Annotated in this window: 103 protein-coding genes and 1 tRNA gene (2 of these 104 cut by a window edge); 39 read left to right on the top strand and 65 right to left on the bottom strand. The window is 52.1% G+C overall.

Annotation, left to right across the window (positions count from 1 at the left end):
• The 4 genes from BN6471_RS03915 to tkt all read left to right on the top strand — a co-directional run.
• Window positions 1-862, top strand: partial view of a replication-associated recombination protein A gene (locus tag BN6471_RS03915; RefSeq protein ID WP_242861836.1) — the 3' portion only. 470 nt of this gene lie to the left of the window's left edge; only the last 862 of its 1,332 coding nucleotides appear in the window; its start codon lies off the left edge, out of view; it ends in the stop codon at window positions 860-862.
• A gap of 153 nt (window positions 863-1,015) precedes the next feature.
• Window positions 1,016-4,858 (top strand): EAL domain-containing protein, encoded by a 3,843-nt coding sequence (locus tag BN6471_RS03910; RefSeq protein ID WP_242861868.1) that lies wholly within the window; start codon window positions 1,016-1,018, stop codon window positions 4,856-4,858.
• Window positions 4,859-5,189: 331 nt separating this feature from the next.
• Window positions 5,190-8,300, top strand: a complete 3,111-nt coding sequence (gene ileS / locus BN6471_RS03905; protein ID WP_066645728.1) for an isoleucine--tRNA ligase — start codon at window positions 5,190-5,192, stop codon at window positions 8,298-8,300.
• Between the two features lie 128 nt (window positions 8,301-8,428).
• Window positions 8,429-10,408: a transketolase gene (tkt, locus tag BN6471_RS03900; protein WP_066645726.1), complete on the top strand. Its 1,980-nt coding sequence runs from the start codon at window positions 8,429-8,431 to the stop codon at window positions 10,406-10,408.
• Between the two features lie 58 nt (window positions 10,409-10,466).
• Here tkt and BN6471_RS03895 read toward each other — a convergent pair whose 3' ends face one another.
• Window positions 10,467-11,390, bottom strand: coding sequence for an MBL fold metallo-hydrolase (locus BN6471_RS03895; protein ID WP_162270176.1), 924 nt, complete (start codon window positions 11,388-11,390; stop codon window positions 10,467-10,469).
• Between the two features lie 108 nt (window positions 11,391-11,498).
• On the opposite strand from BN6471_RS03895, the gene BN6471_RS03890 reads away from it, so the two are divergent.
• Both BN6471_RS03890 and BN6471_RS03885 read left to right on the top strand, forming a co-directional pair.
• Complete coding sequence (locus BN6471_RS03890) at window positions 11,499-12,392, top strand: amino acid kinase family protein (RefSeq protein WP_242861835.1); 894 nt, start codon at window positions 11,499-11,501, stop codon at window positions 12,390-12,392.
• A gap of 17 nt (window positions 12,393-12,409) precedes the next feature.
• Entirely contained in the window at window positions 12,410-13,132 is a 723-nt protein-coding gene (locus tag BN6471_RS03885) for a nitroreductase family protein (protein ID WP_066645722.1), read from the top strand.
• 75 nt (window positions 13,133-13,207) lie between these two features.
• Here BN6471_RS03885 and BN6471_RS03880 read toward each other — a convergent pair whose 3' ends face one another.
• The 10 genes from BN6471_RS03880 to BN6471_RS03835 form a co-directional block, all read right to left on the bottom strand.
• On the bottom strand, window positions 13,208-14,176 hold the full coding sequence (locus tag BN6471_RS03880; protein WP_066645720.1) for an ABC transporter permease: 969 nt from the start codon (window positions 14,174-14,176) through the stop codon (window positions 13,208-13,210).
• Entirely contained in the window at window positions 14,160-15,653 is a 1,494-nt protein-coding gene (locus BN6471_RS03875) for a sugar ABC transporter ATP-binding protein (RefSeq protein WP_066645717.1), read from the bottom strand. The genes BN6471_RS03880 and BN6471_RS03875 overlap by 17 nt, the downstream gene beginning before the upstream one ends.
• 62 nt (window positions 15,654-15,715) lie before the next feature.
• A complete protein-coding gene (locus tag BN6471_RS03870; RefSeq protein WP_066645716.1) occupies window positions 15,716-16,891 on the bottom strand; it encodes a levoglucosan dehydrogenase in 1,176 nt (391 codons plus the stop codon).
• Between the two features lie 114 nt (window positions 16,892-17,005).
• Window positions 17,006-18,184, bottom strand: coding sequence for a substrate-binding domain-containing protein (locus BN6471_RS03865; RefSeq protein WP_066645714.1), 1,179 nt, complete (start codon window positions 18,182-18,184; stop codon window positions 17,006-17,008).
• A gap of 64 nt (window positions 18,185-18,248) precedes the next feature.
• Window positions 18,249-19,061, bottom strand: a complete 813-nt coding sequence (locus BN6471_RS03860; RefSeq protein WP_066645713.1) for a sugar phosphate isomerase/epimerase family protein — start codon at window positions 19,059-19,061, stop codon at window positions 18,249-18,251.
• Window positions 19,062-19,321: 260 nt separating this feature from the next.
• Window positions 19,322-21,307 (bottom strand): LacI family DNA-binding transcriptional regulator, encoded by a 1,986-nt coding sequence (locus BN6471_RS03855; RefSeq protein ID WP_082903329.1) that lies wholly within the window; start codon window positions 21,305-21,307, stop codon window positions 19,322-19,324.
• 208 nt (window positions 21,308-21,515) lie between these two features.
• Window positions 21,516-22,637, bottom strand: coding sequence for a DEAD/DEAH box helicase (locus BN6471_RS03850; protein ID WP_066645711.1), 1,122 nt, complete (start codon window positions 22,635-22,637; stop codon window positions 21,516-21,518).
• A 174-nt stretch (window positions 22,638-22,811) separates the two neighbouring features.
• Entirely contained in the window at window positions 22,812-26,312 is a 3,501-nt protein-coding gene (gene nifJ / locus BN6471_RS03845) for a pyruvate:ferredoxin (flavodoxin) oxidoreductase (protein WP_066645706.1), read from the bottom strand.
• A gap of 80 nt (window positions 26,313-26,392) precedes the next feature.
• Window positions 26,393-27,328 carry a zinc dependent phospholipase C family protein gene (locus BN6471_RS03840; RefSeq protein ID WP_066645703.1) on the bottom strand — a complete coding sequence of 312 codons (936 nt, stop codon included), beginning with the start codon at window positions 27,326-27,328 and terminating at the stop codon, window positions 26,393-26,395.
• A 28-nt stretch (window positions 27,329-27,356) separates the two neighbouring features.
• Window positions 27,357-27,881 (bottom strand): DNA-3-methyladenine glycosylase I, encoded by a 525-nt coding sequence (locus tag BN6471_RS03835; protein ID WP_242861834.1) that lies wholly within the window; start codon window positions 27,879-27,881, stop codon window positions 27,357-27,359.
• A gap of 100 nt (window positions 27,882-27,981) precedes the next feature.
• On the opposite strand from BN6471_RS03835, the gene hisC reads away from it, so the two are divergent.
• Genes hisC through BN6471_RS03820 form a run of 3 tightly spaced genes read left to right on the top strand, consistent with a single transcriptional unit; the run spans window position 27,982 to window position 31,204 of the window.
• The gene (gene hisC, locus BN6471_RS03830) at window positions 27,982-29,067 is read left to right on the top strand and encodes a histidinol-phosphate transaminase (RefSeq protein WP_066645701.1); all 1,086 of its coding nucleotides are present in this window, start codon (window positions 27,982-27,984) and stop codon (window positions 29,065-29,067) included.
• The gene (locus BN6471_RS03825) at window positions 29,064-29,891 is read left to right on the top strand and encodes a prephenate dehydrogenase (protein WP_066645696.1); all 828 of its coding nucleotides are present in this window, start codon (window positions 29,064-29,066) and stop codon (window positions 29,889-29,891) included. Before hisC ends, BN6471_RS03825 begins: the two co-directional genes overlap by 4 nt.
• Window positions 29,888-31,204, top strand: coding sequence for an alpha/beta hydrolase (locus tag BN6471_RS03820; RefSeq protein WP_066645694.1), 1,317 nt, complete (start codon window positions 29,888-29,890; stop codon window positions 31,202-31,204). Before BN6471_RS03825 ends, BN6471_RS03820 begins: the two co-directional genes overlap by 4 nt.
• A gap of 7 nt (window positions 31,205-31,211) precedes the next feature.
• On the opposite strand, the gene BN6471_RS03815 is transcribed toward BN6471_RS03820, so the two are convergent.
• The 9 genes from BN6471_RS03815 to ilvB all read right to left on the bottom strand — a co-directional run bounded on the left by BN6471_RS03815 (window position 31,212) and on the right by ilvB (window position 43,065).
• Window positions 31,212-32,783, bottom strand: a complete 1,572-nt coding sequence (locus BN6471_RS03815) for a ClC family H(+)/Cl(-) exchange transporter (RefSeq protein ID WP_066645692.1) — start codon at window positions 32,781-32,783, stop codon at window positions 31,212-31,214.
• Window positions 32,784-32,888: 105 nt separating this feature from the next.
• A complete protein-coding gene (gene leuD, locus BN6471_RS03810; protein ID WP_066645691.1) occupies window positions 32,889-33,380 on the bottom strand; it encodes a 3-isopropylmalate dehydratase small subunit in 492 nt (163 codons plus the stop codon).
• Between the two features lie 15 nt (window positions 33,381-33,395).
• Complete coding sequence (gene leuC / locus BN6471_RS03805; protein ID WP_066645690.1) at window positions 33,396-34,652, bottom strand: 3-isopropylmalate dehydratase large subunit; 1,257 nt, start codon at window positions 34,650-34,652, stop codon at window positions 33,396-33,398.
• 113 nt (window positions 34,653-34,765) lie between these two features.
• Window positions 34,766-36,355 (bottom strand): citramalate synthase, encoded by a 1,590-nt coding sequence (cimA, locus tag BN6471_RS03800; protein ID WP_066645689.1) that lies wholly within the window; start codon window positions 36,353-36,355, stop codon window positions 34,766-34,768.
• A 125-nt stretch (window positions 36,356-36,480) separates the two neighbouring features.
• Window positions 36,481-37,992 carry a 2-isopropylmalate synthase gene (locus BN6471_RS03795; RefSeq protein ID WP_147553979.1) on the bottom strand — a complete coding sequence of 504 codons (1,512 nt, stop codon included), beginning with the start codon at window positions 37,990-37,992 and terminating at the stop codon, window positions 36,481-36,483.
• A 27-nt stretch (window positions 37,993-38,019) separates the two neighbouring features.
• Window positions 38,020-39,669 (bottom strand): dihydroxy-acid dehydratase, encoded by a 1,650-nt coding sequence (gene ilvD, locus BN6471_RS03790; protein WP_066645683.1) that lies wholly within the window; start codon window positions 39,667-39,669, stop codon window positions 38,020-38,022.
• Window positions 39,670-39,782: 113 nt separating this feature from the next.
• The gene (gene ilvC / locus BN6471_RS03785) at window positions 39,783-40,772 is read right to left on the bottom strand and encodes a ketol-acid reductoisomerase (protein WP_066649748.1); all 990 of its coding nucleotides are present in this window, start codon (window positions 40,770-40,772) and stop codon (window positions 39,783-39,785) included.
• Between the two features lie 66 nt (window positions 40,773-40,838).
• Window positions 40,839-41,336, bottom strand: a complete 498-nt coding sequence (ilvN, locus tag BN6471_RS03780; protein ID WP_066649746.1) for an acetolactate synthase small subunit — start codon at window positions 41,334-41,336, stop codon at window positions 40,839-40,841.
• A 64-nt stretch (window positions 41,337-41,400) separates the two neighbouring features.
• A complete protein-coding gene (gene ilvB / locus BN6471_RS03775) occupies window positions 41,401-43,065 on the bottom strand; it encodes a biosynthetic-type acetolactate synthase large subunit (protein WP_066645681.1) in 1,665 nt (554 codons plus the stop codon).
• A gap of 410 nt (window positions 43,066-43,475) precedes the next feature.
• Here ilvB and BN6471_RS03770 point away from each other — a divergent pair.
• Window positions 43,476-43,552, top strand: a tRNA-Arg gene (locus BN6471_RS03770).
• A gap of 508 nt (window positions 43,553-44,060) precedes the next feature.
• Here the strand turns inward: BN6471_RS03770 and BN6471_RS03760 are convergent.
• Window positions 44,061-44,570, bottom strand: coding sequence for a TspO/MBR family protein (locus BN6471_RS03760; RefSeq protein ID WP_242861833.1), 510 nt, complete (start codon window positions 44,568-44,570; stop codon window positions 44,061-44,063).
• A gap of 164 nt (window positions 44,571-44,734) precedes the next feature.
• Between BN6471_RS03760 and BN6471_RS03755 the strand changes: the two genes are divergently transcribed.
• Window positions 44,735-45,994, top strand: a complete 1,260-nt coding sequence (locus BN6471_RS03755; protein ID WP_066645678.1) for a glycosyltransferase family 2 protein — start codon at window positions 44,735-44,737, stop codon at window positions 45,992-45,994.
• A 176-nt stretch (window positions 45,995-46,170) separates the two neighbouring features.
• Here the strand turns inward: BN6471_RS03755 and cls are convergent, their stop codons facing one another.
• Together cls and BN6471_RS03745 are read right to left on the bottom strand one after the other, a co-directional pair.
• Entirely contained in the window at window positions 46,171-47,694 is a 1,524-nt protein-coding gene (gene cls / locus BN6471_RS03750) for a cardiolipin synthase (protein WP_066645677.1), read from the bottom strand.
• 82 nt (window positions 47,695-47,776) lie between these two features.
• On the bottom strand, window positions 47,777-48,349 hold the full coding sequence (locus BN6471_RS03745) for a DUF308 domain-containing protein (protein WP_066645673.1): 573 nt from the start codon (window positions 48,347-48,349) through the stop codon (window positions 47,777-47,779).
• A gap of 227 nt (window positions 48,350-48,576) precedes the next feature.
• On the opposite strand from BN6471_RS03745, the gene BN6471_RS03740 reads away from it, so the two are divergent.
• Window positions 48,577-48,858 carry a hypothetical protein gene (locus BN6471_RS03740; RefSeq protein ID WP_066645671.1) on the top strand — a complete coding sequence of 94 codons (282 nt, stop codon included), beginning with the start codon at window positions 48,577-48,579 and terminating at the stop codon, window positions 48,856-48,858.
• A gap of 70 nt (window positions 48,859-48,928) precedes the next feature.
• A complete protein-coding gene (locus BN6471_RS03735) occupies window positions 48,929-49,534 on the top strand; it encodes a hypothetical protein (RefSeq protein ID WP_066645669.1) in 606 nt (201 codons plus the stop codon).
• A 146-nt stretch (window positions 49,535-49,680) separates the two neighbouring features.
• Here BN6471_RS03735 and BN6471_RS12500 read toward each other — a convergent pair.
• Window positions 49,681-50,816 (bottom strand): IS3 family transposase gene (locus BN6471_RS12500; protein WP_147553978.1). Its coding sequence is split into 2 segments (ribosomal slippage): window positions 49,681-50,564 and window positions 50,564-50,816, totalling 1,137 coding nucleotides; the frame shifts between segments, so codons are not numbered across the junction.
• Between the two features lie 26 nt (window positions 50,817-50,842).
• Window positions 50,843-52,309 carry an ATP-dependent helicase gene (locus BN6471_RS03715; RefSeq protein ID WP_066645659.1) on the bottom strand — a complete coding sequence of 489 codons (1,467 nt, stop codon included), beginning with the start codon at window positions 52,307-52,309 and terminating at the stop codon, window positions 50,843-50,845.
• Window positions 52,310-52,611: 302 nt separating this feature from the next.
• Here BN6471_RS03715 and BN6471_RS03710 point away from each other — a divergent pair, with 302 nt between their 5' ends.
• Window positions 52,612-52,890, top strand: a complete 279-nt coding sequence (locus tag BN6471_RS03710) for a hypothetical protein (RefSeq protein WP_066645657.1) — start codon at window positions 52,612-52,614, stop codon at window positions 52,888-52,890.
• 56 nt (window positions 52,891-52,946) lie between these two features.
• On the opposite strand, the gene BN6471_RS13235 is transcribed toward BN6471_RS03710, so the two are convergent.
• The 3 genes from BN6471_RS13235 to BN6471_RS03700 all read right to left on the bottom strand — a co-directional run bounded on the left by BN6471_RS13235 (window position 52,947) and on the right by BN6471_RS03700 (window position 55,182).
• The gene (locus tag BN6471_RS13235) at window positions 52,947-53,075 is read right to left on the bottom strand and encodes a hypothetical protein (RefSeq protein ID WP_278287564.1); all 129 of its coding nucleotides are present in this window, start codon (window positions 53,073-53,075) and stop codon (window positions 52,947-52,949) included.
• A gap of 96 nt (window positions 53,076-53,171) precedes the next feature.
• Entirely contained in the window at window positions 53,172-54,233 is a 1,062-nt protein-coding gene (locus tag BN6471_RS03705) for a hypothetical protein (protein ID WP_066645655.1), read from the bottom strand.
• Window positions 54,234-54,249: 16 nt separating this feature from the next.
• On the bottom strand, window positions 54,250-55,182 hold the full coding sequence (locus tag BN6471_RS03700) for a glycosyltransferase family 2 protein (RefSeq protein ID WP_066645653.1): 933 nt from the start codon (window positions 55,180-55,182) through the stop codon (window positions 54,250-54,252).
• A gap of 150 nt (window positions 55,183-55,332) precedes the next feature.
• Here BN6471_RS03700 and BN6471_RS03695 point away from each other — a divergent pair, with 150 nt between their 5' ends.
• The gene (locus BN6471_RS03695) at window positions 55,333-55,977 is read left to right on the top strand and encodes a pentapeptide repeat-containing protein (RefSeq protein WP_066645651.1); all 645 of its coding nucleotides are present in this window, start codon (window positions 55,333-55,335) and stop codon (window positions 55,975-55,977) included.
• Between the two features lie 5 nt (window positions 55,978-55,982).
• On the opposite strand, the gene BN6471_RS03690 is transcribed toward BN6471_RS03695, so the two are convergent.
• Together BN6471_RS03690 and BN6471_RS03685 are read right to left on the bottom strand one after the other, a co-directional pair.
• Complete coding sequence (locus tag BN6471_RS03690) at window positions 55,983-57,158, bottom strand: MalY/PatB family protein (protein WP_066645649.1); 1,176 nt, start codon at window positions 57,156-57,158, stop codon at window positions 55,983-55,985.
• A 1-nt stretch (window position 57,159) separates the two neighbouring features.
• Complete coding sequence (locus BN6471_RS03685; protein ID WP_066645648.1) at window positions 57,160-57,903, bottom strand: alpha/beta hydrolase; 744 nt, start codon at window positions 57,901-57,903, stop codon at window positions 57,160-57,162.
• A gap of 184 nt (window positions 57,904-58,087) precedes the next feature.
• Between BN6471_RS03685 and BN6471_RS03680 the strand changes: the two genes are divergently transcribed.
• From BN6471_RS03680 to BN6471_RS03645, 8 genes are all read left to right on the top strand, one after another.
• Window positions 58,088-59,503, top strand: a complete 1,416-nt coding sequence (locus BN6471_RS03680) for a potassium/proton antiporter (protein ID WP_066645647.1) — start codon at window positions 58,088-58,090, stop codon at window positions 59,501-59,503.
• A 63-nt stretch (window positions 59,504-59,566) separates the two neighbouring features.
• Window positions 59,567-60,799, top strand: a complete 1,233-nt coding sequence (locus BN6471_RS03675) for an LL-diaminopimelate aminotransferase (RefSeq protein WP_066645646.1) — start codon at window positions 59,567-59,569, stop codon at window positions 60,797-60,799.
• A gap of 21 nt (window positions 60,800-60,820) precedes the next feature.
• Window positions 60,821-61,891: a glycosyltransferase family 4 protein gene (locus BN6471_RS03670; protein ID WP_066645645.1), complete on the top strand. Its 1,071-nt coding sequence runs from the start codon at window positions 60,821-60,823 to the stop codon at window positions 61,889-61,891.
• Window positions 61,892-61,994: 103 nt separating this feature from the next.
• Window positions 61,995-63,650, top strand: a complete 1,656-nt coding sequence (locus BN6471_RS03665) for an AMP-dependent synthetase/ligase (protein ID WP_066645643.1) — start codon at window positions 61,995-61,997, stop codon at window positions 63,648-63,650.
• 16 nt (window positions 63,651-63,666) lie between these two features.
• A complete protein-coding gene (locus BN6471_RS03660; RefSeq protein ID WP_066645642.1) occupies window positions 63,667-63,936 on the top strand; it encodes an acyl carrier protein in 270 nt (89 codons plus the stop codon).
• A gap of 113 nt (window positions 63,937-64,049) precedes the next feature.
• Window positions 64,050-65,207, top strand: a complete 1,158-nt coding sequence (locus BN6471_RS03655) for an MFS transporter (RefSeq protein ID WP_066645641.1) — start codon at window positions 64,050-64,052, stop codon at window positions 65,205-65,207.
• Between the two features lie 93 nt (window positions 65,208-65,300).
• Entirely contained in the window at window positions 65,301-65,840 is a 540-nt protein-coding gene (locus tag BN6471_RS03650; RefSeq protein WP_066645640.1) for an HdeD family acid-resistance protein, read from the top strand.
• 161 nt (window positions 65,841-66,001) lie between these two features.
• Window positions 66,002-66,829, top strand: a complete 828-nt coding sequence (locus BN6471_RS03645; protein WP_066645638.1) for a helix-turn-helix domain-containing protein — start codon at window positions 66,002-66,004, stop codon at window positions 66,827-66,829.
• A 58-nt stretch (window positions 66,830-66,887) separates the two neighbouring features.
• Here BN6471_RS03645 and BN6471_RS03640 read toward each other — a convergent pair whose 3' ends face one another.
• The 5 genes from BN6471_RS03640 to BN6471_RS03620 form a co-directional block, all read right to left on the bottom strand.
• Complete coding sequence (locus BN6471_RS03640) at window positions 66,888-70,598, bottom strand: phosphoribosylformylglycinamidine synthase (RefSeq protein WP_066645636.1); 3,711 nt, start codon at window positions 70,596-70,598, stop codon at window positions 66,888-66,890.
• A 75-nt stretch (window positions 70,599-70,673) separates the two neighbouring features.
• Entirely contained in the window at window positions 70,674-71,651 is a 978-nt protein-coding gene (locus tag BN6471_RS03635; protein ID WP_066645634.1) for an AEC family transporter, read from the bottom strand.
• 137 nt (window positions 71,652-71,788) lie between these two features.
• Complete coding sequence (locus BN6471_RS03630) at window positions 71,789-73,105, bottom strand: aspartate kinase (protein WP_066645631.1); 1,317 nt, start codon at window positions 73,103-73,105, stop codon at window positions 71,789-71,791.
• Window positions 73,106-73,122: 17 nt separating this feature from the next.
• On the bottom strand, window positions 73,123-74,445 hold the full coding sequence (locus BN6471_RS03625; RefSeq protein WP_066645629.1) for a DUF1015 family protein: 1,323 nt from the start codon (window positions 74,443-74,445) through the stop codon (window positions 73,123-73,125).
• 113 nt (window positions 74,446-74,558) lie between these two features.
• Window positions 74,559-75,968, bottom strand: a complete 1,410-nt coding sequence (locus BN6471_RS03620) for an aminotransferase-like domain-containing protein (RefSeq protein ID WP_066645627.1) — start codon at window positions 75,966-75,968, stop codon at window positions 74,559-74,561.
• A gap of 185 nt (window positions 75,969-76,153) precedes the next feature.
• On the opposite strand from BN6471_RS03620, the gene BN6471_RS03615 reads away from it, so the two are divergent.
• A complete protein-coding gene (locus BN6471_RS03615; protein WP_066645625.1) occupies window positions 76,154-76,678 on the top strand; it encodes an ECF transporter S component in 525 nt (174 codons plus the stop codon).
• 65 nt (window positions 76,679-76,743) lie between these two features.
• Here BN6471_RS03615 and BN6471_RS03610 read toward each other — a convergent pair whose 3' ends face one another.
• The 3 genes from BN6471_RS03610 to BN6471_RS03600 form a co-directional block, all read right to left on the bottom strand.
• On the bottom strand, window positions 76,744-77,232 hold the full coding sequence (locus tag BN6471_RS03610) for a TM2 domain-containing protein (protein WP_066645623.1): 489 nt from the start codon (window positions 77,230-77,232) through the stop codon (window positions 76,744-76,746).
• Window positions 77,233-77,437: 205 nt separating this feature from the next.
• Entirely contained in the window at window positions 77,438-78,025 is a 588-nt protein-coding gene (locus BN6471_RS03605) for a DUF1361 domain-containing protein (protein WP_162270175.1), read from the bottom strand.
• A 181-nt stretch (window positions 78,026-78,206) separates the two neighbouring features.
• Complete coding sequence (locus BN6471_RS03600; RefSeq protein WP_066645620.1) at window positions 78,207-78,449, bottom strand: helix-turn-helix domain-containing protein; 243 nt, start codon at window positions 78,447-78,449, stop codon at window positions 78,207-78,209.
• A gap of 132 nt (window positions 78,450-78,581) precedes the next feature.
• Between BN6471_RS03600 and BN6471_RS03595 the strand changes: the two genes are divergently transcribed.
• The 3 genes from BN6471_RS03595 (at window position 78,582) to BN6471_RS03585 (ending at window position 82,372) form a co-directional block, all read left to right on the top strand.
• Window positions 78,582-79,115: an SLOG family protein gene (locus tag BN6471_RS03595; protein ID WP_066645619.1), complete on the top strand. Its 534-nt coding sequence runs from the start codon at window positions 78,582-78,584 to the stop codon at window positions 79,113-79,115.
• Window positions 79,116-79,221: 106 nt separating this feature from the next.
• Window positions 79,222-81,636, top strand: a complete 2,415-nt coding sequence (leuS, locus tag BN6471_RS03590) for a leucine--tRNA ligase (RefSeq protein WP_066645618.1) — start codon at window positions 79,222-79,224, stop codon at window positions 81,634-81,636.
• A gap of 28 nt (window positions 81,637-81,664) precedes the next feature.
• Entirely contained in the window at window positions 81,665-82,372 is a 708-nt protein-coding gene (locus tag BN6471_RS03585; RefSeq protein ID WP_066645616.1) for a hypothetical protein, read from the top strand.
• Between the two features lie 51 nt (window positions 82,373-82,423).
• Here the strand turns inward: BN6471_RS03585 and serS are convergent, their stop codons facing one another.
• Window positions 82,424-83,698, bottom strand: coding sequence for a serine--tRNA ligase (serS, locus tag BN6471_RS03580; RefSeq protein ID WP_066645614.1), 1,275 nt, complete (start codon window positions 83,696-83,698; stop codon window positions 82,424-82,426).
• Window positions 83,699-83,742: 44 nt separating this feature from the next.
• A complete protein-coding gene (gene argS, locus BN6471_RS03575; protein ID WP_066645612.1) occupies window positions 83,743-85,434 on the bottom strand; it encodes an arginine--tRNA ligase in 1,692 nt (563 codons plus the stop codon).
• A 197-nt stretch (window positions 85,435-85,631) separates the two neighbouring features.
• Here argS and BN6471_RS03570 point away from each other — a divergent pair, with 197 nt between their 5' ends.
• The 4 genes from BN6471_RS03570 (at window position 85,632) to BN6471_RS03555 (ending at window position 88,706) form a co-directional block, all read left to right on the top strand.
• Window positions 85,632-86,642 carry an FAD:protein FMN transferase gene (locus tag BN6471_RS03570; RefSeq protein WP_066645610.1) on the top strand — a complete coding sequence of 337 codons (1,011 nt, stop codon included), beginning with the start codon at window positions 85,632-85,634 and terminating at the stop codon, window positions 86,640-86,642.
• Complete coding sequence (locus BN6471_RS03565; protein ID WP_066645609.1) at window positions 86,635-87,000, top strand: NusG domain II-containing protein; 366 nt, start codon at window positions 86,635-86,637, stop codon at window positions 86,998-87,000. The genes BN6471_RS03570 and BN6471_RS03565 overlap by 8 nt, the downstream gene beginning before the upstream one ends.
• Entirely contained in the window at window positions 86,984-87,496 is a 513-nt protein-coding gene (locus BN6471_RS03560) for a Gx transporter family protein (protein WP_066645606.1), read from the top strand. The genes BN6471_RS03565 and BN6471_RS03560 overlap by 17 nt, the downstream gene beginning before the upstream one ends.
• Window positions 87,497-87,581: 85 nt before the next feature.
• On the top strand, window positions 87,582-88,706 hold the full coding sequence (locus tag BN6471_RS03555) for a M23 family metallopeptidase (RefSeq protein WP_066645605.1): 1,125 nt from the start codon (window positions 87,582-87,584) through the stop codon (window positions 88,704-88,706).
• Between the two features lie 50 nt (window positions 88,707-88,756).
• Here BN6471_RS03555 and BN6471_RS03550 read toward each other — a convergent pair whose 3' ends face one another.
• Together BN6471_RS03550 and ychF are read right to left on the bottom strand one after the other, a co-directional pair.
• The gene (locus BN6471_RS03550) at window positions 88,757-88,981 is read right to left on the bottom strand and encodes a putative signal transducing protein (RefSeq protein ID WP_066645599.1); all 225 of its coding nucleotides are present in this window, start codon (window positions 88,979-88,981) and stop codon (window positions 88,757-88,759) included.
• A gap of 10 nt (window positions 88,982-88,991) precedes the next feature.
• Window positions 88,992-90,089: a redox-regulated ATPase YchF gene (ychF, locus tag BN6471_RS03545; RefSeq protein ID WP_066645594.1), complete on the bottom strand. Its 1,098-nt coding sequence runs from the start codon at window positions 90,087-90,089 to the stop codon at window positions 88,992-88,994.
• A 220-nt stretch (window positions 90,090-90,309) separates the two neighbouring features.
• Here ychF and BN6471_RS03540 point away from each other — a divergent pair, with 220 nt between their 5' ends.
• Entirely contained in the window at window positions 90,310-91,110 is an 801-nt protein-coding gene (locus tag BN6471_RS03540; protein WP_066645592.1) for an undecaprenyl-diphosphate phosphatase, read from the top strand.
• Window positions 91,111-91,254: 144 nt separating this feature from the next.
• On the opposite strand, the gene BN6471_RS13140 is transcribed toward BN6471_RS03540, so the two are convergent.
• The 3 genes from BN6471_RS13140 to BN6471_RS03525 all read right to left on the bottom strand — a co-directional run bounded on the left by BN6471_RS13140 (window position 91,255) and on the right by BN6471_RS03525 (window position 93,315).
• Window positions 91,255-91,857: a polymer-forming cytoskeletal protein gene (locus BN6471_RS13140; RefSeq protein ID WP_066645590.1), complete on the bottom strand. Its 603-nt coding sequence runs from the start codon at window positions 91,855-91,857 to the stop codon at window positions 91,255-91,257.
• Window positions 91,854-92,483, bottom strand: coding sequence for a DUF4004 family protein (locus BN6471_RS03530; RefSeq protein ID WP_066645588.1), 630 nt, complete (start codon window positions 92,481-92,483; stop codon window positions 91,854-91,856). The genes BN6471_RS13140 and BN6471_RS03530 overlap by 4 nt, the downstream gene beginning before the upstream one ends.
• 112 nt (window positions 92,484-92,595) lie before the next feature.
• The gene (locus tag BN6471_RS03525) at window positions 92,596-93,315 is read right to left on the bottom strand and encodes an MBL fold metallo-hydrolase (RefSeq protein WP_066645586.1); all 720 of its coding nucleotides are present in this window, start codon (window positions 93,313-93,315) and stop codon (window positions 92,596-92,598) included.
• 107 nt (window positions 93,316-93,422) lie between these two features.
• On the opposite strand from BN6471_RS03525, the gene BN6471_RS13010 reads away from it, so the two are divergent.
• Window positions 93,423-93,626: a hypothetical protein gene (locus tag BN6471_RS13010; RefSeq protein ID WP_066645584.1), complete on the top strand. Its 204-nt coding sequence runs from the start codon at window positions 93,423-93,425 to the stop codon at window positions 93,624-93,626.
• A gap of 5 nt (window positions 93,627-93,631) precedes the next feature.
• Here the strand turns inward: BN6471_RS13010 and BN6471_RS03515 are convergent, their stop codons facing one another.
• Window positions 93,632-94,624, bottom strand: a complete 993-nt coding sequence (locus BN6471_RS03515; RefSeq protein WP_066645582.1) for a sugar-binding transcriptional regulator — start codon at window positions 94,622-94,624, stop codon at window positions 93,632-93,634.
• Window positions 94,625-94,945: 321 nt separating this feature from the next.
• On the opposite strand from BN6471_RS03515, the gene BN6471_RS03510 reads away from it, so the two are divergent.
• The 4 genes from BN6471_RS03510 to BN6471_RS03495 all read left to right on the top strand — a co-directional run bounded on the left by BN6471_RS03510 (window position 94,946) and on the right by BN6471_RS03495 (window position 97,519).
• Window positions 94,946-96,247: a phenylacetate--CoA ligase family protein gene (locus BN6471_RS03510; RefSeq protein WP_066645581.1), complete on the top strand. Its 1,302-nt coding sequence runs from the start codon at window positions 94,946-94,948 to the stop codon at window positions 96,245-96,247.
• Between the two features lie 18 nt (window positions 96,248-96,265).
• On the top strand, window positions 96,266-96,697 hold the full coding sequence (locus BN6471_RS03505) for an ACT domain-containing protein (protein WP_066645580.1): 432 nt from the start codon (window positions 96,266-96,268) through the stop codon (window positions 96,695-96,697).
• Between the two features lie 98 nt (window positions 96,698-96,795).
• Entirely contained in the window at window positions 96,796-97,173 is a 378-nt protein-coding gene (locus BN6471_RS03500) for a MerR family transcriptional regulator (RefSeq protein ID WP_066645579.1), read from the top strand.
• Window positions 97,166-97,519 (top strand): carboxymuconolactone decarboxylase family protein, encoded by a 354-nt coding sequence (locus BN6471_RS03495; protein ID WP_066645578.1) that lies wholly within the window; start codon window positions 97,166-97,168, stop codon window positions 97,517-97,519. The genes BN6471_RS03500 and BN6471_RS03495 overlap by 8 nt, the downstream gene beginning before the upstream one ends.
• 93 nt (window positions 97,520-97,612) lie before the next feature.
• Here the strand turns inward: BN6471_RS03495 and BN6471_RS03490 are convergent, their stop codons facing one another.
• The 6 genes from BN6471_RS03490 to dapF form a co-directional block, all read right to left on the bottom strand.
• A complete protein-coding gene (locus tag BN6471_RS03490; RefSeq protein WP_066645573.1) occupies window positions 97,613-98,257 on the bottom strand; it encodes a CDGSH iron-sulfur domain-containing protein in 645 nt (214 codons plus the stop codon).
• A 71-nt stretch (window positions 98,258-98,328) separates the two neighbouring features.
• Window positions 98,329-99,243, bottom strand: coding sequence for an ATP-binding protein (locus tag BN6471_RS03485; RefSeq protein ID WP_066645571.1), 915 nt, complete (start codon window positions 99,241-99,243; stop codon window positions 98,329-98,331).
• Window positions 99,233-100,678 carry a DnaD domain-containing protein gene (locus BN6471_RS03480; protein WP_066645569.1) on the bottom strand — a complete coding sequence of 482 codons (1,446 nt, stop codon included), beginning with the start codon at window positions 100,676-100,678 and terminating at the stop codon, window positions 99,233-99,235. Before BN6471_RS03480 ends, BN6471_RS03485 begins: the two co-directional genes overlap by 11 nt.
• Before the next feature lie 18 nt (window positions 100,679-100,696).
• Entirely contained in the window at window positions 100,697-101,614 is a 918-nt protein-coding gene (locus BN6471_RS03475; protein ID WP_066645566.1) for an alpha/beta fold hydrolase, read from the bottom strand.
• Window positions 101,615-101,642: 28 nt separating this feature from the next.
• Window positions 101,643-103,049, bottom strand: a complete 1,407-nt coding sequence (locus BN6471_RS03470) for a CCA tRNA nucleotidyltransferase (RefSeq protein WP_066645557.1) — start codon at window positions 103,047-103,049, stop codon at window positions 101,643-101,645.
• A complete protein-coding gene (gene dapF / locus BN6471_RS03465; RefSeq protein ID WP_066645555.1) occupies window positions 103,046-103,867 on the bottom strand; it encodes a diaminopimelate epimerase in 822 nt (273 codons plus the stop codon). The genes BN6471_RS03470 and dapF overlap by 4 nt, the downstream gene beginning before the upstream one ends.
• Before the next feature lie 289 nt (window positions 103,868-104,156).
• On the opposite strand from dapF, the gene BN6471_RS03460 reads away from it, so the two are divergent.
• Window positions 104,157-105,218, top strand: a complete 1,062-nt coding sequence (locus tag BN6471_RS03460; RefSeq protein WP_066645553.1) for a DUF5711 family protein — start codon at window positions 104,157-104,159, stop codon at window positions 105,216-105,218.
• A gap of 8 nt (window positions 105,219-105,226) precedes the next feature.
• On the top strand, window positions 105,227-105,925 hold the full coding sequence (locus tag BN6471_RS03455) for a CvpA family protein (RefSeq protein ID WP_066645550.1): 699 nt from the start codon (window positions 105,227-105,229) through the stop codon (window positions 105,923-105,925).
• Window positions 105,926-105,981: 56 nt separating this feature from the next.
• Here BN6471_RS03455 and BN6471_RS03450 read toward each other — a convergent pair whose 3' ends face one another.
• The 13 genes from BN6471_RS03450 to BN6471_RS03395 form a co-directional block, all read right to left on the bottom strand.
• Window positions 105,982-106,656, bottom strand: coding sequence for an ABC-2 transporter permease (locus tag BN6471_RS03450; protein ID WP_082903316.1), 675 nt, complete (start codon window positions 106,654-106,656; stop codon window positions 105,982-105,984).
• A 4-nt stretch (window positions 106,657-106,660) separates the two neighbouring features.
• Complete coding sequence (locus tag BN6471_RS03445) at window positions 106,661-107,296, bottom strand: ABC-2 transporter permease (protein ID WP_066645546.1); 636 nt, start codon at window positions 107,294-107,296, stop codon at window positions 106,661-106,663.
• Window positions 107,293-108,153 (bottom strand): ABC transporter ATP-binding protein, encoded by an 861-nt coding sequence (locus BN6471_RS03440; protein ID WP_066645544.1) that lies wholly within the window; start codon window positions 108,151-108,153, stop codon window positions 107,293-107,295. Before BN6471_RS03440 ends, BN6471_RS03445 begins: the two co-directional genes overlap by 4 nt.
• A 5-nt stretch (window positions 108,154-108,158) precedes the next feature.
• A complete protein-coding gene (locus tag BN6471_RS03435; RefSeq protein WP_066645542.1) occupies window positions 108,159-108,533 on the bottom strand; it encodes a GntR family transcriptional regulator in 375 nt (124 codons plus the stop codon).
• 171 nt (window positions 108,534-108,704) lie between these two features.
• On the bottom strand, window positions 108,705-110,363 hold the full coding sequence (locus BN6471_RS03430) for a M56 family metallopeptidase (RefSeq protein WP_066645541.1): 1,659 nt from the start codon (window positions 110,361-110,363) through the stop codon (window positions 108,705-108,707).
• A gap of 1 nt (window position 110,364) precedes the next feature.
• Window positions 110,365-110,742 (bottom strand): BlaI/MecI/CopY family transcriptional regulator, encoded by a 378-nt coding sequence (locus BN6471_RS03425; protein ID WP_066645539.1) that lies wholly within the window; start codon window positions 110,740-110,742, stop codon window positions 110,365-110,367.
• Between the two features lie 132 nt (window positions 110,743-110,874).
• Window positions 110,875-111,816, bottom strand: coding sequence for a DUF2971 domain-containing protein (locus tag BN6471_RS03420; protein WP_066645537.1), 942 nt, complete (start codon window positions 111,814-111,816; stop codon window positions 110,875-110,877).
• A gap of 22 nt (window positions 111,817-111,838) precedes the next feature.
• Window positions 111,839-111,967, bottom strand: coding sequence for a hypothetical protein (locus BN6471_RS13230; protein WP_278287563.1), 129 nt, complete (start codon window positions 111,965-111,967; stop codon window positions 111,839-111,841).
• 1 nt (window position 111,968) lies between these two features.
• Window positions 111,969-112,820, bottom strand: a complete 852-nt coding sequence (locus tag BN6471_RS03415; RefSeq protein WP_066645534.1) for a ParB/RepB/Spo0J family partition protein — start codon at window positions 112,818-112,820, stop codon at window positions 111,969-111,971.
• A 25-nt stretch (window positions 112,821-112,845) separates the two neighbouring features.
• Window positions 112,846-113,613 carry a ParA family protein gene (locus BN6471_RS03410; RefSeq protein WP_066645532.1) on the bottom strand — a complete coding sequence of 256 codons (768 nt, stop codon included), beginning with the start codon at window positions 113,611-113,613 and terminating at the stop codon, window positions 112,846-112,848.
• Window positions 113,614-113,794: 181 nt separating this feature from the next.
• Entirely contained in the window at window positions 113,795-114,187 is a 393-nt protein-coding gene (locus BN6471_RS03405; RefSeq protein WP_066645529.1) for a hypothetical protein, read from the bottom strand.
• A 65-nt stretch (window positions 114,188-114,252) separates the two neighbouring features.
• Window positions 114,253-114,951 carry a 16S rRNA (guanine(527)-N(7))-methyltransferase RsmG gene (gene rsmG, locus BN6471_RS03400; RefSeq protein ID WP_066645527.1) on the bottom strand — a complete coding sequence of 233 codons (699 nt, stop codon included), beginning with the start codon at window positions 114,949-114,951 and terminating at the stop codon, window positions 114,253-114,255.
• A gap of 11 nt (window positions 114,952-114,962) precedes the next feature.
• Window positions 114,963-115,343: the 3' portion of a DUF1349 domain-containing protein gene (locus BN6471_RS03395; RefSeq protein ID WP_066645525.1), read on the bottom strand. The gene runs 213 nt beyond the window's last position; only the last 381 of its 594 coding nucleotides appear in the window; its start codon lies beyond the right edge, outside the window; its stop codon occupies window positions 114,963-114,965.

Genomic DNA, 115,343 nt, shown 5'->3' with positions numbered 1-115,343 from the left:
CATCGTTTCGCGCTGCCGCCTGTTTGAATTTTATGCGCTTACCGTAGCGGATGTGGAAAGGGCGATCCGCCGGGCTGCGGGCGATACGGAGCGCGGCTTCGGCCATATGGAGCTTACCATCGACGATGACGCCGTCTCCCATTGGGCGTCCGTTTCAAACGGCGATATCCGCACCGCGCTCAATGCATTGGAACTCGCCGTGCTCACGACAAAGCCGGATAGAAAAGGAAAGATACACATCACACTGGAGATTGCCGAACAGTCCATTCAACAGCGTGCCGTCCGCATGGACGACAATGAATATTACGATATGCTGTCCGCTTTCTGCAAATCCCTGCGGGGCAGCGACAGCGACGCGGCGCTTTTCTGGTTTGCGCGTATGATCTATGCCGGGGTAGACCCTCGCGTACCCGTACGCCGCATGATTGCGCATGCTTCAGAGGATGTGGGCCTTGCAAACCCCAGTGTATTGAACCAATGCGTCGCGGCTATGCAGGCGCTTGATTTCAATGGTATGCCCGAAGCGCGTTTAAACATCGCGCAGGCGATTATCTACCTGTGCGAATCCCCCAAAAGCAACAGCGTCCTCCTCGCCGTGGACGCGGCTGCCCGGGCCGCGCGCGAAGTAAAGAGGCAGGATGTGCCCGCCTACCTGCAGGATACCAATTTCGAAAAAGCCAAACACGAAAAAAAAGGCAAGGATTACAAATATGTACACGACTACCCGCGGCATTACGTGGAGCAGCAGTACCTTCCCGATGAACTGAAGGGCAGGGTATTTTATCGTCCATCCATGCAGGGGTACGAAAAAAAGGTGCATGAATACCGCAGGTTTACCGGGAAAGAAAAGAAAAGCGACTAGAGGGGCGGTTGCTTTTTTTATATAAAACCCCTATGATGATAATATATACCGTTTTATCATGGTATGATTTCTGATTTTCAATGCGTTGTGTAACGTCTTATCCACTTGGCCTTATGCATATATGCATACGTTTGGAGGTTGGCTTTGGAATCCATGGAAGGCATGTCCGAAAAAGATCTGCTCAAAAGGATCGAATCGCTGCAAAAAGAATTAAAGGAATACAGGGAATTTGACCCGCTGACCGGACTGTATAACAAGGAAACCTTTTACGGGAAAGTGGAAGGACTCCTTGCACAAAACAAGGATACGGAATATGCCCTTGTATGCCTCGATATCGAACGTTTCAAGCTGGTCAACGACCTGTACGGTACCAGCGAAGGCGACGGCCTGTTGCGTTACCTGGGAGAAAAGATCAGCAGCAAGGCTGTTTCCCATGCGGGAATTGCCGCACGCGTGACAGCAGATATATTCGTCGCATGTGTCAAAATGGAAAAGGGACTGCTGCAAATGATCGAAAACAACGTGTTGCAATGGCTGAAGCAGTATCCGCTCAACATGGAAATCATTCCTGCCATCGGTATTTACTATGTTCGGGATAAAACACTGCCCGTCAGCCTGATGTGTGACCGTGCGGTGCTTGCCGCCCAGTCGGTCAAGGGGCATTACCTGCACCATACGGCGGAGTACCATTCCGGCCTCATGGATTCGATCATGCAGGAGCAGGATATTTTCAATTCTGCCGAACGTGCGCTCAAAGATAAAGAATTTCAAATTTATATCCAGCCGAAATGTGAGATCCATAATGGAAAAATCATAGGCGCAGAGGCGCTCGTACGCTGGAACCATCCAGAAAAAGGGCTGCTGACGCCGGGCGCATTTATCCCAGCCTTTGAAAAAAGCGGGTTTATCGCCAAGCTGGATGCCTATGTATGGGAAGAGGTCTGCCGGCTGCTCCGGAATTGGATAGACGGCGGACATACGCCTATCCCCATTTCCGTTAATATTTCCAGAAAAAGCCTTTACAACTCCAATGTTTTTGATTTCCTGATGGAATTGATCCAAAAATACCAGATCGATCCGCACTTCCTGGAGCTCGAGGTCACGGAAAGCGCATATGCGGAGAGCATGGAACGCATCCTTGATGTGTTAAGCAGGCTGCGCGCTGCCGGCTTCACCATCCTGATGGACGATTTCGGCAGCGGCTATTCTTCGCTTAATATGCTCAAGGATATCAATGTGGACGTCCTGAAAATAGACCTGCGTTTTTTGGAAAAAATGGACAGCCAGGGCGACCAGCGAAGCGAAAATATTATAGAGTCTGTGGTGCGTATGGCAAAATGGCTCAAAATATCCGTCATCGCCGAAGGCGTTGAGACAAGCGAACAGATGGATTGCCTGATGCGCGCAGGTTGCCGTTACGCACAAGGCTTTTATTTCTATAAGCCCATGCCCAGCGGCGACTTTGAGACACTGCTTCTCAACGACAGCAATGTAGACTTTGGAGGAATGGTACCGCCTGACCAGCGCGAGATCACCTTTGAAGACTTATTCCAGTCCGGGATGATGTCCAAAAAGCTTTTAAACAATATTATCGGCGGCGTGGCCCTCTATGAATACTACCAGGACAACCTGTCCATCATCCGTGTGAACGATGGATACTACCGGATCACCGGCTGTAATCCGGACGCGTTGCGCATCAGGGGATTGCATATCCTTGACCGTGTGCCCGAAGAGGATAAGCCCATCGTGAAAGCAGCCCTCAAAAGGGCAAAGGAGGATCCTTCGCAGGGCGTGGAAATCCAATTCCGCCGCCTGAGGCTGTGCGGCACCCTGATGTGGATGCATATGCGGCTGTTTTTCCTTTCCGAGAGCAATGGCCGGGAGATTTATTACGCCTCGATCAACGATATCACACAACAAAAGGAAGCCGAGGCCCAGCTCCGGCAATCGGAGGAGCTCTACCGTACGGCCATGCTCTCGACCAACCGCTTTCCTTTTATGTTTGACGTGGAAAAGCGAAGCGTGACCTTCGACGACAATGGCCAGACCTTTTATAGCGCGGATAAATATGCGTCCGGCGTACCGGAATGCATGGTGGGGATCGGCCTCGTCCTTCCGGAACACGAACAGCGCCTGCACGATTTCTTTTATGATGTGATCGAAGGAAAACCTTCCTCCACGCAGGAAGCGCTCATGCGCACGAAAGATGGCTCTTACTGCTGGAAGCGCGCTTCCATGACAACGATCTTCGACCAGTTCGGCTATCCGGTAAAAGCGTTTGGGGTGCTGGAAGATATCACCCGCGAACACGAATTGGAACAGCGGCTGCACCAGGGGGAAAAATTGCTTTCAGACCTGAAATCGGAAAACCAGATGACTGCGATCTCCCTTCTAAACGACATGGCGATCTGTGGATTGGTCGGGGGGTATTGCGAAGATAATTTTCCCCTTTATTTTATCAATGAAAAGATGCTTGGGCTTATGGGTTACGACTCCCACGAGGATTTTATTGAACATACGGGCGGTTTTGTGGGCAATACGATCCACCCGGACGACTTGCCGCGCGTAGCGCAGGAGCTGGGCGGCGACTACTATGCAGGGCAGGAATATACGGTAAAGTACCGTACGCTCAGAAAGGACGGCAGTTCCTTCTGGACGCTTGATAAGGGGCGTGTGGTAGAGGCCGAGGACGGCCGCCTCGCTATCATCAGTGTATGTATCGACCTTTCCACGCAGCAGCAAACAGAGGAAATGCTGCGGCTAGCGGACAGCCGTTTCCGGATCGCCATGCGGCTTACACGGGCAGATATCTGGGAATACGATATCCCTTCCAAAACCATTATCCGCTTTGACCCTGACGATACATGGGTCAAAGGGCCGGAAGAGATACAGGGCGCTCCGGAATGTTTGATCGCATGCGGCTGGATCCATCCGGATAGTGCACAAGCCATCCTCCGTGCCATTCGGAAAATCGAAGAAGGGGCCCGGCAAAGTATATGCGAGATACAATCCCTGTGTAAAGACGGCCAGTATCGCTGGTTCCGCCTGACCTGTAAAACGATCCAGCAAAAGGACGGCAAACCCGTACGCGTGCTAGGCGTTTCTGAGAACATTGACAAGGAAAAAGAAAAAGAGCTCCAGTATGATCGGTTGCTCAAAAATTCCCAACGGGATTCCCTGACCGGCCTTTATACCCGGAAGGCTTTCGAGGCCAGAGTGCAGGATATTTTGGACGGACTCGACCCTCAAAGCCCTGCCGCGGCCCTATTGCTGCTCGATGTGGACAATTTCAAACAGGTGAACGACACGCTTGGGCATATCCGCGGCGACCAGATATTGCGGGAGATCGCACAAGTGACATATGAAATATTTGGCGACGATGCGGTCGCGGGGCGTTTCGGCGGGGATGAATTTGCCCTCATTGTCACGGATGCAGCGTACGAAAGCGATGTCTGCAACAGCGTAGAGCGTTTTTTGGTACGGCTGCATGAACTGCATATGGACGAAAAAATGCCCATTACCACGTCGATAGGTATCGCTTTTACCGACGGGAGCGACCTTGTACGGCTTTACCAGATGGCCGACACGGCGCTTTACCAGGCAAAAGGCGCCGGAAAAAACACCTATGCCGTTTACAGCAGCGACAAGGTGGATCAGCACCTGTACTTTAATATCGACCCGACCATTCTCGACGAACTGGAAGGCCTGATCTATATCATCAACCAAAAGGACTACAGCCTGCTTTACTGTAACCAGGCATTGTGCGAAGAGTATGGCTGGAAAGCAAATGAATATAAAAACCAGAAATGCTATCGCGCACTGCGCGGACAGGAATCTCCATGCCCCGGATGCACGGAGCGCAAGCTAAACCACGACCAATTTGTGATCCACAATGGCTGTGATATCCGTGGCATTACTTACGAGATCAGGGAAAAGCTGCTTTCCTGGGGCGACCACGAGCTGCGGCTGGAAATTGCCCGCAAATTGGAAGAATAGGCTGCCGGGCGCTTTTTCTCCAGCGGTTCCCCCTTTACAAAGTATGCCCAATGCCATATAATAAGGAAGACTTTAGTATATCGTTTCGAGGCCGAACCGACAAACGTCTTGAAAAGTGGCCCACTGAGCGAGCGGGGGATGGTGGAAGACCCGCGGCAACGCTTTTTTTGATTATCACGCGTTCATAAAGGCCCCGCGCGTTCCGCGCGTTACAGCGGAAAAGAGTGTCCCAAAGCGCTGTGCGCGGGGGGAATTCAGGTGGTACCGCGAGCTTTCGTCCTGATGCAGGACGGAAGCTTTTTTATTTGAATATTATTTGTGAGGTTAGATTATGTATAAAAAAGTTCCTACCGATCTAAAGTTCAACGAGCGAGAGCTGGAGGTTCTTGATTTCTGGCACGAGAACAAGATCTTTGAAAAGAGCATGGAAGAAAACAAGGGCAATCCAGAATTCACCTTCTATGACGGCCCGCCGACGGCGAACGGCAAGCCGCACATCGGCCATATCTTAACGCGCTGCATCAAAGACCTGATCCCGCGTTATAAGACCATGCAGGGCTACAACGTGCTGCGCAAGGCGGGCTGGGATACGCACGGGCTCCCGGTGGAGCTTGAGGTGGAGAAAATGCTCGGCCTCGATGGAAAAGAGCAGATTGAAGAATACGGCGTGGAGCCATTCATCCAGAAATGCAAGGAATCCGTGTGGAAATACAAGGGCGAGTGGGAAAAAATGTCCGACCGTGTGGGATATTGGGCGGATATGGAAGATCCGTACATTACCTATGATAATGATTATATCGAATCCGTGTGGTGGTCGCTCAAGGAGATCCATAAAAAGGGGCTTTTATACAAAGGCCACAAGATCGTGCCCTATTGCCCGCGCTGCGGGACGGCGCTGTCCTCGCACGAGGTGGCGCAGGGCTATAAGGATGTAAAGGAAACGTCCATCTTTGTACGTTTTAAAGTCAAGGGCGAGGATGCTTACTTCCTCGCGTGGACGACGACCCCGTGGACGCTCCCCTCGAACGTGGCGCTGTGCGTGAACCCGGACGAGGAATACGTGCTCGCGCAGGACAAAAACGGCGACCAATATTATCTCGCGAAGGCGCTCGCAGAGCAGATTCTGGGCGAGGACGTGCATATCGTCAGCAAGTTTACCGGCAAAGAGCTTGAGTACAAGGAATATGAGCCGCTTTTCGATTTTGTGGAAACAGACAAAAAAGCGTGGTATATTGCCTGCGATACATACGTTACTTTAACGGACGGCAGCGGCATCGTACATATCGCGCCCGCGTTCGGTGAGGACGACGCAAACGTCGGCCGGAAATACGACCTTCCGTTCGTGCAGCTGGTAAAGCCGGACGGCACGCTCAGCGAAGAAACCAAATGGCCGGGTGTGTTCGTGAAAAAAGCGGACAAGCTGATCATTGAGGATTTACGGGACAGGGGCCTGCTGTTTGCGGAGATGCCGTACGAGCATAGCTATCCGTTCTGCTGGCGCTGCGATACGCCCCTGATCTACTACGCACGCAGCACATGGTTTATCAAGATGACCGAGCTGCGGGACAGCCTGTTGAAAAACAACGCCAGCGTCAACTGGCTGCCTGAAAACATTCGTGACGGACGTATGGGCAATTTCCTTGAAAACGTCATCGACTGGGGAATTTCCCGCGAGCGTTATTGGGGAACGCCGCTGCCTGTCTGGGTGTGCGACTGTGGCGAAATCCATGTGGTCGGCTCGAGGCAGGAGCTTAGGGACATGGCGGAGCAGGAAGTATCTGAGGATATCGAGCTGCACAAGCCGTTCCTCGACCCGATCACGCTTAAGTGCCCGGTATGCGGCGGCAGTATGCACCGCGTGAGCGAGGTCATCGACTGCTGGTACGACAGCGGCTCCATGCCCTTTGCACAGTGGCATTACCCCTTTGAGAACAAAGCGGAATTTGAAAGCCATTTCCCGGCGAATTTCATCAGCGAAGCGGTCGACCAGACGCGCGGGTGGTTTTATACCCTGCTCGCGATCGGTACGCTGATTTTCGACAAGGCTCCGTTTGAAAACTGTATTGTGCTTGGACACGTGCAGGACAAGGACGGGCAGAAGATGAGCAAACACAAAGGCAATGTCGTCGACCCGTGGAGCGTGCTGGACAGGCAGGGCGCGGACGCGGTACGGTGGTATTTCTATTCGGCGAGCGCGCCGTGGCTGCCCTCGCGCTTTTACGACGAAGCCGTGAGCGAGATGCAGCGTAAATTCATGGGTACGCTGTGGAACACCTATGCGTTCTATATTTTGTATGCGGATATCGACAGCTTTGATCCGACGAAATATGAACTGAAGCCCACAAACATCATGGATCAGTGGGTGCTGTCGCGCCTGAATTCGCTTGTCCAGACAGTGACGGACGACCTCGACAATTACCGCATCGTGGAGCCGTCGCGCGATTTAAGCAAATTCGTGGACGAGCTTTCCAACTGGTATGTGCGACGCTGCCGCGACCGTTTCTGGGGCAGCGGCATGGAGCAGGACAAAATCGACGCTTTCATGACGCTTTACACAGTGCTGGAGACGCTCACCAGGCTTTTAGCGCCGTTCACGCCGTTCATGACGGAGAGCATCTACCAGAACCTCGTGCGCACGAGCGATAAAAACGCGCCCCTCTCCGTGCACCTGGCAAGCTGGCCGAAGGCTGATGCAGGTCTTATGGACGCGCAGCTTGAGCGCGATATGGACGCCGTTCAAAGCGTCGTCAACCTGGGACGAGCGTGCCGCAACACGGCCAACATCAAAAACCGCCAGCCGATCGGCAAGATCTATGTCAGCGGCATCGACCACCTGGACGAAACATTTTTGGAGGTCATCCGCGGGGAGCTCAATGTAAAGGAAGTGGAACTGGGTGCGGCCGCGGCGGAATATATCACCTATCACCTAAAACCGCAGATGCGTACCTTAGGGCCGAAATACGGCAAGCTGCTCGGCGGGATCCGCAGCCATCTTGCGCAGGCGGACGGCGCGGCTGTGGTAAGCACGGTGAAGAGCGGGGCCGCATATGAATTCAAGGTGGACGGTATGCCTGTCGCCCTCATGGAGGAGGATATCCTCATCGAGCCTGCACAACGCGAAGGGTTCGTTGCCGAAACGAGCGGGGACTTTGCCGTGATCATCGATACGGCGCTGACGCCCGAGCTCATCGAGGAAGGCAATGTGCGCGAGCTCATCTCCAAAATCCAGACCATGCGCAAGGAAGCCGGCTTCGAGGTGACGGACAAGATCGAGCTTTACGCGATGGATAACGACGCGATCACGGATATTATGCAGGACAACGAAGACCAGATCTTAAAGGAAGTGCTGGCGCTGGGCGTGCACTATGGCAGGGTCGACGGCTATGAAAAGGAATGGAACATCAACGGGAAAAAAGTGACGTTGGGCGTGAAAAAGGCGTAACGGCAAACCGGTGGAAACAAAACCTTTAAAGGGACGCCCAGGCGTCTCTTTTTCGTTGCAAGAAAATCAATAATGTACTATACTGTAAATTGTACAGGTTTTTAAAAATGTCAGGAGGATACGATTCTATGAGTAAAATTGATAAGCTCGCCGTCAATACGATCCGCGTTCTTTCCGCGGAGGCGATTCAAAAAGCAAACAGCGGCCATCCCGGCCTGCCGATCGGCAGTGCGCCGCTTGCGTACACACTGTGGGCCAAACACTTAAAGCACAATCCCAGGGATTCCAAATGGGATAACCGCGACCGCTTCATCCTAAGCGCGGGCCATGCTTCCATGCTGCTTTATTCCCTGCTCCATATGTTCGGTTATAAAGTCGGTATGGAGGATATCAGGAACTTCCGCCAGTGGGGTTCGATCACGCCCGGCCATCCGGAGCATGGTTTAACGGACGGCGTGGAGGCAACATCCGGCCCGCTCGGCCAAGGCATCGCCATGGCTGTCGGTTTCGCAATGGCTGAAGCGCACCTCGCCGCAGAATTCAACAAACCGGATTTCAATGTGGTAGACCATTATACCTACGCGCTTTCAGGCGACGGCTGCCTGCAGGAAGGCGTATCCGGCGAAGCCAGCTCGCTTGCGGGAACGCTCAAGCTCGGTAAACTGATCGTTCTTTACGATAAAAACGACATCACCATCGAAGGCAGTATCGACACCGCCTTTGACGAGGATGTGAAAAAGCGTTACAAAGCCTACGGCTGGCAGGTTCTTGAGGTGGAAGACGGAAACGAAGACATGAAGGGTATTTCCGCCGCTATCGAGGAAGCCAAAGCAGAAAAAGAAAAACCGTCGCTGATCATCGTAAAAACGGCGATCGCTTACGGCAGTCCCAAACAGGGCAGCGAATCGAGCCACGGTTCCCCGCTCGGCCAGGAAAACATCGATGCCATGAAGAAAAACCTGGGCTGGGAGCACAAAGACCCGTTCTTCGTGCCGGAAGAAGTGAAAAAGCATATCGACGAGCTCTGTGAAGTATTCGAGGCAGAAGAAAACCAGTGGAAAGAGCTGTTCGATAAATACAGCAAGGCTTATCCGGAGTTGGCGGAAAAATACAAGGCTTACATGAGCCCTGTTTCCGAGTCGGTTTTTGACGAGGATTACTGGACGGTAGAAGATAAAGCAGTTGCTACACGGCAGTCCTCCGGGGATATCATAAACAAGCTTGCAAAGCGCATCCCCAACCTGATGGGCGGCAGCGCAGACCTCGCGCCTGCGAACAACTCCCTGATGAAGGAACGCAGCTTTTTCTCCGCGCAGGACCGTCTCGGCACGAATATTCACTTCGGTATCCGCGAATTCGCTATGGCCGCTGTTTGCAACGGTATGGCGCTGCACGGCGGTATCGTGCCTTACTGCGCTACCTTCCTTGTATTCAGCGATTATATGAAGGGCGCGATCCGTATGTCCGCCCTGATGGAGCTCCCCGTCACCTATGTCCTGACGCACGATTCCATCGGCGTAGGCGAAGACGGTGCGACACACGAGCCGATCGAACAGCTTGCTACGCTGCGCGCAACGCCCGGCGTACACATGTGGCGTCCGGCGGACGGCCACGAAACGGCTGCGGCATACAAATCCGCCCTGACGGCAAAGGCGCCGAGCGCGATCGCGCTTTCGCGCCAGCCCCTGCCCCAGTTCAAGGAAACAGGAAAGGATGCCCTCAAGGGCGGCTATGTCTTAAAGGACGGCGGCAGCTCGCCTGACGTGATCCTCATCGGCACGGGCAGCGAAGTTGAGCTGTGCATGGCGGCGGCGGAAGACCTCTTCCGGGAAAACATCTCCGCGCGCGTCGTATCCATGCCGTGTATGGAACTGTTTGAGGAACAGGATGCCGCTTATAAGGAAAGCGTCCTGCCAAACAGCGTACGCGCAAGGGTCGCCGTAGAAGCGGCCACCTCCTACGGCTGGGCAAAATATGTCGGCCTCGACGGCGGCTATGTGACGATCGACCACTTCGGCGCATCCGCACCTGCAAAGGTACTGTTTGAAAAATTCGGCTTTACCAAGGAAGCGGTCGTAGCAAAGGCAAAAGAAGTGCTCGGCAAATAAAACGAATCAAAAAAAACCGCGGGGAATGATACCCGCGGTTTTTTTGATTGCACAAATCTCATTTCTCCATCCTGGCTTTGATCTCGCGTACCAGCATGGGCACCGTATAGCTTGCGTTCAGCAGGAAAGCCTTTTCCGGCTGGAACTTCGCTATTTCTTTCGTATAAAAACGTTCCCTGAACAGCTTCTTCAAGTCTTCCTCCGATTTCCCCGCTGCATATTCCCGCCAGATCCAGCGCATGGCTTCAGCGTTCCAGAAAATCGCGTTGCCGATAAATTCACGGCATTTTTCCCCCTTCCATACCCCAAAATGCGGAACGAGTATCGCCTCCGGCTCGCAGGCCGCCATTTTCATCACAGAAGCCATCGCCACCGTGTAATCCGTCATATAACACGGCATCACAAGGCCGTCCCCCACCGGCACGCCCAGCGTTTCGCAGGCGATGAGCAGCTTTTCCTTTTCACTGAAAAACGCGATACAGCAGCGCGTATGCCCCGGCGCATCAATCACGCGCAGCGCAAGCGGCCCCAGGTCGATCCTATCGCCTTCACGGACGACTTTGTCCACAGCAAGCCCGTCTGTAAGGTCTTCATATACGGCCGCGCCTGCCAGCTTCGCCGCATTTTGGTTCATCTCCAAAATCAGCCTGCGTGCGGAGTCTTTTTTGAATACCTCCGCGGCATATGCGCTCCCCAAAACCTGCGCCTGCGGCCACTCCCGCTTACAATAAACGCTCCCCGAAGCATGGTCGTAATGGGAATGGGTGAGCAGCACATAATCAAGGCTCCTTCTTCCCAATGCCTTTTTGATATTGTCTATCATGCGGCCCGCACTATGTGCAAAGCCCGTATCGATGAGCGCCGCCTTCTCCTCTGTCACCAACAAAAACGCTTCGCCGCCCGGCTGCGCGCCAACATTCATAATCCGGTACATATCTTCCCGTCCTTTCCTCGCCGTTCCCTCTATTCTAACCGTTTTCATGCGTTTTGTCAGCAAACAAATGCTTTCCGGCCGCCCTCCCCGCTTGTGCTTTACCCTAAAATGCTGTATATTTATAATTGATTCAAAACTTGTAAAGAGGGTAATAATATGGCAGAAGAAAAAGTAAAATTGCATGGCAGTTTCTCCAATTTTCCGGTCAACCCGGACGACGAGGAACTCATCAATTTCGACGTAGTGGTAAAGATCGGTTCGATGGCGCTCATCCGCAAGGAAGACAACGACATCGACTATAATATTTTCTCGCGGCTGGCTTCCGGCCTCAAGCCGGGGTATATCCTTGTTTCTTCGGGCGCGACCGAGATCGGCCGTATCGACTATATGAAGCGCAACGGCGGCCGCGAGCTAAAGGGCAACCTCGCGGCGATCAAGACAGCGTATTCTGCACAGGGACAGCCGATCCTGATGGAAATGTACCGCCAGTTTATCAATCCGAAATATTCCGTGCGGCAGGTGCTCGTGGAGCATAGCCACTTTAACGACGAACGCAAGGTGAACCACATCCGCAACCTGTTGTTTTCGGCGGCCAACCAGAACGCGATCCCGATCGTTAACTACAACGATGCGGTATCGGATACGGAAAACATGCATTTGGAGCTTTTGGACTTGAAAAGCAAAACGGCAAATGTGGTGGAATGTGTCGACAACGACGAGACGGCAGCCGTCATCGCCCAGCTCGTCAATGCCAAAATTTTGATTTTACTGACGAGCGTGGACGGGATCTATGCAGATGCTGGCGACCCGTCCACCCTGATCGAAGAGGTGACTGCTTCCACCTATGAGGAAATAGAGAGCAAGATCAATGAAATGATGGAATACTGCAACGGCGCTTCCCGCCAGGGGGCAAACGGCGCCAAAGCTAAGCTGCAATATGCAAAGGAACCATTAAAACGCGGTACGACCGTTATCATCGCACACGCGCGGCATAAATTGTCCGATATCATCAAGGGCAACGTCCGCCGGACGCTCTTGAGCGTAAAATAATTTTGGAGGATCATAGGATGGATTACGAAGCTTTATACCAGGCTATTTCCCACAGGAGATCCGTACGGAAATACGACGATACGCCCCTCACGCAAGATGCGCTCGATGCGCTGAAAAAGTTTATCTCGGAATTAAAACCGCTCATCCCGGATATCAGGACCGAGATCAAGCTGCTGCCGCAAAGCATCGTCAAAACAAACGCGCCGCAAAGCCTGTGCATCTATTCGGAAAAGAAGGACGGTTACCGTATGAATGCCGGGTTTTTGATGGAGCAGGTAGACTTGTACCTTTCCGCCAACAATATCGGCGCCTGTTGGCGGGGCGGCAGCAGGCCATCCAAGGGCAGCGTAGAAGCTCCCGCAGGCATGGTATTCGTCATCACGTTGTCCTTCGGTACGCCTGCGCAGGAAATGCACCGTAAAAATGTTTCGGAGTTCAAGCGGAATTCCTTGAATGATATTTCTCCCGTTTCTGATCTCTACCATATATTGGAGCCGGTACGCCTTGCCCCGTCTGCGCTCAACAAGCAGCCATGGTATTTTGGCGGCAGCGCCGACCGTATCGTCGTGAGCCGGAAAAAGCATCCGCTGATCGATAAGATGAACCAGGTCGACATTGGGATCGCCCTTTGCTGCCTGTGGCTTTCCTTAAAACACCAGGGCAAGGAAGCGGCATTTGACTTCACTCCATCCCCCGTACCCGGAAAACATATTTTTATGGCCAATGTAAACGTGGCCTGACTTGTCCCAAATACAAACGGCGGGAAATCCCGCCGTTTTTTGTTACATGGTTATCCGCACGCAATACATATATCGTCAGTCTTTTTTCTTTCTCGAGATGTTCGAGAGCGCAACCGCCAGAATGATGATGATACCCCTGATGATCGTTTGCTGGCTAACGCTCAGCCCTGCAAGAATCAATCCGTTGTTGATCATGCCCATCAGCATAGAGCCTACGAACGCGCCGATAACGGAGCCTGTTCCGCCTGCCATGCTCGTACCGCCCAAAATAACCGCCGCGATAACGGACATTTCATCCCCGTCGCCGAACGTATAACGCCCCGCCTGCATCCTGCCGGAATACAGGATCCCCGCAAAGGCCGCAAACGCCCCGCTCATCACGAATGTCAGCAGCTTTGTCTGGTTGACCTTTATTCCCGTAAACCGCGCCGCCACTTCATTGCCGCCTGTAGCAAGCACCCTCTTACCAAACGATGTTTTATTGAGCAGCAATGCACCAAAAACAACGAATACGATCGTCCACAAAAGCAGCACCGGGAATCCGCCGATGTCGCCCATGCCAAACGCAAAGCAGAATCCTTCGTTTGTAATCGGCACAGCCGCCGTATCTGTCAGCCACATCGCACTGCCGCGTACAATATTCATCATGCCCAGCGTTACCAAAAACGCCGGAATTTTGAATTTGGTCACCAACCAGCCGCTGGCCGCTCCAATCCCGATACCCAGCGCGATCGGTACCAGGAGCGCCAAAAATACGTTGTTTGTGTTTTGCAGCATCAGCGCGCATGTTAGGGACGAGATCGCCGTGATCGCACCTACCGAAAGGTCGATCTGCGCCGCCGCGATGACAAACGTCATTGCGACCGCCATAATAGAAATCATTGCTGTCTGGCGTGTGATGTTTAAAATATTATTGACGGACACAAAGCCCTTATCGTTCAGCCAGATCGAAAAAAAGATAAACATGGCAGCAAACGCAAAATATACGATGTATTTGCTCCAGTCAATTTTATGCTTGCTCAGCGTGTTATCCTTGGATTGCATGTTGGATTACCTCCTCATCCTTTATATCTCCCCTGTTCAGCTCGCCTACGACTTTGCCGTCAAACAGCACGATGATCCTGTCGCACATCGCCATCAGTTCGGCAATTTCGGAGGATACCACGATGACGCTGTTTCCTTTGTCCGCATAATCGACGACAATCTTGATGATCTCCCCTTTTGCGCCGATATCGATGCCCGCCGTCGGTTCGTCCAGCAGCAACACCTTAGGGTTTATATTGAGCCATTTCGCAATGACGATCTTTTGTTGATTGCCGCCCGATAACAGGCTCGCAATCTTGTTAATACCGTCCGTTTTGATATCTAAGTCTTGAATGTTTCGCTCCGTATAAGCATTGATTTTGGAATTGTCAATGAACGGCCCCTTTTTGGTTTGCTTAAAGATGGGGAGCTGGATGTTGTCCTTAATGCTGTGTTCCAAAATCAATCCCTGCCTGCGACGATCTTCGGGCACAAGCGCAAATCCCGCATCGATCGCGTCCTGCACGCATTTGATTTTCGCTTTCTTTCCGTCCACCGTAATGCTGCCGTTTTGTATTTTACGAATTCCAAAGAGCGCTTCCAGGATTTCCGTACGCCCGCTCCCCATCAGTCCCGCAAGCCCGATGACTTCACCCGCCTTTACGTCAAAAGAAACATGATCGACCAGATGGTCTACACACAGTTCTTCCACCTTGAGCATACATTTTTGTTCGCCTGTCAGCGCGCGTTCATGGTATTCAAATGCGCGTCCGCGCTTTTCGCCCAGCATATATCCAATGATGGCCTCCACCGTCAAATCCTTGGCGTCTTGTGTCGTCACATATTTCCCGTCGCGCAGCACCGTCACTTCGTCCGCGATCTCTAAGATTTCGTTCATTCTGTGAGAGATATAGATAATGGATACGCCTCTTTCTTTTAAGATATGTACAATATTAAAGAGTAGCTTTACCTCGCTATCTGAAAGCGAGGCGGTAGGCTCGTCCATAACCAGGATTTTTGCCTCCTTGGAAAGCGCCTTTGCGATCTCCACCAACTGGCAAAATCCCACGCTCAAATCCGCTACCTTTGCCCTTGGGGAAATATCGATGCCAAACTGGTCTAAGAGTGCCTTTGCGTCTTTTCGCATGCGTTTGTCGTCCAGCAGCATGCCTTTCTTTTCTTCTTCGTTCAGATAAATGTTTTCCGTGACCGTAAGCGTGGGGATAATGCTCAGTTCCTGAAAAATCATGCGGATGCCAACCTTGTTCGCATCTGCATAACTCAGAAAATGAACGTCTTTTTCGTCCACGGTTACCGTTCCGGCGTCCTTGGTATAAATGCCGGTCAGGATTTTCATCAGCGTGGATTTCCCTGCTCCGTTACCGCCCACCAGCGCGTGTACATGCCCTCTTTTGAGGTCAAACTGCACATCATCCAAAACCTTTACGCCATTGAACGATTTATCCACATGTTTCATTTGTAATATATATTCGTTCATTTTTCACCCCGCCAAAGCAAACCCGTCCTTTCCGCATAAGGCAGAAAGGACGGTAGCTTTTATTATTCTTCGATCGCGCCCACCTTTTCCCATTGCTGAGATTGCGCGGAACGAAGTACCGCGTCGGAAATCAATTCAATCTTGTAGCCATCCTGAAAACTCGGGTCTGCCTGCTTGTTCTCCGCGATCGCCTTGATGAAATCATACATCTCAACGATCTTAGTCTCCGTATAGCCGATGCCCAGGGCGGGAATGGGCCACAAGCCTTCCCCGTACGGGTGCGCCGGCCCCGTATATACGGTACGGAACCCGCGACGGTCGCCTTCGTCGCTCGCGAAGCAAACCTGCAGTTCGTCTCTTCTTTCATAATTAAAGGCTACCGAACCTTTTGTACCGTGGATTTCAAACGTAATAAAATTGTTCCGTCCCCATGCGTTGCGCGTTGCTTCAATCGTTCCGAATACGCCTTTTGCCGCTTTGACCATAAAGAAGCACTGATCATCCACGTCTACCTTATCTTTCGGGACATCATCGCCGCCCTTTACATTGCCCAGGCTGTCAACAGATCCTGTTTGTACGGGGCGCTCGTCAATATACGTCGCCGTGCGCGCGTTGACCTCTTCAAATTCGCCCACCAAAAAGCGCATCATGTCTACGACATGCGTTGCGATGTCCCCCAGCGCGCCGCTGCCGCATATGTTTTTCTGGAATCTCCAGGAAAGCGGCGAATTGGGGTCTGCCGACCAATCCTGCAAATAAGTTGCGCGGAAATCGAGGATATCGCCCAACGCGCCTTCCGCAATATACTTTTTTGCAAGCTGTACCGCCGGCGTCCTTCTGTAGTTGAAAGCAAGCATATTGATCACGCCTGCTTTTTTTACCGCGTGGTACATTGCCTTTGCTTCTTCCACCGTTCTGGAAATAGGCTTTTCGCACAGGATGTGCTTACCCGCTTCTGCCGCCGCGATCGCGATTTCAGCATGTACGTCATTGGGCGTACAAATATCGACGATATCGATTTGTGGATCGTTAATAATGTCTTGCCAGTTTGCTGTTCCTTTTTCAAATCCAAACGATGCCGCCGCCGCGTCCGCGCGTTCCTGCGTTAAGTCTGCGATTGTCTTTCTTTCCGTCATGCCGGGTGCGGGCCAGAAAAACATAGGCATTCCCGCATAAGCGATGGAGTGCGCCTTTGCCATAAACCCTGCGCCGATCAAACCAACTTTGTATGTTTTCATGTTATCGTATCTCCTTTATGTGTACTAAAAACCGAGGATGGGAATATCGCCGGAAACCTGTTTTCGGCGGGGAAAGGAGAGCTTCTCCCCTTCCCGCCGATCAGATGGTTTACCTTATTTTTTATATGCGTCCTGGATCTCTTGCGGCGCATCCGTGTGATATACCGTCTTATATGCTTCCAGCACGTTGTCATGCGTAACCCCCAGCGCCGGAACCGCGATGTATGGCGGAGCTTCTTTATCAAGAAGCGCATACCCAACCAGGATCGCTTCCGCAACGCCCTGGTCATAAGGCAGCTGTGCCCCCAAACCGGCTACAACATCATTTGCCGCAATCATTTTCGCAATGTTGTTTCCAAGGTCAATCGTTGTGACCACCAAATCGTTTCTGCCTGCCGCTTTTGCCGCAGATACAACACCCTCAGCCGGAATATCCCAGCATGCGTAGATACCGTCTAAGTCGGGATGCTTTGTAAGCAGCGCGTCCGCAATTTCCGCGCCCTTGTTTTCGTCGTCAAATCCGGCTTTTTCCACGATTTCAATATCCGGGTATTTTTCTTTGATCGTCTTTTCAAACGCTTCGTCTCTCTGGTTTGTCACAAAGAAATTCGCGTCATGGTAAACCATTGCGATCTTACCTTTGCCGCCCAGCGCTTCCCCCATGATCTCCGCGGATTTTACGCCGTTTCCATAGTTGTCCGCCGAAACAACGGAAGTGTAATCCACACCCGCTTCAAGGCCGTCCGGGCAGTTATCCATGAATACCAGTTCCACACCTGCATCCGCGGCTTTTTTAAAGGCGGATGCAGAAGATACGACGTCAACCGGGATTGCTACGATTGCATCCGGATTTAAGGACAACGCATTTTCAATGTCGGAAATTTGCTGTTCCGGCTTGAAATTCGCGTCTGTTATGGAGAGTACCTCGATTCCCATTTTTTCAAACTGATCACGGAGCCCGGCCTGCTGTGCTGTAGACCAGTCGTTGCCTGCATAATGGAAAGAAATCGCTACTTTATAGTTGCCTTCTTTGATTTTTGCAAGCTCTTCGTCTGTCAAACTAAGATCGGTTGCCGAAGCTGCCGTCTCGCCATGCGGCCCTTTACTCATAACCTCGCCGTCCGACGAGGCGGCGTTCTCCGACGGCGCCGCACTCTCGGATGCGGCAGGCGCTGTACTTTCAGGTGCTGCGGGGGCTTCACTCTGTGAAGCTGCAGGCGCCTGCTGTGCGCAGCCGGAAAACGCTGCTACACAAAGTACCAGACATAGAACCATTGCCATTACTTTTTTCATTTCTTTTTCCTCCTGGGTATATACTTGTTTTTTATCAAAAACATTTCCAATAGACCGTTCTTCCCTACAGAAGATTTTTCAAATACTCTGCCGTGATCTTTGCGCCCTCGTTCGCATCGCCGCTCCACCCGTCACATTCCACTACCCAAAGTATTTCTCCGCCGCGTTCTTTCAGCGTCTTGATGATAGGCGCAAAATCAATCGTCCCTACGCCGAGCGGACAAAACATACCGTCCTCTGTTACGTCTTTTAAATGGAAATAAAGGATTCTGTCCGCATATTTTTTGGTTACGGTCAGTGGGTCTCCGCCGCCCAGCTTCACATGTCCGCAATCCGGGCACAACTTAATGCGCGTTTTTTCCATCACCTTATCGAGTTGCTCGGGCGATTCGACCAACGACCCCATATGCGGATGAAAACTTGCCGTCATCTTCAAGCTTTCCGCGACCTCACATGCCGTGTCAAGCCCTGCCGCGAGCTTTGCGTAATCGCTTTCTTTGATGCCGTCATATCTTGTCGCTCCGCCGCCCAGCGCAATTTGCGTCGCGCCAAACCGGCTTGCGAATTCCGCCGCTTTTCTGAGGCGGTACATCTCTTCGGGCAGTATCTCCTCATAAATAAAGCAGCATGCGGAATAAATTGCACGAAGCTCCACATTGTACTTTTTGAGAAGCGCCCTTAATTCTTCTTCCCTGCCTTCGTAAGCAAGCAGGTTTCCGTCAAACATTTCGATGGAATCATAACCCGCCGCCGCGATCCCTGCGATCGCTTCTTCATCGCTGCCCGGACACATATAATATGCCCCGTTCACATTGTTTGGCGCGGCGCAGTGCGCCATGACCGGCGACCATGCGTTTGTCGAGTACGTAACCTTCATTTTTGACCCTCCTAAGTGTTTTTTGATAAATGTGTGTACACAAATTCTTGATAAAAAGTTGTTAGGTAAATTTTTGTGGATAAACCAAAATACAGGATATTACTTCATCGATTATCAGGGCAATTGAAACAAAACACGCTGCAATCCCTTAATTTACGCAAACCTTAACACCGATTCCAAAGAGGGTCAAGCAAAACGAAGTTTAATATTTTTTTTTCTTTTTTTGCTAATTTTTCGTATGATTTTACGTAAATTTTCTCTTACCGCTTTAGGAAATCCGGAGCGGGCATGTGCAAAATATCATGCCACGAGCGCGCCAGTTCATTGGGAAGTACTACCACCGGCTGCACGCCGACAAACTTGTACCGTTTCTTTCCGAGCAGGGCGTGAATAACGGCCAGCGCCGCCGCCTCTCCCTGTTCGTACGGCCTTTGCGCGGAAACGCCGCGCACAATCTCTCCCTTTTGCATATATTCGGCAATTTGCTGGTCAAGGTCAACCGTAACAACCGAAACATCCGTCCTGCCGATATCCTTGAGCGCGCGAATCGCTTCTAAAGCGGGACGCTCCCAAGATACGTAAAGTCCGCGTATTTCAGGATGCGCCTCCATCATTTCCCTGCATGCGCTATACGCATTTGGGATCTTATAAAAGCTCAATTGATCGACAATATCGATATCTGGATAGTTTTCCACCAGTACCTGCTCCGCCGCCGCGTCGCGCTGCTTGGTCATGTGAAAGGGAAGTCCGTGATTGAGCATTCCCACCTTAACGTTCCCTTTTCCCTTTAGGTATTCGCCCAATATTTTTCCGGCGTTTTGTCCGTTTTCGCGCTCGTTTACGGAAACACAGCTATAGTAATCGTCCGCGTTGAGCCCCTGCGGCACATTTCCGATCAGTACGAGCTTGGTTGTTTTTGAAAGATCCTTAAATTTTCCAGCGGTAATATTTTCATCCGCAGGTACGCCGATAATGGCGTCCGGCCTTTGCATACGGATCGCTTCTAACTGCGTGACCTGCAGCGTCGGGTCGAAGTTTGCGTCCATCACGGAAATCACCTGTACGCCGTATTTGCCGAGCGTATCGCGAATGGCAAGCTCATGCAGCCGTGTCCATTCCGTGCCGGTATAGTGAAACGAAATCGCAACTTTATAATTTCCCACCTCGATCTGCTCCGCTTCCCACCGGCTAAGCATGATATCTTCCGGCGGCACCGCGATCTCTCCGAACGGGCCACGGTTGATCACGCGCGTTGATTTACGCACGGTAATATCGACATGTACGCGCTTCACAGGTTCTTCCACCGGTTTTTTGTCAATTTTGTCCATCATTGTTTTTACGGCGCACCTCGCCATCTCGCGTACATCCTGTGTAAGCGTCGTAAGCGCGGGATTGGTGACGCTGCTCCATTCATCGTCGCCAAATCCCACCACCGAAATATCCTTTGGGCATTCCAGCCCAATTTCATCAATATCCTGCAGCAGCTTTAACGTCAGCATATTTCCACCCGCGATAAACGCAGAGGGGATATCTTTCCACTTCTGGCCTTGAAAGATATTTTTCCTGTTCGCGCTGTAAAGATCAATATTTTGAGTGAGCGTCTTATCGTAAGGAATATCATATTCGCACAGCGCCCTTTTGTAACCGGCAAGTCTTTCTCTGCTCGTAGAAAGCCCGTGTTCTTCAAGCAGAATACCAATGCGCTCATGGCCGCTGCGAATCAGGTGCCGCGTTCCTCGATAGGTCGCTTCCGCATTTTCCGCAAGAATACTGTCCATCGCCACACCAAGCGCCATTCGTTCCAAACATAAAACAGGAATTTCCGAACGTAAAAGTTTTTCGTAAATTTTCGCCTTATCGCTGGCAGGCGTCAAAAAGACCCCCGCCGTCCCTTTACTGGACATCAGGCACGTAAGAATGTGTTTTTCCCATGCGGGGTCGTCCTTTGTAATATAAGTCGCCAGCATATACCCTTCCTCGCGCAAATACTCGGTAAGCGCCATGCTGAGCTGTGAATAAACAATGCTGCTGATGTTGGGTACGACAAAAGCCACCTCAGACTTTTTGCCAATCCTGAAATTGCTGTTTTTTCCCTTTGTTTTTATTTTTTCCACATAACCGGTCTCAAGGATAACTTGCTCAACCCTGCGCGCCAAATCAGGACTTACATAGCGTGTCTTGTTAATTACATGTGAAACCGTCGCAATAGAAACGCCCGCCAGCTCCGCAATTTGTTTGATTGTCACCTTTATGTTCCCCCGGCATCTTTAAGTTGCGTAAATTGTATCAATATCATTTTTGGCAGTCAATGAAAAAGAGCGCTTTTTTCGTAAAAAACCGTATATATCGTATTTTTACGTAAATTATCTTGCTTTTGTTGTCGGGGATTGGTTCAATGATCAACGGGCATATAAAAAGACGGCAATGCTTGCCGCCTTTTTTCTCCTGCTTTATTTATGACACCACCTGTGCGTCCGGTTCCCTACTCTCCTGCCTGAGCTTAATGTGCAGCTTACGCTCTAAATCCCTGATCTTCCCATGTTCGCGCGGTGTAATGAGCGTATATGCCCGTCCGTCTTTGCCTGCGCGGCCCGTCCTGCCGATACGGTGCACATAATAATCCGGCTTGTCCGGCACGTCGTAGTTGATCACAAGGTCTATGTTGTTGATATCGATGCCCCGCGCAGCGACGTCCGTAGCGATCAACACCTTCGTTTTTCCCTTGCGGAACGTATTCATGATCGTATCGCGCTCTTTTTGCCGCATATCGCCGTGCAGGCACGCAGAAGCCAGCCCGCGGCCATGCAGCTCTTTTTGCAGTTCCTTCACCTTGCGTTTGGTATTGCAAAACACAAGAGACAGCCTGGGTTCGCATTGCCGGATCAGGCCGCAGACCGCGTTCGATTTGCGCTTGGTCTGCATGTATGCCTGCGCCACTGTTTCGACCGGGCGGTTCTGCATCCCGATCTCCACACGTACGGGGTCGCTTTGGAATTGCCTTGCGATCGCCGTAACCTCTTTGTTCATCGTTGCGGAAAAAAGCATTGTTTGGCGATTGTCCGGTACGCAGGACAAAATCTCCTTCATATCCTCGCGGAAGCCAAAGTCCAGCATTTCGTCCGCTTCATCGAGGACTACCGTCCGTACATTCTTTAACTTCAGTACTCTTTTGCCGATCAGGTCCTTGATCCTGCCGGGCGTGCCCACCACGATCTGCGCGCCCGTGCGCAGGGCACGGATCTGGATATTGGCCGGCTGGCCCCCATAGACGCTTACCGTGCGCAATCCATGGATGTGGCGGGATAGCTCCCCCGCGACCTTTGCCGTCTGCATGGCAAGCTCGCGCGTAGGGCATAGGATCAGCGCCTGCACCTTTTTGTTCGGCGGAAAGATATTTTCCAGAATAGGGATCATAAAGGCCGCCGTTTTTCCCGTTCCGGTCTGTGCCAGGCCGATCAGGTCTTTCTTTTCCAGGAGCGCGGGCAGCGTTTCTTCCTGTATGGGCGTGGGCTTTAGGTATCCTGCCTTTTGCAGGGTTCTGTTCATTTCCTTTGATAATTGCTGTGAAAAACTCAAATAGTTACCTCTTTCTCTTTTGCAAAAAAAGAAGACTTTGCTATCTCAAAGCAAAGTCTTTTCCTTAATCTACTTTGTAATACGTTGCAAGTATATCATACTTCTTTCCATGTGTACAATAAAAATCCACCATTGCCTTCGGCATGGTGGATTTTTTCATTGCGTGTAAAAGCCTTATTTCTCGTCTGCCAGGCTCTTGTAGTATTCGTATCTTTCCTTCGCTTCTTCTTCGGATTTCTTAAAGAGCTCATCCGCCTGATCCGGGAAGATTTTCTTCAGGGATTTGTAACGGGTCTCGCTTAAGATGAAGTCCTGGAAGCTCGCGGTCGGCTCTTTGGAATCGAGCGTGAACGGATTCTTGCCCTCTTCCTTAAGAAGCGGGTTGTATCTGTAAAGCTGCCAGTAACCAGCTTCCACAGCGCGTTTTTCCTCGTGCTGCGATTTGCCCATGTTGATACCGTGGTTGATACACGGCGCATAAGCAATGATGAGCGACGGGCCCGGATACGCTTCCGCTTCCTGCATCGCCTTCAAGAGCTGGCTCTGGTTCGCGCCCATTGCAACGCTTGCAACGTATACATAACCGTATGTCATCGCGATGGCGCCAAGGTCTTTCTTCTTGACCTTCTTACCGGAAGCCGCAAATTTCGCGACGGAACCGGTAGGCGTAGCTTTGGAAGCCTGGCCGCCTGTATTGGAATAAACTTCCGTATCCATAACGAGGATATTCACGTCTTCGCCGGACGCGATCACATGGTCAAGGCCGCCGTAACCGATATCGTATGCCCAACCGTCACCGCCGAATACCCATACGGATTTCTTGATGAACAGGTCTTTCTGGTCTAAGATCGCTTTGCAGGTATCGCACCGATCCGCAACCTTTTCAAGGGCGGCAACGAGGTTTGCAGAAGCAGCTTTGGACTCTTCTCCCTTGTCGGCAACTTCCAGCCATGCTTTCATGGCTTCCTGGACCGCCGGGTCTTTCTCGCCTTCGGCGTCGATCGCTTCCTGCACCTGTGCTTTCAGGGCGTTCCTGCGCGCGGTGAACGCGAGGTTCATGCCGTAGCCGAATTCCGCGTTGTCTTCAAACAGCGAATTTGCCCAAGCCGGGCCCTTGCCTTCGTCGTTTACCGTATATGGGCACGTCGGCGCGCTGCCGCCGTAGATGGACGAACAACCCGTCGCGTTGCCAATGACCATCCTGTCGCCGAACAGCTGTGTCACGAGCTTGACATACGGCGTTTCGCCGCAGCCTGCGCAAGCGCCGGAGAACTCGAACAGCGGTTTTAAATACTGGCTTTCCGGAACGAGGTTCTTCTTGACTTCGATCTTCGGTTCCGGCAGGCTAGCCGCAAACTCCCAATTCGCTGCCTGCGATTTTTCCATTTCCGCAAAAGGCTTCATAATGAGCGCCTTTTCCTTTGCCGGACAGATATCCGCACAGTTCCCGCAGCCCGTACAATCGAGCGGGGAAACCTGGATACGGTAGCTGTAACCGTCTTTGCCGCGGGCAGGCTTTGTTTCATAACCGGCCGGGGCATTTTTCATTGCCTCTGCGTCTGCCAGGAACGGACGGATCGACGCATGCGGGCAAACGTACGAGCACTGGTTGCACATAATACAATTATTGATTTGCCACTGCGGTACGTTGACCGCGATCCCGCGTTTTTCAAACTTGGTCGTACCCACCGGCACGAATCCGCGCGGGTCAAAAGCGGACACCGGAAGGTCATCGCCCTTCTGGATGAGGATCGGGTGTACCACGTCGCGGAAGTATGCATCGTCCGCAACCGCTACCGGGGCCGCGCCCTGCGTGGTCGTCGCCCAGCTTTCAGGATATTTGACTTCCTGCACAGCCATACCGGCGTCAACCGCTTTATAGTTCATGTTGACGATCTCGTCGCCCTTCTTGCCATAGGTCTTCTTGATCGCCTGTTTCATATATTCGACGGCGTCCGCTTCCGGGATGATGTTCGCGATCTTGAAGAACGCGGACTGCATGACCATGTTCGTCCTGCCGCCGAGGCCGATCTCGCCCGCAATCTTGATTGCGTCGATATTGTAGAATTTCAATTTCTTTCTGGCAATGACGTTCTTCATTGCCGCCGGAAGTTCTGTTTCCATTTCCGCATCGCTCCACGGCGAGTTTAAGAGGAACGTGCCGCCTTCCTTGATTCCTTCGAGCATGTCGTAACGGATGACATAGGAAGGATTGTGGCAAGCCACCATGTTCGGCTGCGTAATGAGGTATGCCGACTGGATCGGGGACGTACCAAAACGCAGGTGCGAAATCGTGATGCCGCCGGATTTCTTGGAGTCGTAGGAGAAGTACCCCTGCGCGTACATATCCGTGTGGTCGCCGATTATCTTGATGGAGTTCTTGTTCGCGCCCACCGTACCGTCGGAGCCGAGGCCATAAAACTTCGCGCTGAACAGGCCGTGCGGCGAAGAATCGATCTCGTCCTTGATTTCAAGCGACGTATTTGTTACGTCGTCCGTGATACCGACCGTGAAATGGTTCTTCGGAGACGCCGACTTCATATTGTCATAGACCGCTTTGACCATGGACGGCGTGTATTCTTTGGAACCGAGGCCATAGCGGCCCGCGAGAACCTTGACGTTCCTGCCCGCCTCGAACAGCGCGGTCACAACGTCCTCGTAAAGCGGCTCGCCGAGGCTGCCCGGTTCTTTTGTCCTGTCAAGGACGGTAACCGTTTTAACGGATGCCGGAATCGCGTCCACAAACGCGCTCGCATCAAACGGACGATAAAGGCGGACTTTAATGAGGCCGTATTTTTCGCCCTGTGCGTTTAAGTAATTGATCGCTTCTTCCGTGACGTCGCAGCCGCTGCCCATCGCAACGACAACGTGCTGCGCGTCCGCAGCGCCGACATAATCGAACAAGTGGTACTGCCGTCCGAACATCTTCGCAAACGCGTTCATCGTTTCCTGTACGATCGCCGGGGTCGCCATGTAATATTTGTTCGCAGCTTCCCTGTTCTGGAAATAGATATCGGGGTTCTGCGCCGTACCCTGCTGGTGCGGATGGTCAGGATTCATGCCCCTTGCGCGGAATTCTTCGATTGCTTTCCAATCTGCCAGTTCCGCCAGCTTGTCGTAGTCGAGCAGCTCGATCTTGGAAACTTCGTGCGAAGTCCGGAACCCGTCGAAGAAATGTACGAACGGAACCTTTGCCTTGAGCGTGGAAAGGTGCGCGACCGCAGCCATATCCATCGTTTCCTGTACGGAGGCAGCCGCGAGCATCGCAAAACCTGTCTGGCGCGCAGCCATTACGTCGGCATGGTCGCCGAAGATGGAAAGCGCGTGCGCCGCAAGCGCCCTTGCCGATACATGGAATACCGCCGGAAGGAGCTCGCCGGAAATTTTATACATATTCGGGATCATCAGCAAAAGGCCCTGCGACGCCGTGAACGTAGACGTCAAAGCACCTGCCGCCAAAGAACCGTGAACCGCACCTGCTGCGCCTGCCTCAGACTGCAGTTCGGAGATTTTCATTGTCTGTCCAAAGATGTTTTTTCTTCCCATAGCCGCCCATTCATCACAGGACTCTGCCATTGGCGAAGAAGGAGTGATCGGGTAAATCGCGCCGACATCCGAGAACGCATATGCGACATGCGCGGCAGCGGTATTACCGTCAATTGTTTGTTTTGCCATTGAATCGTGACCTCCTAATTTTATATATATTATTCAAATGTTCATAACATTATAATTATAGTATTTTTCACGGGTGAAAGTCAAGGAACAAAGCGTGGTAGCGCGGCTTTTCTCACCCTTTTCAAGGGCGCTTTCTTGTACAAGCGTTTGAACGGCTTACGCTCCTCCTGCGGGATGATCGATTTGCCGTGGAAAGAAACGTTGTAAAATTCACTTTGCAGCCGTGTCATATCCACCTTGTCCTCATAATACGCCTGTACGAGCCTTATGCGCCGTACGCTCCACTCCACCGCCTGGTCAAGCAGTTGAAAATAGAAATCGTAGTCATACAACCCCTCGTATTCTTCGACCGGATGGTAGAGCATGGTCTTTAGCTTAAGTTGGGAAATGATATTCAAAAGTTTAAGTTTAAACCGGTCTTTTTTGGTCGGCTGGGACACAAGCCCGTTATAGTATGCATAATACTTGCTGGCCTTTGTATACGGCGCCTCGTCCACCTTAAGCCCGGGGAACAGGTAAGACATGCGCTTGTAAAACGCATCGATCTCGCCGGTATCCACAAAAATATCGCGCGCGAACTTCTGTTTGTCAAACGCATAGGCGTCCACGCCGTTTTTGCGCGCATACAAAATATCCAGCGCACACTCTAAGGTGTTGTGCGATGACATGGGCTTCGTTTCCTTGTTGATCCACGGATGCAGCAGCATATCGAGGCAATAGTGCGTGATGTAGCCGTAAAAATAACTTTTCAGCGTATCGCTGCCATGCTCTTTGATATACTGCGCGCTTTCGCAAAAAAAACGCTGCGGCCGGGTGTAATGTAAAGCCCATCCGAGCATCTTCTGTTTCGCGCCAAACAGGAAAAAGTAAAACTTATACAACAAAAAGATATCCCCGCCCTGCGAGCCGGAATAGTATGCGGGCATCTCCCGGGAAATCAGTTTTCCCGCATCCGTATGCTCCAGTTCCTTCAAAATGTTGTCTGCCGCGATCTTATGCGTCAGCGTTGTCGGCATACCTTATTTCACCTGTCGTTTCTTAATGTCATATCAATTGGCCGGTCGGCGTATAAAGGTAACAATCCGGCTCGTGCGCTTCGATGATACCGATGCTCTGCATAAAAGATTCGCAGATCGTATCTCCCACAAACACAAAACCATATTGTTTCAGCGCCTTTAAGAGCTGCTCCGGCTTCTTAAAGCCATATACGAAGCGGAAAAAATTACCGTATTCCTTGCCCAGGCGCTCTACTGCGCGCGCATTTTCACGCACGGCAAAAATCTTGCGCCGGTTGCGGATGATCTCCTTGTCCTGCATCAGCGATTCCAGGTACTCATCCGTCAGGTTCGCGCATTTTCCAATATCAAAACCAAAAAAAGCCCTTCGGAATGCGTCCCTTTTTACCAGTACCGTCCTCCAGGAAAGGCCCGCCTGGAAGCTCTCCAGGCACAGCTTTTCAAAGAGTGCCTTGCTGTCGGATTTGATTTTGCCGTACTCGTTGTCGTGGTAATCGATCAATATATCGTCCGTCGCCCAACTGCAGCGTTTCTTGTCTGTTTTCATATCCATAGACCCTATCTTAACACATTTTGCACAATTTATCTCGGTTTTGTGATAGAATTTATAGAGATTTCATAATTTTAACCAATCAACCAAAAGGAGCATGGATATGAAAACGCTTTGGAGCGATAAAGCAAAGAGTTTAAAGCCATATACGGCGGGGGAACAGCCCAAAGAAAAGCTGGTCAAGCTGAATACCAATGAAAACGCCTACCCGCCCAGTCCAAAGGTCGCGCAGGCAATTATGCAGGCAGCGGCAGACCTGCGGCTTTACCCCTCCCCCGATTCGGATGCGTTGCGCGAGGAGATCGCCCGGCATCACGGCGTTTCGCCCAGCCAGGTTTTCTGCTCCAACGGCTCGGACGAAGCGCTGGCGCTTTGTTTCGCGGCTTTTTTCCAGAATATCTGTACGGGGGATTCCAGCTGGTTTCCCAATGTGGCCGCGCCTTTTAAACTGCGCACGCTGGATGTGACCTACAGCTTTTATCCCGTATGGGCCGACCTTTTTGATATCCCGCTCGATATCGTGCCCCTCAAGGACGATTTTTCGGTAGACGTAAAAAGGATGTGCGGCGCGCGCGGCGTGATCCTTGCAAACCCCAATGCGCCGACAGGCGTGGCGCTTCCCTTAAGCGATATCGAGCTTATCGCGCAAAAAACGGAGGGCGTCTTTGTGGTGGATGAAGCTTACGCAGCGTTTGGCGCCAAAAGCGCGATCCCCCTCGTTTCCAAATACCGGAACATAGCGGTCGTACGTACGCTGTCCAAGTCGCACGCCTTAGCGGGCCTGCGGGTCGGCTACGTCATCGCGGACGAAGACCTGATCCGTGCGCTTTGTACCATAAAAGACAGTTTCAATTCCTATCCCTTAGACCGGCTCGCGCAGGCGGGTGCGGCCGCGGCGGTCAGCGATACGGAATATTATGAAAAAACAGTCAATAAAATCATGGATACCCGCACGGATACCATCGGCGCGCTCTACGCCATGGGCGTCAAGTGCCTTCCCTCCCGCGCCAATTTTCTCTTCATAAAATGTGACACCGTGCCGGCAAAAGAAGTGTTCCAAAGGCTGCGGGAAAAAGGCGTGCTCGTGCGCTGGTTCGACGGCAAACGCACCAAAGACTATTTGCGCGTCACCATCGGTACGCCTGAAGAAATGCAAATGTTCCTCACCGCGTTAAAGGAGATCCTATGAAGATAGGCGTAGTCGGACTGGGCCTGATGGGCGGCTCGCTTGCCCGTGCCCTCAAAAAATATACGTCCCACACCGTTTGCGGGGTGGATAAAGACCCTGCAGTCCTTGCTGCCGCCTATGATGCAGGCTCGATCGACTGCGACGGTGATGTCTCCTGCTGCGATATCATATTCGTGTGCCTTTTCCCGCAGGACAGCATCGATTACATGCTGCGTACAGAATTCCGGGAGGGTGCTGTCGTCGCCGATATCTGCGGCGTCAAACGGGCAGTCGAAGACCGGGTTGCCCTGCCCCTTTTCGAGCGGAACCTGCGCTATGTGGGCACGCACCCCATGGCCGGCAGGGAAACGGGCGGTTTTGGAAACAGCGACGCCGACCTTTACCAGGGTGCAAGTTTCATTATCACCCTTACGGAGCATACGGACGAACAGGCTAAGGCAGAGATTTCCCGCCTGGCACGGGAGATCGGTTTTACGCGCATTACGGAATGTTCCGCGCGCAAGCACGACGAGGTGATCGGTTATACTTCCCAGCTCGCGCATGTTGTTTCCAATGCTTATGTAAAAAGCAGGGCCGCACAGGACTTCAAAGGCTTTTCCGCCGGAAGCTTTATGGACTTGACGCGCGTTGCCCTCCTTGATCCCGAAATGTGGTCGGAGCTTTTCCTGCTGAACGGGGACATTTTAGCAGGCGAGATCGACGAACTGGTCGAAAACGTTTCCGCGTTGCGCGACGCGATCCGTGCCGGGAATGGGCAAGCCTTACGCGCACTCTTGAAGGATGGCAGCGACAGGAAAAAACGCCTTAACGAGGAGAGCAAATGAAAAAATCCGGAACGTTCCTTTTGTTTTTGCCGGCAGCCATCCTATTTTGTTTTGCGGGCTGCACGGTACAGGCAGACTTTGACGCACAGGCTTTGCAGGAAAAAAGCGAGGCCTATACGCTTGATATGTCCACCGGCGATTTTACAACCGTTGCCGATGGCGTCGCATCCTCTTCCAAGGCGCAGCTCAGCGAGTCCGCCCTCCGTGAGGGCTGGGACAGCACCACAGCAAAGCTTGGAAGCTTTGAAGGCATCTCCGGAACAAAATTTACGGACAATGGAAGCACAGCCCTCATAGACATATCCTGCGATTTTGCAAACAACGGCCTGCTCATCCGGTATACCTATAATGCAAAAAACGAGATCGCCGGGCTGTGGCTCACATACGTCCCCAAAGCCGTGCAGCCGGAAAGTACGGATGCTTACGAAGAAAAGGCCGTTACGGTAGGCACGCAAAAGCCTCTCGACGGTATCCTCACGCTCCCTAAAAACACGAAAAACCCGCCTGTAGTCCTGATGATAGCAGGCAGCGGCGCACAGGATATGAACGAAACCGTGGGCGCTTCCCGCAACCAGCCCTTCGCGGATATCGCGCACGGGCTCGCACAGCAGGGCATCGCTTCCCTGCGCTACAACAAACGCACGGCCCAATATCCGACTGAACCAACAGACCCGCTTGCGCTGACCATCGAATATGAGGTTTTGGACGACGCAGCCGCAGCCGCAGATTTGTTAAAAAACACTGGCGAGATAGACCCGCAGCGCATTTACGTCTTAGGCCATAGCCTTGGCGGGATGCTCGCCCCAAAAATCGCGCAGGACAACGGCCTGGCGGGACTGGTCTGCCTTGCCGGTTCCCCGCGCAGCCTTCTCGATATCATGCTCGACCAGAATGAAGCGGCGGCCGCCGCCGGACAGATCACCCCGCAGGAGCTGCTGCAGGCAAAAGCGCTCATCGAAAAAGCGAAAAATGCCAAACAGGGCGATACGGCTGCGCTCCTCGGCGGCACAGGGAATTATTGGTACAGCTTGAACCAGGTCGATACGCCCGCCATCGCAGCGTCGCTTTCTGTCCCCATGTTTTTTGCGCAGGGAGACGCGGATTTCCAGGTATCGCCGCAAAAGGACTTTGCCGCATGGGAGGATCTTTTTTCCGGTAAAGCCAACGTGCAGTTCAAGCTTTATCCCGGCCTCGGCCATCTGTTCACGCCCGCGCCGCAAAACGCCGCGAATACCATAGCGGATTACGACGCGCCGCAAACCGTCGATGCACAGGTCATCTCGGATATCGCGGCATGGATCAAGGGAAACTGATCCCCCTCTAGGCGGTCTGGCACCAGCCTACGATCTGTTCCCTCGCCATATATGAATTTTCCTCGTTGCAAAGGACGATCAGGATATCGCCCGGGCGGATACGCACCGTTCCCTTGGGGATGATTTCATGGCTGCCCCGCCGCACCGCCACAATCAGGCTTTGCTGCGGCCACTTTATTTCACTGATTTTTTTCATGCAAATCGGCGCCCCGTGATGCACGGGGATTTCAAGCAGTATTTTATTTCCTCCACTTTCCGCGGTCTGTTTTTCGCCGTTGGTTTCGATAATCCGCTCTAAAAGCTGTTCATAGATTGGCTTTGCTTTCAAAAGGTCGGCCACGGCATACGCGATCAGCGATACGAGGGTCAGCGACAGAAGCTGCGTAAACGACCCCGTCATTTCGCATATCAGGATGATGCCCGTAATCGGCGCGCGTACGATGGCGGCAAAGAAACCCGCCATGGCCAGTATGATAAAATTTTGCAGCAGGTCCTGCGGCAAGCCGAACCCGTCGATCATCGCCATGCCCAGCCCGCCGCCCAGCAGCGCGCCCAGCACGAGCAACGGCAAAAAGATCCCCCCCGGCGCGCCCGAACCAAAGCTTACCATAGAAAAAATAAATTTGACCAGGAAGATCGCAAACACCATTGCCAGTGCGAATTTTCCGTCGATCAGCATGGGGATCAGCTGGTTCCCGCCGCCGAGTACCGCAGGGAATGTGAAGCCCAACAGCCCCGCACAAAAAAATGGGATCATCAGGCGGAATTCCAACCTGACCTTTTTCATTTTTCCGTAAAGCTGCTGGGATTTTTTGATGCAAAAATTATATAGCGCCCCGCCCACGCCAAGCACGGCGCCCAGGATCAGGATCACCCAGTAAAGGTCGAGCGGAATGTTCTGCGTCAGGTGGAAGCTGAAAATAGGCTTAAGTCCGAATACGTTTCGCGAAATAAAATCCGCCGTAACGGAAGCCGCCATGGTGGATAAGAGAACCTCGATCGAAAAATTCTTATGCAGTTCCTCAAGCGAAAACAGCACGCCTGCAAACGGCGCGTTAAAAGCCGCCGCCAGCCCCGCGCTCGCACCACACGTCATCAGGAGCTTTTCTTCCACCTTGATCCGTTTGGTCATGCGCGAAAAGCCTTTTCCCATCATCGCGCCCAATTGTATGGACGGGCCTTCCCGCCCAAGCGACAATCCTGCGCCGATGCTGAGCACGCCGCCGGCGAATTTGCCAACCAGTACCTTCCACCAGCTTTGGCTGAATACGCCGTGTATCTCCCCTTCTACCTGCGGGATGCCGCTGCCGCTGATCATCGGCTGCCAGCGCACGAGCTTTGCAGTGATCACCGCAAAAATCATCAGTACGCCAAACCAGGCGACCATCAGTAAAATATTTTGCCCTGCTGCCGAAAGGATGAAGGACAGCACCTCGTTTGCATTTTCGATCGCCAGGCGGAATAGTACGGAAACCAGTCCCGCAAGCGCCCCCACGACGATCCCCTGCACCAACAGGCCGTATCTGAAATTTTTAAAGCGGTGCAATACCGTATGGGTATCATTCGCGCTGTTTTTCATTGCCATGCCTCTTTTTTAACATTTCCCCGTATTTATCTTAGACCCTTTCCAAAATTCATGCAACAAAAAAAGGACAGGAAAACTTACCTGCCCTTTTCATTTTCCTTACAGCTTATCCTGTCCCACCGCCGCAATGAGCCCGCCTGCCGCAATGATATCCTGGATAAACGGCGGGAACGGCTGGGCGCGGTATTCCTTTCCTGTCGTCAGGTCACGGATCTGCCCGGTGTCAAAGTCCACTTCCACCTCGTCGCCGTTTTTGATCTCCCGGGACGCTTCCTCACATTCGAGGATGGGCAGCCCGATGTTGATGGAGTTGCGGTAGAAAATGCGTGCAAAGCTCGCCGCAATCACGCAGCTGATGCCCGATTCCTTGATGGCGATGGGCGCATGCTCGCGCGACGAGCCGCAGCCAAAGTTTTTACCGCCCACCATGATGTCGCCTTTTTTGACCTTCTTTACGAATTCCGTATCGATATCCTCCATGCAGTGCGACGCAAGTTCCTTTGAGTCCGATGTATTCAAATAACGCGCGGGGATGATCACGTCCGTATCGATATTGTCCCCATATTTTAAAACAGTCCCTTTTGCATTCATTCCTGTAAACCTCCCTTATAGCTCAGTCGGTGAAGCGATCCTGCCCGCCACCGCGCTGGCCGCCGCCACCTGCGGGCTTGCCAGGTATACTTCAGATTTCACATGCCCCATCCGGCCCACAAAGTTCCGGTTGGTGGTCGCCACCGCGCGCTCTCCCTCTGCCAGGATCCCGCAGTGTCCGCCGAGGCATGGCCCGCAGGTAGGCGTGGAAACGGCGCAGCCCGCCTCGATAAATATTTTCAGCAGTCCTTCCTCCATGGCCTGCAGATAGATCGCCTGTGTCGCCGGGAAGATGATCGTACGCACGTTTTTTGCGACCTTCCTTCCCACGAGGATATCCGCCGCCGCGCGCAAATCGCTGATCCTGCCGTTCGTGCACGAACCGATCACGACCTGGTCGATCCTAATATCGCCTACCTCGTCGATGGTCTTGGTGTTTTCCGGAAGATGCGGGAAGGATACCGTGGACTTTAACTGTGATAAGTCGATGTCGATCACGCGCGCATAATCCGCCTCCTCGTCCGGCGCATAGACGGTAAACTCACGGTCGGAATGGCTGCGCAGATATTCAACCGTCTGCTCATCCACCTCAAAGATGCCGTTTTTACCGCCCGCTTCGATCGCCATATTGGCCATGCACAAGCGGTCGTCCATCGTAAGCGAAGCAAGCCCCGGCCCGCCGAATTCCATGGACTGGTAAAGCGCGCCCGAAACACCGATCATGCCGATGATGTGCAGGATCACGTCCTTGCCGCTCACGTACTTTTTGAGCTCGCCTTTTAAATTGAAGCGGATGGCCTGCGGCACTTTAAGCCATACCTTTCCGGTCGCCATGGCCGCCGCCATGTCCGTAGAACCAACGCCCGTGGAAAAAGCGCCCAATGCGCCGTATGTACACGTATGCGAATCCGCGCCGATGACAGCATCTCCCGCGACGACCAATCCCTTTTCCGGGAGGAGCGCGTGCTCGATGCCCATCGTACCTACGTCAAAGAAATTGGCGATACCGTGCTTCATCGCAAACTCACGTACCAGCTTGCACTGTTCTGCCGCCTTGATATCCTTGTTTGGCGTAAAATGATCCATCACCAAAGATATCTTGTTTTTGTCAAATACATCCTTGCCCGTCTTGTTGAACTCGCGGATCGCGACAGGCGAAGTGATATCGTTGCCCAGCACCATGTCCAGCTTGATGGAGATCAGCTGCCCCGCCGTAACACTGGGAAGCCCCGCGTGCGCAGCCAGTATTTTTTGCGTCATTGTCATGCCCATACTTATTCCTCGCGCCTTCCGGCGCTCCGGGGAAGAAGCTGCACCTCTTCCCCGACCTTTCTCTGTTTAGTGTTATTTTTGCCTCGGCGGAAACACCGCCTTGGCGAACGAAGTCAGTTCGTATTGTTTTCGTTCTCATCCAGCGCAAGCTTATACTCGATGGAGTCCGTGAGCGCCAAAAAGCTTGCCTCAATGATGTCTGTGGAAACGCCAACCGTGTTCCAGCGGTGCTTTCCGTCCGTGGATTCAATGAGGACGCGTACCTTTGCGGCCGTCGTTGCCGAGCTTTCCAGCACGCGCACCTTGTAGTCCACAAGCCGCATGTCCACAAGCGACGGATAAAATCCCTTGAGCGCGTTACGAAGCGCGAGGTCGAGCGCATGCACCGGGCCGTCGCCTTCCGCGCCCGTGATACGCGATTCATCGCCTACCTTGACCTTGATGATCGCGGACGAAGGATATTCCGCATCCTTTAGCGGCTGTTCGCCGATGATCTTGAAGTATTCCAATTCAAAATACTTTTTGTATTTGCCCAACAGCCTGCGGATCACCAGTTCAAAGCTTTGCTCCGCCGCCTCGAATTGATAGCCCTCGAACTCAAGCTGCTTTAACTTGTCGACCAGCTCGCCCACGACCGGATCCTTGGAGCCAACGGATGGCTCGATCCGTTGTATCTTCTTTAGGATCGTCGCCTTGCCGGATACCTCGCTCATCAGGTACCGGCGGTTGTTGCCGACACTCTGCGGATCCACATGCTCAAAGCTTTCGCGGATCTTCTTCACCCCGTCGATGTGCATGCCGCCCTTGTGCGCAAAGGCGCTGCTCCCCACATATGGGCTCCCCGACGGCAGCCAGATATTGGAAATGTCCGCGACCTGCCGCGCCGTTTCCGTGAGGCGTTTTAAGTTCCCTTTCCCCAGCACGGTATAACCGCGCTTGAGCTCAAGGTTGGGGATAATCGTGGAAAGGTTTGCGTTTCCACAGCGCTCCCCATAACCGATAAACGTGCCCTGCACCTGCGTAGCGCCCGCCTCCACTGCCATCATGGTCTGGCTGACCGCCATGCCCGTATCGTTGTGGCAATGGATGCCGATCTCCGCTTCGGGGAACGTCCTCACCATGCGCCCCGTGATATCCGCGATATCTGTGGGGAACGTGCCTCCGTTCGTGTCGCACAGGCAAAGCACGTCCGCGCCGCCGCGGGCTGCCGCGTCAAGGGCGAGCATTGCATATTCCGGATTGGCCATATAGCCGTCGAAAAAGTGCTCCGCGTCAAAAACAACGTACTTGTCGTGCCGCTTCATATAGGCGACCGTACTCTCGATCATGTTAAGGTTTTCTTCCAGCGTGGTATTTAATACTTTTAATACATGCAAGTCCCACGCTTTTCCGAAGATCGAAACTGCCGGAGTTTCCGCTTCCAGCAGGCTGCATACGTTGGCATCCTCTTCCGGGCAAATATTTTTGCGCCGCGTACTGCCGAAGGCGCACAGCTTGGCGTGCCTTGGCTTCTCAGTAGCGATCCTGCGGAAAAACTCCAGGTCTTTCGGATTGGAACCGGGATTTCCCGCTTCGATAAAATCGATGCCGAGCTTATCGAGTGCATGTACGATATTCAGTTTGTCTTCCACCGAGAAAGCGATGCCTTCCCCCTGCATCCCATCGCGCAGGGTGGAATCGAACGTGTAGATTTTTTTATCCATATCTTTTTTCCTTTAATCTGTCCGTCTTACCGTCGTCGTTCCGGTCGCTTGCAAACCGTTCGGGTTTTGCTACGCAAAAACTCACTCTTGCAAGCGCCAACATCACTCCGCCGGAATTAGAATATCTATGCTCCTAATAACTTGTTAACCGCATTGATATACGCCAGCATGGAAGCCTCGATGATGTCTGTAGACAGCCCCCGTCCGGTGACCGTACGGTCTTCCGAGGAAACCTTGACCACGACCTCGCCCAGCGCGTCCTCGCCGTGCGAAACCGCGTTGATCTTGTAATTGTTCAGCTTTAAGGGCATCTTAACGATCTGCTCGATCGCCTGGTAAGCCGCGTCGACAGGCCCGTCGCCCAAAGCGACCTGCTCCCTGGTTTCCCCCGACATATCCTCCAGCGTAACATTGGCCGTTGCCTGGATCGTGTTGCCGCTGTTGACGACGAACTGCTTTAAACGGAAGTGCTCTACGACCTTGGCCGCCTTCTGTGCGACCAGGGCTTCCACGTCGTATTCCGTGACTTCCTTTTTCTTGTCGCACAAGTCCTTGAATTGCGCAAAGGCGCTGTCCAGCTCTTCCTTACTTAAGTTGTAACCCAGCTCTTTTAAGAAATCGTCGAACGCATGGCGGCCGGAATGCTTGCCCAGCACCATTTTGTTCGTGGTCAGCCCGACGGATTCGGGCGTCATGATCTCATACGTTTCACGCTTTGCCAGCACGCCGTGCTGGTGGATGCCGCTCTCGTGTGCGAATGCGTTCGCACCGACGATCGCCTTGTTCGGCGGAATGGAAACGCCGATGATTTTGGACAGCAGCCGCGAAGAACGGTAAATCTGCTTGGTATTGACGCGCGTATCCGCGTCAAACAGGTTCCTCCTCGTATGGATCGCCATGACGATCTCTTCCAAAGACGCGTTGCCTGCGCGCTCGCCGATGCCGTTGATCGTGCATTCGACCTGCGTTGCGCCCGCATTAACCGATGCCAGCGAATTTGCCACTGCCATGCCCAAATCATTGTGGCAATGGACTGCCAGGTCGACGTCGTCCACGCCTTCCACGTTTTGTTTCATATAGGCGATCATGTCATACATTTCCTGCGGCAGGGCATAGCCCACCGTGTCCGGCAGGTTGATGGTCTTTGCGCCCGCGTCGATCGCCGTTTTGACGCACGTTGCCAAAAATGCCATATCGCTCCGTGAAGCGTCCTCTGCGGAGAATTCCACATCGCTCACAAGCGTGCGCGCATAAGATACGGATTCTTTGATGTGCGTGAGAACCTGTTCTTCGCTCATCTTCAGCTTATATTGCATGTGCAGCGGCGAGGTTGCCAGAAAGATATGGATACGCGGTGCAACCGCTTCCTTCAACGCCTCATAAGAAGCGTCGATATCCTTTTTTACGCTTCGCGAAAGAGATGCGACCGTGCAGTTCTTGATCGTCTTAGCGACGGTTGCAACGCTTTCAAAATCGCCGGGGGACGAAACGGCAAAGCCTGCTTCGATGATATCCACTTTCAGCATCTCCAGCTGCTTTGCGATCTCGATCTTTTCCGACAGGTTCATGCTGCATCCCGGGGACTGTTCCCCGTCGCGCAGCGTCGTATCAAATATTTTAATGGTTTTCATAACTATAAATTCCTTTCGACTTACGTTTTCATACTATTCCAGAATCGCGCCGGTATCGGCGCTAGTTACCATCCTTGCATATCTCGCGAGCCAGCCCGCCTGAACTTTCGGGGGCTTTGGCTGCGAGTTCGTAAGTCGTTTTTGCCATTCGTCATCGCTGACTTTCAGGCGGATGGAATATGCGCTTATATCGATCTCTATGATATCCCCTTCCTGCACATAGGCAATAGGGCCGCCTGCCGCCGCTTCGGGAGAAACGTGCCCGATCGCCGCGCCGCGCGAGGCACCGGAAAACCGGCCGTCCGTTAAAAGCGCGACATCTTTGTCAAGGCCCATCCCAGCCAGGTTGGAGGTGGGGGCGAGCATCTCGCGCATACCCGGTCCTCCTTTGGGGCCCTCGTAGCGGATCACCACTACGTCGCCCTTTTCGATACGTCCGCCGAGGATCGCCGCATTCGCGTCCTCTTCGCAGTCGAACACCCGAGCCCTGCACGTCGATTTCAGCATCTCCGGCGCGACTGCCGACCGCTTGACCACACAGCCGTTTGGCGCTATATTTCCGTACAGTATGGCAATCCCGCCTGTTTTGGAATACGGGTCGTCGATCGGCCGGATCACATCGCCCTTGATCTTTGCATTTTTAATGCGCTGCTTCACGCTGCCGTCTACCGTTTTGTTGTCGCGGATCAGGTCTTTTTTAGCAAGTTCCGCCATCACTGCCGTAACGCCGCCGCATTCGTTCAGCTCTTCGATATAATGATGCCCCGCCGGAGCCAGATGGCACAGGTTTGGCGTTTTCTCGCTGATCCCATTGACCTGGTGAAGGTCGATTTTAATACCGCATTCGTGCGCGATCGCCGGCAGGTGCAGCATGCTGTTCGTGCTGCAGCCAAGCGCCATATCTACTGTGACCGCATTTGCAAACGCATCGCCCGTCATGATATCGCGCGGACACACGTTCCGCTTTACCAGCTCCATGACCTGCATGCCCGCGTGCTTTGCAAGCGCAGTCCTCGCCGCCATCACCGCCGGGATCGTCCCGTTTCCGGGCAGCGCCATGCCCAATACCTCTGTTAGGCAATTCATGGAGTTTGCGGTATACATGCCCGAGCAGCTCCCGCATCCCGGGCATGCTTTTTGTTCAAAATCCTCCAGCTCCTCGTCACTGATCGATCCTCTTGCATGCTGGCCGACCGCTTCAAACATGCTGGAAAGGCTCGTCTTTTCTTCGCGGAACCGTCCGGCCATCATGGGGCCGCCCGAACAAAAGACCGCCGGGATATTGACCCTCGCCGCCGCCATCAGCATGCCGGGGACGACCTTGTCACAGTTGGGAACCAATACTGCGCCGTCAAAGGCATGCGCGATGAGCAGCGTCTCCACGCTGTCGGCGATCAGCTCGCGTGAGGGCAGCGAATAATGCATGCCCATGTGGTTCATCGCGATCCCGTCGCATACGCCGATGGCCGGAACCTCGATGGGCGTACCGCCCGCCATGCGTATGCCGTCTTTAACCGCCTGCGCGACCGTATCAAGGTGCACATGCCCGGGAATGATCTCGCTCTGCGCGCTTACCACCGCAATGATTGGGCGTTCCAATTCTTCTTTTGTCAGCCCCAACGCATACAGCAGGGAGCGGTGCGGCGCACGTTGCGCGCCTGTTTTAATGTTGTCACTGTTCATATTGTTCTCCATCGTTCATAAGCTTTTATCCGGGGATAAGCCTGTTGCGGTTCGCCTTTCCATGCGTCCCCGCAATTTCCGGCTTATCGCCCGGCCGAAATCACACGGTTTCCTTATTTCTTGTTGTGCCAGCTCATCTTTGCCCGCAGCTCCTCGCCCGTCTTCTCGAGCTGGGATTCCTTGCCGATGTTGCGCATCGCGATAAAGTGCGGGCGCTTCACCTGGTTTTCAAGCATCCAGTCGCGTGCGAACGTGCCGTCCTGGATTTCCGAAAGTACCTTTTTCATCTCTTTGCGCGTATCCTCAGTAATAATCCGCTTACCCGTCACATAATCGCCGTATTCCGCCGTATCAGAGATCGAGTAACGCATTCTGGAAAGCCCACCCTCAAAAATCAGGTCTACGATCAGCTTCATTTCGTGGCAGCATTCAAAGTATGCCATTTCCGGCGCATATCCCGCCGCTACAAGCGTGTCGAAGCCCGCTTTAATCAGCTCAGATACGCCGCCGCACAATACGGCCTGCTCGCCAAAGAGGTCTGTCTCCGTTTCCTCGCGGAAGGTTGTTTCAAAAATACCCGCACGGCCTCCGCCGATGCCGCTCGCATAGGCAAGCGCCAGGTCGCGCGCTTTTCCCGTCGCATCCTGATGGATCGCGATCAGGCACGGAACGCCTTTGCCTTCCAGGAACTGGCTCCTTACCGTGTGGCCCGGGCCTTTGGGGGCAACCATCCATACGTCCACATCCTTGGGCGGGACGATCTGGCCAAAATGGATATTGAACCCATGGGCAAAAACAAGGGATTTTCCTTCCGTCATATAAGGCGCGATACCTTCATAAATTTTGCCCTGCTTTTCGTCCGGCACGAGAATCATTACGATATCGGCAGCCTTTGCAGCCTCTTCGCTGGTCATGACCTTGAGTCCGGCTTCCTCCGCCGATTTCCAGGACTTGCTGCCCTCATATAAGCCTACCACTACGTCTACACCGCTTTCCTTTAGGTTCTGCGCATGCGCGTGTCCCTGGCTGCCGTAGCCGATAATGGCAACGGTCTTGCCCTTCAAAAGCGAGAGATTGCAGTCCCTGTCGTAATACATTTTCATGTTCATTTTGTCTTGCCTCCAATTAATTTTTATAATATCTTATAGCGCACCTGCGAGTGCTCTATTTCATGCGTCATGCAGCGAGCTTTCCCCGCGCTCCAGCGCCGTGATTCCCGTACGCGACATTTCGATGATGCCGTACTCCGCCAAAAGATCCAGCAGCGCCTTGTTTTTTTCCGGCGATCCCGTCAGCTCGATGATCATGGTTTCTTTGGAGATATCCACGATCTTGGTGCGGAAGATATCGCACAATTCGATGATGTTCGCACGCTTTTTATCCGGCGCCTTCACCTTAACCAGGATCAATTCCTTGTAAACCGAGGTGCTGGATCTCAGCCCCTTGATCGTGATCACGTCTACCAGCTTATTGAGCTGCTTTTGGATCTGCTCAAGTACCGCTTCGTCCCCGACCATCTCGATCGTGATACGCGATACCTGCGGGTCATGCGTTTCCCCCACCGAAAGGGAACGGATGTTGTATCCCCTGCGGGAGAAAAGCCCTGTAACCTTTGACAGGACGCCCGACGTATTTTGTACCAGGACGGAAAGTACATATCTTCTTATCATGAGAGTTCTCCTTTACTTCTGTTTACCTTCATTATATAACGTCCCCTATCCATGCGCACCATTATTTTTCCCAGTCTAAGATGATGTTGTCGAACGTTTTGCCGCCCGGAACCATGGGCAGTACGTTCTCGTCCTCGCTGATATCGCACTGCACAATCACCGGCCCCTTGTGCGCGAACGCTTTTTGAAAGGCGCCTACCATATCCTTTTCATTCGTGATGTTCACGCCATAGGCGCCGAACGCTTCCGCCAGCTTCACATAATCGGTCGGGCGGTTCAGCGTGGTCTGCGAATACCGCCCGTCGAACATGATCTTCTGCCATTGGCGCACCATACCCAGTACGTTGTTGTTCATCACTAATACCATGACCGGCAATTGGTGCTTCACCGCAGTCACGATCTCCTGCAGGTTCATATGGAAGCTGCCGTCACCGGCGATGTTCACGACCTGTTTGCCGCTTCCGATCGCCGCGCCCATCGCCGCGCCCATGCCAAAGCCCATTGTCCCTAAACCGCCGGATGTGATAAATTGCCGTGGCTGCTCGATCTTCAAAAACTGTGCCGACCACATCTGGTGCTGGCCTACCTCTGTCGTGAAGATAGTATCCTTCGGCGCCGCTTCCTGCATCGCCTGGATCACTTTCTTGGGGAACCTTGCATTTTTTGTCGCCCGATCCAGCGGATATTTGGTTTTCCATGCCTGCGCCTGCTCAAGCCACGTCTTGTCGGTTTTCTGTTTCACCTTGGGCAGCAATGCGTCCAAAATCGCTTTCGCATCGCCCGTCACTTCGTAATCCGCCGTGATGTTCTTGTTGATCTCCGCCGGGTCGATATCGATATGCAGCACCTTTGCCTGCTTTGCAAACTTCATGCGGTCAGAGGTCACGCGCTCCGAAAAGCGTGCGCCGATGGTGATCAGCAAATCGCAGTGCGTGGTGCACAGGGCCGAAGCTTTCGTGCCATGCATACCGATCATTCCCGTGTACTGTTCACAGCCTGCCGGATATACCCCTAAGCCCATCAGCGTCATCGTAACAGGGGCATTCAGCTTTTTTGCAAGCTTTCGCAGGCCCTGCTCCGCTTCCGACGCGATCACGCCTCCCCCCGCCATGATGAACGGTTTTTTGCTGTCGTTTAGTGCCTGCGCCGCTGCCGCAATATCCGCCGCATTAAAATGGTTGGGGCGCACGATCGCTTTGGGCTTTTCAGGCGTATATTCATATTCCTCCACGGTCACGTCTTTGGTAATATCCACCAGCACCGGGCCCGGACGACCGCTCTGTGCGATAAAGAACGCTTCGCGGATCGTTTTTGCCAGATCCTCGATCTTCTGCACGATCACATTGTGCTTGGTGATCGGGATGGTCACGCCTGTGATGTCGATTTCCTGAAAGCTGTCTTTTCCGAGATTCTTCTGCTCCACGTTTCCTGTGATCGCAACCATGGGAACAGAATCCATATACGCTGTCGCGATACCTGTAACCAGGTTTGTCGCTCCCGGGCCGCTTGTCGCGATTACCACGCCGGGTTTTCCCGTTGCACGTGCATATCCGTCTGCGGCATGCGCCGCGTGCTGCTCATGGCAGGTCAGGACGTGGTTGATTTCAGGATAATGGTAAAGCGCATCATAAATCGGTATGACGGTTCCGCCGGGAAATCCGAAAACCGTATCCACCTGCTGTTCCTTTAAACATTCCATTATGATCTGTGCGCCACTCAGCTTCACTTTATTGTCCTCCAAACGTTCTTGATTATCTGACGGCTTTCTTCTCGCCGCGTTTACCTAATAAAAAAGGCCTGCGCTTATTTGCGCAGGCCTTGAATTATTTTCTAACCCAGTCCTTACTCATGCCCTCCGGCACAACCGCAATAAGCCTTATTCGCTCCGTTAATAATGACGAGGCTAATAAGGTTAATAAGGACGACGATGAAATTGTAAGATTGCTTATGATTCATTTCTCTTACTTCTTTCGTATTTATGCTACTTATGATAAATGCATCCGCCCTCAATGTCAATATTTTTTTACCAAATCAAACAAAATAATTGCAAAACGCGTGCATTTATATTAGAATAAACTGCGTAATGTTTCATCCTGTATTACATGGGGTGCATCATGATTTCATAATACTGCGCATGTTCCCGTAGCTCAGCAGGATAGAGCGTTCGCCTCCTAAGCGAAAGGCCGCGCGTTCGAATCGCGCCGGGAACGCCACCTAAGCGTCGCAGCCATGCGGGTTGCGGCGTCAGATTGCGCCAGCGGCAAGCGGATTATCTTGCCGCCGCCAGCGCATAGCCTATTTTTCATCGCATCACTTGTAGGGGACTTTCGTTTCTTTTTTATCAGGGAAAACGCTGTTGCAAAGTACCTTTACCGCTCGTTCCAAAGTTGCGCATGGATAAAATTCCTGTCTGTAGAGATTCTGATTGTCAGGGTACAGGGTGCGTACAAAGTTTTTCCGGTCAATCATTTTCGATTCAATTCTTCCATTGTGGTAATATCTGCGAACCACCATAAAGAACCACTTCATTGTTAGAAATACCTCCTCCTATCGCCAACATACGCATGGATATATTTATTATCGGGACATCCCGGTAATTAAACTACGTCCAAAAGCTTAAATCCTGCGGCAATCCGATTGCTTTCGGCTTGGATTGCCGCTATAGACAAATTTCGCTATTTCGTTTGATGTTGGACGGGATTTTTGCCATGGCGGCGAGAGTTATGGGTTCAGAACGGCTACGCCTATACTCAGATATGTCGCAAAAAGCAACCAAACCAGATAAGGAACCAGCAGATATCCGGCTGCACGCCGCACCGCTAGGAAATACCGTATTGTAATCGCCGTGAGGATGTCCATCGCGATAATGATCACCGAGGCCGGTACAAAAGCGTCCCCGCCAAAAAATACGGGTGACCAGAAAATATTCAAGACCAACTGTATAATGTAAAATACGACCGCCATGCGCTTCAAATGCGCATCCGTATGTTCTCGGATCACGAGATAAAACGCGATACCCATCAGCGCGTACATAATGGGCCAGACAATTCCAAACAACTGGTTGGGCGGCGACAGCGGCGGCAAGTTAAGGCTATCGTACATTGCTTCCATATCGCCGGACAGCGCCGAGGAAAGGAAACCGAGCAATATGGGCGCCGCGATACAGGCGATCAGTGCGAGCGCCCTCTTTCCTTTTGATTCATGTTCTAATGTTCCATTCATTACAGACATTGTAGTGTCCTCCTTATTATTTTTATGATTGATTCATATTTTTCTCCTGTATTTTAAACAGGATCCGGATTTAATATCATTAAAAAGGCGCGAATTCGTATGTTTGGCATACGCAGATCAAGGGTAATTAATAGTCACGATTATTTCAAAAAGGAGGACTGCGGTTGAATATAAATTTTGAAGCGATCAAAATGATCGTCCTATTACTCAGCATACTGATTGCGCCGCTGATGGCCTGGATGGCTGTCACGGGCGTATTTGGGTTACGCAACCCCCGCAAGCTTAAACGCATCGAAACTAAAAATTACAGGTTCGCGGTCGTTATCTGCGCCCGTAACGAGGAACAGGTAATTGGCAATCTGCTCGACAGCCTTAACTCGCAGGATTATTCGGGGGATTCATACGATATATTCGTAATCGCGGATAATTGCACAGACCAAACAGCCCACGAAGCAAAAAAGCATGGGGCAACCGTCTTTGAACGGTTCAATAATGTGCGGAAAGGAAAAGGCTTTGCCCTGCAATGGGGCCTTTCCCGCATTATGGACAAAAACCCGGGGAAATATGACGCCATTTGTGTTTTCGACGCGGATAACCTTGCGTCGGCAAATTTCCTGACCGAAATGAACGCTTGTCTCTGTTCGGGTGCGGATGTGGCGCAGGGATATCGTGACAGTAAAAATATCCACGATTCATGGGTCAGCGAGGTCTATTCCGTTTATTGGCTGATGCTGATGCGTTTCTATTATACGGCGCGGCATAATATGGGCCTGTCCGGAATGGTGGGAGGGACGGGCTTTGCGTTCAAGACCGCGGCTTTGTGCGGGGAGGGCTGGAATACCTTCTCAATGACCGAGGACGTTGAATTCTCAATCCAGCAGATATGCAAAGGGCACCGGATCATCCCCGCACGGAGCGCCATTTTTTATGACGAGCAGCCAACGACCTTCGGGGCTTCGATGAAGCAGCGTTTCCGGTGGATGGTAGGCGGGATTCAATGCATACCGCTTTATTTAAAGACCATTTTAACCGCCGTTAAAAACAGGAATTACAAGGTGCTGGATATGGCATGGTACGTCTTTTTTATTCCCGCCAACGGCCTCACCGTACCAATCAACATCCTAAGCGTGATACTGGCTGTATATTATTCGAGCGCGGTCCCTATGATCCTTCCGGTCGCGTTCATAGGAATCGCCCTTACATGGCTTCTTCCGATGGCAATGGCCGCAGGCGTCCTCTATCTCGAAAACAGGAAAATAAGACCCATGCTGCGCGCTGTTGTCAGCTACCCTGCCTTTATCCTGACGATGGGGCTTGCCGCATTCGCAGCTCTCGTGTGGCCTCGTACCAATTGGGCGCCGATCGCGCACAAAAGCAATTTCACGATCCAAGACGTTGAGGGCGGTGTAATGTCAAGGAAATAAAAAAAGCGCCGGTCCCATAGGATAAGCACTGATATTCATTCGGTAGTTATCCTATGCCGGTGCGATTTTTTTCTTTGGTTTTGCCCGTCTTTATATCGGTAATCTTCCCTATTTCCTTCCGGCAGCGCCCGATCACGGCTTTCCGCCTGCTTTAGCCGTCGTTCCTGCCTACTTCTTCAAAGCATCGGCGCAAACGCGTTCATTACCGATTGCGCCAATCTCACAGGCCATGGAACTGCATTGATTTTTTCAAGCGTAACCTGTTCGCATTGCTTGGCCGTTTGCAGGAAATCTTCCCGCATCTCCTTTATCGCGGAACTTTTGTATAGTAACGCCGCACATTCAAAATTCAGGAACAGGCTCCTGTAATCTGTGTTGATCGTTCCCACGACCGCATATTCGTCGTCGCAGGTATATGTTTTGGCATGTATAAAACCCGGGGTATATTCGTAAATTTTTACGCCATTTTCCAATAGCTCCCGGTAATTTGCACGGGTAACCAGAAAGACCGCTTTTTTATCTGGAATATGCGGCGTGATGATCCTGACGTCAACGCCTTTCCCCGCAGCTGTGGCAAACGCCGTTTTCAGGGCGGAATTCAGCACTAAATACGGCGTCGTTATATACAGGTAGCGTCTCGCACCATGTATCAGGCTTAAAAATATATTTTCCGCCAGGCGAACTTCATCGAGGGGACTGTCCGCATATGGCTGTACCAGTCCATCGGCCTTTTGTTCGTCCTTTTCCGGTTGCAAATAAGAAACATCTGTTTTTTTCTTAGTGATGAGATCCCACGTTTGAAGGAATATGATCAAAAAGCCCCATGCAGCATCTCCTTTCATCATCAGGCACGCATCCTTCCATGTGCCATATTTACGTTCTGCGTTGATATATTCATCAGCCAGATTGGTTCCGCACACAAACGCCGTTTTTCCGTCAAGTATCGCTATTTTTCTATGATCGCGGTTATTGAACATCGACGCTAAGACCGGATTGAGCTTATTGAATACGACGCACTTAATCCCCTGTTTTCCTAATTCTGCCGCATATTGTTTTTCCAAATGCCCTGCACATCCCAGGTCATCGTAAATCAAACGAACCTCAACGCCCGCTTTTGCTTTTCTTCTTAGCACATCAAGTATCGAGTCCCACATACGGCCTTGCTTGATCATAAAAAATTCCATATAAATGTAGCGCTCCGCCTGTTCCAGTTCCTTCAAAAAACGGTCAAAAAACAATTCCCCCATTGGAAAATATTGTGCCCTTGTATTGGTAAATGCAGGATATTGCCGCGTTTTCCGAATATATGATATCAGTCTGAGCGGGTCTTCCTGTTTTTTTTCAATCAATCGGCATATCCCGTCTTCATCGTTCAGGCAGGATGCGGCCGCCCTGTACGATTCCATGGCATATTGCCTGTCGCGCCTGCGTATGCGTCCCTGGCTAAAGAAAAAGTATAGTAAAAATCCGGCAATGGGTAATATCAAAATGGGGATGATCCATACAACTTTATACGCCGGATCCTGTCTTTTATTGATGATATAAAGTACCAGCAGCAAGCTGCAAGCAAATAGAATCCCTTCGATGACCGGAAACAGGTCGCTGAACCAATACAGAAATACCAAGGCAAAGCAAATCTGTATTCCTAGGATGACCAAAAAAACGAATAGCCGGCTGGTAAAAAAATATTTCCCTTTCATTTTTTTGATTCGCCCCTTTCGTTTATGCGTAGTAAAAGGGCATGGAACAAGATAATTTCATGCCCTTTTATATGCTTTTTGTTTACCTTGCGTTTCTGACCGCGGAACGTTCGATGAACCACTGTACAATGCTCACAACGGCAAAAATAGCGAGCACAATGCCTACGATGACGCCAACGGCATTACCGCCCGCGAACATAGCGACCAGCATAATCACTCCGAGAGCCAAAATAATCAATGTCAGGATAAAAGAGGCCTGCCAGTATCCACCGTTCTCCTTCACACGGTTCGACTTTACGAGGTTCACGATGCCATAGACAACTCCTCCCACGCCCAAAACGAGCGGCAATACGACGTTTGCGACCGGGCCGCGGAATACGACCAGCAAAATTCCAATGATCAACACGATAATTGGAATGACAAACGAACGCGCATCCTTTACGCTTTTTACGATGTTCATAAAGATTGTAATCGCTCCATAGGCAATCATTATAATTCCGGCGATCAGCATCACCACTTCCAACCCAGCTACCGGATTGGCAATCAATGCAATGCCAATGATGAGCGCAACAATCCCAAGCACCAGAGTCATAATTTTCCCGGAAGACGCGTGGGCCTTTCCTTGTTCCTGTTTTTTTTGTACCATTTCAGTCATTTTTAATATCCTCCTTGTTTTTTTGTTTCGGTTATATAAATATCAGTGACTGTCACGTTCAAAAAAAATAAACAGCAAAGTGATTGGTTAAACCAATGTCCCGAAACAATTAATTTTAATGTTTTATTTTGTTTATCTTCCCGAGAAGGTGTGTAAAAATTTTCCTATCAAGAATCTGCAGATGCTTGGACACAGCATGAACGATAAAGAAAGAGAGGTGATATACCGTGTATCAGGATAATAAAATAAGCAAACTACAGGAAGATATCCAAAAAGAACAGCAGAAAGCGAACGAAAAGCTCGAAAAACTGGATTCAAAAATTCAGGTCGAACAATTGAAAGCAGAAAAAAAAGTTACAAAGCTCGAGCGTGAACGCGATGTTGAGCTAAAGAAATCCAAACTCGACGCAACAAAACGCAACAATGATATGATCGTCGAGCAAAAACAAGATGAAATTCAAACAGCGCAGGATATCCATCAGAATATCAAGGAAACACCACGCGTTTGATCTGCCCGCTTTGTCTCGCAACTCATTATAATCGGGACTAGGCGTAAAACAATAAACGGAGGTTTAAATTATGGCACAGGAACACAAAAGCGCAGGCGATGTATTAAGTGATGTATTTTCGCAGGCAAAGGACGGTTTGATGTCGTTTGGTGAAACGATTGCAAACAAATCAAAGGAAGCTTATGACTCTGCAAAGTTGAATACCCAAAAAGCTCAGCTGGAAAGCGAAAATGAAGAATACTATAAGCAGCTTGGCAAAATGGTAAAGGACAGCGAAGAATATACGGATGAGATGAAGGATATCGGTAAGAAAATCGACGAGAACGAATCCGAACTTCAGAAGCTCGATGCCCAGATCAACGGCGAAGAGGTCAAGGAAGATCAGAAAGATGAGGCCAAAGGCCAGCAAGCACAGGGCTCCGATCAAGAGCCGGATTCCGAGACCAGCAGTCAAACAATCGAAAACCGGCAGGACTCCGCCGATTCTTCTTCCAGCGAGCCTGAAATGAAGGATTCTTCCAAGGAGGAGTATAAGTATAAGGAAAATCCGGTCACAGGAACACAGACAGAGGAAATCAAGGTAAAAAATTCCGACGATACGGATTTCCAATCCAAAAATACGGAGCAGGGCCAATTTGACCGCCAGGCATCCGGTACAAAAACAACAAGCTATTAAAACGCATTGAAAAAAAGGAGAAATAAAATGGATACGAAAGTTAAAACAAAAACGACCCCGAACAAAACAGTGAAAAAGGTAGAAAGCAAATCCGCAAACGGCAGTGAAGTATAGTCAATAGAGTGGACAGAAAAAAGTGAAGATAATTAGGGGAAACGAGCATCAGCTTCATCGGGAGTCAAATAACCAAGAGAAGAATGGGGACGTTTGGCATTGTAGAAGGCTTCAATATAGGAAAAAATAGCCAACTTTAAATCGTGAAAAGAAGAGTAGCTTCTACGGTTAGCTTCTTCCTTTTTCAGATATTTGAAAAAAGATTCACATACAGCATTGTCAAACGGATATCCTTTCTTGGAAAAAGACTGAACAATATTAAGGGAGTCCAAAAGACTACGGAAAGCAAAAGCGGTATATTGAGTTCCACGGTCAGAGTGAAACATCAGACCCTTGGGAGCGCTGCGGGCGGCATAAGCTTTACGGAAAGCAGTGATCGTAAGGTCCACATCCTGTTTGGAAGACAGGTGCCAAGCAATGACCTTGCGGGAAAAAAGGTCAATGACAACGCAAAGATAATACCATTTTCCGCCAGCCCGCAGATAAGTAATATCACTCACCCAAACAAGATTAGGGGCATTTTGAGTAAAGCTTTGGCGGAGACGGTCGGGACAAAGGCTGTCATCGGAACGACAGAAATAATGTCTGGGGTGAGCAGTAGACATTTTTGGTAAATGCATAGAGCGCATCAGGCGGTACACTCGTCCAACGCTGATGCGGACGCCATAGTCACGCTGGAGGACATGGTGGATTTTATAGGCGCCAAGGCGTTTGTCATAATCAGCATAAATAGTAAGGATAAGGCGTCGAAGATCCTGATTAAGAGAAACACGGGGAGCGGGAGGAGAATAAAAATGCTTGTAGTAAGTGCTTCTATTGACATTCAGGACACGGCAAAGCGTTTGAATACGGTGCTGAAAACGGAGCCTGTGGACAGCGTCTAATCGTTGTTTGAGTGAGGCGTGAATATGGCAATCGCTTTTTTTAGGATAAGGTTTTCTTCTTCGAGCTGTGCATTCCGTTTTTGGAGTTCCTTAACCTGTTTGGCAGTAAGGACTTCACCGTCGTCGACCTGAACGGTAGAATACTGCTTGATCCACTTGCCAAGGGCGGATTGAGAAACGCCGTACTCTTTACAGAGTTGGGTCTGTGTTTTGCCATTTTGGAAAAGAGATACGAGAGACTTTTTAAAATCATCATCGTATTTTTTGAAGTTATTTGCAGCCATGAAAGAACCTCCTTTTTGTGTCTCTTTTATTGTAATAGACTGTTTACTTTTATGTCTACTTTTTTAGTATAGATCCACGCCGCGTAACGCTCGATCACTTCCACATAGCGCCGCGCCTTCGTGCTTTTGATTTTTTCATGTGACAGGTTATCCTTGAGCGCGTCATAAAGCTTTACATTGTTATTTTCCGCATATTCGTTCAGGAAATTGAGGCGCGTGCGGCCGATTTCGCGGCGCGGCGTATTAATCGTACGCAGGAAAGAGATATCGTCGAAGGCAAGCGGCATACGCAAATAACAAAGAACGTCCTTGATCTCTTTGCGGTTGTAAAATTCCACGCCGTTGAAAAGGGAATAAGGAATATCCTCTTTGACGAACGCTTCCTCCAGGCTGCGGGAGACGTAGTGCGCACGGTAAAGCACCGCGATTTGATAGGGCTTAACGCCGCTTTCCATCAGGAAGCGTATGGTGCGCGCGACATAGGCTGCCTCCCCGATCGTAGATTTCGTATGTTTATAATATACCTTGGCTCCGTCCTCGCGCACAGCGCACAGAACATTTTTCAGGCGCGCTGTATTTTTTGAGATCAGGTCGTTGCTCACATCCAAAATCTGTGGCGTGGAACGGTAGTTCGTATTGAGATAGATTGTTTTGGCCTGCGGAAATTCCTTGTCGAAATCGAGGATAATATGCACATCCGCGCCCCGCCAGGAATAGATCGTCTGGTCGGGATCGCCCACTACAAACAGGTTTCCGTATCCGCCCGAAAGCATATACACAAGCTGTGCCTGCTTTGCGTCCACATCCTGAAATTCGTCCACCTGGATATATTGCAGCCTCTGCTGCCATTTTTGCAGGACATCCCCATAGCGGGTGAATAAATACAGCGTATAGTTGATGATATCGTCAAAATCGAGCATAAAATTGCGCCGCTGTTTTTGGACGTATTTCCCCAGGATACGGTCTTTCATGTCCCTCGTGAAACTGGAAAAATATTTGACCGCCTTTTGTTCGTCCGGCTCTGTGACCTGTCCGACGTATCCATACGGCGCTTTGAACACGTCGATCACCTTGAGCATGTCGCGGAAGGTATAATCGCGCAGGCTCAGCCCGAGCTCGTGGTAAATTTCTTCCAGCAGGCTTTTTTGATCCGCTTCGTCCATGATCGAAAAGGACTGCGGATAATTCAGCCGGTGGATATCCTCTTTTAACACCTGCAGGCAAAAGCCGTGGAAGGTACTGATAAATCCCGTATCCACATCCCCGAGCATCCTACGGATGCGGCTTTTCATCTCTCCCGCCGCCTTGTTGGTAAAGGTAACGGACATGATCTTTCCGGGCGACACGCCCAGCTCTTCCACCAAATATACATAACGCGAAGTAAGCGTCCGCGTTTTGCCGCTGCCGGCTCCCGCGATAACGCGCACATAGCCCTCGGTCGCCTGTACGGCTTCCCTCTGTTTGTTGTTCAGCTGTTCAAATATCCCTGCCAAATCGATCTCCGGATAGGTTTTCTTTTATTATATCACCTGCGCAGGCCAAATTGTGTTAAGAGTTCCGGTTTTTATCTGTCCTGGATAGATAGGCCAATTCCGAACCCGGATGGCCGTAGCCTAAGAGTCCCCGATCCAGCCGCTTCTTTGCCCCCAGATAGGCATTTTTCCGGACTTTCCTTCCTGTCCGTTTGCAAAACGATTCTTTCCTGTTATAATAAAAAGGGCATTCTTTTCGCCGGAGACGAAGAGAATGCCGTCGATCTTTGAGCTGGGCCGGGCGCTGCAGGAAAGGGGCTTTTATGGCTGTTGTATCGATTATTGTAAGTATATTTGCACTGATTGCAAGTTTTGTCCTCGGATTCCCACTGAGCCTGGTCATCGGGCCGTATGTAGGGATCGGCATCGGCGTTGTCGGGCTTGTGTTTGCCCTTCTTTCGCGCAGGAAGCGGAAATCCAACGTAGAAAATGCCGCGCTTATCATCAGCATCATCGTACTTGCGATCTGCGCTATCCGTATTATTTCCTTCGTCTCGCTCGCGGGCAATGTGGCGGGATGGATCGCCGGCGCCTTCCAGTAATTTGTTTGGGCAATAAAAAATCCCCGCCTTATTTGCGGGGAAGTTTTATCGTTTCATCAGCGGTCATATCCGTATTTGAAAACTTTGTTGTCTTTTACCATCACAGCTTTTTGGACATTTTTGCTGGCTATCAGCCGATTAAACTCCTTATCTGTGATGACCTTCGAGACTTTTTTCTCTTTCATGTTCATCACACTCCTTTACTTTTTACCTACTTTAAAATAAACCATTTTTTACCAGCTTAAACAACCTGATTTGCGCTGGCCCTGCCGGCCCGTCCGCTAAAGGCGCACGGCGGTAAGGATCTTTTCGCCGATATACTCCATTTCCTGTATCGAATATCTTTGGTCGCAAGGCACGGCGAGCATACGCCCCGCAATATCCTCGCATACTCCGCACACGCCCCGCGCATCACCCTGCAAAGGCCAGATGACCGGGCAATAAATGCCGTTTTTCGCAAGGTATTGCTGCGCGGCCTTTTGGTGTTCGGCCATTACCGGGAAAAACAGCGGCCCTTCCAACACCTCCGGCAGCAGCGAATATTCATACAGCATGCGGAATAAAACCCCTGCATTTTGCCTTCTTTGCGTTTCCACTTTGGCAAAATCAATGGTTTTCAGCAGCTGCGCGGATGGTTCGCTCATTCCTATCACGCGGTTTTCCGCGCTCAGTCCCTGTTCCGCCTGCTGGAACAAGCGGATGAATTCCCGCTTGGCCTGCGCGTTTCCGGTTTGCAGGTACTCGCTTTTCAAGTCCATCGCCCGTTTTTTCAAGTCCCGGTAGGTACTGTCGTACGGGTCGCAGGCCGCTGCAAACGGCTCCCTTGAAAGAAGCAATCCGCCATCCGGAAACGACGCCCACTTCCGCACGCTGAATAGCATATAGTCTGCTGAAAAGTTTGCCTTTGCCGCCCGCCTTAAGCTGTGCGTCCGGTCGTCGATCGTGACCAGGCCGTCCAATTGTTTTTTCTTGCGGGAAAAATAATGCCGCCGCTCTTCGTGCGCGCGCGCTGTCGGGATGCCAAAATAGTCCATATACACAACGATATCCCCGTCCCGGAGCCGTCCGTCCAGAAAGCCATAGTCCGCTGTGAAATCCCGTTTTAATGGATAATAAACAACCCCGATACCGTTCTGCCGGAACGGGCTTACCATGGATACACAGCTAAGCGCGGGAATAAAAGCCCTTGTATGTGCAGGATAAAGCTTTTTTGCCAGCATGCGCAGCGCATCGCGTCCCGAACGAAACAAACAGGCTTCCTCCCAAAGATGGTTCTCGCCTGTTTTTTTGCGTACGTTTTTATTTGCCTGCGTATCGATATCGCTTCCAAATTCTATATGCAAAATATGCTCTCCCGCATTATTCCTTGCTTGTATCGTCGGTTTCGTCGATGATAAACACCGGACGTCTACGCGCCGCGTCGAACGTGCGCCATAAATATTCCCCCAGTACGCCCATGGCGACCATTACGATGCCCATCACCAAAACGAGCAGGAATGCAAGCACGATGTACGGCTCCACCGTGTACCCCATAAGGGAGAGTACCAAAAGCACAATGCCCCACAACACCGCAGCGATAAAGCTCACGCCGCCTACGCCAAGGATACAGCGGACGGGAAAATAAGAGAAGCCCAGCAGGGAATCCATTGTCATCTTGACCTTTTTGGAAAGTGTCCAGCCCGATTTCCCTACCTCTCGTTTTTTACGCACATAATACACATGCGCGGATGCAAATCCGCTCCAAAGGATGAGCTCCGTGATGGGCGCATTGTTCTCGTTCATATTCACAATCAGGTCGATGATCTGGCGGTCGATCAAAAACGAATCCAGCCCGCCTTCCGGCATATTTTTGAGCGCAAACCTGCGCACGGTATTCGTATAAAGGGAAGAAAGCGCTTTCTGTCCGGCCGGGTCTTCGCGGTCGGCACGAACCGCCAGCACGACCTTGTTGCCTTCCTCATATTTTTCAAACATTTCCAGGATCATTTCCGACGGTTCCTGTAAATCCGCCGCCTTGCGCACCGCACAGTCTCCGCTGCAAACGGAAAGACCGGCCAGAAGCGCCGCATGTTCCCCAAAATTCCGCGTAAGCCTCACCGTCCTGATTTTGCTGTCCATTTGCTTTAGCTCCTGCATGACCCCAAAAGAGCCGTCCTTGGAACCATCGTCCACAAAGACGATCTCATAGTCGCACGGCAACGTCGCAAGTACTTTTTCCTTTAGGTCGTCATACAGCGGCCGCAGGTTCTGTTCATTATAGTACACAGGTACGATGATCGATAACTTTTTCATAAAGAACCCCATTTTTTCCTTTTTCAGGATGCTTCTTTTTTTTCATTGTATCACAGCAAAAATTTATTGAAAAGGGAACGCGCTGTTAACATTACATGAACATTGCGCATGATATAATGGAAAAAAGACGAAGAATGGAGAAACGATACAATGAAGATATTGAAACCAGAATTTTCAGAACCCTTGCGCGGGGGCGAATTGTCCGAAAGCTGTTTGGAGGAAGCCCGCCTGGAAGAGCGGGATATTGAAAACAAGCAGATCAGCGGCGTTACCTTCCAGGAGGTCGACCTGTCCCGGCTCTGTTTCCGCAATATGGTATTTGAAAATTGCAAATTCATCGACTGCGATTTCGGCAAAACAGAATTGATCGACGTACGCTTTTCGCTGTGCGATTTTTCCAACAGCAATTTGGAGAACGTTTATTTCAACCGATGCGAAATGCTTTCTTCCAAAGGTGTTGGCATGAACTGTTTCCGTGCTTTTTTCAAAAACTTCTCCGCCGCGGACTGTAATTTCGCTTATACCAATTTTTCATCCGCAAAGCTGCAAAGCTGCTGCTTTTCCAAAAGCGATTTCTCCAACGCCGAGTTCGGCGAATGCGTTTTCAAAGGCCTTGGCTTTGACGCCTGCGTTTTCCTGCGGGCAACCTTTTTCAAGACGCCCCTGAAAAAAATCGACATGACGACGTGCGATATTTCAGGTATCACCGTAACGGCCGACGACCTGTTTGGCATGGTCGTGACGGTCGCGCAGGCGGCCGAGCTTGCAAAGCTCATGGGGCTTGTCGTCGTATGAGCGGATTATTTTCTTAAAACCCTTTCCAGCCTTTCAAGCGCGCTTTTCAGCACGCTTTTGGGGCACGCGAGGTTTAAACGCTCAAACCCTTCGCCTGCCTTGCCAAAAATATATCCCTCGTCAAAAAACAACTGCGCTTGTGTCATCATCCGCTCCAGCTCAAGGTGCGGGATACCGTAGCCGCGCAGGTCGAGCCACTGCAAATACGTACCCTCCAGCCGCGCCGCCTTGATCTTCGGCAGGTTCTCCTGCAAAAAAGCCTCCACAAAGCCGCGGTTTTCGTCGATCACATGAACCAGTTCATCAAGCCACGCCCCGCATTGCGTATACGCGATGCGGCACGCTTCATAGCCGAGGGCGTTAAGCTCGAATATCCCTGTCGCCAGCTTTGCCTTCTCAAACTTTTCACGCATCTCTTTATTTTTGATGATAATATTGGACGTCTGCATCCCTGCCAGGTTGAACGTCTTGCTGGGCGCGGTACAGATCACCGAGAAGTCGGCAAACGTTTCCTTTGCCTGCGTAAACACGGTGTGCTCATATCCCGGCATGACCAGGTCGTGATGGATCTCGTCCGCCACCACCACTGCGCCGTACTTCTCACACAGCTCTCCCACGCGCAAAAGCTCTGCCCTCGTCCATACGCGCCCGACCGGGTTGTGCGGGCTGCATAGGATGAGCATCTTATTATTTGGATCGCTAAGCTTTTTTTCCAGATCGTCAAAATCGATCTCGTATCCCTTGCCTGTTTCCTTGAGCGCGTTCTCCTGCAGGCTGCGCCCGGTATATTTTACCACCATGTAAAACGGATAATAGACGGGCGTCATGATGACCACCCCGTCGCCCGGCTGCGTAAGCGCGCTCACCGCGATCCCCAGCGAAGCGACTACGCCCGGTGCGGGAACGATCCATTCCTTTTGGATATCCCAGCCATGCCTCTTTTTCATCCAGGACACGACTGCGCTAAAATAAGCGTCCGTAGCCTGCGTATAGCCGAGCGCTTCCCTGCCGACATATTCCTGAAGCCCGCCGACGATCTCCGGCGCGGTCACAAACTCCATGTCCGCGACCGATAAGGGCACGATCCCTTTTTGCACCTCCGGATTTTTCTGTTTCATCTCTTCCCATTTCACGGAATGTCCGCCATTCCGCAAAACGCATGTCGTAAAATCGTACTTCATTTCAATCTCCTGTCCGCTCCGCGCTGTCCTTCATCCACACTGCGACCTTGTCCGCAGCCTCTTTTTGCTGCTGTGCAGGACTGACCGTTGCCTGCCCGTCGCCGCTCTGGTGCCCATAGCTGCCAAAGCCCGAATGGTTGCCGCCCTCGATCCGGTAAGATATGGCGTCAGCCGGAAGCTTAGCTTCTGCCGCTGCGTATTTATCCCAATCGAGCACCTCGTCGTTTTCCGCCGTAATGCTCAGCGCCCGCTTCGCGCTGCGCGAAAGGTCGGAATTGGGGTAAGATGCCAAAAATACGATATCCGTGACCCGATCGTCATTTTTCGCATATTCCGCCGCCATCACCCCGCCCAGCGAATGGCCGCCGATCGCCCAGTTCTCAATATCCGGATAAGCGTCCAGCACGTCTTTCGCGCCGCTTACGTTAAACACGGCAAGGTCAAACGGCATTTTAACAATCACGCAAAGCACGCCCTGCTCAGCCAGGTCGCGGGCAAACATGGCGTACGCCTCCGCATCCACTTTGCCGCCCGGATAAAAAATAAAACCGTCCTGCGTTTTCGTATCCGGTATAAAGGCGATCGTTTTTGCATCCTGCGCCACGCTAACGCCGTTTCCCGGCTGCATGGCCTGCAGGGCTTCGCCTGCCGCGGCATAGTTTCCGGCGCACAAATAAATAAGTATCGTGCATAAGATGGCCGCAACCACGATCAGGATAATAATCTTTGTCCGTTTTTTCTTCATTGTTTTCTCCCGTTTTTCATACCATTATTGTAATGCACAGGCTGGGTTCCGTAAATATGACAATACCATTTTTCAGCTTTCCTGAAACATTTTAGAAACTGATTTCCAAAAAAAGGATGTTTCATGTTTGCGTTTTTACTGTTATATTAATATAGTATAATATTTTTTGTGGAAGGAGAAGCCTATGATCCCAATGTTGATACTTGCCGCAACCGTTCTCCTTTTGTGCGTTTTTTCGAGCAAGCTGCTATACCGCTTCGGTATCCCCGCCTTGCTTATTTTTTTGGTGCTGGGCATGCTTTTCGGCTCGGACGGCATCGCCGGTATCCAGTTCGACAATTATTCGCTCGTGGAGACGGTCAGCTCGTTCTGCCTGATCTTCATCATGTTTTACGGCGGCTTCGGTACCAACTGGAAAACCGCCAAACCTGTCATCGCGCCGTCCATCTGGCTTGCCACGGCGGGCGTTGTCATCACCGCCCTGCTGGTAGGGTGGTTCAGCTGGATCGTGCTCAAGACGACCCTTTTGGAGGGTATGCTCGTCGGCGCTGTCGTTGCTTCGACGGATGCTGCCTCCGTCTTTTCCATCCTGCGTTCGCGCAAGCTGAACTTAAAGGGGGGCCTTGCCTCCATGCTCGAAGTGGAAAGCGGCTCTAACGACCCCATCGCCTACATGCTCACCATCGCCGTGCTGACGATGATGTCCACAAACGGCGAAACCTCGATTGTTTCCATGGTCGCCATGCAGCTTATTTTCGGCGCGGGCGTGGGCTTTGCGCTTGCCTTTTTGTCCATCTTTATTTTAAAACGCATCAATTTTGAGATCGAGGGCCTTTATACGATTTATGTCGTCGCCATCGTTGTACTGGGCTATGCGCTGTGCCAGCAAATCGGCGGCAACGGTTACCTGTGCGTATATATCATGGGCATCATGCTCGGCAATACCAAGATCAAATACAAACGGACGCTGGTGCATTTCTTTGACGGCCTTTCATGGATCATGCAGATGATCCTGTTCTTCATGCTCGGCCTGCTGTCTTTCCCGTCGCAGATCCCGGCAATCATTGTGCCCGCCGTGCTGATTTCCCTGTTCCTGATCTTTGTGGCCCGGCCCGCGGCTGTGTTCGGCATTTTGAGCTGGTTTAAGTTCCCAACCAAGGAGAAACTATTCGTTTCATGGGTGGGCATGCGCGGCGCGGCTTCCATCGTGTTTGCGATCTTTGCCCTCACCTTCGGCGTGGGCATCAAAAACGACGTTTTCCATATCGTTTTTTTCGTCGCGCTCTTCTCCGTTGCCGTACAAGGCACGCTGACGCCCCTTCTCGCCAAGAAGCTTAAACTGGTGGAAAAAGACAACTCGGTATTCAAGACCTTTACCGACTACCAGGACGAAGCGGAAATGCATCTGATTGAGGTAACGATAGATACCCGCAATCCGTGGAACGGGCGTACGCTTAACGAAGCCAACATCCCTGAAGGCATTTTGGTTGTAATGATAAAGCGGGACGGCCAAAGTATTGTTCCCAACGGCTCCACCTTACTGTTAACCGGCGATGTGCTCGTTTTAAGCGGCGAAAACTTTGACGGGATTCCGCTGTAGATTTTTTTGTATATATAGTATATTATTAAAGATGTATAGAAATTTATTTTTAGGAGATATCATATGTTTAAGGTCAACCAGAATTTTGCGCGGCTTCAGGGCAGTTACCTGTTTTCCGAGATTGCGCACCGCGTAGCGGAATATACCAAGGCAAATCCCGATAAGGAATTGATCCGCCTGGGGATCGGCGACGTGACGCGCCCCTTAGCCCCGGCGGTGCTGCAGGCGATCGACGCGGCGACCCGCGAGATGGCGGACGCAAAAACATTCATGGGTTACGGCCCGGAGCAGGGCTATGAGTTCCTGCGCGCGGCGATCCGGCAAGGCGACTATGCTGAGCGCGGCATCGACATCGATCTGGACGAGATTTTTGTTTCGGACGGCAGCAAGTGCGACACGGGCAATTTCCAAGAGCTTCTTTCCCCCGACGTGCGCGTGGGCGTGACCGACCCGGTCTACCCTGTCTATGTGGATACCAACGTGATGGCGGGGCGCTCAGGCGAATTCGATACGGCAGCGTCCAAATTCAGCAACATCACCTACATCCCCACAACGGCGGACAACAATTTTGTACCCGCCCTGCCGCAGGGCAAGGTGGATGTGATGTACCTCTGTTCCCCCAATAACCCGACGGGAACGGCGCTTAACAAGCAGCAGCTTAAGGTATGGGTCGACTGGGCCAACGAAACGGGCGCGCTCATCCTTTTTGACGGCGCGTATGAACGCTTTATTACGGACAGGGACGTGCCGCACAGTATTTACGAGATCGAGGGCGCCAAGAGCTGCGCGGTCGAATTCCGCAGCTTTTCCAAGACGGCGGGCTTCACCGGAACGCGCTGCGCCTACACCATCGTGCCAAAGGAGCTGTTCGGAGAAGACGAAAGCGGCAGCAAAGTAAGCCTCAACGCCATGTGGCTGCGCCGGCACACGACGAAGTTCAACGGTGTTTCGTACATCGTACAGCGCGGCGCGGCGGCCATCTATACGGCGGATGGCAAAAAGCAGGTGGAAGATACGATCAAGGGCTACCTTGAAAATGCAGCCATCATCAAAAGCGGTTTGGCAGAGATCGGCATCACCTCCTACGGCGGCGTAAACTCGCCTTACGTATGGCTCAAAACGCCGGACGGCATGACCAGCTGGGATTTCTTTGACAAGCTGCTCAGAGAAGCGAACGTTGTGGGCACGCCGGGCAGCGGGTTTGGCAGCGCGGGCGAAGGATATTTCCGCCTGACCGCCTTCAACACAAAGGAAAATACGGAAAAAGCCATACAGCGGCTTGCGAACTTAAAATAATTTTTAAATGAGGTAGAAATCATGAAAATTGCATTCCTGGCGGCGGCAAATTCCCCGCATACGATCAAATGGGCGAACGCTTTTGCGGATGCCAACGAAGTAAGCATCCTCTCCCTTCCGGAAGATAAAGACGCGCAAGGCGAACTAAGCGAAAAAGTGAGCGTTACTTACCTTGACACACCCGCTTCGCAGGGTGGGTTCAAGAAAAACGCGTCGCAGGTGAAATCCCTTTTGGCCTCTGGCAATTTTGGCGTGGTAAACGCCATCGGCGCAACGACCTACGGCGTTTTGGCGGCGAAAGCAAAAGCGCCCCACACGGTGCTGACCGTTTTAGGGCCGGACATTTACGCGAGCGTGGATCTCGGAAAAAAGGGCCTCGTTGCCAAAAGTTTCAAGCATGCGGAAGCCATCATCGCCGCTGCACCCAACATGGTGACCAGGTTAAAACAGCTGTTTAAAAAGGAAAAGGATTATTTCGTCGTACCGTTCGGCGTAGACCTCGACGTATTCCAGAAAAAAGCTGTGGAGAAAAAGGAAGGCGCGATTTGCTTCGGCTCCTTAAAGGCATTGGAATACGGCAACGGCGTGGATATGGTCATCGAGGCATTTGCCAAGTTCTTGCAAAAATCCGCAGGGGAAGCCACGCTGAAAATCGTGGGTACGGGCACGATGGAAAGCAGCTTAAAACAGCAGGCGCAAAGCGCCGGGATCGCTGATAAAATCGAATTTGTGGGATATGTCCCCAATTCACAAATGCCGGATATGATAAACAGTATGGACGCGACGATCCAGATGAGCGCTGCCGAGGCTTTCGGCGTAACAGGGATCGAATCTATGGCGTGCTGCGTACCGGTCGTCGCTTCGGATACGGTAGGCGCGAGCGAATATATCTTAAACGGCGTAACAGGTTATCTCGTGAAGGCGGGCAATACCGACCGCTGCTGCGAATGTATGCTCGAGCTGCGCGACAAAGCGGCGCGCGAGCATATGGGACAGCTTGCGCGTAACGATATGGAAGAATCCTTCGATCTTGCAAAGTGCAGGCAGAAATATGAGGACGCGCTCAAATCCGTTTCTCCGCGCGTGATGTAACGCTCCAAACATGAAGAAGCCGCGGGAACATACCCGCGGCTTTGTTTTTTTCATGAATGGTGCTATAATATAATGAAATATTTGGAAAAATAGGAGCGGCCGCATGGAAAACTACCCTTTAAACCAAATCAGCCATCAACGTGATTTTCGGGAACTGCTGCATCACGCGAAGGATGTGTATGGCGGCCGGGATATTTTCCGCCTGCGTACGCCGGAAGGCGGCGTGGAAGGGATCGGGCATGGCCGTTTGATGCACGACTTAAGCGCGCTTGGGAACGCGCTTGTTTCCCTTGGCCTCGTGCGCAAGCATATTGCCGTGATCGGCCCGACCAGCTACGAATGGCTGCTTTCTTACTACACGATCCTGTGCGGGCTTGGGGTGGTAGTTCCTATCGATAAAGAACTGCCCGACGATGAGATCGCCAATATCCTTTCCGACAGCGGCGCTTCCTGCCTGATCTATTCCCACGAATATGCGGATACGGTACAGAACATCCGCGGCGGGCTCGGCGCCGTCCAGTATTATATCGACATGAACGGCACGACCGGTACGCACGACCTGCAGGCGCTTTTGAAAAATACGCAGGATCATGGCTACGGTTCCCTGCCCATCGATCCGCATGTGATGTCCGCCCTTTTATATACTTCGGGGACGACAGGGAAAAGCAAGGGCGTCATGCTCACACAGAACAACATTTTGTGCGCTTCCGAAGGCGGCTTGAGCCTTCTTGACCTGGGACAGGTATGTATGTCGGTGCTGCCCGTGCACCATTCGTTTGAAAGCACGCACGGTATCACGATGATGATCGAACACGGCACGACGATCTGCTTAAATGACAGCTTGCGCCATTTCCTTGAGAACCTGCGGCTTTTTAAACCGGATACCATTTTCCTGGTTCCTCTTTTCGTGGAAATGATGTACGGTAAAATCTGGGCGAATGCCCGTGCGTCAGGGCAGGCAGAAGCGCTTGCCGCGCTGATTGAAAAAAGCAATTTGGAGCTTGCGCAGGGCGTCGATAACCGCGACGTATATTTTAAAAACATCCACGCCGCGTTCGGCGGGAATTTAAAGCTGATCATTTGCGGCGGCGCACCGCTTGCAAAGCACTATGCCCGGGCTTTCCGGGAAATGGGTATCCTGCTTTTGCAGGGATACGGGATCACGGAGTGCTCGCCTTTGGTTTCTGTCAACCGGAACCGCTATTATGAGGATGGCTCCGTTGGCCTGCCCATCTCCTGCTGCGAGGTGGAAGTGCGCGGCAAAGACGGGGATGGCGACGGCGAGATCTGGGTCAAAGGCGAAAACGTCATGCTCGGCTATTATAAGAATGAAGCGGGTACGCGCGAAGTCATGCGGGATGGCTGGTTTAACACCGGCGATATCGGCCATATCGACAAAGGCGGGTTTTTATTCATTACAGGCAGGAAGAAAAACCTGATCGTGCTTTCCAACGGCAAAAACGTTTATCCCGAGGAGATCGAAGGATATTTGATGCGCATCCCCTATATCAAAGAGGTCGTTGTCTTTGCCCCGCTTGTCGGCGGTCACAGCGAAGTGGCGCTGCATGCCGAAATTTTCGTAAACGAGGACTATACGGCAGGGCATACGGCAGAGCAGATCGTCCGGAACCTGGAAAAAGACATTGCGGATATCAATAAGACGCTGCCGACCTATAAGCACGTAAAGGACTTCCATGTGCGCGACAAGGAATTTGAAAAAACGACAAAGAAGTCGATCAAACGGTTTACCGTACAATGAGGAGGAGGTGTAAAAAATGGCTACAGTGACCTTAGCTGCCGTACAGCAGCTTCTGGCGATGGCGTCCCCTGTGGATCCGGAAGAGATCACTCCTGAAAAACACCTGGTCAGGGATTTGGAGATGGATTCTTTTGGCATGATGGATGCCGTCCTGTCTTTTGAACGGGAATTCGGCATCGATATCCCGGACCGGGACCTTCGCCTGTTCGATACCGTACAGGACGTACTCGTCTACCTGGCGGAACGAACCGGCTCTGCGGTTGCGCCGCATGCAAGCACCGTCTAGCAATTATTTTTATACTGGCAAAAAAGCAGGGAAAATCCCTGCTTTTTTATTGCAGCCGTATCCCTGTAGGTGTATGATAAATGAGGCTAATATTATGTTTTTGGGAGTTTTGAATGAAACGGAATCTTATCCTGATTAATTTTGCCGCTTTTTTTCTTTGGCTGGCAATGTATTCTTATGTCCCGACGCTGCCCGCCTTTGCGGCCTCGCTGGGCGCCACAGCCGTCATGCTCGGCGTGATCGGTGGCGCATATGGCCTGATGCAGATCCTGCTGCGCATCCCGCTGGGGATCTTCGCAGACAAGACCGGCAAGGATAAACTGCTGCTCATCATCGGTTTTATCATCCTAACGCTTTCCGCGGTATTGTTCCTGTTTTCCGATACGGTCGAAGCAGTTGTCTTTGCCCGCGGCGTAGCGGGAGCTGCCGCGGCATGGTGGGTCATTATTTCCGCCTCTTATGCGAAATACAATGAAGAGTCAAAGCAGGTAAAGGCACAAGGTGTGCTAAGTGCATCCTCCAGTATGGGAAAAGTCCTAGCCGCGCTCCTCGGCGGCCTGAGCGCGCAATTCCTCGGCTTGCGCGCACCGTTTTATGTCGCGCTCATTGCAGCGCTTACAGGCCTTGTCGCCATGTTCTTCTTAAAGGCGCCCGCGAAACCTGAAACACGCACGCCGCCTACGGTAAAGGAGCTGCTTTCCCTTTTGAAAAACCGGGAACTCGTTATTATTTCAGTCCTCTGCCTTTTCGCGCAGCTCAACTGCTTTGCGATTCCGTCCTACTTTACGTCGGTTGCCGCGGAGAACATCGGCGCCGATCCCGGACAACTGGGCGGCCTGATGCTCGTATACTTCCTGACTGTCGCGCTGATCTCGCTCTTTGTCGGCGGACGCCTATACCAGAAAATCGGCGGGATCAAGATCGTCGTCGCCTCATTCATCCTCTGTGCGTTTTCCTGTATCCCCATGTTTTACCACATGAACCTCATGGTTATTTACCTGATGCAGGTCATATCCGGCATCGGCTACGGTATCCTTACCTCCGCGCTGGCCGGCTTTGTCATCAAAGCCGTTGAGCCGCACCAGCGTTCCACCGCCACAGGGATATTCCAGTCCCTGTATGCGATCGGCATTTTCGTCGGCCCGGTCATCGCCGGCGGCGTGATCGAAGCGGTATCTTTTGACGCCGCTTACTGGGTCATCGGCATCATTACAGTCGCTGCTGCCGTATTGTGCGGCCTGCTGCTGCCCAAAAAATACGGTAAAATGTAAAAATTTTAATTTTCCCTTGTTTTATTCCTGTTAATAGGGGTATTATTATTTTAATAAATCTCTAAAATGAGGATTTAAACGGAGGGAACGGTTATGTCAGATACATGGAAATCCAAAGAGACCATACGGCTCGTCCTGAGTATCGTGCTCCTTGTCATCGGTATTATCCTGCTGGCTGCCCCGCAGGCGGCGATGGTGGGTATCGTCATCCTGATCGGGGTTGTTATGCTTGCATACAGTGTAATCGCAATTTTTATGAATATCAGTAAGCGTAGCAAAGGGGATGACTCAAGTTTTGTCGTACCGATTGTCGTCCTGGTCGTCGGCATTTTGCTCCTCGTCTTCCGCGACGGCGTTGCAAACGTGCTCCTGCCGGTCATCATCGGCATCTGGGCGATCGTAACCGGGATTATGAGCCTTTCGGACGCTTCGGCCTTAAAGCATGCGGGCTCGCCTTCCTGGCGCGTTCCGACCATCACGGGGATCGCGGCGCTCGTGCTCGGCATCATCATCCTGATCGGGATTGCGACGACAAACGTCGTGGGCATCCTGCTCGGCGTATGCCTGCTCATCTACGGGATTATCAGCATCGTGGAATGGATCGTCGTAGCAACGGCACGCAAAAATATTTAAGCCTGCCACAAAAAACCGGCAGGGCTTTTGACAGCCTTTCCGGTTTTTTTATCATGTTGTATTCAACCAACGGTTGAGTTTTTTATCTTTATTCACTGATCCGGTTATTGTATCCGGCGGTGAGCCATGGTATAACAAGAGTGTAAGGTAAAGGAGTAACAATGGAATCCAGCATAGCGGCCAATATTGCGCGGCTCCGAAAACGAAAGGGGCTCACGCAGGAAGCGCTCGCCAGAAAGTTGAATATTTCGTTCCAATCCATTTCCAAATGGGAAAATGCACAGGCCCGGCCGGATCTTACTTTGCTGCCCGCCCTTGCAGACGCGCTTGATACCAACATCGATTTTCTGCTCGGTTACCACAAGAAGCAGTTCACGATGTATGAGGAATACTACCAGTCGGACGAGTATTACTGGGGGATTGAGCCGGATCCGATGTGCTATGACATCCTGAAGCTGTGCCCTCCCATAAAGCCGCTGCGCCTTTTGGATGTGGGCTGCGGCGAAGGGCGCGACGCAGTATTTTTTGCCAAAAACGGTTACCATGTGTCGGGCTTCGATATCGCTGCGGCGGGGATCGAAAAGGCCAACCGGTTGGCCGATATGCACCAGATTTATGTCGACTTTTTCGTGGCCGATCTCAAGGATTTTCGGTTGGAACAGGATTACGACGTTATTTATTCCACAAACGGCGTGTTCAATTATATCGCGCCGGATATCCGCAGGGAGCTGCTCCGCAACTATCAGGAGCACACCGCGCAGGGCGGCGTCCACGCGATCAACGTCTTTATAAAAAAACCGTTTATCGCACTAGCGCCGGACATGGAAGAAACGGAATACCTCTGGAAATCAGGAGAACTGTTTTCCGGATATGCAGACTGGCGGTTTTGCCAATGCAAAGAAACGATTTACGACTGCGAAAGCAGCGGCGTACCACACCAGCATTGTATGGATACGCTGATTGCACAAAAATATACTGCTAAGACTTAAGAAGCCGGATACCCTTCCCAAAGAGTCCGGCTTTTTAAGTTTTGTTTTTATTCCGCTGCTATCTGAAATATTTTACGCCGCTTTCAAATATTTTCTGGTCATATTCGCCGGGCACATTTTTCGCGATGTATTTTCCGGCACGTTCCGTGTGTCCCATTTTTCCCAGCACGCGGCCGTCCGGGCTCATAATGCCCTCGATCGCGTACATCGAACCATTGGGATTATATTCGATGTCCATTGAAGGTACGCCCTCAAAATCCACATACTGCGTCGCGACCTGTCCGTTCTTCAAAAGCGATTTGATCTCTTTTTCCGTTGCCACAAAACGCCCTTCGCCGTGGGACACGGCCACCGTATGCACTTCGCCCGGCTCGCAAAGCGAAAGCCAGGGGGAATTGGCGCTGGTGATGCGCGTGCGTACCATACAAGAAACATGCCTGCCGATATTGTTATAGGTAAGCGTGGGCGAATCTTCCTCCATATCCCTGATCTCCCCATAGGGCGCGAGGCCAAGCTTGATGAGCGCCTGGAAGCCGTTGCAGATACCGAGGATCAGGCCGTCGCGGTTTTTCAGCAGCTCGTGCGTCGCATCCTTGATGCGCGGGTTCCTGAACATCGTCGCGATGAACTTCCCGCTCCCATCCGGCTCGTCGCCGCCTGAAAATCCGCCGGGAAGCATGATCATCTGCGCATGGGCGATCTCCGCTTCCAGCTCGCGGATGCTCTCGTCTACATCCTGTACGCTTAGGTTCCGCATAATGACCACGCGCGGGATTGCGCCTGCCGCCTCAAAGGCTTTTTCCGTGTCATATTCGCAGTTCGTTCCCGGGAACACCGGGATGACCACACGCGGGATCGCGGTTTTATAGCGGCTGACGATAATATCCTTTTTCGTATAAAGCGGCGTTTCTATTTTGCCGCCGTCCTGCGTTTTTGTTGCAAATACCGATTCAAGGGGCTGCGTATAAGCTTGCAGCGCCTCGCTCAGCGGGATGCTTTCGTCCATCAGCTCGATGAACGGCTCTTCCCGGATCTCACCCTTGATTTCAAAATCCGCGTCGTGGATGCACGGGGATTCCACGAGGATCGCTCCGTAACGCTTGGCCGTTACCTTGTCCAGATGCTGCGAGAACAGCTTGACGCCGAGGTTGTTGCCGAACGCGCATTTCGCCGCCCCCGCGAGCACGCCGCCGCGCGTCACCGCGTACGCCGAAACGACCACCTTGTCCTGGATCATCTTGTGGAGCTTCTCATATTTGCGCTTGACGTCCTCAAAGTCCGGCAAGCCGTTTTTATCGCGTTTGATGTCCATCAGGTAAAGCTTGTTGCCCGCCTGTTTGAATTCAGGCGTAATCACATCCTTTGCCGCGACCGGGGCCACGCAGAACGAGCACAGCGTGGGCGGTACGTCGATGTCCTTGAAGCTCCCGCTCATGGAATCCTTGCCGCCGATGGCCGCGATATTAAGCTCGCGCTGCGCGAGGTACGCGCCCAGCAGCGCGCCCAGGGGCTTGCCCCAGCGCTGCGGATCGTCTCCCAACCGCTCAAAGTATTCCTGCAGCGTGAGCCATGCTTCCTTCCTGTCGCCGCCGGCCGCAACCAGCTTGGCCACACTCAAAAGGATCGCGTAGACCGAGCCCGCAAAGGGGCTTTTTTCCATCAGGTACGGATCCAGCCCATAACTCATGAGCGTCGCCGTTTTGCTGTCCGCGCCGTCGCACGGAATTTTGGCGCACATCGCCTGCACGGGCGACAGCTGCCTCACGCCGCCCAGCGGCATGGTCACGCTGCCCGCGCCGATCGTGGAGTCGAACATCTCGCTGAGGCCCTTCTGCGAGCAGATATTCAAATCGGAAAGCAGGGAAAGCAGGGTCTCCTTCACCGTTTTTTCCGTTTTCTCCCCAAACATGTCCTTCGTGTCGAACTGCCTGACCTTGGCGTGTGCATGCTGCGTCGCGCCGTTCGTATCCAAAAATTCGCGGGAAATATCCACAATGTTTTTATCGTTCCAGAAAAGGCGCATGCGGCCCGTATCCGTCACGCGTGCAACCAGCGTGGCTTCCAGGTTCTCCTGTGCTGCCAGCGCAAGGACGCAGTCAAGATCCTGCGGACGGATCACGATGGCCATACGCTCCTGCGACTCGGAGATCGCAAGCTCCGTCCCGTCGAGGCCTTCGTATTTTTTGGGCACCGCGTCAAGGTCGATGTCCAATCCTTCAGCCAGCTCGCCGATCGCCACACACACGCCGCCCGCACCGAAATCGTTGCAGCGCTTGACCATTTTTGAGAATTTCTGGTTGCGGAACAATCTTTGCAGCTTACGCTCGGTGAGCGGGTTGCCCTTTTGCACCTCTGCGCCGCATTTCTCAATGGATTTTTCATCGTGCGCCTTGGAAGAACCCGTTGCGCCTCCACAGCCGTCGCGCCCCGTACGCCCGCCGATTAGTACGATCAGGTCTCCTTCCACCGGACATTCGCGGATCACCTGCTCTGCCGGGGCGGCGGCGATCACGCCGCCGATCTCCAAACGCTTTGCCTTATAACCCTCGTGGTAGACCTCCTCCACAAGGCCGGTCGCAAGGCCGATCTGGTTGCCGTAGGAGGAATACCCATGCGCCGCTTCCCTGGTGATCTTGCGCTGCGGCAGCTTGAATTCCATCGTGTCCTTCAGGCTCTCGCGCGGATCTGCGCTGCCTGTAACGCGCATCGCCTGGTATACGTACGACCGCCCCGAAAGCGGGTCGCGGATCGCGCCGCCCAAACACGTCGCCGCACCGCCGAACGGCTCGATCTCCGTCGGGTGGTTGTGCGTTTCGTTTTTGAACATGATCAGGTAATCTTTGTCTCCCTTGTCCGTTTCGATCTTCTGCTTGATGGAACAGGCGTTGATCTCCTCCGAATCGTCAAAATTTTTCAGCATGCCGGCCCGCTTTGCCTCGCGTACATACGCTGTCGCAAGATCCATCAGGCAAACGTCCTTGTCCCTGCACATCTTCCTGCGCGCGTCAAGGTAATCTTCGTAGACGTGCTCCGCTTCCTTGGAAATGGGGTCGTTTGCAAATTCCACCTTGTCAAGGGCGGTGGAAAACGTCGTATGGCGGCAATGATCCGACCAATAGGTGTCGAGCACCTTGAGCTCCGTGATCGTGGGATCGCGTTTTTCACTCTTGAAATAATCCTGTGCGCACAGCATGTCCTCCGTCGTCATGGCAAATCCGTTTTGCACAGTAAAGTCTTCGATCTGTTTTTTGTTCATTTTGATGAACCCGTCCATCACCGCCACTTCCGTGGGTATCTCCAGGTTCATTTCGAGCGTATCGTATTTGTCGAGCGTGGCCTCGCACGAATCCACCGGGTTGATAACGTAATCCTTGATCGCCTTAAGCTGGTCTTTATCCGCACCTTTGATAAAATAAATTTTCGCGAAACGAACGTTCGGCCGCTCCTTACGCGTCAAAAGCTGCACACACTGCGCTGCGCTGTCCGCGCGCTGGTCATATTGCCCGGGCAGGTATTCCACCGCAAATACCGAATAACCCTTTTTGTCGGGCATATCCTCATATTTGACAGTATCCACGGCAGGTTCGCTGAACACGTTTGTAACCGCGGCCTCGAAATCTTCATCGTCTATGCCTTCCACGTCATAGCGGTTTAGTATCCGCACCTGCGTGACCGGCACGCCCAAATTTTGCTTAAAATCCGCGGCGCGCGACTGCGCCTGCACGTCAAAGCCCTTTTTCTTTTCCACGAACAATCTTTTTACGCTCATACTTCCGCTCCCTCGTCCCGATCGGTTTGTAACGACCTTCCATAATGTATTTATTATACCATAACTGCCTTGCCTTTATAAATATGCAAACAATAATATATAGGCCGGGATCGCCGCAAAGGAAAGCAGCGTGGTAACCGCCACCCCTTTTGTTGCAAACTCCGTATCCGCATGCGAAATCTCCGCAAAGATCGCCGTCGCGACCATGGCCGGCAAGCTCATCTGGACGACCAGTACCTCAGTCGGCAGCTTGGGCAGGCCGAACAGCGCTGCCACAGCCAGCATGATGAGCGGCGCCGCCACAAAGCGCCCCAGAAGGGAAAGCGAGATACCCCTGTCTATCTTTTTCAGGCAGGAAATACCGGCGCGGTGCAGGATCATTCCCACAAAAAGCAGTGCGAGCGGCGAGGTGATATCGCCGATATAGGTAAGCGCCGACGACAGGAAATCGGGCAGCTCTATCCGCAGCAGCACCAGCAAAAAACCGACAATCACCGCGATCATGGGCGGTTGGAATACTTTTTTTACGATCTGCTTTCCGGTGAAACATTTCTTTGGCAAAGAGCCTGTCCCATCCTCTATGCAGGCAATTTGCATCCCGTCCCGTGCGATTTCCACAAAGCCCACACTGTTCATAAACGTGGTATTGGCCATGTAGTAAAACAGCGCGAACACCAGCGCATTTTGGCCGAAGATCGCAGTCGCGACGGGCAGGCCGATGTAAACGGAATTGGAAAAAGAAAACAACGCGGTAAAAACGCCGCGCTGTGTTTTTTTGATTTTTGCAATTTTGGCAACCAGCTTACTTAGGGCATAGAGCGCGCCGATCGCTGCAAAGGATGCGGCGATATATACCCATGATGCCGCGAGCGTATCCACGGTAAAACTATTGAAAAAAGCCATAACCGCCGTAGCCGGCAGCGTGATATTGACGATCAGCTTGCTGGTGAAGCCGGTAACGCTTTTATTTGCCCATCCCTTATACGAAACGAAATACCCGACCGCAATGATGACCACAACCATCAATACAGCCTGCAATGCGTCAAAAATCATCTTTTCTTCCCGTTGCCCGGCCCTAATCCGCCGGGTTTACCGCCAATCGCTGCGGCCGTTTGCAAACCGTTCGGGTTTTGCTCCGCAAAAACTCACTCTTACAAACGTCGGCACAGCTCTGCCGGATCATTTGCCTCCTATACCAACGCGGTGTAGATCGCCTGTACCGCCTTTTCAAAATCGTCGTTTTCCACGCCCACGATGATGTTGATCTCGCTGCTTCCCTGGTCGATCATGCGCACATTCACATGATTTTTCGCAAGCGCCGAAAACAGCTTTGCCGATACGCCGATCTGGCGGATCATGCCGCGGCCGACCGTCGCGATGATGGCCATATTGGAAGAGACCTCCACGCTGTCCGGCTGGCACTGCGCGTGGATCTCGTCGATCAGCTGTTCGATCACGCCGCGTACGCGCACGTCCGCAATGACAATGGATATCGTATCGATGGAAGACGGCATATGCTCGTAGGAAAGCCCGAATTTTTCCAGACAGCCAAGCAGCTTGCGTCCAAAACCAATTTCCGCGTTCATCCCGTCTTTTTCAATGGTGATGACCGTAAAATTCTTTTTGCCCGCGATCCCTGTGATGCCCTCTTTGGCGCCGTCGCGCCCTTCGATCGCCGGAATGATCATCGTCCCGCTGTTCTTCGGATCATTGGTGTTTTTGACATTGATGGGGATCGCCGCTTCAAGCACAGGGAAAATACTGTCTTCGTGCAGCACCGTCGCACCCATATAGGCAAGCTCCCGCAGCTCGCGATAGGTGATCACGTCGATCTTTTTGGGCCCGTCCACAATGCGCGGGTCAGCCATCAAAAAGCCCGAAACATCCGTCCAGTTTTCGTACAGGTCGGCGTTGGCTGCACGCGATACGATGGAGCCTGTGATATCGCTCCCGCCGCGCGAGAACGTTTTGATCTTGCCGTTTGGCAGGCTGCCGTAAAATCCGGGAATGACCGCGCGTTCGTGCAGTTTCAGTGCGCCCGGCAGGATTGCAAGCGTCTTTTTGGCGTCGTATGTGCCGTTTTCGTTAAAGAAGATCACATCTGCCGCATCGATAAAATCGTAGCCGAGCAGGTCTGCTATGAGCAGGCCGTTCATATACTCCCCGCGGGAAGCTGCGTAATCTTCGCTCGCCCCTGTGCGGATATCCTCGTACATCTTTTCCAAATATTCTTCGATCCGTATACTAAGCCCGAGCTCGTCACGGATATCCGTATAACGCTTGACGATCTTCTGGTAAATTTCCTTCGTATCGTCTAAACGCAGCGCGGCGTCGTGCAGCGCATACAGCAGGTCTGTCACCTTGATATCGTCAGGAAACCGCTTGCCGGGCGCGGACGGTACGACAAACTTCCTCGCCTCATCCGCATCGATAATTTGCTTCATCTTCAAAATCTGCTCCGCGGACGCAAGCGAGCTTCCGCCGAATTTCGCAACCTTAACAGCCATGTTCAACCCTCTCCAACCTATTCCTCAATATTTTCCGCTTCTTCTTCAAAATGATCCGTCAGCAAACGGCCTTCCAGGTAATAGCGCTTCTCTTCCGCTTCCCCCAGTGAGAAGGTCTTCTTGGGGAGCACCCCGCACCTAACGACCATATCGAAAAACGCACTTTTTTCCATGGGCTCGAAATAAAAACCGATATTATCATATTCCTTTGCCAGCGACAAAAACGCCTCGTCCCCGTGGATATAATCGATACTGCCCTGCGGGTTTGCCGCAATATATTCCTCAAATATCTCCTGCACCTCGCCGATCGCGAGCGGATGCTGCGGATCTTCGATCACGATCCTGCCTGCACCGTCGTGGTATAAAAACGGGATCTGGTACGTCCCGTCCGCCTCGATCTCCTTGCGCCAGCGCCCGAACACAAGCTTGGCCTTCCTGCCTTTTTCGCGCAGGCGCTCCGCGACAAACTGCACGCAGCCGGACGCGTTCACGCCAAACAGCACCCGGTGTATGGGCATGAATTCCACAGCGCGGTCGCGCAGGTTGATGATCTCGCAAAGCGCAAAGCGCAGCGGATGGTTTTCACGTTCTTCCGGTGTGAGGTCTTCTTTCGCTTCGTCCCATACCGCTTTTGCCGTCGCAAGCGAATGGTTCCCGTCGCCCACGCAGAAAAGCATGTTATCGTGCTTTTCAAGTCCCGCGATCGCCTCTGTCACGCCGCTTAACAGCTTAGGCTCGTCGACGAGCCAGCCTTCTATTTTTCCGCCGTCCATCATCAGGTCAAAATCATACATTTTTTTGAGGCTGCTGCGCTGGATATGCAGCGGCCCGATCACGCTGTCCTCCGGATCGTCCATCAAAAGCATGATGTGCGGCAGCTCTAATGGCGCGCCGCTCCTGATCTTCATGCGGGGGGGGATGCGCGAAAGCACGGTCTGCTCCGTCGCACGGATCAGCGGCTTGTTCTCTATCTTAAAATCATACTGCTCCAGGTCCATTGCGAGCAGTATCCCTTTCCGTACTTTTTTCCCAAGGTGGCGCTCCGTTAAGACGATCCCCTCGGGCAGCAGGCCCATCACGCCCTTATTTAAATATTCATGCATCTCTGCCTTCAGGTCGTCGATGCACTGCGCAACATTGTCGCTTTCCAAATATACTTCCGGCAGCACCATATGCAGTGTTGAGGGTGCGTTTCCCACAAATTTTTCAACTCTATCCCAATATTCCGGCTGCGACGTAAATTGGTCGCACGCCACACAAGACCACTTCTCCATATTAACGTCTTCACGCGGCAGTAAAATCTGCGGAATCACAAAGCCCAGTTCTTTTGTGTCTCTCATTGTCTCCTCCACTGTAAAGCTAATTTCCTTCCACCCAAAGATACACACTATAATATATCAGTAAAGGGGCGTTTTTTCAAGTAAAAACGCAAACGCCCGCGCTTTTTAAGCGTTCAGATGATAAATGGCTCCGCCTGTGGTTTTTGTGTCAGCAGCCCCTTCAGAATCATAAGGCCCTGCCGGAGCTGCTCACGTGTCGGCGCGGCCGAAAGCGATACACGTACCGCGTCAAAGGGGAAGTCACTTCCCACGACAAACTTTTCCGCACAAAAGACGCTGACTCCCATCTCTTTTGCCTGCGCCTCAAATTCCCGCCCGTGTATGCCGTCCGGCAGGATAAGCCAGCGGAAATAATCCCTGTTTGTGCCGCGCAGGTCAAAGCCCTCAAATATCTGCTGCGCGAGGGCGGAGCGCGCCTGTGCCTCCACGCGTTTTTTGCGGATGATCTCGTCCGCCGCTCCCGTGCGCACCAAATGCGCGACCACCTCCGTATTGAAATGCGAAGTCATCAGGTTGATGTTGCGTATGCCGAGGTCGATGCGTGGGCGGAACGCCTGTGCCACGGCCAAAAAGGCCACGCGCAACCCCGCTGACAGAGCTTTTGAGGTGCCGCTGATGTATACGCTGCGCTCCGGTACATGTGCGGAAACAGGCTTGAGCCCGGTATTTTTCAAAAACGCGTATGTATCGTCCTCCAGCAAAATCAGTCCGTTTTCACGGATCACCTGCGCGACCTGCTCCCTGCGCGCGCGCGGCATGCAGTAGGCGGTCGGGTTCTGGCATTCCGCCATCAGGTAAATACCTTTGATTTTGTCGCTGCGGCATACGCGCCGCAGTTCGCCTGCATCCATACCCTCCCTGTCCATATCCACAGGCACGAGCCGGATACCAAGCATGTTGGCAAGATTTTTGAATCCCGTGTAGGTAAAACGGTCGGTCGCGATCTTATCGCCCGCCGCAAAAAGCGAAGTCAATATGATCGCCAGTGCATTTTGTACGCCGGAAACCACAAAAATATGCTCGGGCGTCACCGCAAAGTTCATCTTTTCCAGCCACTGCGCCCCGAGCTCGCAATCCGCCGCCTTTTTTTGGGGCGCGCCGTAAGAAAGGCAGTCCTCGATCTCCGGCCCTTTGACCACATGCCGCATCGCCTCGACAATATCTTGATCCTGGTCGTGCAGCGGAAAGATCATCCCCAGGTCGATCAGGTTTGGCGCACTCGTTCCGTCGGCGGTGGTCGCCTCTTCGGCCGCAAGGACGTCCGAAGATATAAACGTCCCCTTTCCCACTGTCGCGAAGATCAGCCCGCGCTGTTCGCATATCTTGAACGCGCGCGTCACCGTGCTTAGGTTTAACCCCAAAAAATCCGCCAACTCACGCTGCGGGGGAAGCCTGTCCCCCGGACGCAGCACCCCTCTTTTGATATCGCGCCTGAGCGCATTCACGATCTCCTGGTAAACCGGCTTGCTTTCCCTGCTAAGCTCGGGCTGCCAGCTTAGGTCATCATAAAAAAATCCTGCCATGCCTGCTCCTTTTAATTTGTATTGCATACAATTATATCATTGAAACATGATAACAACAACTTTATAATGATATTGTACCGCAATCAAAAGCATACAATATTTGTTTGAAACAATACAATGGCCGACAGATGTTTGCGCAATAAAAACCGCGTTTAAGAATACAGCGACAAAGTGAGGTTATGAACATGATGCAGGATAAGACAAAAAAATTGACGACCACGGCCGTGATGACCGCCCTCGTTTTCGTAGTGACATTGCTCATCTACATCCCGGTACCCGCCGTGAAAGGCGCGTACTTTAATATTGGCGATGTGATCATCTATTGCCTGTCGTTTATTTTGGGCGGCCCTTACGCTGTCTTTGCGGCGGCAGTAGGCAGCGCGCTTGCCGACCTGACGCTCGGGTCTGTGATTTATATCCCCGCTACGCTCCTGATCAAGGGGTGTATGGCGCTCATCGTGGGCGTGGTCACCTTGAAAAGCATGTCATTTGGACGCTACCTGCTTGCTTGCGTCATCGCCGGGCTGGTGATGGCTTTTGGCTATTGTACCTACGAATTTTTTGTCATCGGCGGATGGGCTGCGGCAGCCGCTACCTTTATCCCCAACATGATACAGGCAGGATGCGGCGTTGCCATCGCCGCGGCGCTTTACCACCCGATGCGTTCGCTGCGCAGCCGGTTTGCCCTGCGCCCCAAGCTTTCGTGCTGACTTGCATGATATCCGTATAACACAAACGGCATGGCCAAAGGCCACGCCGTTTTTTTCTTGTGCCGTTAATTGATGAGCGGCCTGCCGTCCGAATCGGTATTGATGCTGCCCGTAAGGATCATGATGCCTTCCACAAGGCCCCAGATGCCTGAAATCGCCGATGTGATGCCAAAGGTGACGAACCCAAGCAACCCCAAGATCAGCTGGCCTACCGCCTTGCTTGTAAAGCCGAGGTAGAAGTTGTGGATCCCCAGCCACCCTAAGAAAATGCCGAGGATGCCCGCCGCGATCTTTGACTTGGACTGCGACGCTGGATAGGGATTGGCTCCCGGCTGTGCCTGATACTGGGGTTGTTGCTGTTGTTGCTGCGTTCCGCTTTTGGGAACGAGCCCCGCGCCGCATTTCACGCATACCACTGCTTCCGGGTCAGACTTAGAACCGCAGTTCCAGCAATAGTCATATCCCGTACCCACCGGTACGCCACAGCCCATACAAACTGTCTCTCCCGGGTTTAATTGCTTGCCGCAATTTCTGCAATATTTGAACTCTGCCATTATAATACCTCCTGTTTGGTTGCGCTTCCTGTTTCCCAACAGCCTTACTGCTGTTTTGCACTGCGCAACTTTCCTTTCCTGCTTTCAGTATACGGGGCGCAAAACCGCATGTCAACGGCATTTGGGGCGTATTGCGCGTTTCTTCATAAAGTCTTAAGCTATTATGCTCTTTCTGTTCATAAACAAGGTGCAAAAGCCCTTGACATCAAGCGTTGGTGAGTACCGGCCAGATAACAATCCAGTACATAATGAGGAAGAACGCCGTATAGCAGATCAAAAAGATAAAGAGATCCCTCACCTTGCCCGGGCCTGCAAAATGCTCCTTTAAAATTTTAAAGAAACGTTTGGGCTTTAAAATATCCCAGCTGTAAAAGCGCAGATACCTTCCGATGTAAATGCCAAAGCTGATCAGCAGGAAGATCACAGAGATAATGATCCAGAAATTTCTGTTGTTTACAAAACCCATATTGAAGGCATTGATCGGGTGCACAAAAACCGCATAGATAAGCTGCAGCATCATGACGTTGAGCAATGTGTTCATCACCCCGGACATGGATAATGCCAAAACCGCGATGATATCATACCATATCGGGACTTCTGTTTTATCAACGGTTCTATGGCTTAAGTTCAGCTCTGTGACCAGGTACCCCGCATTGGGAAGGAGCAGGAACCAAATCACGATGCCCACAATACCGACGGCCAGCCCCGCGATCGGGTTTAGGTAAATCATCACCGCGCCCATCACGAATATCGTAATGATGAGTACCAAAAGCGGCAGTAGGGATAAGCCCATATTTTTCAGCATGGGTTTATACAGCTTTGTATGAAAAAACTTAGGACGCAATAGGATCAAACAAATTGCGAATACGTTAATGGCGGCTATCCCGCAAATCAGAATAAGCATATCAAGTCCCCTTTAATGATAATCTTACCATAAACATAAACGCTTATTCAGTTTTTTTAACAAGATTCCCTTATTTGATCTCCTGCTCCAGCCCGTCAAATTCCGGCGTGCTGAAAAACTCGCCAAGGGTGATTCCAAAACCGTCACATAATTTTTTGATGTTAACGATCCCCGGATTTTGGCTTTCGCCATTTAATATACTTTTCACTGTTCCTTGCGGTACTGCTGCAAAATTGGCAATTCCATTCGGGGTAAATCCCTTTTCCTTGCATAACTGCCTGATTCTATTAGCAACAGCTTTCTGCGTATTCATGATTTATCTCCATTAGTGATTTATCACTTTTAGCATATGCTGCACAAAACCTCAATATTAGTGATAAATCACTAATTCTCGTTTTTTATGTTATAATATAGTGATAAATCACTATATTTGGAGATTATATTTATGAACAAAACCCATGTTTGCTGCTTCACCGGGCACCGCCCCCACAAGCTGCCCTTCCTGCGCGATGAAGACCATCCACAGTACAGGCTGTTAGAGCAGCGGCTCACCAAGGAAATACTGGAAAAAGTGCTGCTGCACGGCTGTGATACCTTTTTGTGTGGGATGGCGCAGGGTACTGATATGCTGTGTGCCGAACTAATTTTGAAGCTGCGCGTACTGATCGGCGAACACCTGCGGCTCGTATGCGTGATTCCCTACCTCGCACAGGCACAGCGTTGGGATGCGGCGGAGCAAGGACGTTACAAAAGCATCCTTGCGCAGGCAGACCGCAAAATTCTTTTGGGCAATGAATATACCGACGGCTGCCTGCTTGCCCGCAACCGTTTTTTGGCAGATCATTCCATGCACATGATCGCCGTTTATGACGGGATATCTGCAGGCGGTACGAGGTATACCCTCGGATATGCCCGCCGGAAAGACCTTTCGATATGCGTGGTCGACCCAAACAGCCTTATTCCTTTTTCATATGAATAAAGCATGGTTTCCGCCGCTTCTTTTGTTCACAGATAATTGACTTTATACCCAAAATAACCGATAATAATTGGGTATATTGAAATTTGTGACCGCGGAGGCGAAGGAATTGAACTTTACAGATATCGAGAAGAAATGGCAAAAGAAATGGGCGGAAACGGGACTTTATAAATTTGATAAAAACAGCTTAAAGCCCAAGCACTATGTATTGGAAATGTTTTCTTACCCGTCGGGCGCGAATCTGCACGTCGGGCATTGGTACAACTACAGCCTTTCGGATACCTATGCGCGCTTTATGCGTATGACAGGGCACAACGTGTTCCATCCGATGGGGTTTGACGCGTTCGGGCTCCCGGCGGAAAACTATGCCATCAAGACCGGCATCCATCCCAGCGATTCCACGCTCAAAAACATTGAAACCATGGAAAAACAATTGCAGGCGATCGGCGCGACCTTCGACTGGGATTATGAGCTCGTGACCTGCCTGCCCGAATATTATAAATGGACGCAGTGGTGCTTTTTGCAGCTTTATAAGCACGGGCTTGCCTACCGCAAGGCGGCTCCTGTCAACTGGTGCCCGTCATGCCAGACCGTTCTTGCAAATGAACAGGTGGAGGGCGGCGAATGCGAGCGCTGCGGGACAGCTGTCACGCGCAAGCACCTGACGCAGTGGTTCTTTAAGATCACAGATTATGCGGAACAGCTTTTGGAGGGCTTAGACCGCATCGACTGGCCGGAAAAGACCAAGCTGATGCAAAAAAACTGGATCGGGAAATCACGCGGCGGCGAGGTAAAATTTGACATCGTGGGCGGCGGTGATTTCACTGTGTTCACCACGCGCGCGGATACGCTGTGCGGTTGTACCTATGTGGTCATTTCGCCCGAGCACCCGCTGGTCGATAAGATCACGACCTCCGTACAGGCGCCGGCAGTCAAAGAATACCAGGAATACGCGGCCAAGGCGACAGAGATCGACCGCCTGTCCACCACGCGCGAAAAAACGGGCGTATTCACAGGCGCTTATGCGGTGAATCCCATCAATGGGCGTCAAGTTCCCATCTGGACGGCAGACTACGTGCTCGCAAGCTACGGCACGGGCTGCGTGATGGCAGTCCCCGCGCATGACGAGCGAGATTTTGCCTTTGCGGAAAAATACAATTTACCCATCGAGCGCGTAATTGACGCAAAGGACAAGGATACGGATGATAAACTGCCCTTTACGGAGCACGGTATCCTTGTAAACAGTGGAAAATATGACGGTCTTACTACCGAAGAAGGCAAGAAAGCGATCTTAGAGGATTTGGGCAAGGAAGGACGCGGCGGCTTTAAGATCAATTACCGCCTGCGCGACTGGCTGGTTTCGCGCCAGCGTTATTGGGGCGCGCCCATCCCCATGGTGTATTGCGACAAATGCGGCGAAGTGCCCGTTCCTGAAGATCAGCTTCCGGTCGAGCTTCCGTACGACGTAAACTTCACGCCCGACGGTACGTCCCCGCTGGCGAAGAAAGAAGATTTTGTCAACACGACCTGCCCTATTTGCGGCGGGAAAGCCAAGCGCGACGTGGATACGATGGATACGTTCGTATGTTCGTCGTGGTATTACCTGCGCTATCCCGACAACAAAAACAGCGAGGAGGCGTGGAACAAAAAGATCGTCGACGAGATGCTGCCTGTGGATAAATACATCGGCGGCGCGGAGCATGCGGTCATGCACCTGCTGTACGCGCGGTTTTTTACCAAAGCTTTCCACGACATGGGTTATATCGGCTTTGACGAGCCGTTTATGTCGCTTGTGCACCAAGGGACGATTTTGGGGCCGGACGGCGAAAAGATGAGCAAGAGCCGTGGAAACGTGATTTCCCCCGACGACCTGATCAAAAAATACGGGTCGGATACGTTGCGCATGTACCTTGCGTTCGGTTTTAATTATGTAGAAGGCGGCCCGTGGAACGACGACGGCATCAAGGCCATCAACCGCTTTTTGGAACGTGTGGAGCGTCTTGTCGGCGCGGTCGCAAAGCTTGAGGGAGGAAGCGGCAAGGTGGATGCAGATTTAAACTACCAGCTGCATTACGCCATCAAGAACGTGACGCACGACTACCCGATCTTCTCGTTCAATACGGCGGTCGCGCGTATCATGGAGCTGGTGAACGCATTTTACAAATATATAGACGCACAGCCGGACAGCGTTTTTGCAAAGGACGCTGCACAAAAGCTGTGCCTGCTGCTTGCCCCGGTCGCGCCGCATTTCTCAGAAGAGATGTGGGAACGTTTGGGCGGCGGATATTCCATTTTCAACCAGGATTACCCTGTGTGCGACGAAAGCGCTCTCGTGCGCTCGACCGTCAACATGGCGATCCAGGTGAACGGCAAGGTTCGCGCAAAATTTGATATTTCTTCGGACGCTTCCAAGGAAGAAACCGAAGCGTTTGTGCGCAGCAGATTTGCAAATCTCTGGGAAGGCAAGGAAATCGTGAAATTCATCGTCGTGCCCGGGCGTATTGTAAATATCGTTGTGAAATAATATAAAAGGGAAATTGGGGGGAAGAAAAATGAATAAGAAAACATGCGCTATTGTTGCAGTAGTCCTGCTTATGGCAGGTATGATTGCGGGCTGCGCGCCTGCGCCGCAGCCTTCCGCCGAAGTCCCGGCGGTTTCAGAGGCCACGCCGGATTTATCGGTTTCCGCTACACCTGAGCCGACACCAACGCCGGAACCAACACCCGAGCCGATACCGGAGTATGCGCCGGGTACGCTTACGGATACTGGATATTCCAGCGAATATCTCGGGCTGCAATGGACGATTCCTGAGGGCAGCGACCTTATTATGGCTACACAAGCGGAACTGACTGAATTTGCGGAGTCTTCGGTAGATGCTGCGGAGCTCGAAGGCTACAAAAACACATATGAACTGATGGCTTCCACTGCTGCTGTGGATACCAATTTGATTATGATGACTGAAAAGCTTCCGCTTTCAAATATGACAACCGAACAGTACGTAGATACTGTGACAAAAAATATTGTGACAGATGAAACATATTCCTACGATGGCACGACAGAACATGTGACGATTGCAGGACTTGATTTTATCAAAGCTCCTATGGCAATCGATCAAGGCGACGGCGTGTTCGTCGGTCAGGATTATTATTTTACGAAAGTGCATGATCGGATCATAGCGTTCATTTTGACATATACGGACGATTCTGTTGATAAGGCTGAGCTTGCCTTGACCGGTTTCCAGCCCTACGCGGTGGAATAAAATTAACCTAAAAAGGCTGTGGAAAATCCACAGCCTCTTTTTTATTCCTTTTTATTTTACTCCACGAATGAACTCGCGTCCGATATATGACCGTAAAGCCTGCGGCACTTTGATACTGCCGTCCTGCTGCTGGTAATTTTCCATGATTGCCGCCACCGTACGGCCTACCGCAAGGCCGCTGCCGTTTAGGGTGTGCACAAATTTCAGCGAACCGTCGCTGTCCCTAAAACGGATTCCTGCGCGGCGCGCCTGGAAATCTTCAAAGTTCGAGCACGAAGAAATTTCTACATACCGCCCATAGCTCGGCATCCACACTTCAATATCGTATGTTTTCGCGGACGAAAAACCGAGATCGCCGCCGCACAAAAGAACCACGCGGTAAGGGATCTGCAATATCTGCAAAATACTTTCCGCATTCGCTACCAATTTTTCAAGCTCCAGATAGGATTCATCCGGCCGTGTGAATTTCACAAGCTCCACTTTATTAAACTGGTGCAAACGGATAAGTCCTTTGGTATCGCGCCCTGCGCTGCCTGCCTCTGCGCGGAAGCACGGCGTATACGCACAACGGTAAATCGGCAGGTCTGCTCCGTCAAGGATGGATTCACGGTACATGTTCGTCACCGGGACTTCTGCCGTCGGGATCAGGTACAGGTCGGTATCTTCGATGTGGTACATGTCTTCCGCGAATTTCGGAAGCTGGCCTGTACCTTCCATGGATTTCTGGTTAGCCACGAACGGCGGGATCACTTCCGTATAACCGTTCTGCTCGGTATGCGTATTGAGCATGAAGTTCATGACAGAACGCTCTAAGCGCGCGCCCAGGCCCTTATAAAAAACAAAGCGGCTGCCCGCGACCTTTGCGCCCAACTCCGGATCGATGATGTCGAGGTCGTTTCCCAAATCCCAGTGTGCTTTAGGCTCGAAATCGAATTTCGTGGGCTCCATAAACTTGCGGATTTCCACGTTGTCGCTGTCGTCGTTGCCCGCCGGAACGCTTGCGTCCGGACGGTTGGGGATTGTCATCATATTTTTTTCCAGATTCGCGGACATGATCTGCAGCTCCGCGTCGTAATCCTTGATTTGCGCCGCCAGCTCTTTCATTTCCATCATGACGGACGAAACGTCCTCCCCGTTTTTCTTCATCACGGGGATTTCCTTTGAGATCCTGTTCCGCTTTGCCTTTAATTCTTCCACTTTAGTCATCAACGCGCGGCGCTCTTCGTCAAGCTTTATCACCACGTCCAGCTCAATGTCCTTGCCACGCTTTGAAAGCGCGTCCGCAATCGTTTTGAAATTGTCGCGCAACGTCCTTAAATCCAGCATTACTTACTCCAACCTCTTCTCTATCATATAAACTTATTCTACGTTCACATTTTATTGGGCGCTTTGATCCCCAGCAGGGAAAGCCCCCGTTTGAGCGTATCCTTCACCGCGCGCGCAAGTGCGATCCGCGCGTTGGTCTGCTCTTTATTATCGTCAATGATCCTGTATTCATAATAGTACTTGTTAAATGCCTGTGCAAGCTCTATTAAATGCCGCGTCACATAGAAAGGCTCGTTCTTTTCACTTGCGGCAAGCAGCGTCTGCGGGAAACCCGCCAAGGATTTTAAAACGGCGAACGCTTCGTCATTGCTAAGGACGGAAACGTCCATACCCGCGTCGTTTGCTTCATGCCGCGTAATGACCGAAGCGCAGCGCGTATGCGTATATTGCACATACGGGCCCGTTTCTCCGTCGAAATTGAGTACGCGGTCAAACGAGAACATAATATCCTTGATACGGCTCTGGCTAAGCGTTGAGAAAATCACCGCGCCGATGCCGATATCGCTTGCGACCTGTTCCTTGTCTTCCAGGGCGGGATTCTTTTCTTCGATGATGGACAGCGTCTTTTCCACCGCTTTTTTGAGCACGTCTTCCAAAAGCACGATCTTACCGTGGCGCGTGGAAAGCGTTCCGTCCTCTAAAGATACCATGCCGAACGCGACATGCTCGCAGTCGTCCGCCCATTCGTAGCCCATTTTTTTAAGTACGGCGAACACCTGCTTGAAGTGCAGGTTCTGCTGGTATGCCACCACATACAGGTTTTTATAAAAATCATACGTCTTTTTACGGTACTTAGCAGCCGCTAGATCGCGCGTCGCATACAGCGTCGTCCCGTCGGATTTTAAGATAATCGCCGGCGGCAGCTCCTCTTCGTCAAGCCGCACCACATACGCGCCCTCGCTCTTAACGAGCAAATTTTTCTCGCGCAGTTCATCCAGCACCGCCGGGATCTTGTCGTTGTAAAAGCTCTCGCCCGCAAAGCTGTCGAACTGCACGTCCAAAAGCTCGTACACGCGCTTTGCCTCGCGCAGCGTCAGCTCCTTGAACCAGCCAAAGATGCGCATAGCCTCTTCGTCGCCGTCTTCGATCTTTTTAAACCATGCGCGCGCCTGTTCGTTGAGCGCTTCGTCTTTTTCCGCTTCCTCATGGAAACGCACATACAGCTTGAGCATGGCGGAAACGCTGTCGCGGTTTATTTCGTCGTCGTCCCCCCACAGTTTGTAGGCCGCGATCAGCTTGCCGAACTGCGTACCCCAGTCGCCCAGGTGGTTGACGCCCACCACGTTATATCCCAGGTATTTGTTGATCTTGTAAAGCGCGCTGCCGATCGCCGTTGAAGAAAGGTGGCCGATGTGGAACGGCTTCGCGATATTGACGGACGAATAATCGATCACAATCGTCTTATTGTCGCCGATATCCGATCTTCCCCAATTCTCTCCCGCGGCGCTTACCTCGCTAAGAACGCTCTGCGCGTAATATGTCCTGTCGTAAAAGAAATTGAGATACCCTCCCGCGACCTGTATTTCAGACACGAAATCCGGCTTTTCAATGTTTTCGGCGATCTCCTGCGCGATTGCCGGCGGCGCTTTTTTGAGCACTTTTGCCAGCTTGAAGCATGGCAAAGCCGCGTCGCCCATCTTTGGGTCGGGCGGCGTTTCCAGCATTTCAAGAACCTGATCGCCCTGCATGCCTGCCGCGTTCGCTATTTTTTCCGCCAATGCGGTTTTCAAATCCATTTTATTCCCTCGCCTTACTCGTTTGTTAGCATCCATAAATATATCATAAAAGCGCGGTTTTATCAATGTATTTTGTGTGTTATACTAACATGGTAGCCATAAAAAAGAGGAGATATTATGAAGTTAGGAATAAAGCGCCTGCTGTTTTTGATCCCGTTTATCGTTTTTGCGGTCGTGCTTTTGGTGTTATCATACAAATGAAACGTATCATCCCCTTGCTCCTTGCCTTATCCTGCATGTTCGCGCTTTGCGCGTGTTCGCCAGTTGCACAGCAGAGCGAATCTTTCATTATGGATACCATCGTCACCCAGACTGTGTATGCCAGCGACAACAGCGTGGTCAGGCAAAACAACCAAATATTGCGCGACATCGAAAACGAGATGTCCAAAACCATACCCACCAGCGATATCGGCAGGATGAATGCCCAAAACGTACAGGATGTGGAAATTTCCGATGCCACGGCGCAGGTTCTGCAGGCATGTATCGAGCAGGCCAAAGTGACCGGCGGTACTTTCGATCCCGCACTCGGCGGCGTAGTCGCGGCCTGGGGCTTTGGCACGGACAATGCGCGCGTCCCGGGCGAAGAGGAGCTGGAAGGCTTGCTTGCCCATACGGATTATAACGCGATCAGCGTCAGCGCCAATGAAAACGGCCAGTCGGTCGCCAACGCGGGAGGCACGCAGGTCGACCTCGGCGGCGCGGTAAAAGGCTATGCGCTCGACTGCCTTGCACAAAACCTCGCAGACAATGATATTTCCTCTGCGATCCTTTCGCTGGGAGGGAGTATCTACGCCGTGGGGACAAAGCCTGACGGCAGCGCATATAAAATAGGCATACGCGACCCCTTCGGTGGCGAAAATGACTACATGGCAAAGCTCACGCTCGACGGAAAATTTGTTTCCACCTCCGGGACTTACGAGCGCGGCTTTACGCAGGGCGGAAAATACTATTTCCATATCCTGGATCCAGAAACGGGCCATCCCGCCGAAAGCGGCCTGGCGGCGGTAACAGTCATCTGTACAAGCGGGATCCTCTCGGACATTTACTCCACCGCCTTGTTTGTCATGGGGGCGGAGCGCGGCGTGGCTTTTGCGCAGGAGCAGGGCGTGGACGCGCTTTTCCTGACAGACGATAAGCGGGTCATCACCACGGACGGGTTTGCCGAAAAGTATGGCCTTACCGTCACAAATAAGGATTACCATGAATAAACTGGTCAAAAAAAGCGATATCATCTTTACTGTGATCATTGCCGCGGCGATTCTTTTGGTGTGGCTCTTTTCGCTGCCGCGCGAAGCCGGTACGCAGGTCGTGTTTCGCAAGGACGGCGAGGTCATGGCTACCCTGCCGCTGTCAAAGGATACGATATACGGGATATCCGGCGCCTATCGAAATATTTTTGAAATAAAGGATGGCACGGTGCGTATCGTGCAGACAGACTGCCCGAACCACCAGTGTGAGAAAACGGGGGGCATTTCCCATGCGGGACAATCGATCGTGTGTGCGCCAAACGGCGTGAGTGCAACGATCACAGGCAGGGAGGCGGATGTCGATGGCATTACCCAATAAGACCTCAAAATTTGTACTGGCCGCCGTTTTGTGCGGCGTGGCGCTTGCCCTCTCCCTTGTGGATGGGGCGATTTCCTCCCTGCTGCCGCTGCCCGGCTTCAAGCTGGGCCTTGCCAATATCGTTTCCCTCTTTGCGCTTTACTATTTGGGCGCGCCGTACGCTTTTTCGATCTGCATCGTGCGCAGTTTGCTTGCCGCCGTTTTCAGCGGGAACCTGACCATGCTTTTCTTCTCGCTCGCGGGCGGGCTCCTCTCCATCCTGGTCATGTGCCTCTTTTTGCGGCGCCTGTCCCTTGTCAAGGTCAGCGTGCTGGGAGGCGTGACGCACAGCCTTGCGCAGCTCGCCGTTGCCGCGCTCCTGACCGCAACGCCGCAGGTATCGTATTACCTTCCGGTGCTCGCTTTGATGGGCTGCGTATGCGGTTTTTGTATGGGGGTATTGTGCGCTCTTGTATTCTCGCGGCTCCGCCGGGAAACAGTGCACCAAATATTATGATTGCAAGGAAAAGTGCCGCTTGCGTCGAAATACTATAACAGAATGGCAATCGTAAGCCATCTGTCCTGATGGGGGAACGGTATTTATGAAAAAAAACACCTGTATTTTTATCATCGTCATGGCCGCTGTCTTTGCTTTTTCTGCCTGTGCCGTGCCTTTTACCATGGAGGCCCCGGCGGCAGGATCCGTAACAGTCCCTTCCGCTTCGCCCGAGGCAAGCGCCGCGCCCACACCTGCGGTTCCGGCCGTCCTGCCCACCTTCGAGGAGATCATAAAAGGGCATACTTTTTCCAAGGATTGCACGCCTGAGGAGCTGTATCCTGCGGATACGGAGCAAAAGGGCTATGCAGCGATCACAGAAAACAAAGAGGTCACGCAATCTTTTCAGGATTGTTTCGATACGTGGCTTTCCGAAGCGATCTGTGCTGTGCAAAGGCAATATGAGGAATATTACCCGCATGTCACCCTGACGGCGGATATCGGCGAGCCCACCTGGCAGCTGTTATCGTCTGTGGCCTATGGGTGCGAAAGCCCCGGGGAGCTGGTCGGGCTTTTCCCGTCACTTATCCGCGTCAAAATAACAAAAAACGAGGATTTCACAGAGGACTCGGCCTCTTTTGACCTGACAGTTACCACAAAAAAACCGCAACAGCTTTTTTATGAGCTGCCGCGCACGGATGGCAGCGATCCGTCGTCCATCCCTTACGACCTTTTTATGTGCACTTACTTGAGCACAGCTTATGATGAGGAAATGGAGATGATCCTACCGGAGGACGAAAACCTCCCGCCGCTTTCCGAAACGCTGACTTTCCCGCTCCCGGAACGTTACAATTTTGTGGACAGCTGGTATGACGACCGCGACGGCGGGGCCCGCCGCCATATGGGTACGGACATCCTCTGCCCGGAAGGCACAGAAGAGCTCGCCTGTGTTGACGGTACGATCCTCGCCGTAGGAACGGGCGAGGGAACGGGAAATTATGTGGTGCTCGGCGGCAGCGACGGTACGCAATACCACTATTACCACATGGTGGAGGTATCCAACCTTGTTTCGGTGGGAGATACGGTAGAGCGCGGCGATGTGGTCGGGCTTGCCGGCAATACAGGCAACAGTACCGCCAACCACCTGCACCTTGCGATCCTGCATCCGTCAGGCGTTTATTTGAACCCATATCCTTATTTGCAGGATGCGGTCATGGCGGAAGCGGAATGATCATAAGAAGGGCTTTCCTTTCGGAAAGCCCTTTTTGCTGACGCTTTACTTTATTTTTCCTGCTCCATACCGCCGATCACGTCGAGCGCAGCGGAAAGGTCGTCCTTATCCACGTAAATATCGTCCCCGTAAGGGGAAAAACCCATATACGCCTCCAGTGCCTCGCCTGCCTGTCGTCCCTGGACAACGGATACGATATTGTTCTGCTTTAAGACGTCCACGATCATTTGCGTCTGCACATTATTTTCGGTAGCTACCAGAAAAACGCTCTTCATACCCTGCCCCTTACACATTGAAGCGGAACAGCACAACGTCGCCGTCCGCGATTACATACTCCTTACCCTCCTGGCGAACGAGCCCTTTTTCCTTAGCCAGCTGCATGTCGCCGTTACATTCGTTCTTCAGTGTATCAAAGGCAATGACCTCCGCCTTGATAAAGCCACGCTCAAAATCACTGTGGATTTTTCCGGCCGCCTGCGGCGCTTTGGTGCCGCGCGTGATCGTCCATGCGCGCACTTCCTTTTCACCCGCCGTCAGGTAGCTGATGAGCCCCAAAAGCGAATAGGATTTTTTGATCAGCCTCATAAGGCCGGATTCACCGATCCCCAGCTCTTCGATAAACATCTGTTTTTCTTCTTCGTCCATACCCGCGAGGTCTTCCTCGATCTTCGCGGAAATCGTCACGACCTCGCTGCCATGTTCGCTTGCATACTGCAAAAGCGGCTGCAATATAGGCGGGCTGCTTATCCCCACCTGGTTTTCCGCAATATTGCCCACATAGATGATCGGCTTGTCCGTCAGCAAAAACATGGAATGCATGATCTCCTGCTGCTTTTCATCAAATTCAATATTGCGCGCAAAATTTCCTTTTTCCAGTTCATCCAGCAGGGTCTGTGCGACCTGTGCTTCCAGTTTGAATTTTTTGTCGCCCGTCTTTTGCATTTTGAGCGCCTTATCCAGCCTCTTTTGCACGGTCTCCATATCTGCGAAGATAAGCTCGTAATTGATGGTCGTCACATCGCGCAGCGGATCGATACTGCCGTCCACATGCGTGATATTGTCGTCTTCAAAGCAGCGTACCACCTCGATGATGGCGTCCACCTCGCGGATATGCGACAAAAATTTATTGCCCAGCCCCTCGCCCTTGCTCGCGCCCTTCACGAGCCCGGCGATATCTACGAATTCGATTTGCGCGGGCGTAAATTTCTGCGGATGGTAAATCTCCGCCAGATAATCCATGCGCGCGTCCGGTACGGAAACGATGCCGTAGTTCGGCTCGATCGTACAAAACGGATAGTTCGCGCTTTGCGCGCCTGCCTGTGTCAATGCGTTAAAAAGCGTACTCTTCCCCACGTTGGGAAGCCCAACAACCCCTAATTTCATTTTATTTTAAGAAACTCCTTATTGTAACGCGCCGCCAATCAGTATAAAATACAAATGTAGGCGCATTTTTGATTCATTCTTACGACCATCTTATTATAATCGGTATCCGTTCTTTCCGCAAGCATGGCCGTAAAATTTGGGCAAAGGGGGGCACGCGTGGGAAACGCAGCTGCCGCCCGCGAAGTGAGCGCCAGCGAGCGCAACTTATAAGGAGTATTTTATGGGTTTTTTGGAATCGATAGTATTGGGTATCGTACAAGGCTTCACGGAATTCCTGCCGGTCTCCAGTTCCGGACACCTCGCGCTTTTTCAGGGACTGATGGGCTTAAAAGAGGTTCCCATCCTCTATGACGTGATGCTGCATGTCGGTACGCTCATCGCAGTTTTCATCGTTTTGTGGCCGGAGATCGTGGCGATTGTCACGCACCCTGTCAAAAACAAGCTCGGTATGCTGATCTTGGCGACCGTCCCCGCCGTCGTCGTCACGCTCATCGCGGAAAAAGTTGCTCCGCAGGCGTTTGCCGATATCCTCAACGGAAAATACCTGGCGATCGGTTTCTTCGCCACGACCGGCGTGCTTGTCCTGTGCGAAGTCATTGCGCGTCGCATGGAGCGTAAGCGGGATGTGGAGCTTCCGCAGGCCATGGCCATGGGCCTCATGCAGGCCGCGGCGATTCTGCCCGGTCTTTCGCGCAGCGGCTCCACCATCGCGGGCGGGCTCTTTACCGGCGTAGGCCGCGAACGCGCGGCGAAATACGCATTTTTGATGTCTATCCCGGCCATCCTCGGCGGCGTTGTTTTTGGCGCCAAGGACGCGGCGGAAAACGGCATGGGCGATGTCTCCATCCCCATGGTATTGATCGGGCTCGCGGTCTCCGCGGTATGCGGCTTTATCGCGATCAAGTTCATGCTGAAGCTGATCAGCAAGCATAAATTATACGGCTTTGCGGTTTATACGGCTGTGATCGGCGTGACGGTGCTCCTGCTGAACAATACCAACCCGTCAATGTTCCTGTCGTAAAAAGCACGGCGTTCCAAACGGAACAGAAAAGCAGGTGTCCCGTTCCAAAGCGGGTGCATCTGCTTTTTTATTTGGCCTACAGCAGCGGGAGCTACATCGCTTTTGCGGCCGGCAGCACCTGCATCCTGTCTATACCAGGGACGCTTAACCGCGCCGCTGGAAATTCCCGGTGATCTCGCCTACCGTCGCCTTTTCATCGATGTACAGCGTGCCATTGCAATCCACGGTCTTGATCTCGCACCGCGGCCCGATCGTAATGTCCCTGCCGTTTACCGTATTGGCCCATACGCCCTCCAAATCTACGGTCGTCGCCTCGATCATGCCGATCTCGCTTTTTTTATTGAGCACCTTGACGAGCCTGCCCATGTGGGATTTGATCGATACCCTGTCGCCTACGATTTCTTTTGCGCGGATATAACCATCCGCCTGGATGATATCCGCAGATACCTCCCCGCCTACATCGATCAGGCCGTCGCAATCGATCTCTTCCGCTTCGATCTTGCCGCTTTTTACTGAAAGCAGCCCGTCGACGTCGATTTTCTTTGCTTCCAGGTTCCCGTGCAGCTTTGCAGAACCATCGCAATCAAAAAGTCCTGTTTTGACATTTCCTTCGCACTTGAACGTCCCGTCGACCTCGATGCTTTCCGCCTCCAGGTCGCCCGTACATCTTCCCGTTCCGTCTATTTTCAGCGTACTGAATTGCCCGCCGTCTATCGTTCCTACGCCATTTATCGTAAACCCATTCATATTTTTTCTCCTTGTTTCCATTTTCCTTGATCACTTATTTTCAGTTTTCCCGCCCACTCGTCCATGGGCCATACCCCCAGCGTCGCCACATCGCCGCCGAACAAAACAAAGCCTCTGGTAAATGCGATATAATAGCTGCCGTCCGCCCGAAAAACCACACATGCCAGTCCGGCTGTCTTCCGGCTGTAAAGCGCTGCCGCGCCTTTCCTGAACAGGCCTGCCGCTTCTTTTACGGGGATTTCCGTTTCCTTCACTGCCTGCGACAGGATCGCCAGCAGGACGGCCTCTGCAAACGCATAATTTTCCTTGTTGCCATCCAGCAATGCAAGCAGCTCGCTGTCAATCTCCTGCAGTGTTTGTACCTTGCCGGCGGGGATCAGCGTCCCTGCCGTTTCCGGCGAGAACATGCGCGCAAGCTCTTCCATAGAGTGCTTATCCTTGAGCTCCAGGATCGATTGCACCCTGCTCAATATCTGTTCCCTGGGAAAAAACGTTTCCTGTCCCGTATAGGATGCCTGTTTGATGAACCATTCGTCAGGGATCAGCCGTTGCCTCTTCCAGCGGTAAAGCTGCCCGTAGGATATCCCCGTTTGTGCCAGCAGGTCTTTTTTTGATATCAAATTCAATGCAGCCGCGCCTCCTTTCGTAACATTGTTACGTTTCATGCTTGTAATATAACATAACATTGTTACGCAGTCAAGCTAAAAAATACGAATGGAAAACCATCCGTATTCCAGCTCATTCAAAAGCGACTGTCTGTCCGCGCTGCATCGGGCTTATGATGCGCTCCCCATGCCGGATGTGCGCCTGCTTAAGTGCCTGCGCCGCGCTTTTGGCAGCATTTCCGTAATGCATTGGGATCACCATTTGGGCATCTACCGTTTCCATGAAGTAAGCGACGCCCCGTACCTGGTCGCGCTCTAAACGCGGATCCACGGGCACAAAGGCAATATCGACCCGCTCCTTTGCGAGCCGATCGATCTCCCTCTTATAGTCGTCGCCCATCTGCGCGTTCCAGCGCGGATCCTCTCCCTCCCAATGCCACCAGTTGAGGTCGCCCGCATGGTATATTTTCAGTCCGTCCGCCGCCACCAAAAATGCGACGCCCTCATCTGTGGAGCGCAGCGTTTTGATAGCAACGCTGCCGATGTCATATTCCTCATGTGCCCGCGCAGCCAGCGCGCCTTTTGGGGCGCGCACGTCGTCCGACACGATATAATGGATATCGGGAATACTGTCCGCCCATTTGAATATTCCCGTATTATAATGATCGCCGTGCCTATGGGATACAAAGACTAAAACTTTTTCTCCCGCAATCTCCGCCGGGTCTATGACACCGCCCGCAAGCCCGCTTTTCCCGGGCTCCGGGTGCATGTTCCAGCAATCAAATACCAAAAAGTGTTCTTTCGTTTTTACTGCAAACCCGCTGTTATCAAGATATGTGATCTGTGCTTTCACCCTATTTCCATCCTTTCCCGTTCCGCGCCGCCTTTCCGGCGTTTGACATGCCCTGCATTTTTGACTACTATAATAACAGATTATTTTATTGGCGAGGAGTATTCCAAATGCGTTGTGAATGTGCGGTATGCGGTACCTATATGGCGCACGCAGAAGATATGAAAATGGGCTGTGTCTGTCCCGCCTGCAAGGCGCGGTGCAGCGCATGCCTCGGAACCAATACCCTGCTCAGCAAGGAAGACCTGCATGCTTTAAAGGGCGATCCGTTTTTTGAATCCCGTTTTTTAGACGGCGAAAATCCGGACGACTGATCCGCTTATTGCTGCGTGACCGCACGCTCTACGAGGATCGCGGTTTCTTCGTCTGTGACCAGCGTATCGATATAGCCGCCGCGCAGCGCCGCCATGATCGGCTCTACCTTGGGCCTTCCTCCGGCGATGGCAATGACATTATCGATCTTTTTCAAATCTTCAAGCTCGATGCCGATGACCCTGTCGTTGTATTCGATATCCGCAAGGTTCCCATCCATGTCGATATGCCGCCCGCATATGTGGCACTTGATGCCGTTGTTCCAAAGCTGTTCTGAATCTTTCCTGGTGATATAATTGGAATGTACCATGGAGCTCACATCCCCGGAATTGCTCCCGATGCCGATCACCGCAATATCCAGGTTTTTTGTCAAATCAAAATGCCGTTTGATATCGTCTTCTTCCAGCAGCATATCGCGCAGCTGCTTGCTTTTTAGGGTAAGCGGAGAATGCATCATTTTTGCGCTGCCGCCCAGCTTGTCCGCAAAACTCAAGATCAGCTGTACGCCGTACATATAAGAATCGTCCCAGGCCGTGCCGCCCATGAGCTGTACGATGTCCACGTTCGCACGCACGACCGGAACCAGGTGGAAAATCGTCTGGTAGACGCTCTGCCCCCAGGAAACGCCGACTTTCATATTATCTTTCAGCTGTTTTTCGATGTGCCGCGCTGCAGAAGCGCCAATGTTGGATAAATTCATGTTCGGGTCGTGATTGGAGGGGACAACGATCATTTGTTTCAAATGAAACATATTTTTCAGCTTTTCGCTGATCTCGATGGATTTCAGGGAGGCGTCGTTGATCCTGATGTCCACGATATCCATTTCCCGCGAAAGCCGGAGAAGCCGGGAGACATTGGAACGCGAGATTCCCAAAACATCCGCGATCGCCTGCTGGGACATGTTGTCATAATAGTACATTTTGGCAATACGAACCATCAGCCTGCGCTGCGCGGTAGACTTTTGTGTTTTCAACATGACATTGATATATTCTGTATCCATAAAAGTTTGCACCTTTGACATTCATTAATAATTTTTGCACAAATTCTACTTTAAATATATTACAACCGAACGCACGTTGTCAAGCTAGACATGCGGTTCTTTGCTTTTGGTTTTTCGGCTTGTCACCGATCCCCAATAAAATCCAAAGCGGTGCGCCGTCTCCCATCTGCGCCGGGCAAAACAGGAAAGGTGCGCCAGTCTTTCATTTTTCCCGCTTTTCCGAAAGTTTTTTATTTGCGTACACGGCTTAAAATGGTATGATAGTAATAACAGGAAAATTTGGCCGGAAAGCGGCGCTTAAAGGAAAGGAACCAACCAATTATGGAGCACTATTACCAAAAAGATATTGAGTGCGCATCCCGGGAGCAGATCAGGGCATGGCAGGATGAACGCCTTGTGAAAACGGTAAAGCACGTCTATGAAAACGTCCCCTATTACAAAAAAATGATGGATGAGAGAGGCGTTACGCCTGCGGATATCAAATCCACGGCCGATCTTCATAAGCTGCCGTTTTTAACCAAAGACGATTTGCGCGAAGCATATCCTTACGGCCTTCTGGCCGTGCCGCTTGAAGAAGCTGTGCGTATCCAGTCCACCAGCGGAACGACAGGCAAACGTGTTGTGGCCTTTTATACGCAGCACGATATCGATCTTTGGGACGAATGCTGCGCGCGCGCCATCATGGCGGCAGGCGGGACAAAGGAAGATGTCGTCCATGTAAGCTATGGGTATGGACTGTTCACCGGCGGGCCGGGTCTAAACGGCGGGTCGCATAAGGTCGGCTGCTTGACGCTGCCCATGTCCTCTGGCAACACGGACAGGCAGATCCAGTTCATGGTAGACCTCGGTTCTACGATATTGTGCTGTACGCCGTCCTACGCCGCTTACCTCGGCGAAACGCTCTGCGAACGCGGATTGCAGGATCAGATCAAATTAAAAGCGGGCATCTTCGGCGCGGAAGCATGGAGCGAGGAGATGCGGCGGGATATCCAAAACAAACTCGGCATCAAGGCTTACGATATCTACGGCCTGACGGAGATTTCCGGCCCGGGGGTTTCGTTTGAATGCAGCGAACAGACAGGTATGCACATCAACGAAGACCATTTTATTGCAGAGATCATCGACCCCATTACGGGCGAGGTTTTGCCGGATGGGGAAAAGGGAGAGCTGGTCTTTACCAGCATCACCAAAGAAGCGTTCCCGCTGCTCCGCTACCGCACGCGCGACATCTGTATCCTGAGCCGCGAAAAGTGTTCGTGCGGCAGGACGCATGTGAAGATGACAAAACCGCTGGGGCGCAGCGACGATATGCTCATCGTCAAAGGCGTGAACGTATTCCCTTCGCAGATCGAGACCGTCCTGCTCAACAAGGGTTATCCGGCGAATTACCAGATCATCGTCAGCCGCGAGAAGAACAGCGACAAGCTGGAAGTACAGGTGGAAATGACGGGTGAAATGTTCTCCGATACGATCAGCACGGTCGAGGGCAGGGAAAAAGAGTTGATCGATGCCATGAAGGCTATGCTCGGCATTTATGTCGAGGTGCGCCTCGTGGCCCCGAAAACGATCGCGCGCAGCGAAGGCAAGGCTGTCCGTGTGATCGACAAACGCAACCTTTATTAAGGGAAAGGGGTGTAAACTATGACTGTAAAACAAATTTCCGTATTTCTGGAAAACGACGCAGGCCAGCTGGCGGCGCTCACCAGTGTACTCAATGAAAACGGGATCGATATGCGCGCCTTGTCCGTTGCGGAAACGCGCGATTTCGGCATCTTGCGCCTGATCGTGAACGATTCCTATAAAACGGCGACAGTCCTGAAGGATGCGGGATATATCTGCTCCATCACGCCTGTGCTTGCGGTAGCCATCCCGGACGAGCCGGGCGGCCTCAATAAGGTGCTTGGGATCCTCGGCGATAATAAAATCAACCTGGAATATACCTATGCGTTCATCAGCCGCAAACGGGAGCTTGCCTATATGATCTTCCGCGTGGAAGACAATGAACGGGCCATCGAAGTCCTTTCCCAAAACGGGATTAAGCTCATTTGCCAGGATGAACTGTACGAATTCTGACCGGATCATTTCTGGAAAAAGCCTGTGCCGAAAGGTACAGGCTTTTTTTGTAAAACAGTGCTTGACTTACAGCAGCTTTAAGGTGGTAGACTACAGGTATGGAAAAGAAATACACGATCAAGCAAGTGTCTGAAGCAACAGGCCTAAGCACATCCAACATCCGCTATTACGAACAGGAGGGATTGATCGCAGGTATCGGGAGGAACAGCGCCAATGTGCGCCTCTTCTCCCAAACGGACGTCGAGTGGATCCGCTTCTTAGCACGGCTCAAGGACATGGAGATGCCTGTGAAACTGATGAAACGCTACGCTATTTTGCGCGCACAGGGAAACGGAACCATCCATGAACGGATGGAATTGCTCGATATGCACAAAAAGCATATGCTGGAAAAAATCGGACGTATCCGGGAGAACATCGCCTTGCTCGACAATAAAATTTCGCTCTATAAAGAAATGGAGAAAAACAACAATGGATAATGAACGGTATCAACAAGGTTTACAAAAGCTTTCCGAGGTGGACGGACAGGAAGGTACGGACATCACGGATTCTCTCGGCGATCTGGGCCGCTATATTGTGGAATTTGCATTTGGCGATATTTACAGCCGCGGTACGCTCAGCCTGCGCGAGCGGGAAATGATCACCATCGCCATGCTGGCCGTGCTCGGTCGCGAACCGCAGCTGGGGGTACATATCCGCGCGGGCATGCATGTCGGCCTGACACAAGAAGAAATCGAAGAGGTCATCATACATTCCGTGCCGTATAACGGTTTTCCCACCGCCATCAACGCCCTGAACGTTTTAAGGCAGAATAAGACCGTTTGAACAGCGAGGACGCGATGGCGACGCCCCTGTCATAGCATTTTGCCCCCAGCAGTACATTATAGTTTTGGAAAGTAAAAGCAACTTTCTCCCTTTTTATTCCTCTTCCATATGCATCGCATCGCAGAACGGCTTGTTGCGCGATTTCCCGCACCTGCAAAGCGTAACGCGGTTCCGCTTTTCATAGACGGTACCGTCCTCTGCCTCGATCTCGATGCCGCCCCGTACCCAGATAGGCCCCATTTTCCCCTCCGGCTCGTCGCATATGAGCGCGATCTCCGGCTTGAGTTCCGGTTCTACCCGCGTCCCGTCGTCCGTGATGATCGTCAGCCTGCCCGATGGACAATCGCACGCCTGCTGCGTGGCGATCTCCAGGTTTTCCGCATCGTTGATCAGGTTCCAGATGCTGCCGGCCACGTCGCAGAAACGCGCGACCGCGCACAGCTCTTCCTGGTCTAAAAGCTCCATCCCGTCGCCCTGGTAGCGGATCGCCGCTTCCTCATATGGTATGCGGCCGGCTGTTTCCCTGCCGTCGAACCCATGCGCGTGGCTCCCGTCGCAAAACGGCAGGTGTTTTGATTTCCCGCAGCGGCACAGGCGGTAGGCCTGCCCTGTCTTTAGCCGTTCTCCCTCGATCCAATGCGTGGACTCTCCCTGCTTGTTCGCGCCGATCGTCATTTTTTTGAGCGGAACGCCTCCGCTTACTTCGTAAGGACCGTCCTTTAAGACCCTGATGCGCATAGTAAAATACCCAGCCTTCTTTGTTTTCCCTTTTTTGATAACACATTTTCACCTTACGGAAACATCAGGCTTTATTTCAGCCGCAGGTCTTCCCCGTCAAAAAACAAAGTCGCGCACGCCTGTTTTGCTTCCAGCCGCGACGAAATTCGCTCGTCGTAGCGCTTTTGCAGGTCGTCTATATTGGTCGCTACCACAGTATGCAGCCCCGCTTCCAGCCGCCGGTTTAGCAGGTCGAACAGGTATTCGGTCGAAACGTTTTGCGTGACCGGCTCCGTCCCCAGATCGTCAATCAGCAAAAGCTGCACATTCCGCAAAAACTCAAGCGGCACTTCTTCCCCCATGCGGTGTTTGAAAAAAACGTCGAACAGCGCCGCCGAACGCATCAAGCATACGTCGATCCCTTTTTTATGCGCCTCCTTGGCCATGCAATTCAAAAGATAAGTTTTCCCCAGCCCGGCCTTGCCGCGCAGCAGGATATTTTGCTTGACTGTTTTGGGAAATACGCCGATATAGTCCTCGCAAATCTTCCGGTAAAGCTCCATCATCTGCCGCTGCGTCTTGCCGCTTTTTTGCGGCAGCTTATCATCGAACACCGAACGGTCGAACGTATCAAAGCTTTCCGTGAGCGTTTTTAGGTCCACAGCGCCGTAAACCAAGCGGTAGACTTCATATAAAAAGCAGTTGCAGTACTTCCCGCCGATCACGCCCGTGTCCCTGCAGGCGGGGCAATCGTATTCTTCGGCGATTCCTTCAGCACGCAGGGCTTCCTGTTCCCTTTGTTCCAGTGCGGCGAGCTCCTTGTCGCACGCCCTGGCCTCTCCCTGCAAAAAAGCGCACTCCAGCTTTTTTAAAAGCAGCGCGCGTTTTTCTTCTTCGATCCCTTGTATTATTTTACTGCGTACGCGCCGCCGTTCATTCGCGTAGCTTTTTTGCGCGTGGCGCAGTTCAAAATCGGCCAGAAGGTCGCTTATGGTCTTATTTGCCATATAGCCGCTCCAATTCCGCATAAGCGTCCGCTTTTCGCTGTTCCTTTTGTTCTTCCGTATATTCGCGCTGCTCAAAGGACTTCTTATCCTTCGCCTGCCCGAACGCACGGCTCAAATTCTGCTTTTTCGCTTTATCGAGCGTATCCACGCCCTCTTCCGCCCATGCGGAAAGCACCTTTTGCATGTAGGAGAACGGATCGTTGAAAAGCGAGCTTAACTCCGCCGCATACAAAAGCACATCATGCGAAAGCCCCTTTTCCTTTGTCAGCCGGATATAGTTTTTTCGGTCGGCCTCGCCCACCGTACGCCCGATGCCCGCACAGTCGTATACCTGCTTTACCTTGCGGTCGATCGTATTTTGCTTGCGCAGGTATTTTTTGATATCCTCTTCGCTTTCCAGCCCCAGCGACGCCCATTCCTTCAAAAGGCTGTCCACCGATTCAAATTTGCGGCTCCCAAGGTTTGCCGACTGCATGCAGGCAAGCAGGATCACCGGGTGCGAAAACCCGGCCTGCTCCCATTCGCTGTAAAACTTCTCATACCGTGGCGTCACGTTGATACGCGAATAATCCAGCGTTTTGAGTACTTCTTTGATCGCGTCCCTGCGGCGCGTCTGCACACTTAAGTGTTCGCTTATTTTACGGGACGAAGTGATCCCCTGGTCATAAAGCGAACGAAGGATCGCGTCCAGATATTTAAAGGGCTGGTCTTTTGAAAATTCCCTGTCCTTCATCACATATTCGATGGCCTCATGGGTAAAGCCCCATTTTTCCGTCCATTTATTGTACAAGTCCATCTCGGTTTTGCCCGGATATTTCCCATGCAAGCCCATCAGGCGCATCAGCTTGTTTGCACCGCCGGATACCGCCTTGTGTTCCTCGATTTTCTGTTGTGCCTGCTCAAGCGTTTTGATGCCTTCCGCGCTCCACGCCTCGGCGACTTTGTCGAGGTAGGCGATACTCACACGGCTGCCGCGCGTCTGTGCGCAATATTCCACCAACGCCAAAACGACCTCCTGCGGCAGGCCAAACACGTCCGTATAATCATAAATGCTGTTGAGCTCGCTGGGGGTAAGGTCACGGTTTAATACCGTGCGCAGCATATTGTTGAAATTCTGCATCCCATAAAGGGGCGCTCGTTTCTTTTTGCCCGTTTCCTCCTCGCGCGGTTTTCCGGCGACCAGCTCGTACCGGGAGCCGTTTTTCACCATCAGCTCCTTCAGGCACCAATAATTGAGCGCCGCCTCGATCTGCGAAAAAGACATGTGAAGCTCGTCCTCCAGCTCTGTTTCCGCCAACGATGCGCCGTTGCTTGCAAGATAGAGCCCATAAAGAAACACCTTTACATATTCCGCAGGTGCGTCGCACATATATTTTCGGATAAAAATAGTAGGAACAGGCAGGAATGCCTGTTCATCCAGCGTAAATTTGATCATCTCTCATTTTCCGCCCTTTTAGGATTCCCCGGCTGCCGGCTGCTTTGGCGCCAGGCAAAACTTTACCACCGCTTCGTTGACCTTTTCCGGCTTCTCTTCATGGACAAAAAAGCCGCAGTTGCGCACCGTAAGCACACTGCCGTTGGCAATGGGCAGCTTCATAAATTCACAGCCGCTGCCGCCGGTGATCTTATCCTCCGCGCCCAGCACCACGAGCATCGGATTTTTCAAAGAGTGTACGTTCGCGACCACGCCGTCGTCGATGAAGTTCCCAATACACATTTTTGAAATCACTTTAAAATCACGATCCATAAGACCTGCTGCGTATTCCTGCACCACCTCGTCGGTCACGAGCGTACGGTCAAAATAACAGTCCTCGAGCGTCGCGCGGATAGCTGCCTGGTTGAGCATCATCCGTCCCGCGGTCGTTCCCAGCGCCGACGGAAGGCCTTTCCCCCGTCCCGTGCTCGCGCCCACCGAAACCATCGGCGAGATCAGGACGACCTTTTTGGTTCGTTTGGGGTTGTGGATCGCGAAATCGAGCACATATACCGCGCTTTCGCCAAACGCGCAAAAGTGCGCGGACGGCAGCTCCATCACATTCATAAACGCTTCTAAGGTAAGCGCAAATTCTTCGATGCTGTAGCTCATCTGCGGCTTACCGGAAAACCCATGCCCCGGCAGGTCGATCGCATAGACGTGGAAAAATTCGGACAGCTCCCTGAAGTTGTTCCTCCAGGTATAGAGCGACTGGCCCACCCCGTGCACCAAAATCAGCGGCTCGCCCTCGCCCGCTTCGTAATAGTGGACGGGCAGGCGCACGTCCTGTACTTCCTCTTTTCCACGATCATCGATATAGGTATCAAATTCCACTTCGGCATATTCGCCCATGTGTTCCCTGTTCAAAAAATTCTTGATACTGATCTGTTCAAACACGTTTGTTTCCCTCCAACTGTAGCCGGATTCATGGGCAGCCTTCTTTTTCGCCGTCTGCCGCTCCGTTACGCGCATTTACTATTTTAGCATATCTAATCAAACTTTTGTAGTTATTTTGGGACGGTTTTTTTACCGCATACTCGTGTAGCTTGGAAAGGAGCATACCTATCCGCTTTCCCTGCGGGATCCCCAGCTCTTTTTGCAAGTCCTCCCCATTGACCGCAAGATTTTTCCTGTCGATGGGCGCTTGTTGCTTCAGCAGCTCTTCTAAGACCGCCCGCCACTTGTGTGCGGAATCGGCCGGATTGCCCTTGCCCGACCCCGCGAAATCCGCTTCGCGCAAATCACACAAGCGTAAAAACTGCCGCTTTCCCAATTTGGCGATCATACGCGCCACCGCCTTGGTATGCGCTTCGTTGCTTAAATCGAACATGTGGTTTTCCACCAGCTCCGCAACGGTCGCTCTCGTCGTTTTCTCAAAGCGCAGCTGCCTTAGCTCCTCTTCCGCCATCGCCGCGCCCAGCCGTTCGTGCCCGTACATCCTGCCGCCGCGTTTTTTCGCTTCCGGCTTTCCGACGTCGTGCAGCAGTCCGGCAAGCCTTGTGACCAGGTCGGGCGGCGTGCATGCACATGTCCTCATACTGTGCTCCAGTACGTCGTATGCGTGGTAGGCCGCACTCTGCTGCACACCGTCGCCGTCGAGCAGCCGCGGGAAAATGAAGCGAAGCGCCCCCAGGTCTTTTAACAGATGCAATCCTTTCAGCACTGCGCCGCTGCTGCACTGCGCCGCATCGGACAGGAGTATCTTCGTGAATTCGTCGCGGATGCGTTCTTTGGAGATATCCTTAAGCTGGTACGCATATTTTTTGGCGCACGCATACGTTCCTTCTTCTATCGTAAACCCGAGCTCGCAGGCAAAACGCACCATGCGCAGAATACGCAGCGCATCCTCGGCCAGTGTATCCTTACGCACCTGCGCCACCTGTTTTTCTGCAAGCGCCAAAAGGCCTCTTCCCGTCGGGTCGAGAACACTGCCCGTTTCATCCGCATACAGTGCGTTTACCGTGAAATCCCTGCGCTGTGCGTCTTTTTTGATATCCTTCGTAAAGGCCACATTTTGCGGTACATGCGCGCCGCCCCTGCCATAGTTGTCACAGCGGAAAGCCGTATATTCGTAAGGGTACGTTTCGCCCCCAAAACGTTGTTTGACCACGACCGTACCCAGCCCATAGGAGCGCTCTAAAAGCTCGATCTCCGGCGCTTTTATTTTTGCAAGCACCTGCGGCGGAAACGGCGAGGCGATATCCATATCGCCTTCCGGCAGGCCGAGCAATTGGTTGCGTACATACCCGCCCACCAGGTAAGCGGGCGTTATCCCCGCTTGCCGCAGCAGTTCAAACAACCTTTGCTGCGGCGCACCAAGGACAATCTTCATTTTATTTCTCCGTCAAGCACATATTCCGCAGCGCCCGTCATCATGACCCGCCCGTCCGGCAGGTTTTCAATGTGCAGGCTCCCTGCAAAAAGGCGGATATCCGCCCGCGGGCCCATGACCCCTTTTTTGTACATCACGGCCCCGGCCGCGCTCGCCCCGGTTCCGCAAGCAAGCGTACGCCCCGCCCCGCGCTCCCATGTTTCCATGCGCGCCGTTTTATCGTCCAGCACCTGGATAAAATCGACATTTGTCCCGCGCGGGAAAAGCGCGTGCTTCTCGATCGCCGGCCCCAGTACGTCAATGGGCACGGCGTCCATATCCTCCACAAAAACGATCGTATGCGGCACGCCCATCAGCACGCTGGAAGCGCGCACTGCGCCGCAATCGGTAGGTATTTCAAGGTCCATCGGCTCCTGCGCCAATACGGGAACCGCCTCCGGGTCAAACGAAGGTTTCCCCATATCTACGCGCACCGCCCGCACCCTGCCGTCTTCGATCACAAGCTCCGGCCTGATCACGCCTGCCAGTGTTTCCACATCCATCAACGTTTTGGGCACGATACCATGGTCGTATACATACCGCGCAAAACAGCGGATCCCGTTGCCGCACATTTCCGCCTCGCTGCCGTCGGCATTGATAATACGCATCCGCACGTCCGCACAGCTGCTACCGCCGACCAACAGCAGCCCATCCGCACCTACATTGAGCCTTCTTGTGCACAACCTGCGCGCAAGTTCCGGGATTTCCTGCCCCGCAAGCTCCCGCTCTTCGATCACAATGAAATCATTTCCCAATCCGTGCATTTTTGTAACGTGCATTTACCTTCACCACTCTTTACCCGCAAAACGGGGCGAAAAAGCCACCCTGCGGCATCTGTCAAATTGTTAATTTATTTTGTATTATAACATATTATAGCACAACGGACGGGGGTTTTATGGTACAATAATATTAAAAATAAAGGATTTGAGGGTTTTCCCCAGAATATTATAAGTTGCAGGAATTTTGTCCTGAAAACAGATACGCCGCACGCAGGATGCAGGCGGCAGAGGGTAGTGTATGTATTTGAAGCCATCGCGTCATAAAAGAATGCGCAGGCGCACATCTATATTGATCGTCATTATTATCGTGATCGCGGCCGTAGCCGGGGTGTTGTTATACCTCGATAATTTTACGGACTTCTCGTTTTCCAAGCCGCTTTTGAAAGAAACCGAAACCCGTCTTCCGGATACGGCTGTCGCCAGCAGCGGCGGCATTTTGTATATGCGGGACGGCACGCTTTATGCGCTCGACAAAAGCGGTTCTTCCCTGTGGGAATTAAGGCAGGATCTTGCCGACCCAAAGGTCGCGTGCTCGGAACAGATCATTTGCCTGTATGCGCAGAAATCCTTGCAGGCGCTTTCCTTTGATAAGCAGCCGCTGTTTTCCACCTCGCTGGATTCTGATATCTTGGGCGTACGCTGCGCGAATGCCGCAGTCGCGGCCCTCACCAGTGCGGCGGACGAAGCGGGAACGGTGCAATATTACATCTATTTGTATAATGACAAGGGCGAAGCCGCCGCCCAGCGCATCGAGCTTGCTGCCAAACCCGTGCTCGATTTTGGCTTCAACGCGGGCGGCGATCTTTTCTGGGTGCTTTCTTTAGACAGCTCGGGCGTTGTCCCCGTTTCTTATATCACGACCTATAAAACGGACGGCTCCATCACGGGCAGTATCGAGATCGATACGCAGGTCATAGAAAAAGTGTACGTTACGTCCGATTCGATCTTTGCCTCAGGCACCAACAACCTGCTTTCCTACAGCTATGTAGGCGCAAAGCAGGGAGATGCGCTCATCTATGGCTGGAAGCCGGCCGGCTCGAGCGTCGACGCCGGTAGTTTGAAAGCCGCCTATGTATCGCGTGCCAGCCTCGCCACCATTGAGTCCGCGCGCATTTACGCAAGCGATTTGAGCTACCAGACCGTCCATCTGCCGCGCGACGTATTTTCGCTGGCGCTTTCGCAGACAAAGCTCTTTGCCTATACGCCGAACGAGATTTATTCCTATACGCCGGAAGGCAAGCTGGATAAATCCGTGAAGCTCGACCAGACGATCACCGCCGTCAAGCAGCTTTCCAGTGACATTGCGCTCGTCTGGGATCAGGACAAGAGTTACATCATGCATTTGAATTAGGGGGAACTATGGGTATACTGAACTGGATTGTGCTGTTCCTGATCGCAATCTATATCATGCAGGGCTTGCATAAGGGATTCCTGATCTCCGTTGCCAATACGATCGGTATGGCGCTTTCATGGGTCATTGGTTTTGTGTTCAGCCCGCTGATGTCGCAGGCGATCGCCAAAGGGCCTTTTTATAAATTCCTGCTGTATTTCACAAATGGCGTGGATCAGCTCCAGGCGTCGGGCAACATGCTTGTAACCACGATGACACAGCCGCAGATCGACCAGGTCGTTTCTACGGCAAACCTTCCTGCGCCCTTTGACCAGCTGGTGACGCAGAACATGACAAATGCGGTTTTTGAGTCCGCCGGGCTGCATACGGTATCCGAATACGTCAGCTATACGATCACCAATGTGGTTGTGAATATTTTTGCTTTCCTCGTGATCTACGTGATCGCGCGCATCATCATCGCGCTTTTGGTCAACGCTTATAATTACGCGTCTCCGCTTCCGGTGCTGCGTAAGTACGACAGCCTGATCGGCGGCGGCGCAGGGGTACTGCGGGGGTTCCTGGGGATGTTCGCGCTGTTCATGATCATTCCGGTGATCCTGGTCTCCATGCCCACCGATTTGATTGCCGATATTATCAACGGCTCCTCTTTTGTGTCGTTTTTCTACCACAACAATTTCCTGCTCGCGGGGATATCAGGCATCATATAGTACACGGCATAAAAATCCCGTGCAGCGCATCTGCCTGTACGGGATTTTTATGCCGCTTACCGAAGGTGCGGTTTGGAAATCCGGATCACCTGTTTGTTTTCCTGTCTCTCTTCGTCATAAATACGGCAGGTAATAAAGTAGGAGCCTGCTAATACCAATACGGCGATAAACGGCAGCAAGAATATGACCATATCGAGGAACCGGTTCATCCCGGCCTGCTGCAGCCACACAAATCCCTTTGCTAAGAGCATGAACCCCAGCACACAAATCAGGATGACAGCGGCCTGTCCCTTTTCCACCCCGAATTTATAGATCAGCGGCATCAATATCCCGATCAGGATGACCGTAGCACATAAGATACCGACCGCTATGGGCAAACTGGCCCCACCAAACGCGGCGACACCGAGCAACATAAAAACGAGATTGAACAGGATGCCCACCGTGGCGCACCCGCCCATCAGCATCAGCCCGAACAGGTATTTGGAAAGCACGATCTGCCGTTTGGTATAGGGAAGTGCTCGCACATAGCCGTCCCAGCCGGATTTATTGTCATAGCCGAAGGAGGCCGGGCACATCATACCGCCCACCAGCGCGCAGCACCCGACCGTGAAACCCTGCGCGTCCTGCGCGCCGCTTAAATTCATTGGGATCAGCAACGCCGCCATGACTCCCAAACATGTCAGCAGGTAGCTCCGCATCCCCAGAAAATCTTTTAACAATAAGCCTCTCATTTCCTCACTCTTCTCTTTTGCTGTAGATATGCACCGATAAAAACCATGACAGGATCAGCCCCGCCGCGGTGATAAAGGGCAACCAGAGGATCATGCTGTTGATCATCTCCATCATGCCGTCCGCCCCATGTTCACCGCCCAGAAGTACAAACAGCATAAACGGGACTAAGAATATGACGATAACGAGGATCCGCGCCTTTTCAGCCCCGTATCGGAACATCAGGGGAATCATGATGCTGATGAAAATTACTACCATGCACAGGACCAGCCCGGTCATAGACCAGATATCCGCATCCTGCCCCGCAAGTCCCGATGCCATCAGGATCAGGTTGACCCCGATACCGAGGGCAGCGCCGATGCCCGTGATGAGCAGGGAAAACAGGTATTTGGAAAGCACGATCTGCTTCCTGGTGTAGGGCAGCGTCAGGACGTAGCTGTCCCAGCCGTACGCTTTGTCATAGGCAAAGGAAGTGAAGCCCATCATCCCCCCGACAAAGATAAAGACCGTGCAAGAAAACCCTGCGGAAAAGTCGCCGCTTTGTGTGGAAAACGCCGGGACAAGGCAAATGACCAGAATGACCAGGAAAAACTTAAAAAAGCTTTTCATTCCCAGGAGGTCTTTCAAAAGAAGCCCTTTCATTTTTGTCCCCCCTTTACCGTAAATAACATGATATCTTCCAAAGTCGCGCTGTCTATGACCGCGCCTTCATATTTGCGCGCCGCGCTTTCGCGGTCGCAAACGAGCGCTTCAATGCCAAAGCTCGATTTGCGGTAACCGGCGATATCTTTTTTATCAACCTTTTGGAACAGTTCTTCGCCGCATTTCAAAATGCCGTATTCATACAGCATTTTGTCTTTGGATTCGGACATGGCGACTCTGCCGTCGTGGATGAACGTGATGTAGTCCGCCACTTTCTCCAAATCGCTGGTGATGTGGGAGGAAATGAGTACGGAATGCTCCTCGTCCTGTATGAAATCCAGGAATTCGTCCAATATCTCGCTGCGGATAATGGGGTCAAGCCCGCTTGTCGCCTCGTCGAGGATCAACAGCTTCGGCCGGTGGGAAAGCGCGGCCGCAATGGAAAGTTTCATGCCCATACCGCGGGAAAACGCCTTGATCTTTTTATCCTGCGGCAGCTGAAATTTTTCTGCATATTCGTTGAAAAGCGCATCGTCCCAGCTCCCACGGAAGATCGCCCGCATGATGGCCGCCGCCTCTTTTAACTTGAGCTGTTCATTGAAGCTGACCCGGTCGAGCACCACGCCCACCTGTGATTTTACTTCCCGCTCATATTCTAAGTTATCCATCCCCAGCACGCGGATACTGCCCGCGTCCCGTTTGATCATATTGAGGATCAGTTTGATGGTCGTCGTTTTTCCCGCGCCGTTCTCGCCGATCAACCCCATGATGCTGCCCGTGGGCACGGTAAAACTTACGTCGCGCAAGGCAAAGTCTTTATATTGTTTGCATACATTTTCCAGCTTAATACTTTCCATTTTTCTTATTCTCCGTCGTAAAGTACATCCAGGATCTCGCGTAATTCTTCCAAAGAGATACCGCTGCTTTTTGCCGTTTCCACCGCATTTTTCAGATGTGATTCAGCGATTTTCAGTTGTTCCTCGCGCACCAGTTCCATATTCTTTTTTGCGACAAAGCTTCCCTTGCCTGTGAAACTCTCGATAAAGCCGTCGCGTTCCAGATCGTCATACGCGCGCTTTGTCGTAATCACGCTGATCCGCAGTTCCTTTGCCAGCAGCCGCATGGACGGAAGGGCGTCCCCCTCTTTTAGCACACCTGTTAAGATCATGTTCTTGACCTGCGAGGTGATCTGTTCATAGATCGGCTTTCCGCTGGAGTTGCTGATGATGATATCCACTCATCCAATCCTCCATTTAAATATTGTATATATACTATATGTACAATATAACTCCCATGTATTTGTTTGTCAACATTTTTATCATGGGGTGCGTTTTGCACGGCGCGAAAGAAGGAAGCGTTCCCGCTTCCTTCTTTCGGTTATATAGTTTTTGTTTGGGTTAACAATATGTTATTCTGCCGCTTCCGGAGCGGGCGTAGGCGCCGGTGTTGGCGTTGGTACGGGGCCTGGATCCGCGGTTGGCCTTGGTACATTTCCCGACCATGTCTTCTTTTCCGCAACAGGTGGGGCGGGCGTTGGAGTGGGTACCGGCCCCTCGTCTGCCGATGGCGCAGGCGTAGGTTCGACCGCCGCCTCTGGGGCGGGCTGTTCTACGATTCCCGGTGCTGTTTTCCATGTTCCTTCCTCTGTGTACTCCGGCACACATAACACAGCCTTGCAGGATTTTGTCTCTCCATCCTTTTGAAATGTCAAAACCGCTTCAACGATGATCGGGGCCTGTTTGGCAGTCGTCCATTGCATTGTTTTCTTTTGTCCATTTTCCAGAGAGAAGGTATCTCCCATTTGGCCTTCCTTGACGGCTGCTGCTTCCAGTTTACAGTCTTCAATCTTTATGCCACTGTTGTTTTCTATCGTAAAAATATATGTTACTCTCTCCTCGTTTTGTGGGGCAGCAGACATATTCGCCCGAATCGCCACACCGTCGGCGACAGCTTCCTCCGGCAACTCCGTAAGTTGCGGATCGTCTTCGTTTGTCGTGCCGTCTGTCTCTTCAATGTTGATCTCCGTCGGCCCGTCGGCGCCGCCGATTACGCTGGCAGGTTCCTGCGGCTGCATATCCTGATCCGCCGCCTGCACAGGCGAACACGCTGTAGTAAAGCATGCCGCCAGCAGAACCGCTGCCAGCAAGACTGCTGCCAGCTTGACGCTTTTCTTTGTATGTTGTTTCATATAGATCCCTCTTATTCTTTGTTCGGCAACCCCTTTTGAGCTGCCGAGAGCCATTCCCAAAACATACCGCGGCGCCTGTTCCTGCGAAAACATCGCCAGCACCGTGTTTGCATATTGCTTTTTTTCCTGCTTTTCCATGTCTTTCACGGCCATACTGTCGCACGCGGTCTCCATATCCATCACGATCCGCCTGTCGAAAATCCAAACCACCGGGTTGAACCACCATACCGCTTTCAACACATTCACCAGCATGCGCACGAGATGGTCGCAGCGGCGGTAATGCGTCAGCTCGTGCAGCATCGCGCAACGCAACGCCCGGTCAGGCGCGTTCGCCATGCCGACGGGTAAAAGCAGCTTGGGCCAGGGCGCTACCGTGAGCGCGGGCGTACTAAGCCCGCTGCACAGGCGCAGGGGAATACTGCGTTTGACCCCCGCTTTTTTCTTACATTCCTCAAAAACACAACCGATCCGTCCGTCCGGCAAAACAGCGTTTTTGCGGATCATCGTATGCATGCGCACCGCGCAGATGGCCATCCACGCCATAACGGCCGCTGTCCCCGTAAGCCATACGATCCCTGCGATTTGCCCTGCCGGGTTCTGCGCCGCCTGCGCCGTCACGGTTCCGGCTGTCGTGCCCGCAGCCGTTGCTGCCGCAATGCCTGTCGATTGCGGTACTGCCACTGCCGCCGGCAACGTAATGAAGTGGAATCCGCTTTCCAGCGTCACCGGAAGCAGCAGCCGCGCGATCAGCAAAAACCAGAGCCCGTAGCGCAGCGCCGGGGAAAATTTGTTTCTGAACAGCCTTTGGAACGCCATAATGCCGCAAAAGACCACTGCTGCATACAGGGAAACGGACAAAGCCGTATCCAGTACCGTCACATCAATCACTTCCTTCGGAAAGTTCGTCGATCAGGGCTTTCAGCTCTTGCTGATCCTCTTTCGTAAGATTGCCTTCGCGGATCATGCATACCAAAAGCTGTTTGGCGCCCGCACCGCTCATCTTCTCGAAGATATTTTTGCTTTCTGCCCGGACACATTCCTCCATCTGCACCAGCGGATAGTAAAACTTGTCCCTCCCTTTGAGGTCAAAGCCTACAAAACCCTTTTTACACAGTTTGGAAAGGTATGTCGCATACGTCGTGTAGCTCCAGGAGACCGTATCGCCCATAGATTTGATGACCCCGGACAGCGTTTGCGGCTGCTTTCCCCACAAGGCGGACATCACAGCCCATTCCGGCCCGGTTAAAGTTGTTTTCATGATCGTTTCCTTTCATGTCGTATTACGATTGCAATAGTTTTATTACTATGATTATAGTAATAATTTTTTTGTTTGTCAACCGTTTTGTGTTCCATCAAAAAAAGCAGCCCGCAGGCTGCTCTTGATCGTCCTTTACCGATAGGTCGCCGCCGAGGAGAGGATATCCTGGTCCGGCAGTGCCAGCCCCTCACTGTACAAAAACAATTTTACGTCGTTTTTGCTCAATTGGCATTTGGGGCCGAGGCGTACGCTCACCAAAGCGTCCATCCCCACCGTCTGCAAATTGAGTTCCACATAAGATTTGATGGTTTTGCCCACCACCGTTGTTTTGATGCTGCTGAACAGGTCGTTTTGCGCGACATGCCGGGAACGCCGTTCAAATTTCTCGTAAGCGTTGCGCGTGGGCAGGGGAAAATTGACTGCCAGCCGCCACTCATGTTCTTCACTGAAAGCGGGGTTCTTGCAAAATGCGCTTTCCCCATTGATGGCGCGGAAAAGCTTGATGATCTCTCCCGTGGGCTGTGCGTTTTGTTTGAGCAGGGCGTTTAATACCTGGAAAATACTGCGGATATACGGACGGATCATGTCTTTTTGCTCCTGCTGCGTATACCGGATCGGCTGGAACTGGAAGGTATGCCCCGGCCCGTCCGCCTCATGGATGTCCACCAGCTTTTCGCGCAGCTTGTCCGCACGAAAGCCGATACAAACGCCGCTGCCGTCGTCCGCGTAACCGCGCCATTGGCTCAAGCTGTCGCCCCGTTCGGAAAAACAGATCGCATAGGTGATAAAATCATCATACCAGTGCTGTCCCGTGCTTTTGAGCTCAAAGCCGATCAATTCCCTGACCGCGTCGCGGCCGTTATACTCCGTTCCGCCATCCTCAAAGGAAAAAGGAAACGGATTTTTCTCGTATTCTTCGAGCGCCGTTTCCAGGATAAACCGCTGCAGCCATTTGCGCTCCATATAATCGTTGCTTTTGTCGATATCCGAAAGCCGCAGCGTACTGTTGGAAATAATGCTGTAAAAGCTTTCCACACTGCAATAATGATAAACCGTTTTGATTTCCCGTTCCATCGAAAGTCCCCCGTCGCGCACCCTAAAATACTTTTTTCATGCACACGCACAAATCGTCATTGCCAAACTGCCGGAAATATTCTTCGTCCAGCATCCTGTTCAAAAACGCAAAGCGCTCGTCCGCAACGTCCGTAAATACCGTTTCGACCATATCACATCTTTTTTAAAAACTCGTATAATTCGTTCAGCTGCTCCGCACTGTAATAAGCAATGGAAATGCGGCCTTTGTCCGCCGTTCCCATAAATCGCACCTTTGTTGACAATGCCTTTGAAAGCTCGTCCTGCGCTTCCTTCATCTCTACCGGCAGCGATTTCTTTTTAGCCCGGGGCCTTTGCACCGCGGGGCTTAGAAGTTCTTTTACCAGCGCCTCTGCGTCGCGCACCGAAAGATCGTTTTCCACCACCGTTTTGGCTGCGTCCGCGATCCGCTTTTCGTCCTCCAGCGGAAGCAGGCAGCGCGCATGTCCTGCCGACAGCTTCCCGTTTTCCACCAACGCCTTTACGCTGCCCGGCAGCGAACGCAGGCGCAGCAGGTTGGCGATCGCGCTGCGGCTTTTGCCCACGCGCTTTGCGACCTCGTCCTGCGTGAGCCCATATTCCATCATCAGCTCGTAAAGCGCCGCCGATTGTTCCATGGGGTTTAAGTCTTCGCGCTGGATGTTCTCGATCAGCGAAAGCTCCAGTATCCCCCTCTTATCGAGCTGCTTTACGACCACCGGGACTTTATTAAGCCCCGCGATCTTTGCCGCGCGGAAACGGCGTTCCCCCGCGATGATCGTGTACCGCCCTTCGTTTGGATACACGACGATGGGCTGCATGATCCCATGCATTTTGATGGACTGTGCCAGTTCATTCAATTTTTCTTTGTCGAATTTTTTCCGCGGTTGGTTCGTGTCGTTGTCGATCAGGAAAATGTCGACCTCGTTTACGCCCATATTTTCAACATGCTCTGTGGCTGCGTCCGCCATCAGCGCGCCAAGACCCTTTCCAAGACCTCTCTTCATGGTTTCCTCCGCAATGGTTTATGGTTTACTTCCTGTCGTTGACCAGGAACTCGCGCGCCAATTCGTTGTACGCTTCCGTTCCCAGGCATTTTTCGTCGTACAGCAATACGGGAAGCCCGTAGCTCGGCGCTTCGCCCAGGCGGACGTTGCGCGGGATCACCGTTTCATATACTTTGTTTTTAAAGAACTTCCGCACTTCTTCCACCACCTGCACAGAGAGGTTGGTACGGCTGTCGAACATCGTCAGCACGACGCCTTCGACCTCCAGTCCGGGGTTTAAGCTCTGGCGTACCAGCTTGACCGTGCTCATCAGCTGTGTCAGCCCCTCCAGCGCATAATATTCGCATTGGATCGGTACCAATATCTTATCTGCTGCGGTGAGTGCGTTGAGCGTGATCAATCCAAGGGAAGGCGGGCAATCCATAAAAATGTAATCATACAATCCTTTGACTTCCTCTAAGGCACGCTTTAAGATCGATTCCCTGGCCATCATGGAAACGAGCTCTACCTCCGCGCCTACAAGGTCGATATTCGCGGGCATCAAATCGAGCGTTTTGATCATCGTCGGCCGGATCGCTTCGAGCGGGGAGGTTCCCGTTACCAACACGTTATAAGAGGACTTGCTCAACCCCGTGCGCTCCACGCCAAGGCCGCTCGTGCTGTTGCCCTGCGGGTCGATATCGATCAGCAGCACGCGTCTTCCCATGCTTGCCACGCACGCGCTTAAATTGATGGCCGTCGTCGTTTTGCCCACGCCGCCCTTCTGGTTGGCGATCGCTATGATTTTACCCAAATGATTTCACTCTCCTCAGCATATAAACTGTCAAAACCAGTACTTCTTATTATAACGGAAAATGGCCGCATTGAAAAGTTTTGTTTCCATGTTTGCTTTTCCACAAAGTAAATCCCGCATTACATACAACATATCGTATGTATCACGGGATTTTTTCACTCATTCATACCAAATATGGAAATCAGGTTTTTTTAACAAACTTGTTCCCGCACTTGCTGCAGGTGATGCTGATCTTCCCCTTGCCCCGCGGCACACGCAGTTTTTGTCCACATTTGGGGCACTTGAAAGTCTTGTGCGTTTTGTCGACCAGGGTACCGCTTTTCAGTTTCCAAAACCATGTCTTGATCGCCCCCCATTTGCGCAGGTAGGCAAAGTTTTCCTGCTGGCGCCTGGTGATGTTTTTGGAAAACATCCGGTAGACCGCAAAAACAAGCGGAATCCAGCTCAACCAGCCGATGAACGCCACCGGCACAAACATCAATACAATGCTGAGGACGATGGATAGGATGATCAGGAACATACCCAGCTGGTCACCGCCGTACCTTCCCATCATAAATTTTCTGAACCAATTCATACCATTGCCTTCTTTTCTTCAGGATATTTCATTTTATCATACTTTTGCGAATCCAATATGAACTATTATAGGGGGGCCTTTACGATCTGCGCATACCGCCGTGGGTATTTTGCGGCGTTTTCCCCTGTTTTCCTGAAAACAAGGACATGGTGCGCATATTCCCCATGCGGCATCCTCACGGTTTGTAAGGGCTCCAAGTTCAGCGTCCTGAGCGCATTTTGGGCCTGCTTAAGCTCCGCTTCGTAATTCCCCTTATATGCTAAAAACAGCCCTCCGTTTTTCAGGAGGGGCGCGCACAGCTCGCATAATATACTTAAAGGTGCGACCGCGCGCGAAACACAGGCATCAAAGCTTTCCCGCGGCTTTCCTGCCGCGATCGCCTCCGCACGCTCATGGAATACCGTGATGTCGAGCGCCGCCTTCCTTGCTGCGTCAATAATGAAATCACATTTCTTTTTGGAGGATTCTATGGCAAACGCGCGGATATCCCCGCGCACCGCCTTTAGCGGGGCTATGGGAAACCCTGCGCCGCTGCCTACGTCAACGACCCTGCCGTTTTTCGGCAGCAACGCACAAGGCACGATGCTGTCAAAAAAATGCTTGAGCGCGGCGGCCTTTGGCTCTACGATCGCCGTCAGGTTGTACTGCCTGTTTGTTATGACCAGGCAGTCGTAGTAGGCTTCCATACTTTGCATGGCAGCTTTTGGCACCTCATAACCGTTTTGTGTACAAAGCGCATCCAGTTCTTCTAAAAACACCGACATTTCCGCCTCCGTTATTCTGCGGAAGGCCCTCGCCATACGCATTCCGTAAATTCCATATCCTCAAAAACCGCTTTGAACCCCTTCTCGTATGGGCTGCACGCGAATATGCCCACGCTAAGCGGTTCATTTTCGCAAAACATGTGGAAAAACCGCATTTGCCTGAAATTCTCTCCGTCCGTCGCGCTCTCGAACAGGAAATCATTGCCGCGCCGGCTCACGCGGTAGTACATGCGTTTTACCTTTTCACTGATATAAGTGCCGCCCCAGTCCGAGTAGCCCAGGTTCGTGACGACGCTGCCCAGCATCTGTTCGTCCCCTGTTTCGTATTCTGTACAAACCTTTGCCCAGTTTTCTTCATCCAGGTATAGGAGCGCCCCGCAATGGTCATAGAG

This window comes from Christensenella timonensis (genome assembly GCF_900087015.1).
GTDB classification, from domain to species: domain Bacteria; phylum Bacillota; class Clostridia; order Christensenellales; family Christensenellaceae; genus Christensenella; species Christensenella timonensis.
Note: the sequence above shows the minus strand (reverse complement) of the source record. Positions and strands in the feature narration are given on the sequence as shown.

Bases quoted from the DNA above. Each gene is read 5' to 3' on its own strand.
- BN6471_RS03910 (WP_242861868.1), top strand. From the start codon at position 1,016: ATGGAAGGCATGTCCGAAAAAGATCTGCTCAAAAGGATCGAATCGCTG.
- BN6471_RS03405 (WP_066645529.1), bottom strand. From the start codon at position 114,187: ATGAATTGGTTCAGAAAATTTATGATGGGAAGGTACGGCGGTGACCAG.
- BN6471_RS13010 (WP_066645584.1), top strand. From the start codon at position 93,423: ATGCGTTGTGAATGTGCGGTATGCGGTACCTATATGGCGCACGCAGAA.
- BN6471_RS03480 (WP_066645569.1), bottom strand. From the start codon at position 100,678: ATGATCAAATTTACGCTGGATGAACAGGCATTCCTGCCTGTTCCTACT.
- BN6471_RS03735 (WP_066645669.1), top strand. From the start codon at position 48,929: ATGGCACAGGAACACAAAAGCGCAGGCGATGTATTAAGTGATGTATTT.
- BN6471_RS03685 (WP_066645648.1), bottom strand. From the start codon at position 57,903: ATGAAGAAAAAACGGACAAAGATTATTATCCTGATCGTGGTTGCGGCC.
- BN6471_RS03605 (WP_162270175.1), bottom strand. From the start codon at position 78,025: ATGGGCTTATCCCTACTGCCGCTTTTGGTACTCATCATTACGATATTC.
- BN6471_RS03635 (WP_066645634.1), bottom strand. From the start codon at position 71,651: ATGATTTTTGACGCATTGCAGGCTGTATTGATGGTTGTGGTCATCATT.
- BN6471_RS03650 (WP_066645640.1), top strand. From the start codon at position 65,301: ATGTCAGATACATGGAAATCCAAAGAGACCATACGGCTCGTCCTGAGT.
- BN6471_RS03865 (WP_066645714.1), bottom strand. From the start codon at position 18,184: ATGAAAAAAGTAATGGCAATGGTTCTATGTCTGGTACTTTGTGTAGCA.
- BN6471_RS03470 (WP_066645557.1), bottom strand. From the start codon at position 103,049: ATGAAGATTGTCCTTGGTGCGCCGCAGCAAAGGTTGTTTGAACTGCTG.
- BN6471_RS03415 (WP_066645534.1), bottom strand. From the start codon at position 112,820: ATGAAGAGAGGTCTTGGAAAGGGTCTTGGCGCGCTGATGGCGGACGCA.
- BN6471_RS03450 (WP_082903316.1), bottom strand. From the start codon at position 106,656: ATGAGAGGCTTATTGTTAAAAGATTTTCTGGGGATGCGGAGCTACCTG.
- BN6471_RS03495 (WP_066645578.1), top strand. From the start codon at position 97,166: ATGGATAATGAACGGTATCAACAAGGTTTACAAAAGCTTTCCGAGGTG.
- BN6471_RS03560 (WP_066645606.1), top strand. From the start codon at position 86,984: ATGGCATTACCCAATAAGACCTCAAAATTTGTACTGGCCGCCGTTTTG.
- BN6471_RS03595 (WP_066645619.1), top strand. From the start codon at position 78,582: ATGAACAAAACCCATGTTTGCTGCTTCACCGGGCACCGCCCCCACAAG.
- BN6471_RS03600 (WP_066645620.1), bottom strand. From the start codon at position 78,449: ATGAATACGCAGAAAGCTGTTGCTAATAGAATCAGGCAGTTATGCAAG.
- ilvC (WP_066649748.1), bottom strand. From the start codon at position 40,772: ATGAAAATGTATTACGACAGGGACTGCAATCTCTCGCTTTTGAAGGGC.
- BN6471_RS03680 (WP_066645647.1), top strand. From the start codon at position 58,088: ATGATCCCAATGTTGATACTTGCCGCAACCGTTCTCCTTTTGTGCGTT.
- tkt (WP_066645726.1), top strand. From the start codon at position 8,429: ATGAGTAAAATTGATAAGCTCGCCGTCAATACGATCCGCGTTCTTTCC.
- BN6471_RS03700 (WP_066645653.1), bottom strand. From the start codon at position 55,182: ATGAAAAAGTTATCGATCATCGTACCTGTGTACTATAATGAACAGAAC.
- BN6471_RS03420 (WP_066645537.1), bottom strand. From the start codon at position 111,816: ATGGAACGGGAAATCAAAACGGTTTATCATTATTGCAGTGTGGAAAGC.
- ileS (WP_066645728.1), top strand. From the start codon at position 5,190: ATGTATAAAAAAGTTCCTACCGATCTAAAGTTCAACGAGCGAGAGCTG.
- BN6471_RS03550 (WP_066645599.1), bottom strand. From the start codon at position 88,981: ATGAAGAGCGTTTTTCTGGTAGCTACCGAAAATAATGTGCAGACGCAA.
- BN6471_RS03620 (WP_066645627.1), bottom strand. From the start codon at position 75,968: ATGGCAGGATTTTTTTATGATGACCTAAGCTGGCAGCCCGAGCTTAGC.
- BN6471_RS03645 (WP_066645638.1), top strand. From the start codon at position 66,002: ATGGAATCCAGCATAGCGGCCAATATTGCGCGGCTCCGAAAACGAAAG.
- cls (WP_066645677.1), bottom strand. From the start codon at position 47,694: ATGAAAGGGAAATATTTTTTTACCAGCCGGCTATTCGTTTTTTTGGTC.
- BN6471_RS03640 (WP_066645636.1), bottom strand. From the start codon at position 70,598: ATGAGCGTAAAAAGATTGTTCGTGGAAAAGAAAAAGGGCTTTGACGTG.
- BN6471_RS03425 (WP_066645539.1), bottom strand. From the start codon at position 110,742: ATGAAAACAACTTTAACCGGGCCGGAATGGGCTGTGATGTCCGCCTTG.
- BN6471_RS03885 (WP_066645722.1), top strand. From the start codon at position 12,410: ATGGATTACGAAGCTTTATACCAGGCTATTTCCCACAGGAGATCCGTA.
- BN6471_RS03670 (WP_066645645.1), top strand. From the start codon at position 60,821: ATGAAAATTGCATTCCTGGCGGCGGCAAATTCCCCGCATACGATCAAA.
- BN6471_RS03540 (WP_066645592.1), top strand. From the start codon at position 90,310: ATGGGTTTTTTGGAATCGATAGTATTGGGTATCGTACAAGGCTTCACG.
- BN6471_RS03655 (WP_066645641.1), top strand. From the start codon at position 64,050: ATGAAACGGAATCTTATCCTGATTAATTTTGCCGCTTTTTTTCTTTGG.
- BN6471_RS03895 (WP_162270176.1), bottom strand. From the start codon at position 11,390: ATGAAAACGGTTAGAATAGAGGGAACGGCGAGGAAAGGACGGGAAGAT.
- BN6471_RS03490 (WP_066645573.1), bottom strand. From the start codon at position 98,257: ATGCGCATCAGGGTCTTAAAGGACGGTCCTTACGAAGTAAGCGGAGGC.
- BN6471_RS03710 (WP_066645657.1), top strand. From the start codon at position 52,612: ATGGCTGTTGTATCGATTATTGTAAGTATATTTGCACTGATTGCAAGT.
- BN6471_RS03445 (WP_066645546.1), bottom strand. From the start codon at position 107,296: ATGAAAGGGCTTCTTTTGAAAGACCTCCTGGGAATGAAAAGCTTTTTT.
- BN6471_RS03820 (WP_066645694.1), top strand. From the start codon at position 29,888: ATGAAAAAATCCGGAACGTTCCTTTTGTTTTTGCCGGCAGCCATCCTA.
- BN6471_RS03860 (WP_066645713.1), bottom strand. From the start codon at position 19,061: ATGAAGGTTACGTACTCGACAAACGCATGGTCGCCGGTCATGGCGCAC.
- BN6471_RS03815 (WP_066645692.1), bottom strand. From the start codon at position 32,783: ATGAAAAACAGCGCGAATGATACCCATACGGTATTGCACCGCTTTAAA.
- BN6471_RS03690 (WP_066645649.1), bottom strand. From the start codon at position 57,158: ATGAAGTACGATTTTACGACATGCGTTTTGCGGAATGGCGGACATTCC.
- cimA (WP_066645689.1), bottom strand. From the start codon at position 36,355: ATGGATAAAAAAATCTACACGTTCGATTCCACCCTGCGCGATGGGATG.
- ychF (WP_066645594.1), bottom strand. From the start codon at position 90,089: ATGAAATTAGGGGTTGTTGGGCTTCCCAACGTGGGGAAGAGTACGCTT.
- BN6471_RS03890 (WP_242861835.1), top strand. From the start codon at position 11,499: ATGGCAGAAGAAAAAGTAAAATTGCATGGCAGTTTCTCCAATTTTCCG.
- BN6471_RS03440 (WP_066645544.1), bottom strand. From the start codon at position 108,153: ATGGAAAGTATTAAGCTGGAAAATGTATGCAAACAATATAAAGACTTT.
- leuD (WP_066645691.1), bottom strand. From the start codon at position 33,380: ATGAATGCAAAAGGGACTGTTTTAAAATATGGGGACAATATCGATACG.
- BN6471_RS03760 (WP_242861833.1), bottom strand. From the start codon at position 44,570: ATGTCTGTAATGAATGGAACATTAGAACATGAATCAAAAGGAAAGAGG.
- BN6471_RS03455 (WP_066645550.1), top strand. From the start codon at position 105,227: ATGGGTATACTGAACTGGATTGTGCTGTTCCTGATCGCAATCTATATC.
- BN6471_RS03555 (WP_066645605.1), top strand. From the start codon at position 87,582: ATGAAAAAAAACACCTGTATTTTTATCATCGTCATGGCCGCTGTCTTT.
- BN6471_RS03500 (WP_066645579.1), top strand. From the start codon at position 96,796: ATGGAAAAGAAATACACGATCAAGCAAGTGTCTGAAGCAACAGGCCTA.
- BN6471_RS03570 (WP_066645610.1), top strand. From the start codon at position 85,632: ATGAAACGTATCATCCCCTTGCTCCTTGCCTTATCCTGCATGTTCGCG.
- BN6471_RS13235 (WP_278287564.1), bottom strand. From the start codon at position 53,075: ATGAAAGAGAAAAAAGTCTCGAAGGTCATCACAGATAAGGAGTTTAAT.
- BN6471_RS03745 (WP_066645673.1), bottom strand. From the start codon at position 48,349: ATGACTGAAATGGTACAAAAAAAACAGGAACAAGGAAAGGCCCACGCG.
- BN6471_RS03880 (WP_066645720.1), bottom strand. From the start codon at position 14,176: ATGCAATCCAAGGATAACACGCTGAGCAAGCATAAAATTGACTGGAGC.
- BN6471_RS03870 (WP_066645716.1), bottom strand. From the start codon at position 16,891: ATGAAAACATACAAAGTTGGTTTGATCGGCGCAGGGTTTATGGCAAAG.
- BN6471_RS03625 (WP_066645629.1), bottom strand. From the start codon at position 74,445: ATGAGAGACACAAAAGAACTGGGCTTTGTGATTCCGCAGATTTTACTG.
- BN6471_RS13140 (WP_066645590.1), bottom strand. From the start codon at position 91,857: ATGAATGGGTTTACGATAAATGGCGTAGGAACGATAGACGGCGGGCAA.
- nifJ (WP_066645706.1), bottom strand. From the start codon at position 26,312: ATGGCAAAACAAACAATTGACGGTAATACCGCTGCCGCGCATGTCGCA.
- BN6471_RS03675 (WP_066645646.1), top strand. From the start codon at position 59,567: ATGTTTAAGGTCAACCAGAATTTTGCGCGGCTTCAGGGCAGTTACCTG.
- BN6471_RS03505 (WP_066645580.1), top strand. From the start codon at position 96,266: ATGACTGTAAAACAAATTTCCGTATTTCTGGAAAACGACGCAGGCCAG.
- BN6471_RS03585 (WP_066645616.1), top strand. From the start codon at position 81,665: ATGAATAAGAAAACATGCGCTATTGTTGCAGTAGTCCTGCTTATGGCA.
- BN6471_RS03840 (WP_066645703.1), bottom strand. From the start codon at position 27,328: ATGCCGACAACGCTGACGCATAAGATCGCGGCAGACAACATTTTGAAG.
- BN6471_RS03630 (WP_066645631.1), bottom strand. From the start codon at position 73,105: ATGGCTGTTAAGGTTGCGAAATTCGGCGGAAGCTCGCTTGCGTCCGCG.
- BN6471_RS03875 (WP_066645717.1), bottom strand. From the start codon at position 15,653: ATGAACGAATATATATTACAAATGAAACATGTGGATAAATCGTTCAAT.
- leuC (WP_066645690.1), bottom strand. From the start codon at position 34,652: ATGGGCATGACAATGACGCAAAAAATACTGGCTGCGCACGCGGGGCTT.
- BN6471_RS03665 (WP_066645643.1), top strand. From the start codon at position 61,995: ATGGAAAACTACCCTTTAAACCAAATCAGCCATCAACGTGATTTTCGG.
- rsmG (WP_066645527.1), bottom strand. From the start codon at position 114,951: ATGTCGGTGTTTTTAGAAGAACTGGATGCGCTTTGTACACAAAACGGT.
- BN6471_RS03825 (WP_066645696.1), top strand. From the start codon at position 29,064: ATGAAGATAGGCGTAGTCGGACTGGGCCTGATGGGCGGCTCGCTTGCC.
- serS (WP_066645614.1), bottom strand. From the start codon at position 83,698: ATGCTGGATTTAAGGACGTTGCGCGACAATTTCAAAACGATTGCGGAC.
- BN6471_RS03615 (WP_066645625.1), top strand. From the start codon at position 76,154: ATGATGCAGGATAAGACAAAAAAATTGACGACCACGGCCGTGATGACC.
- BN6471_RS03660 (WP_066645642.1), top strand. From the start codon at position 63,667: ATGGCTACAGTGACCTTAGCTGCCGTACAGCAGCTTCTGGCGATGGCG.
- BN6471_RS03485 (WP_066645571.1), bottom strand. From the start codon at position 99,243: ATGGCAAATAAGACCATAAGCGACCTTCTGGCCGATTTTGAACTGCGC.
- BN6471_RS03565 (WP_066645609.1), top strand. From the start codon at position 86,635: ATGAATAAACTGGTCAAAAAAAGCGATATCATCTTTACTGTGATCATT.
- hisC (WP_066645701.1), top strand. From the start codon at position 27,982: ATGAAAACGCTTTGGAGCGATAAAGCAAAGAGTTTAAAGCCATATACG.
- BN6471_RS13230 (WP_278287563.1), bottom strand. From the start codon at position 111,967: ATGGTCGAAACGGTATTTACGGACGTTGCGGACGAGCGCTTTGCGTTT.
- dapF (WP_066645555.1), bottom strand. From the start codon at position 103,867: ATGCACGTTACAAAAATGCACGGATTGGGAAATGATTTCATTGTGATC.
- BN6471_RS03515 (WP_066645582.1), bottom strand. From the start codon at position 94,624: ATGGATACAGAATATATCAATGTCATGTTGAAAACACAAAAGTCTACC.
- argS (WP_066645612.1), bottom strand. From the start codon at position 85,434: ATGGATTTGAAAACCGCATTGGCGGAAAAAATAGCGAACGCGGCAGGC.
- BN6471_RS03695 (WP_066645651.1), top strand. From the start codon at position 55,333: ATGAAGATATTGAAACCAGAATTTTCAGAACCCTTGCGCGGGGGCGAA.
- BN6471_RS03510 (WP_066645581.1), top strand. From the start codon at position 94,946: ATGGAGCACTATTACCAAAAAGATATTGAGTGCGCATCCCGGGAGCAG.
- BN6471_RS03610 (WP_066645623.1), bottom strand. From the start codon at position 77,232: ATGGCAGAGTTCAAATATTGCAGAAATTGCGGCAAGCAATTAAACCCG.
- ilvD (WP_066645683.1), bottom strand. From the start codon at position 39,669: ATGAACAGTGACAACATTAAAACAGGCGCGCAACGTGCGCCGCACCGC.
- BN6471_RS03835 (WP_242861834.1), bottom strand. From the start codon at position 27,881: ATGGATATGAAAACAGACAAGAAACGCTGCAGTTGGGCGACGGACGAT.